We start from the raw sequence: 115343 nt of genomic DNA on the forward strand, positions 1-115343 counted from the left end.
TCTCAACACTACAGAAGTCAAAATAAATGGGTAGAAATCAATGGTGAGGGTAAAATAGATGAAATTACTCAGAGCTTGATTGGCGAAATAGAAAAACTATAGTTCCCGATATATGGAGCTGATAGAAAAATATTTCCCAGAGCTTTCCGCACAGCAGAAAAAGCAATTTAAAGACTTGGGTACGTTGTACGAGGATTGGAATCAAAAAATCAATGTGATTTCTCGTAAAGACATCAGCCAACTGTATCTCAAACATGTTTTGCATTCCTTGGGCATCGCTAAAATTGAGCAATTTGTCCCACAACAGCGAATTTTGGATGTAGGGACAGGCGGTGGATTCCCTGGGATTCCTTTAGCGATTTTATATCCTGAAACAGATTTTATCCTAATCGATTCCATTCAAAAGAAAATAAAGGTGGTAGAAGAAGTCGCTGAGGCTTTAGGCTTAAAAAATGTTTCTGCACAGCAAATCAGAGCAGAAAAAGTTACGGGGAAATTTAATTTTGTCATCAGTCGTGCGGTGACGCAAATGCCTAGATTTATCACTTGGGTAAGGCAAAAATTTTTAAATGAAAAAGCCCCCATGCAAAAATTAGAAAATGGAATTCTTTACCTGAAAGGGGGAGATTTAGATGAAGAAATGAAAGGTATAAAGTATTTGGAGTTCGAGCTTTCTAGGTATTTTGAGGAAGATTTTTTTGAAACTAAAAAGCTTATTTATTTTAAGCCTTAGAAAATTTTTCATAAAAATATTTTAGTAATATCTATAAAAATCTGTTTTTATACATAGAAACAGATTCTTTATATTTATTTCAAAATTTAACTAAAAAAAATAAAATTATCTGATAAAAATCTAATTTTAATTAAAAAAAAGAAAGGTTTTCTTTTAAACTTTAGAAATATTTATTCCTCTTCTTCTTTTATATTTTTTCCGTTAGTTCTTGCCGGTGACCCAGGGCGATTCCCACTTCTTTGATTAGCCGGATTAATAGCGACTTGTCTTTTACCAGATTCCTTTTGTGTTGAAGCTGCCTTACTCATAATTTCTAAATTTCAATCAATATTTTAGTATAAATTTCTATGCCAAAACGCTTTTAAATTACTTGAACTACTTTAAGTTTTATAGTTAAAAATTTTTTAAGCCTTCAAAAATACTGTTTTTTTATTTACAAAAGACAAAATTCCATCTTCTGATAATTCCCTGCCGTAGCCTGAAATTCCAACACCGCCAAAGGGTAAGCGTGGGTCACTTTTGACCAATTCGTTGATGAAAACTGCACCTTCATTTAGTTCTGAAATCATTCGCTCGGCTCTTTCTAAATTTTGAGTAAATAAAGAACAGCCCAACCCAAAATCAGATGCATTTACTAAGTCAATAGCTTCATTTTCATTTTTAAAGGGAACTGCAATCAACAATGGCCCAAACGTTTCTTCTTGAAAAACAGGCATCTCGGTTGTAACATTTGTCAGCAAGGTCGGTTCAAAATAGGCTGCATTACGCTTTCCACCTATCAATATTTCAGCTCCCATTTCCACCGATTTTTTCATTTGTTTTTCTAAATCTTCTGCTAAATCTTCTCTTGCCAAAGTCCCAATATAAGTTTCAGAATTGAGGGGGTCACCAGATTTTAAATTTTCAATCTTAATTTTTAAAGCCTTTAGAAATGAGTCGAAAATAGACTCTTCTATTAGCAGTCGCTTCCCAGCGATGCAACTTTGCCCCGTATTTTGGAAGCGTGCGTTTACTATCGTTTCCAAGGTGGAATCCCAGTTACAATCTTCAAAAACCACCAGTGCATTACTCCCGCCCAATTCCAAAAGAGAAGGTTTAATTTCCTCGCCTGCAATTTTAGCTATCGCGCTACCCGCAGGCTTGCTGCCAGTCAAGCTGACGCCTTTTATTCTCGGGTTTTTGATGATTTTTTCTATTTTTTCACTAGAAATAATCAAAGCCTGAAAAATTTCTCCTAAACCAGCGTATTCAAAAGCTTTTGCAATATTTTTTGAACTTTGCATCACATTGCTAGCATGCTTGAGCAAAACCGTGTTGCCCGCCATCAGCGTAGGAATTGCAAAGCGAAATACTTGCCAAAAGGGGTAATTCCATGGCATAATGCCTAAAATCACACCCAGAGCATCGTAGCGGATATAAGATTTTTGTGCATCGGTCTCAATGGATTTAGGTTCTAAAAATTTTTCTGCATTTTCAGCATAATATTCACAAACCCAAACACATTTTTCAATTTCGGAGATTGATTGGCTGATGGGTTTTCCCATTTCCAGCGTCATAATTTTTGCAAATTCATTTTTCTCTTTTTCAATGAATTGGGCGACTTTCATGATTTTTTTTGCTCGTTCTTCAAAGCTCGTTTTTCGCCAAGAATGGAATGCCTGATGTGATTTCTCAATAACCTGATGAATTTTTTCAGCCGAATCTTCATGGTGTTCAAAGAGCAGTTCGTTGGTATATGGATTAATTGATTTCATTTAAAAAATTTTTTAAGCCTTAAAAAAAAAATTATTTTTTATAAACATTCAGTCCTTGGATAAAGTTGATATCCACTGGGATACCGTTTTGATTCAAGCGATCTAAATCAGTTTGTAAACTGCTCGGGATTTTACCGTATTTCTCTACCAAGGCAGCCACGCCGTTGTAGTCGCCGTTGCCCTGTAAAGTCAAAATCTCTTTTGATAAATCATTCATTGCAGTTTTTAGGTTTTCATAATTCAGGGTGTATGTGCCATCCGCATTTTGAGTAAATGCTTTTTTCTCTTTAAAATAATTGAAGCGAATCATATTGGCGACCCCGTGTGCGCTGCTTGCACCAAATCTCACAGAGCGGAAAATACCAGCCATGAAAGTCGTCATATAATCTTTTATATCGCCTTCCAGTTCATTTTTGTTAACTAATTGATTGACCATGTATAGGCCTAAAATATCGGCCTTGCCTTCTTCTAGTGCAGAGGCGTGTTCTTTCAGGCTTTGGCGTACGCTTCCTTTGCCATTGATGGTGTTTTTGATGCCTAAACCGTGAGCTACTTCATGAAACATTGTATTGGCAAAAAATGCATCAAAGGTGACGTTCTTTCGCTGTTTTGGGTCAATTAAAAGCTCACTAATGGGTTTTAGAATTTTATCAAATTTTGCTCGCATCGCATTTTTGAGCTGTAGGCGGCGAGTTCCTTTCTCCAATTGTACGCGTTCATCATTAGGGAGGTTTATTGCAATGGTTTTACTCCCAGCATTACTATGCCCAGCATAATAAATCACATCATACGCATTTAAATCTGCATCACTGCCTGGTTTTTCTGCTTTGTACTCATTGGCGACAGGCAAATTAGCCTGCAATTCGGGCAAAAATTGAGCATATTTTTCTAATTTTTTGCTCCACTCTTGGTCTTTTACCAAGATATAAGCTTCGTGCGAGGCTTTGTAGCCAAATAATTGATCTTCATAAGTTTCGATAGGTCCTACTATAAAATCAAGGCGGTTGTCTTTCATGTTCATCCAAGCCAAATCACTCTCGTAGTAGTCATCAGTTCTTAGAGCTTGGGCACGTTTTAGCAAATAAGTTCTAAAATCTTTTGTTTCAGCAAATTGAGCCGCTTTTTCCATTAATTTTGCAGCTCGTTCGATTTCTTTAGGAAACATTTCATGGTAAGGAATCGTGTACAAATTCCCGTTCATATCTCTTCGCACGAAAGTGTAAAGACTTTTCCCGTCTTTTAAATTAGCCGCCTCAAACTCTTCTTTCGTCATATTTGTTGGGTAGAAATTGGCACCTGCTGGTTTTGCGCCAATTCCTTTGATGAACGGAGCATCATTATTTAGCCTATCCCAAGGCCCGTAATTGATGACTGCAAACTTTTCTTTATCTCCTTTTAGGTAGTTTAGCAGAGCCTCTTTTTTACCGTAAGCTTCATACCAAAAAAGTTCATCCATGATTTTTGCTACTTCAAACAGGTAAGGTAGCATTTTCTGGTCGTTCTCGCTCAATTGGCCAGCATCGGTATTTAAAGTGAAATCGGCATACTTTTCAGGTTCAACTTTAGCCATTGAGACATCGTTTTTTTGTGTAGCACAACTGGTTAAAATAATAGCAGAAGCGATACTTGTAATATATTTTTTCATAATTCGTTTAAGCTTTAAATCAAATGTAAGAAATTATCTACTCAATTTGATAAAAAAACTAGCAACTTCTTGTTTAAACCAATCGATGGGCAAGGGATGAGCCATATCTTTTCTGATGTTAATATGAATTTTTGAAGGCTTAGAAAATTTTTCTAAAATAAAGTTAAAACTTTCCTGAGCCAAAACCACTTCATCTTGCCACCCGATGCAGATTTGCATCAAAGCCGTTTGATTTTGAGTATCGGGCAGATTGGGGATATGCTGGGCAAAAGACAATGCTGGATTGAAAAGCAAGGCTGGGATTTGCCATTGATTGGCAAGGAAGAAGCCGAGCAAACCGCCTGCACTGGAGCCGATGATGACGTCGTATTTTCTGTTTTGGTCTAAAAACTTATTCAGAATTTCCAAATCGTTTTCATAATCCAATCGTGGCGCCGCTATCTGAGTTGAATATTGCTCTAGAACCTTTTGTCTATCGGCATGAAGTTTACTGTTTAACCCATGCAAATAAAGAATTTTCAACATTTTTTTTAAGCCTTAAAAAATTTAAACCAAATCGGGAGTAATAGGCAAAGATTTCGCAGAATAATATTTCTGCTTTTTATCTAGCGAAAACTCAAAATCAATTTTGCCTAAATTTAATCCGCCCCAGCCTACTTGGTTGATGAGCACCGTTTTACCTTCAGTGTTTTTCATTTCCACGGGAGCAGGCAAAAAGGTATGGGTATGCCCACCGATGATTAAATCAATATCTTTGGTTTGCTGAGCCAGTTTGGAATCATCAATTTTAGAAGAATCATATTTGAAGCCCAAATGTGAAAGGCAAATGATTAAATCACAATGCTTTTCTTTCAGTTTTTGAGTCATTTCTTGAGCGATTTCTACTGGATTTAGGTACTGCGTCTCTTGGTACAAATCCTTGGGAACCAACCCAGCGAAATCAATACCAAGCCCGAAGATCCCTACTCGGATGCCGTCTTTCACAAAAATTTGATAGGCTTTTGTTTTCCCTTCTAAAATGGTGTTTCTAAAATCGTAATTAGAGCAAATGAAACTAAAATCAGCGTGTTTCAATTGTTTTTCAAATCCTTGTAAGCCATTATCAAAATCGTGATTACCCATAGTGCAGGCATCATATTTCATCTGAGACATTAGCTTAAACTCCAATTCTCCGCCAAAAAAATTGAAATAAGGCGTCCCTTGGAAGATGTCACCAGCATCCAATAGCAAAACATTTTTTTCTTGAGCCCTAATTCGCTCAATTAGAGTAGCACGGCGCGCAAAACCGCCACGGTTGCTGTATTTCTCGTTCTCAGAAGTCTCAAAAGGTTCTATGCGGCTGTGTTGGTCATTGGTATGTAAAATGCTTAATCTTTTCGTGCCAGATTTCGCCCAAGCTGGCATGGCGGGTAAAGTCGCAAAAGCTGTGGCAGCTAAGGTTTGCTGAATAAAATGTCTTCTTTTCATTTTTTTTTCAAAAAAATTATCTGTAGCGTGGTGTTGTATTAATTTTTATTGTGTCTGATTTCTCAAAATATTGAATAAACAAACCTCTTAGTTTCAAATCAAGCGGATGAAGCTCTATCGGGTTCGCTAGGAAATCCATCCCATCGCCACCCTTTTGCAAAAAATCGGTGGTAGCAATCGTGTAAGTTTTATTCACATCAAAAGGTTGATTTTTTATCAAAATATCAGAATCTTCACCTTGCCGAGCAAAGCTAAATCCTGCAATGGGGTGTCCTTTGCCTTTTCTCAAATATTCAATCATTTCCTTGAATTTTTGCCCTGAAATTCTCACTACAACGACTTCATTCTCAAACGGCATCAGCTCATAAATTGACCGTACAGTTAGATTCCCAGGCGTGAAATTACGGCGCAAGCCACCACTATTGGTGAGCGCCGCATCAACTTCTTTACCATAATTTTTTTGGTAAACCTCATTAGCCACAGCCAGCAGCGCATCAGCACTCACGAGTGCTAAATTAGAATTTAGCCCATCTTTGTTTAGAATATAAGGATTGTACGTGATGACTTTATCCATCTGCGCATCCAATTGCTTTTTATACGGAGCAATGAGTTGCTGAGCATCTCTGTGAGGTGGAGTTAGCGAATCAATGCTGAATATTTCTTTTTGTGGTGCAGCACTTTGATGCAAAACGGGGCGGCAAGAGAAAATGAAAAACAGAATAAATAAATAATTTACAGGGAATTTCATGAATTTATAATTTAAGGCAAAGATTGTATTTTTTTCTTGTTTTTTAAAAAGCTTTAAAAAATATATTCTCAAAAATTTCTAAAGCCTTAAAAAAAATCCTCTGTCTCAAAAAAAACAAATTTGCATAATTCAAAAACGTAAAATACATTTGCGGGCAGGTTGAGAGAAGAAAAATCTCAACGAAAATTTTAACAAAAAAATAACGAAATTTTAACAAATGAAATTTGTGGGTTTCAAAATAAAGTGTAAACACACACACACACACACACACAAGTAATGAGCTAAACAACTCATTATCAGCAACTTATAATAATTTTTTGCTTCCCCTCGGGAGCGAACCGCAAAGCCGTGCAAGAAAATCTTGTGCGGTTTTTCTATTTTCACCTGTGTGAAAGTAGTAATTTCTTCAAAAAGAAGAGCCTCACGGGTTGGGGCTCTTTCTAAAAGAAGAAGTAAAAAAAGTTGAATAAAAAACAGCAAAAATTTAATGAAGAAAAAGAATAAATCGATAAAATATTAACAAAAAAAATAAAACAAATGAAGAAATTATTACTTTCTTTAGCCGTATTATCAGCGGTAGCGGTCACTGCTCAGGTGGGCATTAACACAGACGCCCCACAAGCCATGCTAGACATCAGTGCAAAAGACAACCAAAAAGGAGACCTGCGCATACAAGATGTTGAGGAGAAATCTACCCAATGGCTTTTAGTTTGGGATGAAAAAGACCAAAAGGTAAAGCGCACAAGCCTCTTAGAGATTAAAAGAAAAACATTTGATGAGATAAGGATAGATTATATCCGCATTAAGCAACCAGACAAAGCAGATGAAATCATCAATAAAATCAACCAATGTACGCCAGAAAACATACTTTTTGATAAGCGCTTTGGTGACGGCAAGCATGATTTTGTGTATTGCGCAACAACTGTAAGCGGAGAAGGCTACAGTAGAACATGGCTCAACCTCAACCTTGGAGCAGAATACGCCAACATCCATAGTCCTCATTTTGACCCTGTCGTTAGTAAAACAGGCGAAACTATCCACAAGGACGAAAATCTTTACGGTTCATATTACCAATGGCAGAGAGCGAGTGATGGGCATGAGTTTAGGAATACACAAACTACCCCTGACAAAGCCACAAGTTGGACAAACGCGGGCAGTTCAGCAGGGAAGTTTATTACTACAGAGAGCAATGACGGTAACTGGGTAACGAATGGTGAAGAAGCAACAGGTGCAGATTTAGAGTTGTGGAGAGCAGGAAGAGATAATAACCCTTGCCCGTCTGGTTACCATGTTCCGACTATCGATGAGTGGAAGGACTTTCATCGGGCTGTAACGGGGCGTAGCGGTGATCCTTATGTTTCTACTAATCAAATGTGGACACAGAAGATATTACCAAACCTTGCAGCTGCTGGCTACCGTTACTATAACAATGGTTCGCTGAGCAACAAGGGTTCTTACGGAGAATACTGGAGTAGCTCTGCTGGCGGCAGTAACAACGCTCACGGCATGTACTTCCGCACTGGCGGCAGCGGTACGTACGGCAGCGACCGCCGAGCTGACGGCTATAGCGTGCGTTGTATTAGAGATAATAATTAAAAAGTAGCGTATAAAGAGAAAACAGGCGTGGTTTGTATAAAATCACGCTTGTTTTTTTGCCTAAATTCAATTATTATAAAAAAGCTAATGGAGTAAATTTCAAGGTTTTTTTTAATAATCAAATTCAGGTTTTGCATAAAGAATGTAACGAATAACTTTGCAAAATTGGTTTTAAGTACTTATGTCTAAAAAAATACTTATTTTTACCCGCAGTTATTTTTAGTTATGCTAAACCCAAAATATCAAAATTTAATGAAGAGAACTTTCTAGTGCAGAAGGTTCTTTCGCTTTTCTTATTAAACAATTGTAAAAATTAAAAACAAATGAATTTAAAAAAGTATATCAATAAAGGAATGAGTTTTCAGCAATATTATCAGCATATAGATGAGGTGATTGCCAATGGAAACAAAGAGGAAGCTACTTACCCTTATTATGAGCTAAACAAAACTAGAATAGAGCGTTTGCAAAAGAAATTTGAAGTTTCTGAAGAAAATCTTGAAAAAATTAAAGGCTTAAAAAATTTAATTTATTTAATTGTAATTACAGAAGGTTGGTGCGGAGATGCTGCACAGATTTTGCCGATAATAGAAGGAATTTGCGCTCAAAGTGATTTCATAGAAGCGAGAATCGTGCTGAGAGATGAAAACACAGATTTGATGCAAGAATATTTGACCAACGGCAATCAATCGATCCCGATAGTAATAGGAATAGATGAAAGTGGCGAAGAAAAATTCCACTGGGGGCCACGGCCAGCTTGGGCTGATGAAATACTGAAAGCTTATAAAAATGATGAAATTTCAAAAAGTGATTTTTTAATTCAGATTCAAAAAAAGTACAATCAAGATAAAGGTAAATCTATTGAAAATGAATTAATTGAATTGATATTGAGGTGAGAAAAGTATTTCTGTTTAGTTTGTTGCTATTATTTTTCAGTTGTGGAACAAAATCTGAAAAAATACGATTGACAAAAGAAGATTTAAACTTAGTTTTGACTGATTTAGCTGGGAATCACACAAATTTAGCTGATGCCTACGGGGAAGTGATATTTCTCAATTACTGGGCGAGTTGGTGCCCGCCGTGTCGTGCAGAAATGCCATCGGTACAGCAACTTTATCATCGTTACAAAGACCAGATAAAATTTGTTTTCATCAGTTTAGAAGAACCAGTGGAAGATTCAAAAAATTATCTCGAGCAGGGAGGTTTCAGTTTCCCATCGCATCAGGTGGAATCAGTCATTCCGACAAAAATTAAGCCTGCTAGTTTGCCTACGACTTTGATTATTAGTAAAAATGGAACTGTAGAATTAAAAAAAGGAGGCGCTAGGGATTGGAACCAAAAAGATGTTTATGAATTACTCGACAGCTTAATTCAAAAAAAATGAAGTTTGAGTTAAAAATAAAATCAACTTGGAATAATTTTTGAATTTCACACCAATAGATTGTCAAAAAAAATATTGAATGGGTAGAAGTAGATTATTATACCAAATTTGGAGAAATAGAAAAGATATGGACTCAAACCTTATCAAAAGCCGATTACAAGCATTGTCTCGCATGATACCTTTAATTTATAAAGGCGAGTACAAGCCCAAAAGTAATATGAACATCATTATAGGAGTTGTAGCGGCTTTGTATGCAGTTTCTCCATTGGATTTTATTCCTGAAATTGTAGCAGGACCTTTTGGTCTACTTGATGATTTTTTCATTTTAGGCTATGGGTTGAAGCGAATTAACGCTGAAATAGAAAATTTCTTGGCGTGGGAAGATCAACAGAAAAAAATTATTCTTCAGCATTAAATTTTTAAAGGCTTAAAAAAAAATATTTTTTGATACAAAAATCACAAATTTCGATTGCTGAGAGCAAGGTGAATCAAAGACTGATAAGTAAAATAGAGATCACTTCGGTTGAATGGTTGAATACTTTATCTCTGCCGCTATCTCCACCGTTGCGAAATATTCGTTTTTTTGCTTAGAATCAAAGCTTTACAAAAGAAAGTTGAAAAATAATAAGAAAATGAAAAAATTTTATAATCAATTATTAGAAAATAATAAAAACTGGGTAAAAAGTGTGATAGATAAATCACCTGATTTCTTCAGCGATTTGTCTAAAGGGCAGCAACCGCCTGTGCTATGGATAGGCTGTGCAGATAGCAGGGTTCCTGCCAATCAAATCATTGGAGCCAAGCCAGGCGAAGTTTTTGTGCACAGAAACATTGCCAATATGATTGTTCATACCGATATGAATATGCTTTCAATATTAGATTACGCTGTGAATAGTTTGAAAATCAAGCACATAATTGTTTGTGGGCACTATGGTTGCGGTGGCGTAAAAGCTGCAATGGGCAAAGATTCTGTTGGGATTATAGATAATTGGCTCAGGCACATTAAAGATGTTTATCGTCTGCATCAAGCTGAATTAGAGCAAATCAAAGATAAGGAAGAAAAATGGGATAGATTTGTAGAGCTGAATGTGGAAGAGCAGGTGTATGATTTGGCTAAAACCAGTATTGTACAAAGTGCTTGGAAAAATGAGCAAGAGCTGGGTTTACATGGTTGGGTTTATAATATCAAAGATGGTTTAATTAAAGACTTGGGGTTAAATATCTACAACGATGAAGAGTTGGAAGATGTCTATAAATTAAATATTTAAAAATTTATAATAAAAAATTTTTAAAGGCTTGAAAAAAAACCACAAGCCTTTTTTTTATTTTCGTAAATGGAATGAGAAAAGGAACTTTAATTGTGGTGGTAGGCCCCACAGCGATAGGGAAAACGAAGTTGGCTATTGATATTGCTCAGAATTTTGATGCTGAAATAATTTCATCAGACAGTCGCCAATTCTACCAAGAAATGGAAATCGGGACAGCTGTACCATCTCAGGAAGAGTTAGCCGCAATCAAGCATCATTTCATCCAACACATCTCGATTGTAAAAGATTATTCTGTAGGTGATTTTGAGCGAGAAGCGTTGGAGTTTATGCAAGAGTATTTTGAGGAAAAAGAAATTCTAGTCATGGTCGGCGGCTCTGGATTGTATGAAAAAGCGGTGACACAAGGCTTAGATAATTTCCCAGAAATTCCTGCTGAAATTAGAACTAGGCTAAACCAAGAATTATCGAGATTTGGGCTTGAAAAATTGCAAAAAGAATTAGCTGAAAAAGATTCAATGTATTTTTCAAAAATTGATGAAAATAATCCGCAGCGTGTGATTCGTGCGCTGGAAATAATCAGAGGTAGTGGTAAGACTTATTCTTCATTTTTAAATCAAAAGAAAAAAGCACGAGATTTTGATGTTATTAAAATCGGATTGACCGCTGAACGAGAAATGATTTATGAGCGAATTAACCAGCGCGTGGACGTGATGATGAAAAATGGTTTGCTGGAAGAAGTAAAAAAATTGTATGGATTTAAAGCTTTAAATGCTTTACAAACCGTCGGTTACCGAGAATTATTTGCCTATTTTGAAGGCGAATATGACTTGAATTTTGCCATCGAAGAAATCAAAAAAAACACTCGAAGATTTGCCAAAAGACAACTCACTTGGTATCGCAAAGATAATCTGGTACAATGGTTTGATTTTAGAAATAAAGAATTGGTAATTAATTATTTAGATAAAAAAATGCAATTTTAGCCTATTTTGGAACCATTTTTCACTACACGTTCTGGCATCAATAACACGATGTTTTGATTTTCTGAGTATATGCCCATCACTAGGCATTCAGAAAAGAAATTGGCAATTTGCTTTGGCGGAAAATTCACCACCGCAATGACTTGTGTGCCAATTAAATCCTCTTTTTTGTAAACTTCTGTAATTTGTCACGTATGCCTATTTTCTCAAAATCAGATCATTTGATTGCCTATTATGATATAATTTAAAAATTATCCTGTAGCAACCATTTCCATCAAAATTGCACAAATCAAGGCTCCGTATGTGCCAAGTGCATAGCCCAATACTGCCATTAAAACTCCGACTGATGCCAAACTTGGGTTGAACGCAGATGCGACAATAGGTGCACTTGCTGCTCCTCCTACATTGGCTTGAGAGCCTACCGCTACAAAGAAAAATGGAGCCTTTATCATCTTGGCAACAAGCAAAAGAATAATGACATGCACAAGCATCCAAGTAAGTCCAATTACGAATAATCCGATATTGTCTTTATCAAATATTTGAGCCAAATCCATTTTCATTCCTATCGTTGCTACTAAAACGTAAATAAAAACGGAGCCCCAACGCGTAGCGCCTACGCCTTCTAATTTTCTTGCACTTGTAAAAGATAGTGCTAGACCAATAGTTGTAGCAATGACCACCAGCCAGAAGAATCCGCTCGCCAAAGACTGTAGATTCATATTTTTTAAACTCTCAATTCGCTCTTCCATAAATGGTGTAATTATGTCTGAGCCCCAGTGCGCAAGCGCAACTCCTCCGAAGGCGACTGCCATCAAGATAAAAACTTCTGCCGTTGTAGGAATCTTTTTAACCGATGCATTGTAATCTTCCATCCTTTTTTCCAAATCCAAAATAGCTGCATTGTCAGCTTTTAATAATCGATTGGCTTTATCGCGAATATTTGCACCGTATAATAAGAACCCCATCCATATATTTGCGACAATCACGTCCACCACAATCATAATCCCAAAAATATTATCCGCAACCTCAAAAACTTCTTTCATGGCAGTTTGGTTCGCTCCACCGCCAATCCAACTTCCAGCAATTGTGGACATCCCTCGCCAAAGTTCATTTACTGATAAATTGCTAGGAATCAAGCTAGGAAATAAATATTCTATAACCAAAAGAGCAATTGGCCCTCCTAAAATTATTCCAATCGTTCCTGCCAGAAACATAATGATTGCTTTGGGGCCTAACCGCATGATTCCTTTAAAATCAATTCCTAAACATAACAAAATTAATGCTGCGGGTAGCAAATAGCGAGATGCAACGTAATATAATTGTGAAACTTCACCATCTACCAAACCCAAAGGCCATTTGAGCAATGCTGGCACGAAATAACACAACAAAAGTGAAGGCACATAAGTGAAAAATTTAACCCAAAAAGGTTTTTTAGACGATTCTAGATAAAAAATAATAGCTAAAACGGCCATTATTAATCCTAAAACGATAGCGTCATTTGTGAAATATGCTTGCATCAAAAATTTTTTAAGGCTTTGAAAATAAATAAAAATTTTTTAACCAATATTAGCCCAGCCAATTTTTTTCAAATGATATTTTTCAAAAAAATATTTAATATTTTGATTTTCATTGTTTTGCAGTAGAGGGTCTGAATCAAAAACTTTTTCAGCAGCGAGACGTGCAGCAAGGAAGATTTCTTTATCTTGATTTAAATCAGCTATTTTCAATTCCAAAAGCCCGCTTTGTTGTGTGCCCATTACGTTCCCAGGGCCACGCAATTCCAAATCTACTTCAGAAATTCGGAAACCATCATTAGTTTCGCACATTGTAGAAATTCGCCGAAATGCCGTTTCATTCAACTGGTCTTTTGTCATCAAAATGCAATAACTTTGCTCGCTACCACGCCCCACGCGCCCTCGCAATTGGTGCAGTTGAGATAAACCAAATTTCTCTGCACTTTCAATTACCATAATGCTAGCATTAGGAACATTTACCCCTACTTCTATCACCGTTGTAGCAACCATGATGTCTGTTTCGCCATTTACAAATCGTTGCATCTCATGCTCTTTTGCATCAGGGTGCATTTGCCCGTGTACAATACTCACGGCATATTTGGGTAGAGGGAAATAACGAGAAACGCTCTCAAATCCGTCCATTAAATCTTTATAATCCATTTTATCTGACTCCTGAATCAGTGGATAGACGATATATGCCTGCCGACCTTTGGAAATTTCAGAAGCAATAAAGTTAAATACAGCTAGGCGGTCTTGGTCTTTTCGGTGAACAGTTTTGATGGGTTTACGACCTGCTGGAAGCTCATCAATAGTAGAAACATCTAAGTCCCCATACAATGTCATCGCCAAGGTCCTAGGGATTGGCGTGGCTGTCATGATTAAGATATGCGGAGGCTTTTTACCTTTTCTCCATAATTTAGCCCGTTGAGCCACGCCAAATCGGTGCTGTTCATCAACAATGGCTAAACCCAAATTCTTGAATTTCACTTTTTCTTCAATCAGAGCATGCGTGCCTACCAAAATTGAAAGTTCCCCATTTTCTAAATTTTCATGAATAATCTTTCGCTCTTTCCTCGATGTAGAACCCGTTAATAAGGCAATGTTAAGCCCAATTTTATCAGCTTGATTTTTTAGGCCATCAAAGTGTTGTTGCGCTAAAATTTCGGTCGGAGCCATTAGTAGCGACTGAAACCCGTTGTCGGCAGCCATTAGCATGCAGAGAAAAGCTACAATCGTCTTCCCGCTACCTACGTCGCCTTGTAGTAAGCGATTCATTTGCTGCTCTTTACCTAAGTCAGAGCGAATTTCCTTTATTACTCTCTTCTGGGCAGAAGTTAATTCAAAATCCAAGTGCTTATGATAAAATGTATTGAAATAATCACCAATTTCTAGAAAAGCATGTGAGCGATAATTTCTTTTACCGATGATTTTTTGCACAAGCAGAGAAAGATGTAGAAAGAAAAACTCTTCAAATTTTAGTCGTCGGCGAGCCTGCTCAAGCGAATGAATATCAGGCGGAAAATGAATCCACTCAAAAGCTGTTTCTCTTTTGATTAAATTATAATTCTTTAAAATAGGGTGAGATAAATTTTCCCGAATGTAGCCACGCGCTAGATTTAGAGCCTCGGTCATGATTTTTTGCCAAACTCGTGTGGAAATCCCTTTTTTCTGAATTTTTTCGGTGGAAGGGTAAACGGGCTCCAATATTCCCTCCAATTTTTCTTTAGGGTTAAAAGGTTTCAATTCAGGATGGGTAAAACTAATTTTCTGATTGAATAGCTGCGGCTTACCAAATAAAATAACGTGTTGGTTGAGCAATTCTTTAATTTTATTTTTTTGCCAATCGCTGGTTTTAAACCATACTAAATCCACACGTCCCGTTGCGTCGATTAGCTCAGCAGAGAGCCTTTTTTTTCCTCCTTCGCCCAATTCTTTAAGATTCTGAAGCCTACCAATTATTTGTAAATCAGTGCTAGTAGAGTTAATTTCAGCAATGCGATGAAACTGCGTCTTATCCACATACCGAAATGGGAAATGATAAAGCAAATTTCGAAGTTGAGAAATTTTCAGTTCATTTCTTAGAATCTCTGCACGTGCTGGCCCCACGCCAGAAATGTAATCGATAGGGGTGTAAAGCGGATTGTTCACTTCACAAAAATAATTAATTCACCAAGTCTACATAAAATTTTTTAAGCCTTAAAAAAATAAGATAAATATTTGGTTTAATAAAACTGTTTATTGCGGAGGAAATTATATTTTTGCAGAAAATTGAATAGAAAATATTATGTATTGGACATTAGAATTAGCATCTTATTTAAGTGACGCTCCTTGGCCAGCAACGAAAGACGAGTTAATCGATTACGCCATTCGTACAGGAGCACCCTTGGAGGTGGTTGAAAATTTACAGTCAATTGAAGATGAAGGGGAATCCTATGAGGCCATTCAAGAAATTTGGTCAGATTACCCAGCAGAAGATGACTTCCTCTGGAATGAAGACGAATATTAATTAAAAAAAGAACCCTCAAGGCGAGGGTTTTTTTAATTTTAAATTAACTTATGTTACCTTTGTAGGAATAGACCACAGATTATAATTTTTATATGGGATTTTTAGATAAGATATTAAAGGGTTTTTTGGGCAATAAAAATGAAAAAGATGTCAAAGAACTTAGAAAAGTAGTTGATGAAATTTTAGCTGCAGAAAAGGAGATTGAAAAACTTTCTATCGATGAAATAAGAGAAAAAACAGCTTTTTTTAAAGCAAAAATAAAAGAAGCTACTCAAAAGCAAACGGATGAAATCAATGCGTTGAAACGCCAAGCTGATGAATCTGAAAATGTGAGCGAGAAAGATGAAATTTTCAATAAAATTGACCAACTCAATCAAGATAAATATAAAATTGAGGAAAGTGTCTTAAATGAAATTTTGCCACAAGCCTATGCTTTAGTGAAGGAAACGGCTAAAAGATTTTATAAAGAAGACCAAATTATAGTTAAAGCAACTCCGTTTGATCGCCAACTCTCAGGCAATAAAGATTATGTAAGCCTGAAAGGAGATGACCAAGCTGTATGGCAAACCTCTTGGAATGCAGCTGGGAAGGCGGTGGAATGGGATATGGTTCACTACGATGTTCAGTTAATCGGTGGTACAGTTTTGCACCAAGGTAAAATTGCTGAAATGCAAACGGGTGAAGGTAAAACGTTGGTAGCTACGTTGCCGTTGTATCTTAATGCGTTGACGGGGCGAGGAGTTCATGTGATTACGGTGAATGATTACTTAGCACGTCGTGATGCTTCATGGATCGGTCCACTTATGGAATTCCACGGATTGAGCGTGGATTGCATAGATAATCACCAACCTAATTCTGAAGGAAGAAAAGAAGCTTATAAAAAAGATATTATCTACGGAACAAATAATGAGTTTGGTTTTGATTATTTGCGGGATAATATGGCGACTTCTACCGATAAATTGGTGCAACAAGAGCTAAATTATGCTGTGATAGATGAGGTGGATTCTGTTTTGATAGATGATGCGAGAACACCGCTGATAATTTCAGGGCCAGTTCCACAAGGCGATAGACAGGAATTTGATCAACTTAAACCAAACATTGAAACCTTGGTCAATGCACAACGAAAAGAACTTTCACAGTCGCTAAACGACGCTAAAAAAATATGGAAAAACGGTGATAAAAAAGCAGCTGGTTTTGAATTGATGAAAGTGTATCGTGGCTTGCCCAAGTACAAACCATTGATTAAATTTTTGAGTGAAGAAGGGGTAAGAACTCAGTTGCAAAAAACAGAGGCTTATTATATGCAAGACAATAATCGAGAAATGCATAAAATTGATGAGCATCTGTATTTCACGATTGATGAAAAAAACAATCAAATTAATCTTACCGATAAAGGAATTGATAAATTAACACAAGGTTCTTCTGACCCTTCATTCTTTATTTTGCCAGATATAACGACAGAAATTGCGAAGATTGAACAAAAAAATCTTTCGCAGGAAGAAGAGCATGAAGAAAAAGAAAAATTCTTCAGAGATTTCGCGATTAAATCAGAGCGAATTCATACCATGAATCAACTTTTGAAAGCTTATACCTTGTTTGAAAAAGATGTAGAATACGTGGTGATGGAAGATCAGGTGAAAATCGTGGATGAACAAACTGGTCGAATCATGGATGGACGAAGATACTCTGACGGTTTGCATCAAGCGATAGAAGCAAAAGAAAATGTGAAAATCGAAGCAGCAACCCAAACTTTTGCAACAATTACATTGCAAAACTACTTCAGAATGTACAATAAACTTTCTGGAATGACGGGGACTGCAGAAACTGAAGCTGGTGAATTCTGGGAAATTTATAAACTAGACGTGATTGCAATCCCTACAAATCGCCCCATTGCACGAGATGACCGCCAAGATTTGATTTATAAAACCAATCGGGAGAAATATAATGCGGTGATAGAAGAAATTTTACATCTGTCTCAAGAACAAAAAAGACCAGTATTGGTGGGTACAACCTCTGTAGAAGTTTCTGAATTTTTGTCGCGTTCACTGCAAATGAGAAAAATCCCACATAATGTCTTGAACGCAAAATTACATAAGCAAGAAGCAGACGTAGTGGCTCAAGCTGGCCAGCCAGGGAAAATCACGATCGCAACTAATATGGCAGGGCGAGGTACAGATATTAAATTAATAGAAGAAGTAAAAGATGCGGGCGGTTTAGCAATCATTGGTACAGAAAGACATGACTCCAGGCGAGTAGACAGACAGTTGAGAGGTCGCTCAGGAAGGCAAGGAGACCCAGGGAGTTCACAATTCTTTGTCTCTTTAGAAGACAGCTTAATGCGTTTGTTTGGCTCCGAAAAAATCTCCAAATTAATGGATCGAATGGGGCATAAAGAAGGCGATGTGTTACAACATTCGATGGTTTCTAAATCTATTGAAAGAGCGCAGAAAAAAGTTGAAGAGAATAACTTTGGTATCAGAAAAAGATTACTAGAATACGATGACGTGATGAACCGCCAGCGAGAGGTCATCTATACCCGTAGGCGTAATGCACTCAACGGGGAAAGATTGGATACAGATATCGCCAATATGATTTATGATACAAGTGCCGCAATTGTAGGAGAACACAAGGCTAGTGGTAAGTATCAAGACTTTAAGCTAGATTTAATCAATTACTTCACCATGGAATCGCCCGTGAGTGAAGAGGAATTTAAAACTACACAAACAAATAAATTAGTGGAAGCCGTTTTTCAAGCAGCAATGGAAGATTATAAAATCAAATTCAAGACTACTGCAGAAAAAGCCTATCCAGTCATTGCTAATGTTTTTGAGAACAATGGGCAGAACTTTAAGCGAATTCAAATTCCTTTTTCAGATGGAAACAAGAACTTGATGGTGATAACTGATTTAGAAGAAGCGTATCATTCTCATGGTAAAAAACTGATGAAGGATTTTGAAAAAAACATCACCTTAGCATTGATAGACGAGCATTGGAAAGAACACTTGAGAGATATGGATGATCTTCGCCGTTCGGTTCAGAATGTGACTTATGAACAAAAAGATCCACTGGTGGTTTATAAAGAGGAATCTTTTTATATGTTCCGAAATATGATTGATACGATAAATAGAGAAGTCGTTTCTTTCTTATTCAAAGGTGAATTACCAGCACCAGACCCCGAGCAAATTCAGCGTACAAGAAAAGAAAGAGAAGAGAAAATGCAGATGAGCAGAGGAGAGGACATGAATGAAGCTCAACAGCAGCAACAGCAAGTGGCAGACCGTCAGCAGCAGCCTGAACCACAGCAAATTCAGCCTCGCTACGTGATGAAAATTGGTCGAAATGAAATGGTACGCATAAGAAACGTACAAACCAATCAAGTAGAAGAAGTTAAATACAAAAAAGCAGAGCCACTGATTGATTCTGGCGAATGGGTGATGGATAATGAATAATTATATAAAAAATTTTAAGGCTTAGAAAAAAATCACAGAAAAGACTTTTTTTGATTCCCTAAAGATTAGAATACTAAAAAAAGAATAAATTTCTCTAATGAAATTATCTGAAAATTAATCGGGGGCATGAGTTGTAAAATTCTCTTTCTACGGAGATACGTTTTTAAGAGCTCATCAACCATCTGTAAAATTTTTTAAGCCTTAAAAAAAAATACCTTCAAGCATCAGTTGAAGGTATTTTTTATAGAATTTATTTTAAAGTTATTTCAATTCTTCTATAATAGAATTTAAAGTTTCAGACGGTCGCATGGAAGCATTGGTTTTATCAGTATCGGGGTGATAATAACCGCCTATGTCTTGTGCTTTACCTTGTGCACCAATGATGAGTTCTTGGTTAATTTCAGCTTCACTCTCATCCAATCTTCTAGAAATCGTTTTAAAGAGGAGAGCTAAATTCTCATCTTGAGTTTGGTTAGCTAAAGCTTTAGCCCAATATTTCACCAGATAAAAATGAGAGCCACGATTATCTATTTCACCCAATTCACGAGCAGGTGATTTATCATTTTGTAAATATTCTTCAACGGCTTGGTCTAAAGTTTCTGCTAAAATCATTGCCCGTGGGTTGTGATTACTTCGGCTCAGGTGCTCTAGAGATGCAGCTAAAGCTAAAAACTCACCCAGCGAATCCCAGCGTAGATAGCCTTCCCCTAGAAATTGCTCAATATGCTTGGGCGCAGAGCCACCAGCACCAGTTTCAAATAGCCCGCCACCATTCATCAACGGGACGATGGAAAGCATTTTAGCTGAAGTCCCGAGTTCCAAAATCGGGAATAAATCAGTAATGTAATCTCTCAATACATTTCCAGATGCAGAAATAGTATCCTCACCAGCTCGCATTCTTTTCAATGTTTCTTGCATCGCATCGTCCACATTCATGATGCGAATATCTAAACCTTTGGTATCAAAATCTTTGAGGTAAGTTTGGACTTTACTTCTGATTTTACGGTCATGTGCACGATTTTCATCCAGCCAAAAAATCACTGGAGTATCAGAGAGTTTAGCACGTGTTACCGCTAATTTCACCCAATCTTTAATGGGTTCATCTTTCGTTTGGCACATTCTAAAAATGTCTTTTTCTTGCACAAATTGTTGCATTAGAACATCGCCATTTTCTTCCAAAATTTTGATGACACCATTCCCAGGCGCTTGGAAAGTTTTATCATGAGAGCCATATTCTTCTGCTTTTTTAGCCATCAACCCAACATTGGAAACTGTGCCAGAGGTAGAAGGATTTAATGCTCCATTTTCTTTCATATCATCAATTGCAGCTTGGTAAAATACAGCGTAAGAGCGGTCTGGGATGATGGCTATAGTGTCTTCTGCTTCTCCATCTTTATTCCACATTTTCCCTCCATTTCTTATCATTGCTGCCATCGAAGCATCGATAATGACATCAGAAGGCACATGGAAATTGGTAATTCCTTTATCTGAATTGACCATTGCTACCCTTGGGCCTTCTGCCAATCGCTCCTGAATCTGTGCTTGAATTTCTTCCTCTCCAGCTCTTCCTTCCAATTTCTCGGTCAGGGTTTGTAGGCCAGCATTAGGCATAATGTCTAACTCATCAAATAATGCTTGATTTTTCTCGTAAATTTTCTTAAAATAAGTTTCTAGAATTGCACCAAAAATTATAGGATCAGACACCTTCATCATCGTTGCCTTCAGGTGTGCAGAAAGTAAAATATCGTCATTTTTTGCTTCTTCAATGGTTTTGGCCACAAAATCCTTTAAGTCTTGTAAATGCATTACAGAAGAATCAATCACTTCACCTTTTAGTAAAGGAGCAAAATCTTTCAGTACTTTTTCTTCTCCTTTTTCGTTCTCAAAAACGATGCGATATTGTGTGTCTTTTTCTAAAACGGTAGACTTCTCCGTCTCATAGAAATCGCCTTTCTCCATATGAGCTACACGAGTTTTAGAATCTTTGCTCCACTCACCCATGCGGTGAGGATGTATTTGCGCATATTTTTTTACAGCTTTGGGAGCACGGCGATCAGAATTCCCTTCACGCAGCACGGGGTTCACAGCAGAACCCAGCACCGCAGCATAGCGTTTTTTGATTTCTTTTTCTTCTTCATTTTTAGGCTCTACTGGGTAGTTAGGCACATCAAAACCTTGATTTTGCAGTTCTTTGATGGCTTCTTCCAGCTGCGGAACAGAAGCAGAAATATTGGGTAGTTTAATGATATTGGCTTCTGGTTTTTTGGCTAACTCACCAAGTTCTTTCAAAGCATCAGGCACACGCTGATCTTCACTTAATTTTTCAGGGAAATTAGCTAAAATCCTCCCCGCCAAGGAAATATCAGCTTGGGAAATGTAGACATCAGCCGTTTTCAAAAAAGCCTCTAGCATTGGCAATAGTGAATGTGTCGCCAACATAGGAGCCTCATCAGTCATCGTATAGTGAATGGTGGATTTTTGAGACATATTCATAAAAATTTATTAAATAATTTGAGTTTCGTCAAAATTAAAGAAATTTTTTAAGCCTTAGAAAATTTTGTGAAAAGCATTTAGCTGATGATGAATGAATTTATGAAAAAATGAACTGAAAAACTTTTGAAAATATTTTATAACTTTGAAGATAAATTAAATTTATTTGACTAACTTTCAGCCTAATATGCTTTTTTTAGATTTCCACGATGCTTTCCGAATGGAGAGGTTGAGGTAGAAATTTTCACAGAATTAATTGTTCCGACCAAACAACTGATAACCGAGTCGCAAAACAATCGAACTAATGAAGCAGAAGATATTTAATGGAACAGAATACCAAATTTAAACAAAGATTTTTTTAAGGCTTAAAAAATTTTCAGTTAATTTATATTTTAAGAAATTCAGAAAGAAAAAAGACTGCAATGTAATGAAGAAAGATTACGATTTTGATGAAATCATCAACCGAAAAAATACTGATGCGGTAAAGCTTGAAGAAATGAAAAAAATCTGGGGAAGAACGGATTTAATCCCAATGTGGGTTGCTGATATGGACTTCAAAACACCAGATTTTGTTTTACAAGCAGCGCAGCGAGTAATCGGTCATCAGATTATAGGCTATACCACAGCACCCAGCGAGTGGTTTCGTTCCATTATCGAATGGCAGAGAAAAGTTCACGATTGGGAAATCTCAAAAGAAATGATTTTATACCTCCCAGGCGTGGTACCTGGGTTGAGTATCGCAGTAGCGGCATTCACATCTCCTAGCGATGGAGTGATGATTCATCAACCTGTTTATCAGCCCTTTAGCATGGTTATAAGAAATCAAAACCGAAAATTAGTAAATGTGCCCTTAATTTTAAAAAATGAGCGTTACTATATTGATTTTGAGTTAATGAGGGAAAAAATAAAAGACTGTAAAATGTTTTTTCTTTGCCATCCGCATAATCCTAGCGGGCGTGTGTGGACAAAGCAAGAATTACAAAAAATTGCAGAAATTTGTGAAGAAAATCAAGTTTTAGTCATTTCAGATGAGATTCATGCAGATTTGAGCTTCAAAAAACATGAAACTTTTGCCAAAGTTTCAGAAGCCGCAAAAATAAATTCCGTAACCTTTAATTCAGCAAGCAAAGCTTTTAACATGGCAGGTTTTAATAGTACTTATGCCATTGCCCCCAACCCCAAAATTCGTAAAAAGTTAAAAGATTATCTACAATCTACAATGCTTTTTCATGGGCATGCCTTTGCCTATCAACCGACGATTTCGGCATATCAAAATGGAGAAACATGGCTGGAGGAAATCAAAAATTATATTCAAGAAAATATTAATTTTACGATTGAATTTTTCCGTCAAAATCTATCTAAAATTAAGGTCATGCGGCCAGAAGCCTCTTACCTGATTTGGCTAGATGCACGAGAGCTGGGCTGGAGTGCCAAAGAACTGAATGAATTTTTTGTAGAAAAAGCGGGACTAGCACTTAATAATGGAATGAGTTATGGAGTTGAAGGTGAGGGGTTTATGCGAATGAATGTAGCTTGCCCACGGGCAATACTAGAAAAAGCTTTAAATCAACTTAAAACCGCTTATAAAGAAATTTTTTAAGCCTTAAAAAAATGAAATTAAATTTTCCTTGTGAAATTTCAGTAGAAAAATCAAAGTTTCTCTTGGCAATTTCGGGTGGAGTGGATAGCATGGTTTTGCTAGATTTATTTAGTCAAAAAAAATTGAACTTTGCAGTAGCTCACATGAATTTTGGTTTGCGTGAGGCAGCTGATGAAGACGAAAATTTCATAAAAAAAATAGCGCAGAATAAAGCTATTTCGTTCTTTTCAAAAAAAGTAGATACGTTAAATTTTAAAAAAGAAAATTCACTGTCAACCCAAATGGCAGCGAGAGAATTGCGCTATGCTTGGTTTGATGAATTGTGCAAGAAATATGATTTTGATTACACCGTGACGGCACATCATGCTAACGATCAAGTAGAAACATTTTTTTTAAATCTATTGAGAGGTAGTGGCGCCAAAGGCTTGAGCGGAATGCAAACTCGGCAAGGGAAAATTTTACGCCCATTGTTGAGTATAAAAAAAGAAGACATTTTAGCCTATGCGAAAAACCACCAAATCGCTTGGCGAGAAGATGCAACAAACCAAACGAATGATTATTTACGCAACGCTATTAGAAATCAATTAATACCGATTTTAAATGAAATTAAATCAAATGCAGAAGAAAGGGTTTTGCAAAGTATGAATTTATTGGAAATTGAAAATCAGTGGATTAATGAAAGAGTGAGTACATTTAAAGGAAAATTTTTTAAGCCTTTAGAAAATCAAACCTTTTCAATTCCTATCGCTGAGTTAAAAAATTTAAAGCCTATAGAAAATACGTTACATTATTTATTTTACGATTTTGGATTTGGTTCAGCAAAAGAGATAGAAAAATTATTATCGGCAGAAAACAGTTCTGAAATTCAATCAGATAAGTTTCGATTAATCAAAAATAGGAAAGAAATTTTATTAAAACCTTTAGAAGAAATTACTACAGAAAATATTTACAAGGTTCAAATTAATAAGAAAATGGAAGTTCCATTACCTATTTTTTTTCAAACCTCTGATGCTGAAAAAATAAAAACTTCTGCTAGTTTTGACTATAAAAGCCTAAAATTTCCCTTATATTTGCGTAGCAAAAAAATGGGCGATCGATTTTTCCCCGCAGGGATGGGAGGGAAGTCAAAAAAAGTGAGTAAATACTTGAAAGACGAAAAGTTTTCAAAGCTTGAAAAAGAAAATACTTTGATTTTGGTAGATGCAAATGATGAAATTTTGTGGATTGTTGGTCACCGCCAAGATGAAAGATTTTTACCCCATAAAAACACAAAAGTATGGCTGCACGTAGATTTATAAGATTTTTATTTTCATTATTTTTTGTCGCCTGTACGACACTTTCTGGGCAAGTTTTACAACCAGTAAAATGGACGCAAAATGTCAAAAAAAATAGTGATGGAACGCATAACTTAATCTTCAAAGCAGAAATTGAGAAAGATTGGCATTTATATTCTACACGCCACAAGCGAGGGGGTATTGGTATACCTACGGCTTTTGATTTTCAGAAATCCACTGATTATCAGCTCGTAGGCACAATCAAAGAAGAAGGAAATTTGCACGATGAGTTTAGTGCCGCTTTTCAAGAACAACAAGTTTATTTTAGTGATAAAGCTATTTTTACACAAAATATAAAAGTCAATCAGCCGACAAAACTTGAGGTTGAAGTAATGTTTCAGGTTTGTGATGACCAGAGATGCCTGCCACCAGATTACAAAACCTTTCAATTTGATTTAAAGCCAGCAGAGAGTTCAGCTAAAAATGCAGCTGAGCTGAAATCAAATGAAATCAAAGAAAATTCAAGCTTAAAGAATGAGGTTGAATCTGATAATCAAGAAATCACTGATGCAGAGGAAGATAGCGCTGAGAATGAAGATGGCTTAACCCAAAATTTCAATGAAATTTCTTCTGAAAAAATCGTAACAGATAAGGAGGTAAAAGAAGTCGAGATAACGAATTCTAATGCCAATCGTAGTATATGGGAGATTTTCGTATTTGGATTTTTGGGAGGTTTTGCAGCTTTGCTGATGCCATGTATTTTCCCGATGATTCCGCTGACGGTGAGTATGTTTACCAAACAAAGTAAAAGTCGAAGCTCAGGGATTTCTAAAGCCTTGATTTATGGAATTTCCATTATAGTCATTTATGTTTTGCTTGGGATGTTGATAACGATGGTCTTTGGACCAAGTGCACTGAATGCCTTAGCTACCAATCCTTGGGTCAACATTGTTTTCTTTATTCTATTCATAGTTTTTGCCGTTTCATTTTTCGGTGCTTTTGAAATTACTTTGCCATCTAAATGGATTAATAAATCAGACAAAGCTGCTGACCAAGGCGGATTGATTGGTATTTTCTTTATGGCATTGACTTTGGCATTGGTTTCCTTCTCATGTACGGGACCAATTATTGGAACTTTGTTGGTTGACTCAGTCAGTTCGGGTGAAAAACTGGGGCCTGCTGTCGGAATGTTTGGGTTCTCTTTGGCTCTAGCTTTACCTTTTACACTTTTTGCACTTTTCCCAAGTTGGCTCAACAGTTTACCAAAATCAGGAGGATGGTTAAATACGGTAAAAGTTTCTTTAGGCTTCATTGAATTAGCTTTTGCTTTGAAGTTTTTGTCTAACGCAGATTTAGTTCTACAAATGCACTGGCTTGAGAGAGAAGTGTTTTTAGCTGCGTGGATTGGAATCTTCTTGATCATGGGACTTTATATTTTGAATATTTTCCAGATGAAAAACGATGGGAATTCCAATGGGATTGGCTGGGGGCGAATGCTTTTTGGGATTTTCACCTTTATATTTGTTGCCTATATGATTCCAGGTTTATTTGGTGCACCATTGAAGAAATTAAGTGGATTAATCCCACCAAAACATTATAGCGAATCACCGTTGGGCTTTGGAGGAGGAGGCACTTCGGCTGTGGTAGATTTACCAGAACATGCTGAGTTTGGCCCTCATCAAATCCCTACTTTTCATGATGTGGAAGACGCCTTTGCCTATGCAGAAAAAGTTAATAAGCCCGTGATGTTGGATTTTACAGGTGATGCTTGTGCTAATTGCCGTTTGGTAGAAGATAATGTGTGGAGTGACCCGCGTGTAAAGGAAAAATTGACTAAAGATGTAGTTTTAGCTTCACTCTACGTTGACCGATTCATTGAACTACCTGAAGAAGATAAAGTTTATTCTGAAGAAAAAGGACGGAAATTACGTACAATTGGTGATAAATGGAGCGCTTATCAAATCAAGTATTTTAAATCCAATTCTCAGCCGCTGTATATTTTGATAGATAAAGAGATGAACCGCTATACTGAACCGATGGGTGCAGAATTAGATGTAGAAGATTACCTGGAGTGGATAGAAAACGGTGTTGAAAATTATAAAAAACAAAATCCTTAATTAAGGATTTTCTGTTAATTCTGTGATAGGAAATATTGTTAAAACTTTCTACGGATGTTCAATCTGCTTTTTTGTATTTTGCAATTATGGAATGGAATTTCCTCGATGTATTTGCCTAATGTTCAGTAGCGAAGTCTTTCCTATAAAATCACACTGAGTATAAATCGTCTGATCTTGAGAAATATTTTCCACCGATGGAACTGGTATTTGGCGGGTTTCTAATATTTTTTTTTAGATGATTCAATAAATCGTAAATTCTCATAAACACGTTCATTTTCACAAATAATTTATTTTATCTTTTCCAATTACTAAAAATATTTACGTGCTGAGCCATAGACGTTTAAAGGGAAAAATTTCTTCCAGTATACTCACACTAAAATTTAGGTTTTTCCCAATTTTAATTTGAGCTGTTGCAGCATGATGTCAGTCATTTTAGGCAAATCAAATTCAGGTTTCCAGCCCCAATCTTTCTGTGCTACGCTATCATCAATCCAGTTGGGCCAAGAGTCGGCGATACTTTGCCTAAAATCAGGGAGATATTCAATTTCAAATGCTGGGATTCTTTTTTTGATTTCTTCTGCCAATTCTTTGGGCGTGAAGGATAAGCCACTAAAATTGTAAGATGAATGAACACTTAGATTTTCGCTAGGGGTTTCCATGAGCTCAATTGTTCCGCGAATAGCATCATCCATGTAGAGCATGGGTAGTGCGGTGTTCTCATTAAGGAAACAATCATATTTTTGATTTTCTAAGGCTTGATAGAATATATCTACAGCGTAGTCTGTCGTTCCGCCGCCAGGTTGCGTTTTCCAGCTAATTAAGCCTGGGTAGCGGATACTTCTTACATTAATATTAAATTTTTTGTAATAATATTCGCAGAAACGCTCGCCTGCAAGTTTAGCAATGCCATACATGCTTTCAGGGTTTTTGATGGCACTTTGGGGAGTTCCTTCTTTTTCTGCTCCACGGCCGTAAACAGCTATACTACTGGGCCAGAAAATATTTTTAATCAGTCCGTCTTTAGCAAAATTTAAAACAGTGAGTAGTGTTTTGGTATTCAAATCCCAGGCGCATACAGGGAATTTCTCAGCAACTCCAGAGAGCATTGCTGCTAAGTGATAGACCGTGTCGATTGAATGTTTTTTTAGAATTTTCTTAAAACTTTCTGCATCTAGCACATCCAGTTGCTCAAAGTGCTTATATTCATCGTTCAGTGGTTGCCTAATGTCGGTAGCAATTACATTGTTTTCTCCGTATCTCTCTACCAAAGCAAAAGTTAACTCAGAGCCAATTTGCCCCAAAGCACCTGTAATTAGAATTTTTGGCATTAGAATAAAATTTTAATTCTCAAATATAAGAAGATTTTTACGTTTTTCTAAATACTTCATCAGTTTTTCATACTAGAGCGTAAGCCCAATTCAATGACTTCTAAATTTGAAATTTTTTCTTGGTGAATCGTAAAGCGAAGCATGGTGCGAATGTGGTGAAAACCATACTTGCCGCAAGCACCAGGGTTCATGTGGATTAAGTGGTTTTTGGCATCGGGAATGACTTTGAGAATGTGAGAATGCCCACAAAAATAAAGTTTGGGCTTAATTTCTTTTATTTTTTCTTGGATTTTTGGCGGATAATGAGGCGGGTATTTGCCAATGTGGTGCATCAAAATTTTGACTTTCTCGATTTCTACAACGATTTCCTTTGGGCAGTAACTGCGGATTTCTTGTCCATCAATATTTCCATAGACGGCATAAACGGGAGCAAAATTTTCTAAGGCTTTTAAAATTTTCACTTCTCCGATGTCGCCAGCATGAAAAATTACGTCTGCTTTTTGTGCATAGTTTAAAATTCTTTGGTCAATATGGCTATGTGTGTCAGAAAGTAGTAATACCTTTGTCAACGTTTTTTTTATTTTTGTAAAAATATCAAAATTTAGGTTTCAGTGCGTTATTTTATTGAATTCTCTTACAATGGCTCCCAGTATCACGGTTATCAAATCCAGCCTAATTGCATCACAGTGCAAGAGGTGCTAGAGGAGCGATTAAGTAAACTGCTGTCGCAAGAAATAAAGACAATAGGTGCTGGCAGAACAGACGCAGGGGTGCATGCCAAGCAAATGTTTGCACATTTTGATTACGAGAGGATTTTAAATCGCATTGAATTAATCAAACGTTTGAACGGTTTCTTACCTCAAGACATTGCTGTTCATCAGATTTATGTAATGAAAGAGGGAGCTCATGCCCGTTTTGATGCAATCAAAAGAATTTATGAATATCAAATTAATTTGGCTAAAAACCCTTTTGAATACAACGCTGGGTGGAATATTTTTTTTAAGCCTTTAGAAATAAATAAAATGAATGAAGCTGCGCAATCATTGTACGGGAAGAAAGATTTTTCAAGCTTTGCAAAGCTTCACACAGATGTGAAAACACATATTTGCACGGTAGAAAGAGCGGAGTGGGAGAGTCGTGGCGACCACCTGTACTTCACGATTGCGGCAGATCGTTTCCTGAGAAATATGGTGAGAGCCGTGGTAGGAACTTTGGTGGCGGTAGGTGCAGGTGAAATTTCAGTGGAAGAATTTAAAGAAATTATAAATAAAAAAGATAGAAATGAAGCGGGAGCAAGTGCGCCAGCGCAAGGTTTGTACTTAGCAAAAGTGGAATACCCTAAAGCTATATATAATGGGAAAGGATAAAAATAGATTTAATTTTTCTGAACTTAAGCGACTATTTTATTTAGGTGTAGAAAATAAGAGATTATTTATTACTGTTATATTGATCGCTGTTTTTTTATCGGCAGTTTCTTCCATCCGTCCATTACTCACGGGGAAAGCTATAGACCAATTTATTCTCCCCAAAGAACCCGCTTTGCTTTTGCAACTTTGCGTATGGCTGGGCTTGATTCTTTTGGCAGAAATCATATTACAGTATATTTTTATTTTATTCTCCAATATTGTAGCACAAGATGTGATTGAAAAATTACGTATCAATTTATTTAATAAAATCATTAACTACCGATTGGCTTTTTTTGATAAAACGCCTAACGGAAGGTTGGTAACTCGTTCAGTATCAGACATAGAGACGATAAGTCAGGTTTTTACCGATGGGATTTTGGTCGTGTTGGGCGATTTATTACGGATTTTTTTCATCATGGGTACGATGTTCTATACCAACTGGAAACTGGCGTTGGTGGTGATTGTTATTTTACCGCTTATGGTTATAATTACCCGAATTTTTCAACGTTCTATCAAAAAAACATTCACAGCTGAAAGAAATCAAACATCGGTTTTTAACAGCTTTGTGCAAGAAAGGCTTTCAGGAATGAATATTATTCAACTTTTTAACCGAGAAGATTCAGAGTATCAAAAGTTTACTGAAATTAATCAAGATTTGAGAAAAGCCTATTTAGCCACGATTTTTTATTTCTCATTGCTATTCCCGATTGTAGAATTGGTATCTGCATTTGCTTTAGGCTTGGTAGTCATTCTAGGTGGGTTTAGTGCTTTTTATTACAGCGATGTAACTCCAGGAGAAGTAATAGCTTTTATCATTTTTATTCCAATGTTGGTACGCCCGATTCGCCAGATGGCAGAACGATTTAACAATTTACAGCGTGGTTTGGTGAGTTCAGAAAGAGTGTTTAAAATGATAGATTTAGATGATAAAATTCCTGATTTGGGGAAAATCGAAAAAAATAACATTCGTGGTTCTATTGAGTTTAAAAATGTTGTTTTTGAATACGTTGAAAATCAAGAAGTTCTGAAGAATATTAGTTTCTTAGCTAATCCAGGAGATACGATAGCCATTGTGGGTGCCACAGGAGCAGGAAAATCTACGATTATTAATTTACTGAGTCGGTTTTATGATATTAAAAGTGGGAATATTTTAATAGATGATATTGATATTCGAGATTATAGATTAGAAAATCTCCGCTCTCACATTGCCGTAGTTTTGCAAGATGTTTTTCTATTCAACGAATCCATTTTAGAAAATATTACACTGGGGAACCCTGAAATCACTCGAGAACAAGTCGTTCAAGCAGCCAAAGAGATTGAAATTCATGAATTTATAGAAAGTTTGCCTGGTGGGTACGATTTTGTAGTTTCTGAGCGAGGCAGCACATTATCGGTAGGGCAACGGCAGTTGATTTCGTTCTTGCGAGCATATGTTTATAATCCTAAAATTTTAGTGTTAGATGAAGCCACGAGCAGCATTGACACCAGTTCAGAAAATTTAATTCAAGAAGCAACCAAAAAAATTACCAAAGAACGCACAAGCATCGTCATAGCACATCGTTTAGCGACCATCAAAGAAGCGACTCAAATTTTAGTCATGCGTGCTGGGAAAATCATTGAAAGAGGAAAACACAAAGAATTGCTAGAAAAAAAAGGCTACTATGCTGAATTATACGAAGCTCAATTCCAAAATACAAATTCGTAATGTTTCATAAACTTTAACATTTATTTTTAAATCATAAAAAAATTATATATTTGCAATTAAGACTAATTTTATGAAAAAATTATTTTTATTTGCAGTTGTTGCAGGTTTAGTGAGCGTAACTTCTTGTAAAAAAGAAACTAAAGAAGTAGAAACTGTTGTAAACGATGCTGCTACAGAAACAGAGCAATTAGGTGACAATATTGCTGATAAAGCAAGCGAAGTTTACGAAGATGCAAAAGCTGCTGTGACAGATGCGCCTTCTATTGAGAATCCCCAATTGCAGGAATGGGTCAACAAATTACACGATGCTGCTGCTAAAGCAAAAGCAGCTTCTTATGCTGGAGACCAAACTGCATTGAACGAGGCTGTAGCTGAAATGACTTCTTTGAACGAAAGTCTTTCAAATTTCTCTAGCGACCCTGAGTATGCTAAAGCTGAAGCTTATTACAAAGAAATTCAAGCAGAATTGGAGCAAACTCAAATGTAATGAGACCTACATTAGAAATTTTTTAAAAAACCGTTTCAATCAATTTTGAGATGGTTTTTTTATTTAAAAAATTTTTAAGCCTTAGAAAATTTAGTTCAAAAGTTTTGAAAAATAATCTTTTTTTGCTGTGAAATCACTCATAATATTCATTCATAGCCTTAGGTTATAATAATGATTAAATCAAAAAAAATAAACAAAAGCAGTAGAGATTTCCGTAAAGAAATTAAGGCAAAATTGTGGCAGAGAGCTTAAATTCATTTCTATTTTCCATTAGGAATTAAATGAAAAAATAAAAAATTTTTTAAGCCTTAGAAAATTTAGTTCATAATTCAATTTTATTCTTTCGTTGAATTAATTACATTTGTTACCTTGAAATTTGTGAAATTTTGATGTATGAGATTTATAGTATCTAGTTCTAAGCTACAAAAACACCTGCAAATGATTAGCGGTGTTATCAACTCTAGCAATACCATGCCCATTTTAGATAACTTCTTATTTGAATTGGATGAAGGGAAATTAAAAGTAACAGGCTCTGATATGGAAACCACGGTTTCTACAGTGATTCCAGTAGATTCAGACGATACCGATTCTTTGTGTGTGCCGTCTAGAATTTTATTAGATACTTTAAAAACCTTCCCAGATCAGCCTTTAACTTTTCATAAGAAAGAAGAGAATCTGCTAGAAATCACATCAGACCAAGGTCGCTATCAACTTTCTTACTTATCGGCAGATGACTTCCCAGAAGCTCCTGAATTAGAAGATATAGAAAGCATGACGATGCCCGTGGATGTGCTAGTAGAAGCTATCAATAAAACACTTTTTGCCACAGGAAACGATGAGCATAGACCAGTGATGACAGGCGTTTTCTTTGAGTTGAGCACTGATGAGTGTCGATTTGTTGCTACGGATGCACATCGATTGGTGAAATACATGCGTTCTGAACTAAAAACTCAAAAGAATGCCCAATTCATCATGCCTAAGAAACCTTTGAATTTAATTAAAAATATATTCCCGCTAGGTGAAGATGTGATGATTGATTATAACGAAACCAACACGAGATTCACCACTGGGGATTTGACGGTCTTGTGTCGCTTGATAGATGGGAAGTACCCAGCTTACAATGCTGTGATACCAAAAGATAACCCAAATGTTTTGACCATTAACCGAGTTCAATTTTTAAATTCGCTGAAAAGGGTTTCTATTTTTGCTAATAAATCAACACATTTGGTTCGCCTCAAATTAACTGGCAGTGAATTGAGCATCAGTACAGAAGATGTTGATTTTTCTAATAAAGCTGAGGAAACTTTTGCTTGTGATTATAGTGGGAATGATATACAAATCGGGTTCAATGCTAAATTTTTAAGTGAAATGTTACAAAATCTACAGAGTAATGATGTAACGCTCTCTATGTCAGAACCTAACCGTGCAGGAATCATTGAACCAATTGACGGCTTAGAAGACGGAGAAAAAATATTGATGCTGGTGATGCCATTGATGCTTTCGGCATAAAAAAATTAAAAAGCTTATGAAAATTTCTTACGATTGGTTAAGAGAATATATTCAAACAGATCTTTCTATTGATAAAATAGTAGAAGTTTTAACAGATATTGGACTGGAGGTCGAAGGAGTTGAGAAAATCGGTGTAGATGAGAAGGATTTAGAGGGATTTGTAGTAGGAGAAATCATCGAATGCTTGCCTCATCCTAACGCCGATAAATTGAAAATCACACAAGTTGATTTAGGGCAAGAGCTTCCTGTGCAAATCGTTTGTGGAGCGCCTAATGTCGCTGCAGGGCAAAAAGTCCCAGTGGCAACGATAGGTACGCTAATAAAGAGTGCAGATGGTTCAAGTTTTGAAATCAAAAAAGCGAAACTCCGAGGTGAAAGTTCGCATGGGATGATTTGTTCTGAAAAGGAATTAAATGTTTCAGACAATAACGATGGGATTTGGGTTTTAGACAAAAATCTTCCCGCAGGGAAACTGATGAAAGAAGTTATAGATACTTCTTTAGATTACATGATAGAAATCGGCTTGACGCCCAATCGTGCAGATGCAATGTCTCACTTTGGCGTTGCCCGTGATTTGCACGCAGCTCTTTCAGCTAAAAAATTAGCAAGCCAACTGGAAATCCCATTTCTAGAGGAAATAGAAAACACCGTTGGGCCTTTTCAGATTAAAATTGAAAATGATGAGTTATGCCCCGCATATTATGGAGCCTATATTGAGAATGTAGAAGTCAAAGAATCACCTCAATGGCTCAAAAAAAGACTTCACGCGATCGGCGTTAAACCGAGCAATAATGTTGTAGATATTACAAATTACATTTTACACGGTTTAGGGCAGCCTTTGCATGCCTTTGATGCCGATACTATTGCACATCAAAAAATTATTGTAAAAACTGGTTTTGAAGAAAATCTCAAAGTTTTAGACCAAACGGAAAAGAAATTAGAAAAAACAGATTTAATTATTTCTGACGAAAATAAACCATTAGCAATAGCTGGCGTTATGGGTGGTTTAGATTCTTCGGTAAAAAACTCTACAAAAAATATTTTTTTAGAAAGTGCTTATTTTAAACCCACAAGTATTCGAAAAACAGCCAAACGATTAGGAATTAATTCAGATGCTTCTTTTCGCTACGAGAGAGGAATCGACCCCAATATTGCAGGATCAGCCTTAGAAAAAGCAATTCAGCTAATATTGGAAGTTGGGGGAGGAGTTTTGGTGCAAAAAATAAAAAATAAACCTCGGGGAATTACTGATTTTGATGTGATTTTGAAATACCGAAATCTCGATTTGATTTTGGGAGAAAGAATTCATCGCCAAAAAATTAAAGAAATTTTAGAACTACTTTCAATTGAAATTATTTCAGAAAATAATGATTTCTTGGAATTAAAGGTGCCTGCTTATCGTGTTGACGTCCAGCGAGAAATTGATGTGATAGAAGAGATTTTGCGCATTTATGGCTATAATAGCATTCCCAAAAAGGAAAAAGTGAGTTTCTCTATCGTGAAGGGCGAAGGCTTTGAAAGAAATGATTTCATCAATCGACTATCTGATTATTTGGTTTCCTGTGGTTTTTTTGAGGCCATGAATATATCGATGTACAGTGAGAAATATGATACGAAACAACCTGATACAGAGAAATCTATTTGCTTAATCAATTCCCTGAGCCAAGATTACAACGTCATGCGCAGAAGTCTGTTGCCAGAACTGATTCAAAACATTCAGTTTAATATCAATCGTAAAAATGAAAATTTACGCTTGTTTGAAATCGGACATGCTTACGAAAAAACAGCAAATGCTTATCAAGAAAACTTCCGATTAGCACTTGCCGTGAGCGGGAAAAACAATACACAGCACTGGCAAAATAAAGAAACAGAATTGGATTTGTTTTATCTGAAAGGAATTATTGAAGCTTTATTTCAACAGTTGGGAATTCAAAAAATTAATTTCACACAAGAAAATCAAACTCTAAAAATTCAATTGAATCGTAAGGAAATTGGTGTTTTAAAGGTGATTTCTAATGGAGATAAAAATTATAAGCTTTCGCAAAATGTTGTGGCAGCTGAGGTTGAATTACAACCCATTTTTGAAGCATATCAATCACAGCAAGTGAAGTTTAGCAGTATTCCTAAATTCCCGTTGGTAACAAGAGATTTGGCTTTGCTGCTAGATAAACAAATTCAATATGAAGAGATTTTAAAAACTATTCATCAGCTTCAAATTCAAGAAATTAAAAATATATCACTTTTTGACGTCTTTGAAGGAGAGCAACTAAAAGATAAAAAATCATATGCTATTCGTTTAGAAATTTTAAACCCTTCTAAAACGATGACAGATCATGAAATTGATCAGATTATGAATAAAGTTATTACGCAACTTCAAAAACAATTAAAAGCTAATTTAAGATAATTAATTATGAAAAAATCATTGCTATACATCAGTCTTTCCGTTTTTATGCTTTCTTGTAGTCCCATGCCAATGAAGAAAAAAGTAAATGTAGATGATTTATATGGAACTTGGTTTTTGCAAAATGATAATCACACTGAATTGGGATTTGAGAAGCAAAAATTACACCTTACATTTAGTCAAGAAGATAATGAAAATAAAGTCAGTGGATTTGCTGGGTGTAATAATTTTTTTGGTGTTTTCAATAGTCATCAAAATAATTTGAAGATTATACAACTGGGGCTGACTAGAATGGCTTGCCCTGAGCTTGACGTGGAACAAGATTACATTGAGCTACTGGATAAGGTCAATCGCTTTGAACGTTCTGGCGAAAATTTATATTTATACCAAGACAATTTATTGCTTTTGCATTATAAAAAATAGATGCTAAAAAAAATTCAAGCCTATTTTGAAAAAGTTCCGCCAGAGAAAAGAAAAAAACGCTTTAAAAATGCTTGCATAGTTGAAGGCATTACGTGTATTTTACTTTTTTTGGTAGCAATGCCCGTTAAATATCAATTTGGTATTTGGTGGCAGATGATTCCTGTGGGGATTCTGCATGGAGCTGCCTTTATGTGGTATTTAGTTCAACTTCCCTTTGTGAAAAAATTATACCAGTGGGATGATGAGGATTATGTGTTTGCTATTTTATCTGCTTTTTTCCCTTTTGCTACCTTTTGGGTAGAAAAAAAATTAATATGAGCTGTGTAGAAGACAATTCATAACTTCATAACTTCATAACTTTTAATTTGATATTAGAAGGTAAAGTACAAGTGGTTGAATCTAAAAATTTTTAAAGGCTTAAAAAATTTCAATAGATTTTAAAATTTATTTTTCAGGTATTTTTCGGGTAGGCAAATCTATAAATCGATATATGGGTCAAAAATAAAAGTTAATAAACAAATATCCGTGAGCAATAAAATTTTGAGAAAAATCATGAATGATGATTTCCAAAAAATGAAAAATAACGACCACAATGGCGAATGGAATTTACAAAGGATTAATGAAATTTAAAATGCTAGATTTAACAGATGTATAAAAATGATCTTGATAAATTTAGGTTTTCGCCAAAAGGTTTATCTTTATCGTTAAGAGCAAGAGTTTACAATAAAACCCAAAAAAACCTCTTCAAAATTATTGAAAAGGTTTTTTCTATAAAATTTCTAAAGGCTTAGAAAAATTTTAAATATTGTAAAGTTTTGTATAGTAATCACTTGCCATTCGGTCTGAGTCAAAGAAAGGCACTACATCACTCATTGATTTATGAACTTTTCTAAACCACGCATCATTATCGCCATAGTAAAGCGGTAAAATTTCATTCTCCAAAATTTTGTATAGATTGGCTAAATCCATTTTATCCTGGTCATAGTGCGGTAATGTGTGATCGATGATGGGTAAAGTGTAAACACTTTCTGGGCTTATTTCTTCAAATTCACGAATCCACCCATCATTGGTAGAGAAATTGATGGAGCCATTCATCGCAGCAGTCATTCCGCTAGTTCCAGAAGCCTCTCTCGTCACACGCGGATTATTCAACCAAACATCAGAGCCGTCTTTTAATTTATTAGAAAGATGTAGCTCGTAGCCTGCTAATACCGACATGTTTTTGTACTTGTGGCTCAATTCTACCAAAAAATCATACGTGCGAATGGCGTTATAATCCATCGGGTAAGGTTTCCCTGCAAAAATAATCTGAACAGGGTATTTAGAATTTTTCATCAATTCTTCAAATCGTTCAGCATCGCGAGTTATTAGGTCAGCTCTTTTGTATTCCGCAAATCGGCGTGCCCATACCATTGTGAAAACATCAGGATTGAATAATTTACCTGTCTGATTTGCTACTTCATCAAACAGATATTGCTTCATTTCTCTCTTGCGAGCCTTCAGTGCATTCAAGTCATTGTCTTGGCGAGCTTTTTCAATGCGTTCATCAGCCCAATATTTTTTGTTTTGAGCATTGGTAATGTGCGTAATCGGGCAAATCCCTTCATAGTGAGCCCACATTTCCTGAGCCACTTCGCCGTGTAATTTTGATACGCCATTAGCTTTCCTTGCCAATTTCAAAGCCACCAGCGAGTGATTAAACTCAAAGCCATCAGTATTTGTAAATTCCCTCACGCGTTCGGTGGGCAAGCCATTAAAAAAACCTAACTCACGCAAAATGTTTAAGTCATGTTTCTCATTTCCAGCCTCCTCAGGCGTATGAGTAGTGAACACTAGTTTCTCTTTTAATTTTTCTTTTCCCATTTTGGGCAACCAGTTAAACACGGCAGATAGAGCATGAGCCTCGTTGAAATGGTAAACCTCAGTGTCGTAATTCAGTTCTTCTAGCAATTTAGCACCACCTAGGCCAAGAACCATGCATTGAGCAATTTTAGCTTTTGGGTCGCTATCATAGAGTTTGAAGGTTGTAGAACGAGCCAAGTAGTCATTCTCTGGGACATCGGTACTCAATAGGAAAAGTGGAGCCGTACCAAAAGTCTTAGGATTTAAATAATAAGCTTTTACCCAAACATCATTTCCAGCGATTTTGATGGTAAATTTGATGTTCGTATCTTCTAGAAAATGATAAAGTTTCTCTTGGAATAGAACGCCCATTTTTCGGTCTTCTTTTTTGAACTGGTCATAGTAGCCATACTTCCACAAAATCCCAATCCCAATCAAATTTTGCTTTTGGTCGAAAGCACTTCTCATGTGAGAACCCGCCAAGAAACCAAGCCCACCACTGTAAATTTTTAGACTTTGGTCTATCGCATACTCCATACAAAAATACGCTACAGACGTCTCAAAATTAGGATTGAAAGCGTAAGGATGCCTGAACGCTTGAGGTAACTTATTACTCATTATTTTCTCGTTTAAATTTAATTTTCACAAAAATACAAGTTTTATAGATAGAAAGTATGATAAATACTGTTTTACTGAATTTTTTTAAGCCTAAAAAAATTAGAATAAAGACAACGGAGCAGCAGTAGATTCCAATTGCAATAACTTTTCTTTTCGCCAGATTTTACCAGCGTAGCAAGTCAAGCTACCGTCGTTTCCCACCACGCGGTGGCAAGGGTGGAGAATCAAGATTGGGTTTTTGGCAACGGCACTAGCAACGGCACGCACCTTCTCAGGAGGATGATTTTTGCTTGTTAAATTTTTGTAAGAACACCTTTCACCATAATTGATTTTATGCAAATCTTCCCAAATTTTAACCTGAAAAGCCTTGCCAAAAGTTTGCGTAGGAATATCAAATCTCTGAAGTTTTTTATCAAAATATGCTTGAAGTTGAATTTCTAAAAGCATTAATATTTCATTTTTTTGCTGAATATATTCTGCCTTTTTTTGACTCAAATAATATGGAAAAGCTTTTGTGATTTTTTCTTCATCATAAAACTGAAGATAAATAACGCTATGTGAAGTCGCCGCAGCAAAAATTTCGCCCATGGGAGAATGGATAAAGTGGGTAAAAACTTGCATAGAAATTAGAATCGTATAAATTTATTTTTTTAGAAAAAAGTTAGATTTTCTAACTCCCAACCTTTCCGTAATTCTGATAATCAGATAAGTAGAATATGATTTTTTTATTCCCTTTCTGGTACGGGTAAAATAATTCATAGTTACCATTGTAAGAGCTATATCTGATTCCAAAGTTGTTGCCATCAAACACGCTATGGAGATATTTTCGCTCATCTTCTGTCGTTTTTCTAATGTAATCTACCTTTCGCAAAACACTGTCTTTAGGCAAGTAATAATAATCTTTTTTAAACCCCAAAAAAACAGGCGAATCATCAATACTATCTTTTACGATAACGGCAATACTGGGGAAGTTCTTATCTGTAGCAGAAAGTAACTCCAAATTTTTTTTAGTTTTTTGAATATAATTCTCATCAAATTGATAATTAAGAAGTTGATCACTTATATTTTCATTCAGCTTCACCACAGAATCAGCCGATTGTATCAACATATTTTTTTTCCTTACTGAAGTAAAATAATCCCCGCTGAAAAGCAAAATAGTAATGAGCGGGAAAATAGCTAGTAAAGTCCAAATAATTTTTTTATTAACAAAATTTTGTTCAACATCGGCATTATGCTTCTGTGCAATGCGAGTCATATTAAACATGATATTGATGATTAACGCACCGAGCATCAACGCCAAAATCCCTAAAATGCTCAAATAGAACGTGCTAGTCAGATTTTCTCTAAAAACCTTTAGCCCAAAAATTTCTATTAATATAAAGGTAAAAACCCAATAAACAAGCAAAATTATAGAAATGCTACCAATGAGATTACTTAATTTGACCAAAAACTTATTATTCATCTGAGATTAAAAATTTTAAAAAATATTACAAATTTACAATTAATTTTTTTTAAGGCTTTAAAAAATCTTCATCATTTCTGACCTTCTCAAAAATAAATTTGCATAAAACAAAAGCATAAAATAACCTCGAAGAGAGTTAGCAAAGAATATACATTTTCAATCTTATTAACAAAATATATAAAAATTTAACAAATTGAGTTTGCGAGTTTCAAAATAAAATGTAAACAAACTAATTGATATAAAAAATTCGCTCCCGTAGGGAGCGAATTCTGAAACCGTACAAGGAAATCCTGCGCGGTCTTTTTGTTTTCACTAGTGTGAATGTAAATAATTTCTTCAAAAAAAGAACTTCTAAAAGTTTCAGCTCTTTCTAAACGAAGAACAAATGTAATAAAAAAAGCAAAAACTCCAAATTATGACATAATAAAAAAATAAAAATATTAACAAAAAAATTAAATAAGGATGAAGAAATTACTATTTTCTCTAGTCATATCTGAGTCAATAGATTTAAATTCAGCCAAAATAACTAAACTAATCAATTCAATATCTGATAGTTTTGGGGTAATTGGTTTAAAATGAAAATTTTCTTTCTCTGAAATCGTGCGTAATTCTTTTAAAATTAATTGATAACTTGTCTCGAGGTTGAAAAATATATGAATAAGATTGAAAAAAATAATTTCTATTTATACATCATTCTTTTCAAGTTAAAATGCAACTACTATAAGCATTATATTGATGTTCTCGCCTAGGCTTTCTTGCAACGTCACACAACTATTTTGAGCATTCAACTTATTGAATACTAGAGGTTTGATTGTTTTTAAAGGCTATTTATTTCTTCTTTCTTCTATTTTATTAATAAGCAAATGCCATTTAAAATAATTTTAAACCTTTACGGTATCCATTTTTTTTCAAAATTGGGTTTTCTCTTTTCTAAAAAAGCATCTCTTCCCTCTTTAGCTTCATCCGTCATATAGGCTAAACGTGTCGCTTCACCAGCAAAAACTTGTTGCCCTACCATACCGTCATCGGTTAGATTCATGGCGAATTTTAGCATTTTGATAGAAATAGGCGATTTTTTCAAAATTTCTTGTGCCCATTCATAGGCCGTTTCTTCCAGTTTATCATGCTCTACCACAGCGTTGACCATTCCCATTTCAAATGCCTCTTGTGCAGAATAATTTCGCCCTAAAAAGAATATTTCTCTAGCTTTTTTCTGCCCCACCATTTTAGCTAAATAAGCAGACCCATAGCCCCCATCAAAACTAGTTACATCTGCATCAGTTTGTTTAAAAATCGCATGTTCTTTACTCGCCAAAGTCATGTCGCAAACCACGTGCAAACTATGTCCTCCACCCACAGCCCAGCCATTAACAACTGCAATCACTGCCTTGGGCATAAAGCGGATTAGGCGTTGAACTTCTAGAATATTTAAACGATGATACCCATCTTCACCCACATAGCCTTCTCTCCCTCTAGCAGATTGGTCTCCACCACTACAAAAAGCCCATTTTCCATCTTTGGGTGACGGGCCTTCTGAACTTAACAGAATAACTCCGATTCTAGTATCTTCTTGTGCATCTTGAAAAGCTTGTAGTAGTTCTGAGGTAGTCTTAGGACGGAACGCATTCCGCACCGCTGGACGATTGAAAGCAATTCTAGCTACTCCGTTGCATTTTTTGTATGTAATATCTGTGAAATTGAATTTATCAACGATTTTCCAATTCATAGTAATATGATTTTTTTTAAGCCTTTAAAAATAATAAAAAAGAAATCAATTTTACCTGAGGTGCATTATAAAAAAGTTGCTCAAAATACTAAAATTTAGCGCATCAAACTGAATGTCAAAATAATATGATGATGAGCAACTTTGAGGTTAGCTATAAAATAATTTGAATAAATTGCAAAAATATCAAGTCTAGATTTCTATTGTCTCACCTTTACGATGTTAAAAGCTTAACTTCCAGCGCTGATAATTGCTTTAAAATCTTCGGCGTTAAGTGAGGCACCTCCTACCAATCCCCCATCGATATCGGGTTGACTAAATAAGTCTTCGGCGTTACTAGGTTTCACGCTTCCACCGTACAAAATTCGGATTTCATCAGCAATGGCTTGGGTATATTTCTCTGCCAATAAATCTCTGATGGCTTTATGCATTTCTTGTGCTTGCTCAGGGCTTGCAGTTTCACCTGTACCTATTGCCCAAACGGGTTCGTAAGCAATTATTATATTTTTAGCTCCATCAGTATCTACTTTTGCCAAAGCAGCAATCAGTTGTTCAGACACGACTTTTTGCTGATTTCCTGATTTTCTTTCCTCTAAAACTTCCCCGCAGCAGATGATAGGTGTAATTCCTTCATTTAAAGCGCGGTCTACCTTTTTACCAATCATTTCGTTGGTCTCGCCAAACAAAGAGCGACGCTCAGAATGCCCTATAATTACGATTTCTACATTGATGGATTTTAAAATTCCTGTTGAAATTTCTCCTGTGTAAGCGCCATCTTCATATTCAGATAGATTCTGTGCCGCAATTTTTGCTTTACTTTGGAAAATATCTGTAGCCTTATCCAAGTAAGGTGCTGGCGGTGCCACAATCACTTCGCAAGTCTCATGTGCAGTTACATAGTTATTGATATTCAATAATAAATTTTTAGCTTCTTCCCAGGTTTTGTTCATTTTCCAATTCCCAGCTACAATTTTTTTTCTCATTGTTATTTAATTATAATTTAAGCCCACTATCTTCTTCCTTTAGCATGCGGTCTTTTTCTCTATAAGTGAATTTTGGGTCAACTACTTTTTTACGTTTTTTCTGAGCATATCCCATAATTCCACCCAAAAAAAGTCCTATGCCACCAGCCAAAAGCGTTGCAATATAAAATTCTTTGTATGTATAATCTGGCTCTTGCAAGATAAAAAGGAATAGCCCAATAACGGTAAGCATCAAGCCAACGATGGTTGAATAGGTCATTTTTTTAGTTTTTGTAAATTTAATAAATAAGGCTTAAAAAATAAATATATTTTAAGAGCTCATCCAAATTTTAACGATTTTTTTTCATTTAACAAGAACTCACAGCTTTCTTTTTTTATTTTTTTTGAAACTTAATAGCAAGTATTCGATTTTTTCTTTTTAATTTATCTCGAATAAATTTTTCAAATTCAAATAGAAAAACTTTTTTAATAATCTTCTTGAAAAATTAAACAAGCTTTACGTAAAATTACGCTGACGGATACATTCGTAGAGTAAAGCTCCGCAAGCTACCGAAACATTGAGCGAATCCATATCGCTGAGAATGGGCAAATGTACTACTTCATCTGATTTTTTGATGAGTTCTGGTGTAATTCCTTCACCTTCGTTACCCATGAGAAGCGCAAGCGGTCTCCCCAAATCAGTCTGATAAATATTTTTTTCACTCTTTTCGCTTGAGGCAATCACCTGAATACCTGATAGTTGCAGAAATTCAATAGTTTTAGCTAAATTTTTCTCTCGACAAACTGGGATTTTAAATAAGGCTCCAGCTGAAGTCTTCACCGCATCTTCGTTGATAGCTGCTGCTCCCTTCTCAGGAATAATGATAGCATCTACGCCACAGCACTGCGCTGTGCGGGCAATGGCACCAAAGTTTCTGACGTCGCTTACACGGTCAAGAATTAAAAAAAGTGGATTCTTACCTTGCTCGTAAATACTAGGCAAAACATTTTCGATAGAATAAAAATCAATCGGGGAAAGAAACGCAATCACACCTTGGTGATTTCCACTCATCAATCTATTCAATTTCTGAACAGGAACATATTGTGTCGGGATGTTTAAGTCTCTAGCTTTTTTTAGCAGGACTTGTGCCGAATCACCTTTCAAGCCCTTCTGTACCATCATTTTATCTATTGTCTTCCCACTTTCTATCGCTTCAGAAACGGGATTAATTCCGTATATTTTATTTCCTTTCATCGTTTAAATTAATTTTTTTTGGGTTTTTAAAAGCTTCAAAAATTTGAATACTTTCCACAGCTTCTCTCACATCATGCACGCGCAAAATATGAGCTCCGCCGAGTAAGGTCAGCATATGTAAGGCTGTAGTGCCGTTGAGTGCATTTTCAGGATTAACTTTTAGCAATCGGCACAGCATTGATTTCCTGGATATACCGACTAAAATTGGAAATTTTTCAAAGCCTAAAAATTTTTGATTTTGTAATAATTCATAATTATGGTTCAAATTTTTGCCAAACCCATAGCCTGGGTCTAGGATGATATCATTTACCCCTATTTTTTTTAAGGCTTGAATTTTTTGAGCAAAAAACTGATTAATTTCTATCGTAATGTTCTCGTATTGAGGATTTTTTTGCATATCAGTGGGTGTGCCTTGCATATGCATCAGAATGTAAGGAACCTTTAATTCTCCCACGGTTTCAAACATTTTTTCATCAATAGAGCCAGCAGAAATATCATTGATAATCGCTGCCCCTGCCGCTATGCTTTCTCGAGCGACTTTTGACCAAAAGGTATCTACCGAAATTATAATTTGAGGAAATTCTTGCAAAATGGCTTCCAATGTCGGCATCATTCGCTGAAGTTCTTCCTCTTCTTCCAAAAAATCTGCCCCGGGACGGCTTGACTGCGCTCCGATGTCGATAATGTTGGCTCCTTCGTTTAGGTATTCTTCTGTTTTTTTTAAGGCTTTAGAAATATTATTGTTTCTCCCGCCATCAAAAAATGAATCGGGCGTGAGATTGAGAATCGCCATGACTTTTGGTTTTTCTAAATCTAATAATTGACCTTTGCAGTTAATTGTCATAAATTGTTTAGTTTAAACAGAAGGTTTATTTTTGTTGTTGACAGACTTTAAAGTTACGAAAATATGGAAAAAACAATAAATGAATACAAAAATGTGGTAAAAGAATGCCGCTCGTTGTTTGAGGATAAATTAAAAGATTATGGTGCTTCTTGGCGGATTTTACGAGCATCTTCTGTTACCGATCAGATTTACATTAAAATTAATCGACTAAGAACGCTGCAGGAGACAAACGAACGCCGTGTGGATGAGGATGATAAAAGCGAATTTACTGCGATTTTTAACTATTCAATGATTGCTTTAATTCAGCTAAACCAAGGTTTTGCAAATCAGATTGATATCAATCATCAAGAAGCGATGGATTTGTATGATGAATTTACAAAAGAAGCTTTTGAATTGATGCAGGCTAAAAATCATGATTATGGAGAAGTTTGGCGAGATATGCGAATTTCTTCCATTACTGATTTGATTATGCAAAAATTGTATCGTATCAAAAAAATTGAAGATAATGCTGGGCAAACCATTATTTCTGAAGGATTATCAGCAAATTTTATTGATATGGCAAATTATGCTGTTTTTAGTTTAATCCTTTTAGAAGAAAATTCCAATTCATGAAATTTTTAGTCAGTTTAATTCGAGTATTTGTCGGTATATTTTTCATTATTTCTGGCCTAGTCAAAGTGGTAGACCCAAGAGGTTTTTCTTATAAATTAGAAGAATATTTTGCCCCAGATGTGCTAGATTTAGCTTTTTTGATTGATTATGCCTTGCCTTTAGCTACATTTTTTGTGATTTTTGAAATTATTTTAGGATTTCTGCTTTTGATGGGGTTGTGGCGGAAGTTTACACTTTATTCGCTTTTATTCGTTATTGTATTTTTCACATTTTTAACTTTTTATTCAGCTTATTTCAATAAGGTGACGGATTGCGGTTGCTTTGGTGATGCACTCAAATTCACTCCATGGCAATCTTTTGGTAAAGACATAATTTTACTCATCGGTATTTTATTTTTATTTTGGAAGAGAAAATACATTTATTGTTGGATTTCAAAACCTTACGCTTATACATTCTTAAGTTTAAGTTTACTATTCTCTATTTTTTTAGCTTATCGTGGCATTTGGCATTTACCGATCAAAGATTTCAGAGCCTATGCGGTTGGGAAAAATATTGTGGAAGGCATGAAGTCTGCTAAAGAATTGGGGCTTCCTCAAACGAAGTTCAAAACACAATATACGCTGAGAAATACGCTAAATGATAAAATATTGAAAATCAGTGAAGAAGAATACATGGGGGATTCAAAATATTGGGGAGACCAGTCTATTTATGAATTTATAGGAACTGAGGATGAGGTGATTCAAAAAGGTTATGAACCGCCTATTCACGATTTTGTGATTTATTGTAATAATGAAGACCAAACGCAAAAAATTCTGAATGAAGAAAAAGTTATACTGGTCATAACTCCTTTTCCGTTAGAGGTAAATGAAGAAGCGCGAAATGCTGTGACTACTTGGCTGAATGTGGCTGTGAATAAAAAAATTCCACAAATTCATTTGTCAACAAATGAAAATCCGACTTTTGGTTTGCCACCGTGTTTAGTTGATGGCATTACGCTTAAAACGATGATACGAGCAAACCCTGGCGTTATGATTTTGGAGAAAGGTATTATTAAAAATAAATTTCATTGGCGTGATTTGCCTTCTCAACTTTAAAATTAATTTAAATTGTGTTTAAATATATTTTAAAAAAAATTAGTTACAGTTTCATCACTTTTCTAGGCGTAGTGACGGTTGTTTTTTTACTGTTTAATGTAATGCAAGGCGACCCAGCACGAATGATGCTTGACCAAAATGAAGACCCAAAACAATTGGCAAAAATCAGGCATCAGTTGGGGCTAGATCAAAATCTTTTGGTTCAGTATTTATATTACCTCAACGACTTGTCACCCATTAGCTTTCATGCAACTGATGATGAAAGCTACACGCATTGGGATGATAAAAAATTTAATGGATTTCAAGTTATTCAGACAAAAAAGGGAAGTCTTGCACTCAAAACACCCTATTTAAGAGAAAGTTACCAACAGAATGGCACCAAAGTCAGTGATATTATAGCTCAGACGCTACCCAATACTTTAATTTTAGCCATATCATCGATTTTGATTGCCTTTATTTTTGGTATTTTCTTGGGAATTATTTCCGCCTTGAAAAAAAATTCATGGGTAGATAAAACTCTCTTAGTCACTACTTCAGTGGGTATGAGTTTGCCGTCTTTTTTTACTGCAATTTTGGTTGCTTGGCTTTTTGCATTTATTTTGCATCGCTACACAGGATTAAATATGACGGGAAGTTTGTATGAAGTTGATGACTACGGGACGGGAAAATATTTAAGCTTTAAAAATCTGATTTTACCAGCTCTAACTTTGGGCATTCGTCCGCTAGCGGTGATTACACAATTAACTCGAAATTCACTGCTAGACGTATTGAATCAAGATTACATTCGCACAGCCTACGCTAAAGGGTTAAACCAAAAACAAATCATTTGGCGACACGCTTTGCGTAATGCTCTAAATCCTGTAATTACTGCGGCATCGGGGTGGTTTGCAGGAATGCTCGCAGGGGCTGTTTTCGTTGAATTCATTTTTGGCTGGAACGGCTTAGGGAAAGAAATCGTAAAAGCGCTCAATACCTTAGACCAGCCAGTCATTATGGGTGCTGTTTTGGTGATTGCGGTTGCCTTTATTTTCATCAATATTTTGGTAGATATTATTTATGGATTTTTAGACCCTCGCGTGAGAAGTCAATAATTTTTTTTAAGGCTTAAAAAATTTCAATAAAAAAAACCTCTTTGTTTTAATTTCAAGAGGTTTTTTCTAAAGCTTATTTTTTTTGATTTAACCAGTGTAGCGTTCAATACATTCTTCTAGAATTTCTTCAGCTTCTTTTCGGCTTCCCCAGCCTTTCACATCTACTTTTTTCTTCTCCAAATCTTTGTAAACTTGGAAAAAATGTTCAATTTCACTCTTCAAATGTGGGTTGATATCGTCTAAATCTTCCATAATATTCCAAATGGGATCTTTGATGGGAACACAAATTAATTTTTCATCAGGACCTTTTTCATCTTCCATATGGAAAACGCCAATGGTTTTCACTTCAATCAAACATCCTGGGAAAGTGGGGGCCGTCACCAATACTAGTACGTCTAGCGGGTCTTCATCTTGTGCCAGAGTATTGGGTACAAAGCCGTAGTCGGCAGGGTAGTGCATAGAGGAAAAAATTGTCCTATCCAAGCGAATTCGCCCCGATTCTTTATCCATCTCATATTTATTTCTACTTCCCTTCGGGATTTCAATGATAACATCAAATACTTTCATAAATTTTCTTTAAATCTAGGCAAAAGTAATTATTTATTAACTTTTTCACTATTTTTCTGTCACAAAATCATTAATTTCTTTAGAAATTTTCTTTGCTCTTTGTAGGAGCATCAGATGTGTTCCTTTTGGAATGAATTGAGCTTTCTTAATTTTTTTTGAAGGGAAAACAATATCTCTCGTGCCATGCAAGCGCAGTATTTCCCCCTCAAAAGTACTTTTCTTTTCCCACCGTGTAATGTTTTTAACCGACCACTTCAGGTATGAATGGCTTGTGTGTGTGAAGTAGCGACTCAGCTGGGGTAAATGCGGGTCATATAGTTTTCTGAAAAAAGTATACGAAAGAACTTTATGGTTGGTAAAAAAGGAATAGGGTAGCCAGCGATGAGCTTTTGTTTTCCTTCCCCAGCGCATAAAGTTTGGCTTTTCATTCTCATGTACAATTGTCGAAATCAGAATTAATTTATTGGGTTTTAGGAATTCACAAATTTCTTGTGCAATGATTCCTCCGAATGAATAGCCCATCAAAATAAAATCTTTTTTAGCATCTATTGGTGCGGCCATTCGCCGAGCGTAATCCTCTATGCTTTCTGATTTTAGTGGTTCTAGCCACGGTAATTCCACCAGTTTCACGTCAGGATTTAATTCTAAAAACTCAAAAGATTTGATGTCTGCCCCTAAGCCACTGATTGTATAAATTTTCATACCCTCTCTAGTATTTGAACTTCTACCACTCCATTATTATCTATATATGCTAGGTTTACATCCATTTTTTGATTGATTAATTTTTCATCAAAATTAGTTTGGACGCGCACATAATTTTCTGTATAGCCTTCTATTTTTCCATTCTTATTCTCAGATTCCCACAATACAACATGCTCAGTACCCAGTTGGCTACGATAAAATTCCATTTTCTTTTTTTCGCTGAGAATTCTAAGCATTTTATTTCGCTTTTTTCTTAATTTTATTGGCACTGGATTTTCCATGGTAGCAGCGGGCGTGTCATCTCTTTCTGAGTACGTAAATACGTGAAAATAACTCACAGGTAACTCGTTTAGAAAATGATACGTCTCCATAAAGTTTTCCTCAGTTTCACCTGGGAAACCGACAATCACATCTACACCAATGCAGGCATCAGGCATTATTTCTTTGATTTTTGCCACACGCTCTCTGTACAAAGCCGTCAAATATCGGCGTTTCATTTTCTTGAGTAATTCATCACACCCAGACTGCAACGGCACGTGAAAATGTGGAACAAATCTTTGGCTATTGAGCGTATATTCTATCAATTCATTTTTCAGCAAATTCGGTTCGATTGAGCTGATGCGCAGACGCTCTACTTTTGTCTCTTTGTCTAGTCTTTCAACCAGTTCAAGGAAGGTATTATCATGTTTTTTATTACCAAATTCACCCTTGCCATAGTCACCAATGTTTACCCCAGTCAGCACAATTTCTTTAATGCCTTGCGATGCGATTTCATCGGCTTTTTGTAAAATATTTTCTATACTATCTGATCTTGAAATCCCCCGTGCCAGCGGAATAGTACAATACGTACATTTATAGTCACATCCATCTTGAACTTTGAGAAAAGCGCGCGTTCTATCTCCTATTGAATAAGCACTTTCGTAGAAATCAGCCTCTTCTATCTCGCATGAATGAACCACGGCCTCTTCTGATTTTTTCAAAGCCTTTAAAAAATGAGCTATATTAAATTTTTCTTTAGCCCCCAAGACTAAATCAACGCCATCTAAAGCAGCGATTTCATGCGGTTTTAGCTGAGCGTAGCATCCTACCACGACAATGAACCCATCGGGATTAGTTTGGCGTGCTTTTTTCACAATCTGGCGGCATTCTTTATCGGCATTATTCGTTACCGAACAAGTATTGATGACATAAACATCAGATTTATCATCAAAATTTACTTCATGGTAGCCATTTTCCTTTAAATTACGGGCGATGGTAGAGGTTTCAGAAAAATTTAATTTACAGCCCAGCGTATAAAACGCAACTGATTTTAAATTATTTTCAACAGCATTTATTTCAAACATTTTACAAAATTACAATCAATTTTAGAGCTTATTTAAATTTTAACGAAAAATTTTTTAAGCCTTAAAAAATTTTGAGTATGAAATGAAAATTACCCTTAATTTTAAATCATTAAATTCTAAATGCTTATAAAAAATACTTATAAAATTAACATTATGATTACCGATTAAAATTCAGTACTTTTGCAGGCTCATAAATAAATATGCGTACAAAATCAGTCGGGAAAAAGAAAATTAACATCGTTACCTTAGGGTGTTCTAAAAACATTTATGACAGTGAAGTTTTGATGGGGCAACTGAAAGCCAATGGCAAAGAGGTGGCTCATGAGAAAAAGGGGGAGATTGTGGTGATTAATACCTGTGGTTTCATTGAAAATGCAAAAGAAGAATCCATCAATACCATTCTTAATTTCGTAGAGCAAAAAGAAAGAGGCTTGGTGGAAAAGGTTTTCGTAACAGGTTGTTTATCTGAACGTTATAAGCCTGAATTGGAAAAAGAAATTCCAAATGTGAATCAATATTTCGGTACACGAGACTTGCCTTTGCTACTAAAGGCACTTGGTGCAGATTATAAACATGAATTGGTGGGCGAACGATTAACTACAACTCCCCGCCACTATGCTTATCTGAAGATTGCTGAGGGTTGCGATCGCCCGTGTTCGTTTTGTGCAATTCCTTTGATGCGTGGAGCTCATCGCTCAACGCCTGTAGAAGATTTAGTGAAAGAAGCAGAAAAATTAGCAGCAAAAGGGACAAAAGAGTTAATTTTAATCGCTCAAGATTTAACTTATTATGGATTAGACATTTATGGTAAAAGAGCTTTAGCTGATTTATTGAAAGCTTTGGTGCAAGTGAATGGCATTGAGTGGATTCGCTTGCATTACGCGTTCCCAACTGGCTTCCCTGAAGATGTTTTGGACGTCATCAAAAACGAACCTAAAGTTTGTAATTATATTGACATCCCGTTGCAGCATATTTCTACTAAGATTTTAAAATCCATGCGGCGCGGAACAACCAAGGAAAAAACCAATGCTTTGCTGGAACAGTTTAGAGAAAAAGTTCCGAATATGGCGATTCGTACCACTTTGATTTGTGGCTACCCAGGTGAAACCGAAGAGGATTTTCAAGAATTAAAAGAATGGGTAAAGCTGCAACGATTTGACCGCTTGGGGTGTTTTACCTACAGTCATGAGGAAAACACGCATGCTTTTCATCTCTGCGATGATATTCCGCAGGAAGTAAAAGAAAGGAGAGTGGAAGAAATTATGGAAATTCAATCACAAATTTCTTATGAGCTGAATCAAGCAAAAATCGGCTCAAAAATGAAAGTCCTGATTGATAGAAAAGAAGGCGACTATTTTGTTGGCCGAACGGAATTTGACTCGCCCGATGTAGATAATGAAGTTCTGATTCCAGCTCAAGAGGTTTATTTATCACCTGGGGAATTTGTAGAAGTTGAAATCGAGGAAGCTTCTGAGTTTGATTTGATTGGGAAAATGATTCCATAAATTTTTTAAGCCTTAAAAAAAAATGCTGAAAAACGTTATCTTAAAAACTGCTCTAGGATTGTATTTCTTTTGTATGATTTTGTTTTTTTTGGTACAATTATTCTTTAGAGATGAACAAATTTTTCACTTTAGTGAATTTCAATATCTTTTAGCAACAAGTATTAGCAATGCATTCATTATCACCACGGTATTTGCTTTGACGGCAGCTTACAATTTGATTTATTGGGGTAAAAGGAAGACTTTGAATTTTTTTCAAACTTTCAAATTAACTTTTAGCCCAGGAGCGATTGCTGGTCTGTTGGCATTAGCCAGTATTTTCTATCTTTTTTATTCGGTAGATGCATCAGGAATTCAAGCCTTGCTACAGCAGTATTTAGACTATAGCCTGCTGCAAGCACAAAAAGAAGGAAATTTAGAAGAAGTAAAGCCCATCATCAATTCTACAGCGGTGAGAGAAACAAATTTGCTCAATATTCGTACATTTACGTTGATGAGTTTAGGTGTTTTATTTTTTAATTTTTCACTTGGCATTATGTTTTCGTTTTTATGGAAAGTCAAAACTTCAAAATAAATCAAACAGATTTGGATTTTTCTATCGTTATTCCTCTCCTCAATGAAGCGGAATCATTGATGGAATTACATCAACGGATTCAAAGAGTATTCTTGCAGGAACTCAGTGATAAAACGTTTGAAATTATTTTTGTAGATGATGGAAGCACAGATGATTCATGGTCAATCATACAAGAGTTAAACGCTCAAAACCCTGAGGTGAAAGCTATTAAATTCAAGAAAAATTTTGGGAAAGCACAAGCGTTGAACGCTGCATTCCAAAAAGCCAATGGAGAAATTGTAGTGACGATGGATGCCGATTTGCAAGATTTTCCTGAGGAAATTCCACATTTATATCAAGCTTTAAAAAATAATGATTGGGATATGGTATCTGGCTGGAAACAGAAACGCCAAGATCCTGTACTGACTAAAAATTTACCCTCAAAACTCTTCAATTTGGTAGCTCAAAAAACCAGCGGTTTACCCTTGCATGACTTTAATTGTGGGCTGAAAGCTTATAAAAAATCATTGGTAAAAATCATTAATCTAAGAAGTGATATGCACCGCTATATACCTGTGATTGCCAAAAATTTAGGCTTTTCAAAAATTGGAGAAATCAGAGTGCAACATACCGCCCGAAAACACGGTAGCAGTAAATTTGGGAATAGCCGCTTTATCAACGGATTTTTAGATTTGATTACGCTTTGGTTTGTCAACCAGTTCGGTCATCGCCCCATGCACTTTTTTGGAGCTGCGGGATTGCTGATGTTCATTTTAGGTTTTCTCACATCAGCCTTTATCGGTTTAAAGAAATTATATTTATTGTATCAGGAAATTCCTGCAAAATTAGTGACTACAGATGCTTGGTTTTACATAGCTCTTACGTGCATGATTATTGGTTCACAGTTATTTTTAGCTGGATTTTTAGGCGAAATATTCGTCAGAAACAGGGTAGATAAAAAGGATTTCCAAATCGAAATAGAGCTGGACTAAATTATTTTAAGGCTTAAAAAATTTCAAGGATTTTTATGAGTAAATCAATGCAAGGTTATTAAAAAATAATAAAGCCCACAAATTAAAATAAAAAGTGGGCTTTTATGTAAAAAATATTAAAATTACATGTAATTATTTATTAATTCCAAGGACTTTTAACCCGTTAACCGTAGCGATGTCTGATAGTTTATCAACATCATAGTAATGGCAAGATTCTAGCATTACACGAAGTTCCGTCCACAAATCTCCATCAGAGAAAGGCTTGTAAATATCATTAATATTATCTGTACCAAAGGCAACCGTAATCCCGTGAGGGACCATCTCATCTACTGGCGTCACTGAATTGTGGCTCGGAGCCAAACGCTCGGTGCGGTTATGGTCAATCCACGCTGTTGGGCAAGAAATAACGTGCAATTGAGCTTCGTTCATCAAATCATACAACTCATAACGGTATTTTTTGGGATGTGCTGCGACTGAAATCGAATGCACCGCCGTTACTTTATTTTGCATTCCATGCTCGATGGTTTTTCGTGCTAATAACTCCGTTTCTTTTTCTTCGTCAGTATTGAATTGATCTACGTGCACGTGTACTAATTTCCCCTTAGACTTAGCTGTTTCCATCAAAATATCTAAATGTTCCTCTTCTTGCCCGAAATCCTTGGCAGGCAATCCACCGATGATATCTACAAAATCCGAAGATAAATCAAACCATTCTTTAGCTTTGGGGTCTATAACACCTTTAAGAACTTGATTAGCAAAACGAATCTCGATATCATTACCAAATTTTTCTTTAATTTTCTGAGCCGCTTTAATACTTCGGTCTTGCATTACTTCATCAACATCAATGAATGAACCCACAGCTTGAGCTCCTTGCTCGATGAAATATTCAATCGCACGTGCCATACGGTCGTAGATAATGTCTACCGATGAGTTTTTCTTCATCTCATCTACCAAATGCCATTTCTCTTTTAAGTAAGAATTAGTAAAAGAAAAAGTGTCTTTTTGTAGAGAATAGGCTCGGTCTAAATGGGCGTGGCAGTTTACCCAACCACCTTTTTCAATGATTTTTTCAATCACAGCATTTTTAGGGTCAAAATGTTCTAGCTTGCTCATAAAATTTTATTTTTTTGTATCTCAAAACGCAAAGATAAAATTTATAAAATTTTTTAAGGCTTAAAAAAAAAAATATTACCCGTAGAGCATTTCAGTCAAGTTAATTTTAGCATCAATTAACACTTCTTTAGAATGTTAATTTAGAGATTGAATTATGGTTAAAATTTTATAAGGCTTTAAAAAATTCAATAGCTTGACCTAGATACACAACGGGTTGACGAAATATGACAATGCTAAAAAGTATAGAAAAAAATTATATATTTGTAATCCAAATTATTATTTATAAAATTAGTAATGAGACTAACACCAAGAGAAGTTGAAAAATTATTATTGCACCAGGCTGGTGAGCTTGCAGCAAAAAGACTTAAAAGAGGAGTGAAGCTAAACTACCCAGAATGCATAGCCTATATATCAAGCGAATTGATGGAAGCCGCACGCGATGGGAAAATGACTGTGGCCGAAATGATGGAATGGGGAACAAAATTACTTACTAAGAATCAAGTAATGGAGGGGGTTCCGGAGATGATTCATGATGTGCAAATTGAATGCCTGTTCCCAGATGGGAATAAATTGGTATCGGTGCATAACCCTATTAGATAAATTAAAGAGAAAATATCCCGATAAATAAAAAAATAATAACTATATGATTCCAGGTCAGGTGATTCTGAAAAAAGAAGACGTTCGTTGCAATCAAAATAGAAGAACGGAATCCATCGAAGTGAGAAATATTGGCGATAGACCTATTCAAGTAGGTTCGCATTTCCATTTTTTTGAAGTAAATAAAAAACTTAAGTTTGATAGGGAAAAAGCACTAGGTATGCATCTGAATATCCCAGCGAGTACAGCTATTCGATTCGAACCAGGTGAAAGCAAACAAGTGGTACTGGTGGAAATCGGTGGTGCTAAGAGAGTATATGGGCATAATTCATTGGTGAATGGTGATTTGAAAGACGAGAGTGTAAGAAAAAAAGCTGCAGCAAAGGCTAAAAAGCTTGGTTTTATTTCTAAATAATTTAAATACAAAAAAATGTCTAAAGAAGATATAAATAAAGCATCAGAAGAGAACGATAAAAAGGAAAGTTGGTCTAGAAGAGATTTCGTGAAGGTGGTGGGGGTAGCCACAGCAGGTTTATCTTTGATGGGGGTTAGCCCACTTTTAGCCCAAAATTCTAATGATTTCAAGATAGAAGACGGTGTGTTATACATCAAAAGAGAAACATACGCTAGCTTATTTGGCCCCACAACGGGAGATAAAATTCGCTTAGCAGATACAGAGTTATTTGTTGAAATTGAAAAAGATTATCAAGTTTACGGTGAAGAAAATAAATTTGGTGGCGGAAAAACTGTGCGTGATGGCATGGGGCAATCTGTAACTACTCTAGATAAAGATTGTCTAGATATGTGTATTTTGGGCGTAGTAATCATAGACCATTGGGGAATCGTAAAAGCCGATATTGGCATCAAAGACGGGAAAATCGCTGGAATAGGAAAAGCTGGAAACCCAGACTCACAAGAAGGCGTTACAAAAGGAATGATTATAGGCCCTGCAACAGAAGTTCACAATGGATGGGGGAAAATACTAACAGCTGGCGGTATAGATACCCACGTTCATTATATCACGCCAGATATTGTGGAAACAGCACTGTATAGTGGCGTTACAACTTTGATAGGTGGCGGCACTGGACCAAACGATGGAACAAATGCGACTACCGTAACGGGTGGGAAACACTTTATCAAAAGAATGCTACAAGCCTCAGAAGGTATGCCTATCAATACCGGTTTTTTTGGTAAAGGAAACACTACGAATTTTGAGGCACAAGAAGAGATGATAAAAGCTGGAGCTTGTGGTACCAAAATTCATGAAGATTGGGGAGCCACGCCAGCAACTATTGATAAAGCACTATCTGTAGCAGATAAATATGATGTGCAAGTAGCCATTCACTCAGATACACTGAATGAGGCAGGATATTTAGAAGATACATTGAAAGCCATTGGAGACAGAGTAATACACACATTCCACACAGAGGGTGCAGGCGGTGGACACGCACCAGATATTATGAAAATAGCCATGTACCCGAATGTTTTGCCATCTTCCACGAATCCTACAAAACCGTATACCGTGAATACAGTGGCAGAGCACCTAGACATGCTGGTAGTTGCACATCATTTGGATAAGGAAAGTAAAACAGATTTAGCCTTCGCCGATTCTAGAATTCGTCCTTCCACCATTGCGGCAGAAGATATATTACAAGATTTAGGGGCCATCAGCATGATGAGCACAGATTCACTGGCAATGGGGCGTATGGGAGAACTTGTAACAAGAACATGGCAAACTGCACATAAAATGAAAATTCAAATGGGGGCTCTGAAAGAGGATAGCTCTGAAAATGATAATAAGAGAGTAAAAAGATATGTGTCTAAATATACTATCAACCCAGCTCTAGCACACGGAATAGCCGACTATGTAGGCTCTGTAGAGGTAGGGAAAATAGCAGATTTGGTGCTTTGGAAACCAGAAATGTTCGGAGTGAAACCAGAAATGATATATAAGGCAGGAATGGTTGTAGCAGCAAGAATGGGAGACCCTAATGCATCTATACCTACACCACAGCCTGTCATTTACAGAAAAATGTTTGCCGCATTGGGAGGAGCTTTAGAGCAAACATCTTTTAACTTTGTATCAAAAGCATCAATCGATGGAGGAGCAATTAAATCATATGGACTAAAGAAAAGCTGCCTACCAGTAAAAAACTGCAGAACAGTTCGTAAAAAAGATTTGATTCATAATAATGCAACACCAAATATTGAAATCAATCCAGAAACTTATGAAGTGAAAGTGGACGGGGAGGTAGCTACTTGTGAACCATTAAAAGAATTGCCAATGGCACAGAGATATCTGCTATTTTAATACAATTTTTTTTGAATATCAGAATTCATATAAATGGTGATACATAGCTATCACCATTTGTTTCATATACAGATTTCATATGATTATAATTAATGAAGTTTTACAGAAACCTTTGGTAGAAGGACTTCAAAAGGAAGTCTTAGAAATAGAATGGTATGAGGTTTCTAAAACAATTTTGAGAAGAAAAACCAAAAATGGAATAGAAATAGGAATTAAAAAACACAATAGAATCCAGCTACAAGATGGGGATGTACTTTATGCTAATGATGATTTTTATGTGCAAATCAGCATAAAACCTTGTGATTGTATTGTAGTAAAACCAAGAGATATGATTGAAATGGGAATTGTGTGTTTTGAAATCGGAAATATGCATTTGCCTATTTATATTGACGTTCAAAAACAAGTGAATATAGCATATGAAGTGCCTTTGTATGATTTCCTGAAAAGAAAAAACTATGATTGCACGATTGAAAATAAGAAATTACTACAAACACAGATGCTTAATATTCATCAAATAAAAAGATAGAATGCAGAAATTACTAACGCTTTTACAAATCAATGATTCCATGTTTCCAATCGGGAGTTTTACACATTCCTACGGATTAGAATCTTACATTGATGCACAATTGGTAAAAGATACAGAAACAGCTCGCAAATACGCTGAGAATATGCTGAAATATAATCTTTTTTACAATGATGCAGCATTTCTAAATAAAATCTATGATTTTGCAAATGGCAGAAAAGTATGGAAAAAGTTAGTGGAACTAGACGACTTCATCACAGCATTGAAGGCTCCTTACGAAATTCGCCAAGCTAGCCACAAATTAGCCATTAGATTTTTAAAAACGGCACAGAGCTTGAAACCTTACCCTTTCTGTCAGAAATATTTAGACGCAATACAATCAGGAGAAGTTGTGGGGCATTATCCTATAGCCTTTGGTTTGTATGCGCAACTATCTGGCATAGAAAAAAAAGATGCTTTGAGTGCATTTTACTATAATTCACTGAACGGAATCGTAACTAATTGTGCTAAAATAATACCTATCAGCCAAATGCATAGCCAAAAAATATTATTTGATTTGCAGGATTTGATAGAAGAATTAGTAGAAAAACAAGAAGATTTAGATGAAAATTTAGTGGGTTTATGCTGTATAGGACAAGAAATTAAATGTATGCAGCATGAAAAACTTTATACAAGAATCTATATATCATAACACAGACAGAACAGAATATGGAGAATAATTATGTGAAAATAGGCGTAGCAGGCCCAGTAGGCTCAGGTAAAACAGCATTGATAGAAGCATTAACAAGACAAATGAGTGAGGAATATAGCATAGGGGTAGTCACCAATGATATTTACACTAGAGAAGATGCCGAATTTATGATAAAAAACTCTAAACTTCCAGCAGATAGAATCCGAGGTGTAGAAACGGGTGGCTGTCCGCATACTGCCATCCGTGAAGATGCGTCTATGAATTTAGAGGCAGTAGAAGATTTAGCAAAAGCACACCAAGATATTGAACTGATTTTCATTGAAAGTGGTGGCGATAACTTGGCAGCAACTTTTAGCCCAGATTTAGCCGATGTTACCATCTTTGTAATTGATGTGGCAGAAGGTGAAAAAATCCCAAGAAAAGGAGGGCCAGGAATTACCCGTTCAGATTTATTATTAATTAACAAAATAGATTTAGCACCCTATGTTGGGGCTAGTTTAGAAGTAATGGAAGCAGATGCTAAAAAGATGAGAGGTGAAAAACCATTTATAAAATCTAATCTTAAAACCAAAGAAGGACTGAATGATGTTATCGCTTGGATAAAAAAATACGCTCTATTAGAAAATTAATCATATGAATATTAATAAAGATAATTCCCTCAATAGTAAAATCAATCTATCTTGTAAAAGAGAAAATGAAAAAACCGTATTGGGTGAAAGTTATTTTGATATTCCATATAAATTGACACACTACGGTAGTTTGCAAGCCACAGATCATTTAGAAATGATAATGATGTGTTCTTCTCCAGGAATTATGGATGGTGATATTCTTACGCTCAATATACACTGCGAAGCAAATACTGAAATGAAGTTTCACACGCAGTCTTATAACAAAATACACCCAATGCCCAAGAAAAAAGGAGCAAAGCAAAACTGCAGTTTTGATATAGAAAAAGGAGCGAGTTTTATGTACATTCCACATCCCACGATTCCTTACAAAGATTCCATTTTCACGGCAACCAATACCATTAACATTACAGAAAGCTCTCATTTAATATGGGGAGACATCATAAGTGGAGGCAGAATTCATTCGGGGGAGAGATTCGAATTTGATACCTATCACACGAAAACGAAAATTTACCTAAATGGAAGGTTGATTTTGTTTGATAATCAGTTAATTGACCCGAAAAATCAGCCTGTAGAAGATTTATTATTTTTTGAAGCTTATACTCATCAAGCCACGCTAGTTATCGCCAGTCCGTTTGCCGCAGAATTCAAAAAAGAATTAGATGAAATACTATTGGAACAATTTATAGATAGTAGTTACGGATTTACAATGGCGGCAGATAATGTTTTGATGCTCAGGGTAATGGGTTCAAGCGGTGATGCTCTCCATGATTGGCTTTTCAATATCGGGAATATGGCTTGGGAGTTTATCAAATTTAAAAAAAAGGAAGCTGCCCAAAATGTACTGGAAAATCAACAAAAACAAAAAGTACTTATCTCAGAAAAACCGCCTGTGGACAGCAAAAAAATAAAAAGTAAATCGGTAAAAAAATTACCTAAAAAAATAGAAAAAACAATTAATAAAAAGAAATCTAAAGAATAAATATTATGCACGAAATATCAATCGTTCGGAATATAATTTCTAATTTAGAAGAACAATACCAAGATAGACTTCAAGAGATTTCTAAAGTTAAAATTGAAGCAGGATTGCTTTGCAATGTTCAGCCTATTTTAATACAAAATGCATTTGAAGCATTAATTTTAGAAGACAGACGTTTAGAAAACATAGATTTAGAGGTAGTCTTATTACCCATTATTGCTAACTGCAAGAAATGCGAGAAAGATTTTGAAGTGAAATTACATAAATTTGTTTGTTCCTGTGGAGAACCTTCCCGTGATATTATTCAAGGGGAGGAACTAAGGATAAGTCAAGTAGATTTTTTTTAAATCAAATTTAAATCAAATTAAATACTAGAAAATGAATACAACAAAACCCAAAAGTAACCAGATGCCCGTAGGCTCTGTGCAATCAGACCATATTACACTGAATTTATTAAAGGCTAACGATTTTGTAGCAAAAGCAATTCGTGAAAGATTACCTAAAAATATGTTGATTGTCAACATCTGCTCTTCCCCAGGGAGCGGAAAGACTACTTTACTACAAGAGACGGGAAAAAGACTTGGAAAAGAATTGAACCTAGCCGTTTTGGTAGGCGACCCAGAAACTGAGCGCGATGCAGTTAGATTAAAAGATGCTGGGTTGAATGCTCTACAAATTGTAACGGGCGGAATGTGCCATATAGAAGCACAAATGATTTATCAGGCATTAGACCACATCAATTTAGAAAATACCGATATTCTTTTCATAGAAAATGTAGGGAATTTACTCTGCCCATCGGCATTTGATTTGGGTGAAGATGCTAGAGTTACGCTATTGGCATCTACTGAAGGTGATGATAAACCAAAGAAATATCCAAGAATGTTTCTCACCAGCGAATTAATGTTGGTATCCAAAGCAGATTTATTGCCACACGTTCCTTTTTCTGTAGAAGCAGCAGCAAAAGATGCCAGAGAGGTAAATCCAGATTTAGAAGTTATCAGCATCAGCACATTGAATGGGGAAGGCATAGAAGACTGGTGCAATTGGTTGAAAGAAGAATTAGAAAAAAAGAGAAATAAAACGACTTAAGAAACTAATTACGATGAAGAAATTTGTCATTACATTGGCTATTTTAGCATCTTTAGGCAGTGCTAAAGCACAAAAAACTTCTGAGGTTTTAGAAAAAATTCAGAATAATGTTGATATTAATTTACTGCTAAGAAGTTCATTAGAGTTTACAGATGTAGAGAGGAAGCAAAACGGATTTAGGCAAAATGAAGCTAGATTTCAAGTGACAGGAGAGATAAATGATAGATTGGACTATAATGTGAGAATTCGTTTGCACAAATCACAAATCCCTAAAACTTTAGACAATGCTCCAGCGTCATTAGACTATGCTTCTTTGAGCTACACCTTGGGTGAAAATAGAGATTGGAGGGTAACGGTAGGCAAGCAAGCCAATAACTTCGGGAATTGGGAATTTGAGAAAAATCCAACTTTTGAATATCTATATTCAGATTTGATTAAAACTCAAACCAATTTATTCACAGTTGGGGCTAAATTGGCTCATCAAATTAATGATAATCATACCGTGGAAGTGTTGGTATATAACGCCAAAAATGATACGTTTGATTCCTTGCATCCTGAATCTGATTTTAATGAAAATAACTTGACAGCCAGTGAATTACCTTTGGCTACTAATTTAGCATGGAGAGGTAACTTTGCAAATAAAAAATTCAGAACATTTTATTCTGTAGGAGCATCACAAATTGCAGAAGGCAAGACAGATTTTCAGTTGGCTATGGGCAACAAATTGGTTTTAGATCGTTTTGAAGCTTATTTGGATTTACAACACACTCATATAGCAGTAGATTATGCTGATATGATCTCATCTACCATTAATGAATATCGCCGCACGATGAATCCCAATCACATCAATATATACGCCCAGAAGCTAGAATCACAAACGGCTGTCCTTAGGTTAGATTATGCCATTACCCCCAAATGGTACATTACAGCAAAATCAGTATACGAAAGATTAAACGACAGAGGAGTAAACAGCTTGGGCAATAGTTTATCTCAGCATCATTTGAATTTAATTGGGATAGAATATAAGCCATTTGCATCTCAAAACTTCAGATTCTTTGGCTATTACGCCAATGATTATAAACATTATAATAATGCCTTGCATAAAGTTGTGAATAAGATGAATATTAATATTTTTGCTATCGGAGCTTTGTATAATCTAAATGCATTTTAATAATTTTTGATAATAAAATAATTTTTTTAGCACATGAGAACAAAATTACTCACTACTATTTTATTAGTAGGCTCATCTACAATAGCATTCGCACAGCAAGATAGCCTGTCGATAGATGCTTATGAATTAAACGAAATTACTGCAACAGGAAGACGGAATAATTCATATTTGAACCACACCAAGGAATTAGGCGGAAAGTTTTCTGGCCCGATAAAAGATTTACCAGAATCTATATCATTTGTTACAAGAGAATTTATAGAGGATAAACAGGCTTTTCAAATCACAGATTTAATTCATGATTTAGCAGGAGTTAATACCACTTCGCCGTATGATGATGTGACGATTAGAGGATTCAGAAGTGGCTACGAAAGTGGCATCAGGCTGGTGAATGGAATGCGATCTGGCTATGGCTATGGGACTAGTTTCTGGAGAGCTCCATTAACTGTGAATTTGGAGAGAGTAGAGGTGATAAAAGGCTCTGGCGCATCATTATTTGGAGATATTGCACCAAGTGGAACCATCAATCTAGTTACTAAAAAACCGATGGCAAGACAAAAGAATTATGTGCAATTGTCTTATGGAAGCTTCAATACTTTTAGAACAACATTGGATGTAGGTGGAGCGTTGGACCATCAAGATAAAGTTCTTTTTAGGCTAAATGCTGGGTACGAAACCACCAAAACATTTAGAGATAATAATGATAGAAAAACACTAATGGTAGCCCCATCATTCACTTACAAGCCATTCAAAGGAACACGGTTGGATTTTGATTTTATTTATGATAATTCAGATGGGTATCTAGACAGAGGTCTGGCTATAAGAAATAATAATTTCTATGCACAACCAAGAAACTTTAACATCAATTTGCCTACAGATTTCTATAAAGCTAATTTTATGACTTCTAATGTGAAGTTATCACAAAATATTTTGCCAAATTTAGATTTTTTTGCCAACTATATGTGGACGAAATATGAAGAGAAATTAGATGAATTAAGAACAAGAAATAGCTATGCCGATGCCCCTAAAAATGAATTGCTGAGAGTTAGATTTCAGTCAAAAGAAGCAAAAGATTATACCCATAATGTTGTTTCTTATTTTAGATTAAAATTTAATCAAAATAAATCTGTAGATCATAAAATCATTGTGGGGACAGATTGGTCTTCTTACGAAGGAGATAAAAATAATGTTTTGAGAGAAGCAAGACATAGAATAAATAAAGATGGAAATAAAGTAGAACTTATAGTCAATCTTGCAGCAGCAGAGAGAGAGATTTTATCTAAATCATCTTACGTGTGGAGAGATAAAGCTACATTTCCATTCCTTAACCCATATAGCACAATTGGGATTTATGTACAAGATCACATCAGCGTGGGAGATAGGCTGAATTTAATTCTAGGCTTGAGGAATGAAACCTATCATTCTTATAGTTCTGACCTTAAAAAAACGTATAGAACAAGAGAAAATAAATGGTTGCCAAGATTAGGTCTATCTTATAAAATTAATAATGAAATTAATTACTTTGCTAATTATTCAAAAGGATTTGTACCCGCAGGTGCAGATTTGATATATAAATATCAGGAATTTGGAGCAAAAGAAGCTTATAAGACAGAGAATAGCTACCAAATAGAAACGGGGGTTAAAATTGGTTTATTCAAAAATCAACTTCAATCAGAAATAGCTCTATTTCATATAAATAGAGAGAATATGAGAATATCTACGGGCAAATATACAAATGCTGGTAGAGAAGAATTAAAACAAAGTAATAAAGTAATTTCACAAGGAGTGGAAATTGATATGAGAGGACAAATCACAAGAGAATTTCAAATCTCTGGTAATTATACTTTCAATCATACAGAGATTAAATCTTCGCCTGATGAATTGCAACAAAATGAGTCGTTGGGTAACGCTCCTAAGCACATGGCTGGATTGTGGACTAAATATGTATTTTCTCAACCGATGTTGAAGGGGCTGGGATTCGGTGCAGGCGTGTATTATGTGAGCGAAAGAAGGATGGATAATTCTATGAGAAATGATAAGACTGGTAAACCAGTTTTTGATAATTGGCCATCTTATGCTTTAGCCAACGCGAGTGTATATTATCATCTAAAAGGGGTGAGATTATCAGCCAATATCAACAATATTTTTGATAAATATTACTATCTGGGAGGATTTGATTACACACGTGGATTTGTGGGCGCTCCAAGGAATTATATGATAAGCTTAGGCTACAGTTTTTAGTGCATTTCGTAACCAAAATGGAGAGTTTCTACATTATTTTCTATTGTAACCTCTATAAAAGTGAAATTTTGCTTCGACCAAAAATCAGTAGCGCCAGGCAAAAAATGATGCGTATGAAGGTATAGGTAATCTATACCTTTTTTTATAGCATATAGCTTCAGCCTATTTATCAAATTAGTAGCAATTCCCATTTTTCTAAATTCAGGTTCCACAAATAATCTTGTCACCTCTACAGCATTATCAGGAATATCCAAAAGGGGAAATCGGTAGTTAAACTCCATCATGCCAACGGTTCCAATTAGTTGATTGCCTAATTTTGCTTGAAGAAAAATGCCTTTTGGATTTTTAATATACGTTGATTCAAAATCTTGTAAATCAGCAGGGATATGCTCATGATTTAGCATCGGGAAGAGTGTTTTGCGTACAGATTTCACATATTCTACAGTATGAGCAATAGCATTAATATCAGTTACGACAGAAATTTCTAATTGTTTCATATTTCGGGGATAAGAAAAGTTTTACTATAGTGCTCTACATAAGATAGCGAAACCTCATATGCTTGAGATAGCATATTGGCAGTATATTCAGCATCTGTGTGTGCTAAATAATTCAATCGTTTATTTTGCATCACATATATGTGGTCAGCAAATTGCAAAGCCAAATTAGGATCGTGCATAATGCATACAATGGTACAATTTTTTTGCTTCACCCAATCCCTCATCAGTTGCAAAACTTTAATTTGGTAGTGCAAATCAAGATGATTGGTAGGCTCATCAAGTAACAGTATATCAGGGTTTTGAATCAATACTCTGCATAATAATACTAATTGCCTTTCACCACCAGAGAGAGAAGTGTAAGGCGTATTACTCAAATGATTTAATTGGAAGGATTCTAATATTTTTGTTACAGCATCTTTGTCTTCTTTTTTTGGTGAAATTTTAAAAAAAGAACTTCTACCAGTTAGTACGACATCAAACACCGTAAAAGGAAATACCATTTGATGAAACTGAGTCAAAAAACCAATTTTAAGAGGTTTTTTTGAGTTGAAATCAATATTGCCTTCAAACTTTTTTTCTATGCCAGATAAGATTCTGAATAATGAAGATTTCCCGCTTCCATTTCGCCCTAATATCACAGTGAATTTATTTTTTTGAAAAGAAGCATTCACAAGATGCAAGATCAATTTTTTCCCAATGGAATAGCTCACATTTTTAATATCAATCAAGCTCATTAATTCCAGTTAATTGCATTTTTTCTCATTAAATAAATGAACAAAGGAGCGCCTAAAATCATGGTAAATACACCGATAGGAATTTCAAAAGGCATCACAATTCTTGAAAAATTATCAATCATCAATAGCAAAGAACCTCCTAAACTAATATTGGCAAAAACTCCAATAGTATTATTGGGTCCAAATATCATGCGAGTGATATGTGGAACAATCAAGCCAAAAAGGCTTATCATTCCAACAGCTGCTACAGAAGCTGCTGTGATGAGTGTAGATAGCCCAATCAAAATGATTTTGGTATTGTTTGGTTTTACACCAACCGCCAAAGCTTCTTCATCTCCCAAAGCCAATAAATTCATCTTCCAACGGAAGATATAAATACCCAGCAATCCTGCCAAAATAGGTGTAATAGAAGTCTGTACTTTTTCCCAAGATGCTGTATGCAAGTTACCCATAGTCCATTGTATAATGGCTTGCAGTTTATACGGGTCGCTAATGTATTGTAAAAGCGTGAGCATGGCAGAAAATACGCCAGAAATAATCATACCTGTTAAAACAATAGTAACAACAGAGGTTTTAGCTCCAAAAGCGGAAACAGCATAGGTGATAGCAACCGCAATTACACCAAATATGAAAGCAAAAAAGTTGACAGAAAATAAGCCTAAAATCATGGAAAGAGCTGCTCCAAAAGCTGCTCCAGATGAAATTCCCAACGAAAAAGGGTCAACAATAGGATTTCGGAAAATAGCTTGTAATACACCTCCAGAAACTGCCAATGATGCTCCGACCATAAAGGTGAGCAAAAGTCTAGGTAATCTCACTTGCCACAGAATGGTTTGCATAGAGTTTTGTGGTAAATTGTTTCCTGTAATGACGTGAGAGAGATGTTGCCAAAATTCTGTGAAATTTAAAAAGCCTGTGTTTCCTAACTGCAATGAAAATACAATCAGAATAAAAGGAGATAGTAGTAATAATATTTTCTTTAAACCTAATGACATCATTATAAGCCGTATAGCGTTTTTAAATCTTTTTTTACATCATTTTCGGCGGTTGTATTTTGGGGTTCACACCATTCTCTGAGTTGTTTGGCAAAAAGCATAAATTTGATAGTGTGTGGGTCATAATAAAAAACAGGAGAAAAGTCATATACCTGTTTTTGCTTCACGGCAGGCAAGGCTTGAAGCTCTTTTAGTGAATAAACATCTTCGGGCTTGGAGTTCCATAAAATGATTAAATCTGGATTCCACTCATAAATAGTTTCAGCACTGATGTTGGTAGCTTCCATTTCTAGCGGACAGGCATTTTGGGCTCCAGCAGCTTCAATGGCAGCATCAATTAAAGATCCTTTTCCGGAAGTTGAAAAAATTCTACCTTTAGACCAAGCGTAATATACTTTTTTATCTGATTTAGGAGCTTTGTTAATTTTATTTAATTCATTTTCAGTGTATTGTATTAGTTCTTCTGCACGTTTACTTTTACCTATAAGTGTAGCTAAACCTTTCAGTTCAAGGTAAATAGCTTCTTTGTTTTTGCTGGAAACAGTATATACATTCAATCCCAAACCTTCTAGCTGATTAATGGTCTCAGAATCAGCTTCATATAAAATCACTAAATCAGGATTCAGCTGCAATACAGATTCAGCGCTGATGGCTCTTCCACTGAAAGATGGTGTAGCGATTTCTTTGTTTTTAATTTTATCATCTAAGCCTGAAAGAAACTCATACCCAGAGGTATTTAAGTAAACTTGCTCGGGAATACCTACCAAAACATTACCTGCTTGGAGCATATAGATATGATCTACCGCAGGTTCAAAAAGAGCTACCACACGCTGAGCTTCTTGCTCTAGATGAATGACCTTATTTCTACTGTCTGTGGCAGAAATTCCTCCAAAATTCTCTTGCCGTTGTGTTTTTGAATTACAAGAAATGAATAAAAAAAATAAGCCTAAATGAAGAATGAATTGCTTTGAAAAATGCACTTTTTAATTATTAATATTTAGCAAAAATAGAGTATTTATGTGATACTACCCATTAATTTCACAGCAAAACTATTGGTGGCGTAAGTTTAAAGCAATTGATCGTCACCAAGAAATAAAATTTAATAGATCATTAAAAGAAAATAAGCACCACAAGCCAAGCTTATAGCGCTTATTTTCAGTTAAACTAAATTTTATCTTACATCAATTTCTCTAACTTTTCAGTCAATTGCTCTTTCGGTACCACGCCTACCACTTTGTCTACAACTTCACCATTTTTGAAGAAAAGAATGGTTGGGATATTTCGGATGCCATATTTAGCAGCCGTATCTGGGTTATTATCTACATCCACTTTTCCTACTACGGCTTTTCCGTCATATTCTTGGCTGATTTCGTCTACGATAGGTCCTACCATACGGCAAGGTCCGCACCAAGCTGCCCAAAAGTCAAGCATTACAGGCTGATCTGATTGTAATGTTTCTTCAATGTTTGAATCTTTAATTTCTAATGCCATAAGTTTAAATTTTTTTCAAAAAATTAATATTCTATATTATTTTAATTATTTATTATTATAAAAGCTAAATTAAAAAATTTATTAAGCCTTATAAAATTTACTATAAGGAGTCTCAAGTTTTGAGCCAAAATTATTTTTTAAGCCTTTAAAAAAATAATGAGACTATCAATTTAATTTATAATTATCAATTTCATATCTCTTTAGCTCATCGATTAAATCTTTGGTAATGCTAATGCTAAATTTTCTGCTTTGTGAGGCAAAAACGTTTTGCGTTTTTTCGTCTCTTAGGTTTAGGAATAAATTTTTATCTCCTCCGTTATTCTGAATGATTTTTAGTAAATTTTTGATTAACTCTTCATTAATTTCATTAATTTCAAAGTGAAATTCAATGGACTTGGCTCTTTTTTCTATCAAATCATCTAGCAAATTAATGTTTTTGATGTTGGTGTAAATACGTTTGCTAAATTTATTTTCGTTCACGTGAAGTTGTAATAGAACAAACCGATTGGGTTCTAAGAAGTGCCTCAAGCGCAGATATTCTTCACCAAACAGCATAAACTCAAAGCTATCGGTGTAATCTTCCAGTATAAATTTCCCGAATTCCTTTCCATTTTTAGCGGAAACCAAGTGTTGCACTTCTGTTATCAGCCCACCTACGGTGAATGTTTTATCAATCATTTCTTTTTGTCTTTCTTTTAGCGTAATCAGATCAATATTTTTGTAATGATTTAGCTCTACTTGAAAGCGGTCTAATGGGTGAGAAGAGATGTAAATTCCCACCACTTCTTTTTCTTTATTGAGCTGGTACATAATGGGCCAAGCTGGGCAATCTAAAATCATTGGTTTCTGCATTTCGACTTCCATATCTGCAACGTCAAATAATGAAATTTGATTCTCGTTGCCCTCATCGCTGGCAGCATTACCGTATTTGATGATTTTTTCTAGATTGGTTACACCTTCATGATCTTCAAAGAAATACTGTGCACGGTGGTATTGGTCTAACTCATCAAATGCACCAGCGTAAATTAAATTTTCTAAAGTTTTTTTATTGCACACCCGCTGGTCTATCCGCTCAATGAAATCAAAAACATCAGCAAATTTCCCATTCTCGTTTCTCTCTTGTATGATGCTCTCTACTGCGGCGCTGCCAACGCCTTTTATGGCTCCTAGACCAAACCGAACGGCTCCATTTTTATTTACGGTAAAATCATAGGAACTCTCATTCACATCAGGGCTCAGTACGGGGACGTCCATTCGCTTGCATTCTTGCATGAAGTTGGTTATTTCCTTGATGTCTTTCATATTATTACTTAGCACAGCGGCCATAAACTCGGCTGGATGATGTGCTTTTAAATAAGCGGTTTGAAAAGCGACGTAGGCATAACAGGTGGAGTGAGATTTGTTGAATGCATATTGAGCGAAAGCTTTCCAGTCTTCCCATATTTTTTTTAAAACATTTTCTGGGTGCCCGTTGCCTATGGCGTTTTGAATGAATTTACCTTCCATTTTAGCCAAAGTATCCATTTGTTTTTTTCCCATTGCTTTTCTCAGCACATCGGCTTCTCCTCTGGTGAAATTTGCTAACTTCTGAGAAAGTAACATCACTTGCTCTTGATAAACGGTAATGCCATAAGTTTCAGCTAAATACTCTTCCATCTCGGGCAAATCATAGCTGATTTCTTCTATCCCGTGTTTTCGGTCGATGAAATTGGGAATGTAGGCGAGGGGGCCGGGGCGATAAAGTGCATTCATCGCAATCAAATCATCAAATTTATCTGGCTTTAAATCTTTAAGATGTTTTTGCATTCCAGGGGATTCGTATTGGAATATACCAACGGTTTTCCCTTTCTGAAATATTTCTTGATAAGTCAAGGGGTCTTCCAAGGGGAAATCATCTGGGATGAGTTCTATTTCTTTTGTTTTTTTCACTAAATGCACAGCATCTTTGATTATACTCAAAGTCTTAAGCCCTAAAAAATCCATTTTTAGTAATCCAGCGTTTTCTACCACAGAATTATCAAACTGCGTTACCGCCATATCGCTATCTTTAGCTATAGCTACAGGTATCAGTTCCTTAATATCCTTGGGGGTGATAATAACCCCGCAGGCGTGCACACCTGTATTTCTTATGCTACCTTCTATTACTTTTGCTTGCTGTATGGTTGTTGCTTCTAGGTCGCCTCTTTTAGAAATTTCTAAAATATCTTGTAAATCCTTCAGTTCATCTCCATTGAATTTTTCACTGAGAGATTTATCATCCATTTTAAACAGCTTATTCAATTTTGTATGTACTTTTTTCGCAATTTTATTGCTATCCGCCAGCGGTAAGTCTAAAACTCTTGCGGTGTCTCGTATGGCGGATTTCCCTGCCATAGTGCCGTAAGTAATGATTTGTGCAACTTGGTCTTTACCATATTTATTAATCACCCAGCGGATGATCTCATCTCGCCCGCGGTCATCAAAATCAATATCAATATCGGGCAAAGAAACACGCTCGGGGTTTAAGAATCGCTCAAAAAGCAAATCATATTTGATGGGGTCTATATTAGTAATCCCGATGCAATACGCCACCGCAGAACCAGCCGCAGAACCACGCCCTGGGCCTACAGAAACCCCCATTTTCCTAGCTTGTGAAGTGAAATCCTGAACAATTAAAAAATAGCCAGGATAGCCCGTGTTTGCAATCGTTTCTAATTCAAAGTCCAATCGATTTTGGATTTCTTCAGTAATGATTCCATAGCGTTTTTTTGCCCCTTCATAAGTCAAGTGCTTTAGGTAAGCATTCTCGCCCCTCACGCCATCATCTTGCAAATCTTCTTCTACTTCAAACTCCTTTGGGATTTTAAATTTAGGAAGTAAAACGTCTTGTTTTAAATCATAAAATTCAAATTTTTTCACAAAATCCTTTAAATTCTGAATGGCTTCAGGAATATCTTCAAAGAGATGTTCCATCTGCGAAGCTGTTTTGAAGTAAAACTCATCATTAGGGAAACCAAAACGGTAGCCGCGCCCACGCCCGATGGGCGTATCAACTTTCTCCCCATCACGCACGCACAGTAAAATATCATGCGCTTTAGCATCTGATTGGTTGATGTAGTAAGTATTATTTTGCGCCAAAATCTTGACGTTGTATTTTCTAGCAAACTTGATGAGAATTTCATTCACATGATTCTCCTCTGGCAAACCATGGCGAATTAATTCCACATAAAAATCTTCGCCAAAATGCTCTTTCCACCAAAGGAAAGCTTCCTCAGCATTTTTTTCACCCACGTTCAGAATAATGTCAGGAATTTCCGACGAAATAGAACCTGTCGTAGCAATTAAATTTTCTTTATACTTTAAGATAACTTCCTTGCTTACTCGGGGAAACCCTGCATAGTAACCTTCAATGTAGCCGATAGATGAAATTTTACTCAAATTATGATAACCCGCCTTGTTCTTTGCCAATAAAACCTGCGTATGCCTGCGGTCGGGGTTATCTTTGGTGAATTTATGCTGTCGATAGCGTTCACTTACGTAAACTTCACAGCCAATAATTGGCGTTATTACATCCTTTTTATCCCTTATTGCCTGCACAAAATGGAAAGCTCCCATAAGATTTCCCATATCGGTAATTCCCACAGCAGGCATTTCTAATTCTACAGCTTTTTTGATGAGGTTCTCAACAGTCGTAGTTGCCGAAAGAATAGAGAATGAACTATGATTATGAAAGTGAAAATATGGTGAATTTTTCACAATTTCAACTTCATTTTTATCTTTTATTTTTTGGCTTTCAGCCCAGGCTAGGGCTGCTTCCTTTTCTGCAATTTGTTGCCCGACATCGATAGGATAGGGGGCTATAACGGAAGGAAATAAATTTTTAAAGGCTTTAAAATTTTCTGCCGAAAAACGTGCTTGTGCAGGAGAAATGACGCCGAGCCTTACTAATTCAAAAAAACTACGAGCTGTGGCATTGACATCCGCAGCGGCATTATGTGCCTCATCAAAGAAATCGCCAAATAACCGCTGGTGAAGTTCTCCCAATTTGGGGTATTTAAACTTCCCGCCCCGCCCGCCAGGCAGGGCACAATACTCAGTAGAGGCTCTCGCCGTGTCTAGCGTGGGAGCAGCCGTCAACTTCTCAAAATCCATGCCTTCACGGTGCATTTCTGCTCCTACGATAGAAATATCAAATTGAATGTTGTGCCCAATGATAAGCGTATTTTCTAAATCAAAGCTGCCGAAAAATTTCTGTAGAACGACACTAAGAGCCAGCCCCTTCTCGTGAGCAATTTCATTAGTAATCCCGTGAATTTGAATCGCATTGAAGGGAATGTCAAAACCATCAGGTTTTACAATCAAATTATGATTTTCAATCAATTCACCTTTCTCGTTGTGGAGCTGCCAAGCCAGCTGAACTAAACGCGGCCAATTATCACTATCAGAGAGTGGTGCGTCAAAATTTGCAGGAATTCCTGTGGTTTCTGTATCGTAAATGAGGTAGTACATGAAGTGAAATTAAACAAAAATCTATAAAAGAAAAATTTGCTTAGTTCAAAATTTTTTAAGCCTTAGAAAAAATCAATCATAAATCATGATTTTTTTTCAAACCTATGCATAGGTTTGATTGTAAAAAAAGTGAAACTAATATGTTTTCTCGGGATTTTAATCCTTAGAAGTAGCCATTATTGATAGATGTTTAGTTTTTTTCGAAAAGAAAACTTTGAGTGGTTTGAAGAAAATGATTATAGAATTTACCCACAACACAAAAACACCCCCTATAATAAACAAACATTATTATGTTAAAAATTTAATGTTTTCCCATTTTATTATGTATTTTTTTATACTTTATATAAAATACTTCAATTTATCCTCAAGTTCATTAAAATATTAATAATTTAAAAAAAAATTAATGTAACGATGTGTTTAGATTAACATAACAATAACTACTTTTGTCAAAATTTAAATTAATGCAAAATACAATTAAAATTCAGAAAACCCTTATCATAGGTGTTTTGTTAGGAATTGTAGGATGTCAACAAGATGACTTATCCACTTCTGTAGTAGAAAAAGAACAAAACCTAAAAGTTCTTTTAAACAAAGAGCGTAATGCTTTATCTTTCAAAAACAGGGAGGTATTACAAGACTATGTTAAAGAAGACATGGTATCTAAAGATGAAATTTTTAAATTTTATGAAGAAGGTTTCGTTCCTAATAGGATTATAGGCGGTTTAGAAGAAGAAGAATTAGATAAAGCTGTTTCTATAATAGGAAAAGAGAATCTATTAGAAAATTTGAGACAAACAAAAAATAATCTATCAAAAAATACTTCTCGCATAGGAAATGATATTAATGAAGAGTTTGAAGGGGAGGAAGATGATTTAATTCGTAATGAAAATTTTGCAAGTTTATTAAATGCAGAGAAAGAAATTATTGTTAATGATACGATATTTAAATATACTGAGAAAGGAGTTGTTTTTACTCACTTAAAAAATGTCGAAAAACTGAAAAAACTGGATATTGAATCATTGAATAATGAAGGTGAAGGCTTAAAGAACTATGGCGATGTGAATGTGTATGTTCCACGTAAAGATGTAATTGATCAATATAATCTAGTGTCTAATAATATGTTGGAAGAAGTCCAAAGTGATATTATAAAAAATACAGATTTAAAATTTAATAATGCAAATATCCCAGAAAATATTAAGTATAATGAGTGTAATCCTTCTAGAAGTTTTATAGATAATATTTTTGGCAAAGAATATTCATGTGAGTATAAATTTACAAAAAAACGGAAATTAAGAACTATATTTGCAGTTGAAGATTATTATCTATTTTTTGATGTCTATGCTCAGGCTAAATTTAAACATAAAACTTGGTTTGGCTGGTATTCTAGCAAGGAAGCTTCAATGGTATTTTTGAAAGTAGATAAAGCTAAACTAAAATTTAAGCGGAGAAAAATAAACATAGATATTGGTGCTAAACAAAAAGATTTAGTTAAACTCTATGGTGATTTTTTAAAATTTACAGATAAATTATTTCATGTAACAAATGAGTTTGATAAAAATGGAAAAGAGATAGCTTACAGTCTTGCTTTAGATGAAGTTAAATATAATAATAACGAAGTAATTGTACCAGAAAATATACAATTGAATAATAATTCTAATTTTGTAAATAGTAGCTTATTTAACGAAAATGTGAATAAAGTAGTTGTTATTAATGTTCTAGGTAAAGACATTACCATAACTGATGATGATATTTATAGAAGAATATATGGCTTTTTGAAATCAAAATATGGACCTAAAATAGAAGAAATAGCTGTAGTGGTAAAAAAAGATAATATAAACAAATATAATGAGATAACTTCAACACTCGAATATATTGATTATGGCAAAGATTTGGTGAAAGTTAATAATTCAGCTGTTGCTAGAAAGAAATTTAAATTCCCTAAAGAGTTTAAAATAAATGAATTTCATATTAATTTTAGTGGAGATGGAGTTAATTCAAATGATAATAAATTTAAAATTCACGTTAATTTTGGATGGAATGCGGTAAAGGGTTGGGATGTTAGTGTAAAATCTGGAGCCTTATACAAAGGAAATTGGGGCGGCTCATCATTTAATGTCATCAAAAATTAAATAGTATAAATAATAAAAATTAAATAACATAAAAACAAAAACATATGAATTTAAAAAAATTAGTTAGTGCAAGTGTTGTTCTTTTTTCAGTAGCTTTCAGCTTCGGGCAAGAGCAGTCTTTACAATCTTTGGGTAAGGTTTCAGTGAATTTAACCTCTTTATCTATTGATTATCAGTTCCCTATTTCAGAATCTTGGGTTATGGAGCCAAAAGTTGGGATTGCCCCAGCACATCAGATTTCAGATGGGAAAATGGAACTTAGCTACAAGTACAATTCAATCTTCATTGCTAATGAATTTCGCTATTTGTACAGTTTTGCTAAACGTGCAAAATTAGGGCGAGACACAAAGTTGAACAGTGCGTCTTATCTTGGGCTGAAAACGAGATACAATTTCGGTGCTTTTAATAATGAGCGTAATACGTCTTATGGCAACACATTGAACTTAGCTGGAGTGTGGGGATTGCAGCGAAATTTAGACAGTAATTTCCTGCTCAACTTCCATGCAGGTTTGGGTTGGGTAAGAGACTTTGACTTCAAAAAATCAGCCGTATACCCAGAATTCGGTATTGGATTCTCTTATGTTTTATTTAAATAAAAATTTGTTGAGATTCTAAGATCATCAAAATGTGGCGAAATCATAAGTTTCGTCACATTTTTTATAAGCCTTAGTTTTTTTTGAAAAGAAAACTTTGAGTGGTTTGAAGAAAATGATTATAGAATTTACCCACAACACAAAAATACCCCCCTAGGATAAACAAACATTATTATGTTAAAAATTTAATGTTTTCTCATTTTATTATGTATTTTTTTATACTTTATATAAAATACTTCAGCTTGTCCTCAAGTTCATTAAAATATTAATAATTTAAAAAAAATTAATGTAACGATGTGTTTAGATTAATATAACAATAACTACTTTTGCTGGAGATTTAATTAATATAATGTGAAATTAAAATTCAGAAATGAAAATGGAGTTAATTTAAATTGAACAAATAACATAAAAACAAAAACATATGAATTTAAAAAAATTAGTTAGTGCAAGTGTCATTCTTTTTTCGGTAGCTTTCAGCTTCGGGCAAGAGCAGTCTTTACAATCTTTGGGTAAGGTTTCAGTAAATTTTAACTCTTTATCTATTGATTATCAGTTCCCTATTTCAGAATCTTGGGTTATGGAGCCAAGAGTTGGGATTGCCCCAGCACATCAGATTACTTCAGATGGGAATATCATACCTGGCTTCCTGTCAATCTTCATTGCTAATGAATTTCGCTATTTGTACAGTTTTGCTAAACGTGCAAAATTAGGGCGAGACACAAAGTTGAACAGTGCGTCTTATCTTGGGCTGAAAACGAGATACAATTTCGATACTTTTAATACGTCTTATGGCAACACATTGAGCTTAGCTGGAGTGTGGGGATTGCAGCGAAATTTAGACAGTAATTTCCTGTTCAACTTCCATGCAGGTTTGGGTTTGGTAAGAGACTTTGACATCAAAAAATCAGTCGTATACCCAGAATTCAGTATTGGATTCTCTTATGTTTTATTTAAATAAAAATTTGTCGAAATTCTAAGATCATCAAAATGTGGCGAAATCATAAGTTTCGTCACATTTTTTATAAGCCTTAGTTTTTTTTGAAAAGATTTTTTAAAGCCTTCAAAAAAAATTTAATGAATAAATCGAACGGCTTTCACAAATCGTTTTTTCCAGTATTCGGTTTCTAAACTTGAAACGATGACGCCGCGAGAGGAGGAGGCGTGCACAAAGAAGATTTCGCCGTTTTTGATGCGGTCTACAATCCCAGCATGGCTGATGTCCCCGCCACTGGTATTAAAAAATAAGGCATCTCCAGGCTGAACATTTTGTAGGCGAATCTTTATTCCATATTTTGCTTGTTCTCGAGAAACTCTCGGTAATTCGATATTAATTTCTTTGTATGAATTCCATAGCAGCCCAGAGCAATCCATACCGCTGCTGGTTGTGCCGCCGTAGCGATAGGGTGTCCCCAAGAAGCTGTTGGCTTTTTCCAAGACCGCTTTTGAGCGACTATTGACGGAATTATTTACATTTGTTTTGATGTGGGTAGTGGTTTTCTTCCCTCTTCGGCCAGTTTTCACCACGCCGCAAGATTCTACTAAATGGAAGCTAAAAACGAAGACTAAGAAGATACCTGCTTTTTTTAAATTCATAAAATCACCATCCAAAAATCGCTCACGAAGATAATCAATTTTTGTTGGGGAGGGGTATAATTGGGTATAATTTTTTGATGAGTTACATTTTCTATCAACTTCAAAATTATATTCATATTACCTTCATCATTAAATATAATTTTAAGAAATATTTTAAGGCTGGGCAAGATAAAAAATTATAAAAAAAAGATGCTTTGAGATTTATAAAAAATATCAAAGCATCGATTTCGATTTAGGAAATTATTAAGCTTTTAAAAAAAAATTAAACTTTCATAATTTCAGCTTCTTTTTTAGTAAAGAGCTCTTCAGCAATTTTGATGTATTTATCGGTCAATTCCTGAACGTCAGCTTCTAAACTTTTTTGTAAATCTTCAGAATCATCAGATTTCTTGATGCTGTTATTAGCTTCTTTTCTCCAATTTCTGATGCTGACTTTCGCATTTTCTAGTTCAGTTTTAGTTTGTTTCACCAAATCTTTTCTTCGTTCCTCGGTCAGTGGTGGCACGCTGATAATGACTGCGTTGCCATTATTAGAAGGATTGAAACCTAAATTAGCCTCCATGATGGCCTTTTCAATCGGCTGAATCATCGTTGCTTCCCATGGCTGAACGTTTAATGTCATCGCATCAGGAGCACTCACATTGGCAACTTGAGAAAGGGGCGTTGGTGAACCATAATAATCAACCATCACATTCCCTAGCATATTTGGGTTGGCGCGCCCTGCGCGAATTTGTGTAAAAGCTTTTTCTAAATGCTTTATGGAATCTTGCATTCCCGTTTCCGTGTTTTTTATAATATTTGTTGTGTCCATAATAATTTAATTATTAGCTAACTAAAGTTCCTATATCTTTTCCTTCTATAATTTCTCTTAAATTTCCTGGCGTATTCATATCAAAGACAATAATGGGCAATTGATTCTCTTCACTCAATGTAAAAGCAGTCATATCCATGACTTTCAATCCTTTAGAGTAAACATCTTTGAAGCTGATATTCGTAAATTTTTCAGCATTTTTATCTTTCTCAGGATCAGCTGAATAAATTCCATCTACACGAGTTCCCTTCAAGATCACATCCGCTTCGATTTCAATAGCACGCAAAACCGCTGCAGAATCTGTAGTGAAATAGGGATTCCCTAAACCTCCACTGAAGATAACAACTCTTTTCTTCTCCAGATGTCGGATCGCACGACGGCGAATATAAGTTTCAGCAATTTGCTTGATTTCAATTGCCGTTTGCAAACGAACGTCTAAACCTTCATCTTCCAAGCCTTGCTGCAGAGCCATACCATTTATAACAGTAGCTAGCATCCCCATGTAGTCACCCTGCACACGGTCAATGCCATTGGCAGCACCACTAATGCCACGGAAGATGTTTCCACCGCCAATCACAATAGCAACCTCACAGCCTTTATCCACAATTTCCTTAATTTGTTGAGAATAAGATATGATTTGTTTGGGGTCAATGCCATATTGTTTTTCGCCCATCAATGCCTCACCACTTAATTTAAGTAAAACGCGCTGATATTTCATTTTTTTATTTTGTAACAAAGATAGTGTAAATTAAAAGTTTTAAAAAATGATTCTTAAAACGTATTTAAATTTTATTTTTTTAAAATTTCTAAAGGCTTAAAAAATATTTCGAAAAATTTTAAAAAGCCTCTTGAGATGAAAAAACAGATTAACAATTTTTTAACATTTAGAAAAAGTTTTTTATCTTTAAAGACTAAATTTCAAGATATGGAATGTATATTTCATTTATTTACCATTAGTTTTATCGCTAGTGGGATTAGTGATGAAGAATTTCAGCAAAATCCTACTGAAATGATGGGGAAAGAAATAGGGAAAATGAAGACTGATGAAAAAAATGAAATTCAATCATCTATTATTTTGTCAAATTCAAAACAAGATTTATATTTGAATTCTGAATGGGAAAAAATTTAAATACAAATTGGTGGTGGTTCAGTTCTGATTTATCGGCGCTGTAATGACCTTATGAATTAAATAACACAAAAGCTCCGATAATTTTAGAATTATTGGAGCTTTTTTTTATGATTTAAAAATTAAAAATGGGAGAAAAATTTAGTACAAAAAAGTACAAAATTCCTGCAGATTTATTTACACCAGTGAGTATATACCTGCGTTTAAGAGATTTGTACCGAGAAACCATATTGCTGGAAAGTACCGATAAAACCGATGCGGAAAATAGCAAATCAATCATTGCCATAAATCCTATCGCGGGAATGGAAATTTCAGCAAACAAGGAGGTGGAAATCAAACTTCCCCTTCAGCCAATCAAAAATATTGAAAATTCAAATCCAGTAGAATTGTTTGAACTTTTTCAGCAAGAAATTCAGTTTAAAAATGAATGTTCAGCATTGAGCTTAGCTCAGGGGATGTACGGCTATACGGGCTACGATGCAGCACAAATTTTCGAAGGCTTAGAATTTTCTCATCAACCAAATACCCCGATTTTACGCTACAGATTTTATCAGTACGTTTTGGTGATAGACCATTTTCACGATGAATTGATTTTGCTTGAAAATCAGCATCCTAACTTGAGTTCAGAAAAAATGAATATAATTTCTGCTATTCAGAATAAAGACGTTCCAGTTTATCCGTTCCGATTAGAAGGGGAGGAAAATACAGATATTTCAAATGAAAAATTCCTTCAAAATGTAAAAAAAGGCATTCAGCATTGTTTACGTGGAGATGTTTTTCAAGTTGTTTTGAGCCGGGCATTTTCACAAAGATTTCAAGGAGATGAATTTCAAGTTTATAGAGCTTTGAGAACTGTAAACCCCTCACCGTATTTATTTTATTTTGATTACACTGATTATAAAATTTTTGGTTCTAGCCCCGAGAGTCAAATTATTTTGAAAGATAATCAAGCCAAGCTTCACCCCATTGCTGGAACCTTTAGACGGACGGGCGATGATTCTAAAGATTTTGAGCGTGCAAAAGAACTTTTAACCGACCAAAAGGAAAATGCAGAACATACGATGTTAGTGGATTTGGCAAGAAATGATTTAAGTAAAGTGTGCAAAAATGTGAAGGTTTCTAAGTTGAAAGAAATCCAAATGTTTAGCCACGTGATTCATATGGTTAGTGAGGTGAGAGGCGAATTTGTAGAAGAAAATCCATTTAAATTGATCGCCGCAACATTTCCGCAAGGCACATTGAGTGGAGCACCTAAACATCGTGCTTTGCAAATTATTGATGAAAATGAAAATTCAGCACGAGGTTACTACGGCGGATGCATTGGATTTATTGGTTTTCGGGGTGAAATCAATCACGCAATCATCATTCGTTCATTTTTAAGCCAAAACAATCAGTTAAATTACCGTGCTGGGGCAGGCGTTGTGGCTAAGTCTTTGCCTGAGAGTGAATTAAAAGAAGTGGAGCATAAACTGGGCGCATTGAAAACAGCTCTTCGCAAAGCAGAAAAATTTTAGATCATGAAGAAGATTTTATTATTAGATAATTACGATTCGTTTACGTATAATTTAGTTCAAATTTTAGAAGAATTAGTGGAGGAGGATCAGAAGATTGTAGTGAAGAAAAATGATGAAATTTCAGTAGAAGAAGTTTCAGTTTATGATAAAATTGTACTTTCACCTGGCCCAGGAATCCCGTCAGAATCAGGGATTTTGATAGAAACTATAAAAAAATATGCAGGGGAAAAACCAATTTTTGGTGTTTGCTTGGGATTGCAAGCCATTGTGGAGGCCTTTGGTGGTGAGTTGTTTAATTTAGAGAAAGTTCATCATGGAGTTCAGTCTAAATTAGAAATCAAAAAAGATTCAAAAATTTTCCAAGGCTTAGAAAATCCAATATTGATTGGGCGCTACCACAGCTGGGTAGCCAGTAAAAAGCATTTCCCTTCAGAATTAGACATCACGGGCGAGGATGAGAATGGTATCATTATGTCTATCGAAAATTCAGCGAAAAAAATCTATGCTGTGCAGTTTCACCCAGAAAGCATCATGACACCGCAAGGGAAGCAAATGATAAGAAATTGGTTGTCAATCAATTAAAAATGTTTAAGGCTTAAAAAATTATGAAAGACATTTTAGAATATTTATTTAAATACAATACGCTCAGTTATCAGGAGGCTAAATCTATCATGTTGCAAATCCCCAAAGGTATTTTTAACGATTATGAAATAACGAGTTTTGTCACCATTTTGATGATGAGAAGCATTACCATTGATGAGCTGAAAGGTTTAGCTGATGCTTTGCTAGAAATGACGGTGGAAGTCGATTTAGAGACGCAAGATTTGGTGGATATTGTTGGTACGGGTGGCGATGGCAAAAACACATTCAATATCAGCACCTTATCTTGTTTTGTCGTGGCGGGAGCTGGGCAAAAAGTGGCTAAGCACGGAAATTACGGTTCTTCGTCTATTAGCGGTTCATCTAACGTGATGGAGTTTCTAGGCTATAAATTTACAGATAATCAAGAGCACCTAAAAAACCAACTGAGTGAAGCCAATATTTGCTTTCTACATGCACCCAAATTCCATCCATCATTGAAGCTTGTCGCCCCGCTGAGAAAGCAATTGGGCTTTAGAACTTTTTTTAATATGCTTGGCCCATTGGTGAACCCAGCGCGTCCTAAATTCTCACTGATTGGCGTTTACAATACTGAAATGGGGCGGATTTATAACTACTTAATGCAGCAGAAAGAAAATAAATTCATGATTGTACATTCGCTAGATGGTTACGATGAGATTTCATTGACGAGTGAAAGCATGATAATAACCGAAAAAGGTATTGATTTATATAATCCAAATCAATTGCAAGCGTCTATCATTCAGCCTGAAGAAATCTATGGTGGCGATAGCAAAGAGGCTGCCGCAGAATTATTTTTGAAGATAATTTCAGGGCAAGGTTCGCCCGCTCAGAACGCTGTTGTCATCACCAATGCAGCTTTAGCATTGCAAAATACAGGGAAATTTGAAGATTTTTCCTCAGCCAAAAAAGCAGCAGAAGAAAGCCTCTTGAATGGTAAGGCGCACGATTGTTTAAAGAAATTAATTGCCGCAAATCATGATTGATATTTTAACTCAAATTGTAGAACATAAAAAATTGGAGGTCTCTGCTAAGAAATCCCAAAAAAGTGTAGAAGAACTGATGGATAGTAAATATTTTCATCGTCAGAAATTAAGCCTAAAATATGCAGTAAAAAAATCCCCCAATGGGATTATTGCTGAATTTAAACGTAAATCACCATCCAAACAAAACATCAATATCAAAGCTGAAATAGATGAGATTTTACCGATTTATAAAAACTTTAATGTTGCGGGCATTTCAATCTTGACAGATGAGACATTTTTTGGTGGGACTCTACAAGATTTACGACAAGCCAAGAAATATAGCATCCCCTTGCTTCGCAAAGATTTCATCATAGACCCATACCAAATTTATGAAGCCAAATCCTATGGAGCTGATGCTATTTTGCTCATTGCAGCGATATTAGACAATTACGAAATCAAAGAATTTACAGCAATAGCTCACGATGTTGGATTAGAAGTTTTGCTGGAATTTCATGCAGGGGAAGATTTTTTAAAACGACCTAAAGAAATAGATTTGGTCGGCATCAACAATCGGAATTTAAAAAGCTTTGAAGTTGATTTTGAGCATGCTATCAAAATGAGAAGCGAACTGCCTGCTGATGCAATTTGCGTGGCTGAGAGTGGAATTTCTTCTGCAGAAAATTTTTTAAGGCTTAAAAAAAATAATTTTCAAGGTTTTTTGATGGGTGAATTCTTCATGAAAAGTGAAAATCTAGCAAATACATTTCAGGAATTTATAAATCAAATAGATGAGGATTAAAGTTTGCGGACTTGGTCTAGAAACACAAATTAGAGCTTTGCAGAAAATGAATTTTGATTTCGCAGGATTTATTTTTTATAAAAAATCGCCTCGGTATGTATTGAATTTTTTAGAATTGAAAGATTTGAAAAAATTTAATGAAATCAAAAAAGTAGGGGTTTTCGTGAATGAAAATCCAGAAGAAATCACCAAAATCTGTGAGGCAGCTCAGCTAGATTTGGTTCAACTGCACGGGAATGAAAGTTTAGAAGAAGTTGAGCAGTTAAATTCAATTTTACCCATCATCAAGGTAATTCATATGAGAGGAGAAAAAGAAGAAATTCAAGCAAAAATTGATGAGTATGAGAAGGCAGCAAGTTTTTTGCTATTTGAGACGCCTTCGCAAGATTATGGCGGTAGCGGAAAAACCTTTGACTGGGCCATGATTGATGCCTTAAATTTTTCTAAACCTTATTTTTTGAGCGGAGGCTTGAGTCTAGAAAACATAGAAAATTTTAAAGGCTTAAAAAAAATACCTTATGCACTTGACGTGAATAGTCAATTTGAAATATCACCTGGATGTAAAAATTTAAACTTATTGAAAAAATTAAAAAATAAATGATGAAAAATCCTGATGAATTAGGCTACTACGGGGAATTTGGAGGAGCTTTTATTCCTGAGATGCTTTATCCCAATATTCAAGAATTACAAAGAAATTACCAATCTATTTTAGCTGACGAGAAGTTTATTTGCCAGTATGAAGATTTGTTAATAAATTACGTTGGGCGCCCGTCACCACTGTATTTTGCTCAAAATTTAAGCGAAAAAAAAGGTGCTAAAATTTACCTGAAAAGGGAGGATTTAAATCACACAGGCGCTCATAAAATCAATAATGCGATTGGTCAGGTTTTAATGGCAAAACATCTTGGCAAAACAAGAATCATTGCAGAGACTGGAGCTGGTCAGCACGGAGTTGCTACGGCAACGGCTTGCGCTTTGCTTCAATTGCCGTGCACCGTGTATATGGGCGAAGTGGATATTGAGCGTCAAAACCCAAATGTGCAGCGGATGAAAATGCTTGGTGCCACGGTGAGACCAGCTCAATCTGGCAGTAAAACGCTGAAAGATGCTGTGAACGAGGCCTTGCAAGATTGGGTGCAAAATGCCGAAGATACTTTTTATGTTTTGGGAAGTGCTGTTGGCCCTCATCCTTACCCAGATTTAGTAACGAGATTGCAACAAATTATAAGCAAAGAGGCTAAAAATCAGTATCGTAGCATAAGTGGGCGAGACTTGCCAACGCACGTTATCGCTTGTTTGGGTGGGGGGAGCAATGCTGCGGGGATGTTTTATCACTTCATTGATGAAAAATCGGTGGAATTAATTGGAGTAGAAGCAGCTGGCTTGGGAATTAATTCAGGGAAAAGTGCTGCAACAATTCAGCTGGGGAAAATTGGCGTGCTGCATGGTAGTAAAAGTTTACTGATTCAGACCGAAGATGGGCAAGTAATAGAACCGCATAGTATTTCCGCAGGTTTGGACTACCCGGGCATCGGGCCTTTACATTCTTATTTAGCCACAAAAGGCCGCCTGAAAGTCTTGGGGTGCACTGATGATGAAGCCTTGGCTGCCGCTTATGAATTGACTAAAGTAGAGGGAATTTTACCTGCCTTGGAATCTGCACATGCCTTAGCTGCATTGAATCAATTGGCATTGAAAAAAGAAGATGAAATCATTGTTTGCTTGAGTGGGCGAGGAGATAAAGATTTAGCTACTTACATTAAAAATTTTGAAAAATGAGTAAATTAAACGTTTTTTTCACAGCAGGGTGCATTCCTGGGCTGGATATTTTAGAACTTCTGAAAACGTTGCAAACAGCAGGAGTTGATCGCGTGGAAATCGGCATGCCATATAGTGACCCTATTGTAGATGGTCCCATTATTCAAGAAGCAAATAAAGTGGCTTTGGCAAACGGAATGAGTATTGAAAAATTATTAAAGGCTTTAAAAAATTTAAAAAATGAAGTGTCTATTCCAGTGAGTTTGATGGGGTACCTCAATCCTGTGATGCAATATGGCGTAGAAAAATTTGTGAAAGAAGCTAAATCTTGTGGCGTAGAAGGGCTCATTATCCCAGATTTACCAGCAGAATATTTTGAGAAAGAATATGCTGATTTGTTCAGAGAAAATGATTTGAAATTTACATTTATCATTACACCACAAACAACGCCAGAGAGAATCGATTATTTTCAATCGCTGAGCGATGGATTTTTATACGCAGTTTCAGATAATTCCATTACAGGTAAAAAATTAAATCAAAATAAAAGAGAAGAATATTTTAAGGCTTTAAAAAAATTGAAGTTAAAGAATGAGCTTTATATTGGCTTCGGTATCAGAGATAAAAGTGATTTTGATTACGTGACACAATTTGCAAACGGGGCTATCATCGGCACGGCATTTTTAGAAGCTTTACAAAAAGATGATAAAAATTATCTTACAACAGCTGAAAAATTTATAAAAGAAATAAAAGGGTTTAAAAAAAAATAGTAAATTCATGGCTTAAATTATATTAATTAAGTTATGGAAAAAATAAAAGGATTAATTGTCGCTCCTTTTACCGCTTTTGGTAAAGATTTAGAGATTAATTTATCACCCATTTCAGATTATGCTAAAATGCTGAAAAAGAATGGCTTGAAAGGTGTTTTCATTAACGGATCTTCAGGTGAAGGCTATATGCTAAACGTAGACGAACGTAAAAAATTGGCAGAAGAATGGATGAAGTTTGCTGATGAAGATTTTAAAGTCATCGTACACGTCGGTAGCACAACGCTAAAGGATGCTGTAGAGTTGGCAAAGCATGCGCAGGAAATCAAAGCATTTGGTACAGGAGCCATGGCACCGCCGTTTCCTAAAATTGGTAGAATTCAAGAGCTTTTTGACTACTGCAAAGCCATTGCCGATGCTGCGCCAGAGATTCCTTTCTATTACTATCATATTCCAGTTTTCAATGGAGCATATTTGCCAATGTTGGATTTTCTGAAAAAAGTAAACGGAGAAATTCCCAATTTTGCTGGAATCAAGTATACTTATGAGAATTTATATGAATTTAATCAATGTTCGCTCTACGAAAACGGGAAATTCCAAATGCTGCACGGGCAAGATGAAACTTTGCTGGCAGGCTTAGCGTTGAGTGATGTGAAGGGTGGAATCAGCGGTACTGCAAATTATACAGGCAAAGGTTTGATAGAAGTTTTAAATTACTGGGAAAACAAGGATCTGAATCAAGCAAGAGCTGCCCAAAATTACAACCAAGCAGTCATTAATGTGATTGTAAAATATGGTGGAAACATCGTAGGAGGAAAAAGAATTATGAAGCTGATGGGCTTAGATTTGGGTAAAAATAGGATTCCTTTCAAAAATTTAACAGATGCGGAAGAGTCTCAACTTAAAAAAGATTTAGAAGAAATTGATTTCTTTAATCATTGCAATGAATTGTAAAGAATGAACAAGACAGAATATCTAAAAAATTGGAGAGAAAAATACCGTAAAGATTTAACAGAGAACATTTTACCATTTTGGCTAAATCACGGTATAGATAGGGAAAACGGCGGTGTGTATACTTGCCTCGACCGCGAAGGAGTAATTTATGATACGACTAAATCAGTTTGGTTTCAAGGGCGATTCGCTTACATTTTAGCCTTAGCTTATAATCAAATTGAAGCCAAAGAAGAGTATTTAACAGCATCAAAATCTTGCATTGATTTTATTGAAAATTTTTGTTTTGATGCAGATGGGCGAATGTTTTTTGAAATCACAGCAGATGGGAAGCCGCTGCGCAAAAGGCGTTATATTTTTTCTGAGAGTTTTGCTGCAATTGCCATGAGTGAATATGCTTTGGCAAGTGGTGAGAACACTTATGCTCAAAAAGCCTTTGATTTATTCAAAAAAATGCAATATTGGCTAGAAACTCCAGGAGAATTAGAATCAAAATTTACAGAAAATTTGAAAGCTAAAGGACATTCCATCACGATGATAATGCTCAACTTGGCGGCACAAATTCGTAAAGCTTATTCACACAAAGATTTAGATGAACAAATCCAAAAATCATATCAAGAAATTACAACAGATTTTATGAAGCCAGAGTTCAAAGCTGTTTTAGAAACAGTAGGAGAGGACGGCTCTTTTATCGACACAATGATGGGGCGTTTGATAAACCCTGGGCATGCAATAGAGACAGGCTGGTTTATACTAGAAGAAGCTAAATTTAGAAATGGCGATAAAGATTACATAGAAAATGCTGAAAAAATCATTAACTGGTCGTTTGATTGGGGTTGGGATAAAGACTTTGGCGGAATTCTAAACTTTGTAGATTGCAAAAACTACCCAGCGCAAGATTATGCTCACGATATGAAATTTTGGTGGCCGCAAACAGAAGCAATTATCGCTTATCTGTACTTATATTTAGCCACGGGTAAAGACGAGTATTTAGAAAAACACCAGCAAATCAGTGATTGGACTTATCAACATTTTCCTGATAGAAATCACCCAGAGTGGTTTGGCTATTTGCACCGAGACGGTAGTGTATCTCAGCCTGCAAAAGGGAATTTGTTTAAAGGCCCTTTCCATATTCCGAGGATGATGATCAAAGGCGTTGAACTTTGTGACTTAATTTTAAAATCATGAATTTTTTTTTAAGCCTTAAAAAAAAATATAGTTTATTCTTAGCCGTTTTAATTTTTCAAATTATGAGTGCACAAAACATAAAGGAAATTCAATCAAATTTTCCTGATTCTAATTATCAAAAAGGTGTCTCGGGGCATTTTTCTGGGATTTTTAATGATACTTATTTAATGATGGCAGGTGGCTGTAATTTCCCAGATTTACCGCCCTCAGAAGGTGGGAAAAAAGAGTTTTACAAATCTATTTTTATAGCAAAAGATTTTGCTGAATCAAAAAAACTAAATTGGGAAAAAATTGGAGAGCTACCAGAAGAATTAGCTTATGGCTATGGCTTACAATTTGGGCGTTCTGTAATTATTTTAGGCGGAGAAAATGAACGAATACAAAGTAAAAAAGTTTTTGTTTTAAGTTTAGAAAATCAAAAAATTAAAATAGAAAATTGGCCAGATTTGCCCGAAACTTTGAATAATTTTACAGCTGTAATCGCCCAAGAGTTCTTATACGTACTGGGAGGAAATAAGAACGGGAAAGCTTCTCATTCTTTCCTTCGGTTAAATTTAAATAAAATTCAGGCTGGTTGGGAAATTTTGCCAGATTTTCTTGGCAACCCGAGAACGCAAGCTGTAGCTTTTTCTGATGAAAAAAATATTTATTTAGCAGGCGGATTTGCTTTAGGATCCGAAGAATTACCACCAAGTTTAAATACAGATTATTTAACATTCAATCTTGAAAATCAATCATGGGAGAATCCACAGCCGATTATGGTAGATAGCGAAAAACTATCAGTCGGTGGAGGCTTTGCAGTAAATACTGATGCTGAGACAGCTTACGTTTCGGGAGGCGTCAATGCAGAAATATTTTTTAAGGCTTTAAAAAGAATTCATGAAACCAATTTATTATTAAAAAAAGAACCGAAATCACCAAAAATTGAAGAAAATCAAAAGCAAGGTAAAATTTATTTATCTCAAGAAGCATCTTGGTATCAATTCAATCCATATCTAATTAAATTTAAGAAAGGGGAAATAGCTGATTTTTACTTAAAAGATGACCGATTGAGACGTGCGGGAGCAAGTATGGTTTCTTTTGGAAATTCAATTTTTGTAATAATGGGTGAAATCAAACCAGGCGTTAGAACGCCATCTATTCTTCATATAAAATTAAATCAATGAAAATCTTGAGAGAAAAAAAATACTATCCGTGGTTGGTCGTTGCGCTTTTGTGGGGCGTTGCTTTGCTAAATTATATGGACCGCCAAATGCTGAGCACGATGAAGGAGGCAATGCAAGTAGACATAGTTGAGCTACAATCTGCCACCAATTTTGGTCGGCTCATGGCAATTTTTCTATGGATTTATGCTTTTATGAGTCCTGTGGCAGGCATGGTAGCAGATAGATTTAATCGTAAGTGGTTGATTGTATGCAGTTTATTTGTTTGGTCAGGAGTCACTTATCTCATGGGAATAGTCAGTGATTTTAATTTACTTTATTTGCTAAGAGCCGTGATGGGGGTGAGTGAGGCACTTTATATTCCAGCCGCATTGGCTTTGATTGCTGATTACCATTCAGATAGGACACGTTCATTAGCCATTGGGATTCACATGACAGGACTTTATACAGGGCAAGCCATCGGTGGGTTTGGTGCAACAGTGGCCGAAGCAACGAGTTGGCAGACGACTTTTCATTATTTTGGTTTGGTAGGTATAGCCTATGCAATTCTCTTAATTTTCTTTTTGTATGAAATTAAAAATCGAAATGTAGAGACAACAGAGGTAGTAAAAGGTACAGAATTTCGTTTTGGCAATTTATTGAAACCGTTTGCTAATTTTAGTTTTTTCATTTTATTGCTATATTTTGCCATTCCTAGTTTGCCTGGTTGGGCCACAAAAAACTGGTTGCCAACTCTTTATGCTGATAATTTAAACCTATCTATGGCAGAAGCTGGCCCCATTGCTACCATTACAATTGCAGTTTCGTCTTTTGTTGGCGTCATCATTGGTGGTATTTTATCAGACTGGTGGATTCACAGAAACATCAGAGGTCGCATCTATGTAGGTGTGATAGGTTTAGGCTTATTGATTCCAGCATTAATTTTATTAGGATTAGGAACAAATTTAGTCGCAATTGTTGGTGCAGGAGTCTTATTTGGTATTGGCTATGGAATGTTTGATGCCAATAATATGCCTATTGTTGTGCAAATCGTTTCAAAAAAATACCGCTCTACGGCCTACGGGATTTTAAATTTAGCTGGAATCATTGCTGGTGCTATGATAACGCAGATTCTAGGGCATTGGAAAGAGAATGATAGTTTAGGGTTAGGTTTTGCTTATTTAGCTGTAGCTGTAGGCGTAGTTTTGCTCATACAATTATTCTTTATGAAACCAAAGTACAGAGATATGCCATAATTTTTTAAAAGTTAAAAATTATCAAAAGTTGAAAAACTTGCCTGAAATAAAAAAGACCTTAAATATAAGTTATTTTTAAGGTTAAAAAAAATTTTTAATACAGTTTAAAATATTTTATATATTTGCAGAGAATCTTAAACTTAGAAAAATGAAAAAATTATTATTACCAATTCTTGCAGTTATTGCGTTTTCTGCTACATCTTGTGAGAAAAAAGAAAAAGCAGTAGTTGAAACTAACGTAGAAGTAGTTGATGGTGAAAACGTAGCAGAAGCTCAAGAAGATTTAAATGAAGAAGTTAAAGCTGCTCAAAGAGAATTATTAGAAGCTCAAAAGCAATTGGATGAAGCTCAAGCAAAGGGTGAGCAAGTTTTAATTGATGAAGCTCAAGCTAAAATCAATGAGCTACAAACTAAAATCAAAGAAATCGAAGCGAGAGCGGGAGAAGCTATTCAATCAGTGAACGGAGCTGCTAGTACAGCTGATGATGCTTTAGAAACTACTCTAGACCAAGCTGAAGCTCAGTTAGATCATGTAAAAGATCAAGCAGAATCTGTAAAAGATGCAGTAAAATAATAAATTGAATTTATATTTTAAAACCTCCAAAAAAAATTTTGGAGGTTTTTTTTATCTTTAAATTTTATATTCCATTTTATGAAAGATTGGTGTTTTAAATTGTATGATTTTCCTTTTGCACAAGGAAATGAAAATATTTTATTTTAAAGAATATCTCGGAACTATTCATAAAAAAAAATTAAGCCTTAAAAAAAATAGCCACCTCAAATTTTTATTTTTGAGACGACTACTTTTATAAAATTCTTCAAGGTTTTAAAAAAATCAAGATAAATTTTTTAAGCCTTAAAAAAAATTAAGCTAAACCAGTAATATTTCCATCATTATCAATATCCATATTTTCGGCAGCAGGCGTAGATGGTAAACCTGGCATGCGCATGGCATCACCTAGCATTGGGATGATAAAACCAGCCCCAGCGGCGACCTCAAACTCTCTTACCGTAATACTGAAATTTGTGGGGCAACCTAATTTTTTATCATCATCGCTTAGAGATTTTGGTGTCTTAACCATACAAATCGCCATATCATCAAAGCCTAATTTTTTAAGCTCACGCATTTGTTTTTTTGCTTTGAGCGTGAAATTGACCTCAGAAGCACCGTAGATTTTTGAGGCAATAGAATCAATTTTCTCTTCGATTGAATCATCATTATTATAGAGAAATTTAAAATTTTCTTTCTTTTGATTTTCAATGGATTGAATAACACTTTCAGCTAAATTAGTCATGCCGTTACCTCCTTTAGAAAAGCCTTCTGCCAAAACGGCGTCTACGCCTAATTTTTTGCATTGGGATTGAATGAATTCAAGTTCAGCATCATCATCACCTGGGAAATGATTAATCGCCACCACAGGATTTAAGCCAAAAGATTGAATGATTTGGATATGTTTTTCTAAATTAGGGTATCCTTTTTTTACTTTTTCTAAATCAGGAGTTTGTAAATCATCTTTAGAGGCTCCGCCATGGTGGCGTAAAGCACGGACTGTGGCTACAATTACAGTTGCATCAGGCTGTAGGGCAGAAGCTTTACACTTGATGTTGATAAATTTTTCTGCACCCAAGTCTGCACCAAATCCAGCTTCTGTTACCACATATTCGCTCAGGCTCATACCCATTTTGGTAGCCAAGACTGTATTGGTTCCTTGTGCGATACTCGCAAACGGGCCACCATGAATAATCGCAGGATTTCCTTCTAAAGTTTGTACCAAATTGGGTTTAATGGCATCTTTCAGCAAAATTGCCATCGCACCAACCACATTTAAATCTCGGGCAAAGACAGGTTTCCCGTCAAAGGTATCAGCAATATAAATTTTAGCCAATCGATTTTTTAAATCTTCAAAGTTTTCGGCCAAGCAAAGAATAGCCATGATTTCCGAGGCAGGCGTAATGTTGAATCCATCTTGGCGCACAACTCCATTACCATCACCTATGCTCAGAATAATTTGGCGCAAAGAGCGATCATTCATATCAATCACACGCTTCCATGTAATTGTTTTGGGGTCGATATTCAAATTTCTTTTTTTAGACTGTAAATTATTGTCAATCGCTGCAGAAAGTAAATTATTAGCTTTTTCTATAGCGTTAAAATCACCTGTGAAATGCAAATTAATATCTTCCATAGGAATCACTTGTGCATACCCACCACCGGCAGCTCCACCTTTGATTCCAAAAACAGGACCTAGTGAGGGTTCACGTATCACGACGGTAGCTTTTTTTCCAATTTTGTTTAATCCGTCTACCAAACCAATGCTAGTCGTGGTTTTGCCTTCACCTGCTGGCGTTGGTGTAATGGCGGTGACCAAAATTAATTTATTCCTCTCCCATTGTTTTTTTTGAATTAACTTCAAAGGGAGTTTAGCTTTGTATTTGCCGTAAAATTCTAATTCTTCTAGAGGAATATTTAGTTTTTCTGCAATTTTTGAGATGTGTTGTATTTTTGCGCTTTGAGCAATTTCAATATCAGAAGGGAAACTCATAAATAAAATTTTGATTCAATATACAAAAAAAATGATAGAGAGAATAACTTCACTTTAATTATCATACGATAATATTTTTTTTATCCTATGATAAATTTCATTTAGAAAATTAAGTTTTTAAAATTTTTTAAGGCTTAAAAAATTATGTTAAATAAATATACTCTTCAATCTCGAGCCCATAGCCACCGATGGCTTTTTTTTGCCTAGGATTTTGGGTAATTAAAGCAATTTTTTTGATTCCTAAATCTTTGATGATTTGTGCACCAATTCCGTAGTCTTTTTGGTCAGTTTTCATCAAGGCTTGGCTATTAGTACCTTCTAAATAATCTTGATAATGCTTGAATTTTCCTAAAATTAAATCGGAATCTGCTACGTTATTGATAAAAATAATTGCTCCTTTTCCGTTTTGATTAATAATATCTGTAATTTTTTTCAGCAAAGGTTTTTCGCCAAGATGAAGCGCCGAGAATAAATCGAAGTAAGTGTTGGTGCTTTTCACACGGACGGGAACGACTTCATCAATGCTCCAATTAGCTTTAGTCATTGCAAAGTGAATTTGTTCGTTGGTAGTTTGCTGATAAGCAATAAGTTTATACTCGCCATAAATACTCTGAAAATTAACTTCATTGATTCGCTTGATGAGAGAGTCGTTTTGCAGGCGATATGAAATAAGGTCTTCAATGCTGATGATTTTTAAATCAAATTTCTTAGCAATTTCAATTAGCTGAGGAACTCTTGCCATGGTTCCGTCTTCGTTCATAATTTCTACGATTACACCACCAGGTTTTAGCCCACTTAGTATGGATAAATCGATAGCTGCTTCGGTGTGCCCAGGGCGTCGCAAAACTCCGCCGTTTTTTGCTCTGAGCGGGAAAATATGTCCTGGGCGACTTAGGTGGTGTGGTAGTGTGTCTTTATTCATCAGAGCTTGAACTGTCTTTGCTCGGTCTGAGGCTGAAATTCCCGTTGTAACGCCATGCCCCAATAAATCGACAGAAACGGTAAAAGCTGTTTCTTTAGGGTCGGTATTATTCCCCACCATAGGGTGTAGATTTAGCTGCTCGCAGCGTTCTTCTGTGAGAGGAGCGCAATGCAGACCACGCCCGTATTTTGCCATAAAATTGATTTTCTCTGCGGTGATGAGCTCTGCTGAAGTTACAAAATCACCTTCGTTTTCTCGGTTTTCATCATCAACTACAATGATGATTTTTCCTTGCTTGAAGTCGTTTAGAGCTTCTTCTATGGTGTTAAATTGAATTTTATTTTCAATATTATTGGTATCTTGTGTGTTCTTTTTTTCCAGCATTAATTTTTAGTTTTTTTGCTATTTTTTCAAAAGGTTGAAAATATGAGTTTAAATCAAATAAGTCTGAATCGGTCATAGCTTTATAAGTGAAAAATAAACCCAACGGCATGAAAATCATTAAAGGTAACCATGCGGCTACATAAGGGTCTAACTGAGCGTTTTTAGCTAAATTTTCGCTGTACATATAGATTAAATAAAAAGCGATGAAAATGATGATTGCTACAACAACAGGCATTCCTACGCCTCCTTTTCTAATGATAGCTCCTAGCGGTGCTCCGATTAAAAAAAATGCAACACACATCAACGAATTAGAAAAATTACGAACTAAAACGAGTACGTGACGAGAGAAGAATTTGGCACGGCTTTGGACTTCCTCATGTGTGGTTTGATAAAGGATTTTGTCTCGTTCTAAATCAGACTTGATGCCGTAGGCGAGGCGGTCTTTTTCTTCTTGGTTTAACTTTTCAACAGGGTATAGTTTGTAGTTTTGATTCAATGTCGTGGTATCCATCATATAAGATTGCTGCACGATGGTAGATAGATTTTCATTTAAACTCCTATCATAGAAATCTTGATTTTCAATTTCTAAAGTATCAATGCGATCCATAAGCTGAACTGTGTTCAGGAAATTATAATGGTCTGTTACATTTTCTTTTTCTATGGCTGATTCTACCAATTCAGAAATGTCAAAATGCTGAATTAAGGTATCAAATTGAATGCTCTGTAAGGGTTGTCTTTTTAGCTCAATATTGTTTAAACCTTGAATGTTGTCTTCATAAAAATAGCCATCAAACAAAGCTAGTTTTAGAAAGCGATTGTCTTCAGCAGGTTCAAAAATACCTTTTTTGGCAATGATGGTTTGTTGATTTTCATAAGGCGAACTCTCCTTGTGAATAAAAACACCTTCTATGAATTTTTCATTCTCACCATATCGGTCTGTGATTTTCATCGTAAATCCAGGGACACCTGTAATGAAAACTCCTGGCGCAAAGTTGACAGCGGGTTTAGTCTGAAGAATATTAAATAGCATATTCTTTGCCTTCCTTTCAGCAAAAGGGACTAAGCGGTCTGAGAAGAAATATAAACCAATCGAAAGCGAGAAAATGAAAGCAAAAAGTGGCAACATGATTCGCCCAAGAGAAATCCCAGTCGACTTCATGGCTGCTAATTCATAATTCTCTCCAAATCCACCAAAAGTCATGATGGCAGCGAGCAAAACGGTTAACGGCATCACTAGCTGAACTTTTGAAAGACCTAAATAAAATAAAAGCTTTAGAATATTCAACATTCCAAAACCCTTTCCTAGAAATCGATCCATTTCTTGCCATGCATATTGTACCATGAAAATGAAAAACAATACGCTGAAAATAAATAGAAACGGACCGAAATAAGTTTTTATCGTATACCAATCGAGCTTCTTAAGCATGCATCAAATTTCGGAAATGTAATAGTTTTTATAAAATTTTTTATCAAAATTTAATAATGTATAGGGAACTATGATGTTAGATAGTTGTTTTTCAACGCTTATGGTTATTTTGGTGTCATTTAAATCTACTTCTTGCAAATACACTAAATTATTATTTTTCTCATTTACCCCAATAATAATATACTTCACATTTCCTGATTTTGTAGGAGTTAATTTAATTTTTGTTACATCTTTATTTTGGAAATATTCTTTTCCTTCAACTGAGAGGGTGTAACCTTTTTTATAAATATCTAAAACGCGAGTGGGCGTAAACAATTCATCACTATTTTTTTCTGGATGAGTTACGGTCACTTCTTGTATTTCTTGGTTCACAGTGTAAAGTTTTTTCCCAGTATAAATTTGCTGAATATTCATTGCAGGAACACTCAAGTTGTATTTTTCTTTTTTTACGTAAACTTCACCACTATATTGATCTTTCGTATTGGTTTTAGAATTTTCTAGCTCGCTTTTAAATTTAATATAGTAGGAATTTTTAGCTTTATAATTAGCGCTTACTTTGTTCAAAATCGCTTCGGCATTTTGAGCAAAAGTAAAAGAGCTCAGTAAAGCCCATATGATTAAACTATATATTTTCATTTTAAAAAATTTTTATTGATTTTTCAATAACTGTTCCAAAGTATTTTCATCAGTTATCAATACTTCTCTAGCTTTACTCCCTTCAAAAGGCCCCACAATATTATTTGCCTCCAATTGGTCGATGATTCTCCCAGCACGATTATAGCCAATTTTTAATTTCCTTTGTAGCATTGAAGCAGAACCTTGTTGTGTTGCAACTACAATACGCGCTGCATCATCAAAAAGAGAATCTCTCTCATTGGGGTCGATGTCTAAAATAGAACCACCTTCTTCACCTTCGTACTCAGGCAGTAAAAAAGCATCGGGGTAGCCTTTTTGTGAGCCAATATAGTCAGCTAAACTTTCTACCTCTGGAGTATCTACAAAGGCACATTGTAGGCGAATCAAGTCGTTACCTTTGGTGTAGAGCATATCTCCTTTCCCGATGAGTTGATCGGCACCACCACTGTCAAGAATTGTTCTTGAATCCACTTTACTAGTTACGCGGTAGGCTACTCTTGCAGGGAAATTGGCTTTGATAATACCTGTGATTACGTTCACAGACGGGCGTTGGGTAGCGATAATCAAATGGATTCCCACCGCCCTAGCTAACTGAGCCAAACGAGCAATCGGGCCTTCTACCTCTTTACCTGCCGTCATGATTAAATCTGCAAATTCATCTACCACCAAAACGATATAAGGCATGAAACGATGTCCATTCTCGGGATTTAATTTCCGAGCCTTAAATTTTTCGTTGTACTCTTTGATGTTTCTTACAGAGGCATCTTTCAACAAATCATAGCGGTCATCCATCTCAATACACAAAGAATTTAAAGTGCTAATAACTTTTTGATTATCAGTAATTATAGCATCTTCTACCCCAGGTAATTTAGCTAAGAAATGTCTTTCAATTTTATTATAAAGAGCTAATTCAACTTTTTTGGGGTCAACCATTACAAACTTTAATTCAGCTGGATGTTTTTTGTACAACAATGAAGTGATAATGGCATTAATCCCCACAGATTTCCCCTGCCCAGTGGCGCCCGCCATCAGTAGATGCGGCATTTTTGCCAAATCAGCCACAAAGGTTTCATTTGAAATATTTTTGCCAAAAGCAATGGGCAATTCCATCTCTGAACTTTGAAATTTCTTAGAAGCAATCACCGAACGCATACTCACCATCGTAGGGTTATTGTTTGGCACCTCTATCCCGATGGTTCCACGCCCCGGTATTGGGGCAATGATTCGTATGCCCAAAGCACTCAGACTTAAAGCGATATCATCTTCTAGATTTTTAATTTTAGAAATTCTTACACCAGCCTCGGGTACAATTTCATAGAGTGTAACGGTAGGGCCAACGGTTGCTTTGATGCTATCGATATTGATTTTATAATTTTTGAGTGTTTCGACAATTTTATTTTTATTGACCTCTAATTCACTTTGGTCGATATTTAAATTCCTACCTTTATTATAATCGTAAAGCAAATCAATTTTTGGGAACTGATATTTAGAAAGCTCTAGCCGAGGATCAAACTCACCAAATTGCTGCACCAATTTTTGACTTAGATTTTCTATCTCCACCTCATCTTCCTCTATCGTTTCTACCGTCATCGCAACATCATCTTCATCATCAGGTTCTATAATGATTTCATTGATTTGCGGAGTCCCAACGCCGAGCTCATCCAAATTTGCCGAAGCGTCAGGTTCCACAGGATGCGCAGTAGACATCTTAAGCTTCAAATCATTGTTATCCTCCTCATTTTCTTTTAGGTAAGGGGAAATAGAAGCATCGTCCTCCTCAGTATTAATATTTTTTCTTTTGTTTAAGCTTAGAATTTTTTGCACAGAGCTCTCTTTTGCAGCGTCAGAATTTTCTTCTAAATTTTCTAAGCCTTGAGAAAATTCTTGATTTGAATTATTTTCTAAGCCTTCAGAAATTTTCTCATGATTGTTTTCCTCAATTTCATTCTCAAAAATAGGTTTTTTCACTTTTTTAAGCGTTTCGGGGGTGATTTTCCATTCAAATACGACAAATAATACAAGCGTGAAAAGCAACACCAAAACAATGCCGAGAAGGTCAATCAAATTCATCAAATAAGATTTGATTTCAAAACCCATGCGCCCTCCCCAGATGGGAGAATCGGGCAAAATGAAACTTAAGAAAACTGGTACCCAAATGGAGAAAAACAAAAAATTGAGCGTGATTTTTAAAAATTTAACCTTCTTTAGATTAAAAATGAAAATTGTGCCTAGAAGTAATAGCCAAAAAGCCCAAAATACCGCAGTGATACCGAGACTTTGATGAATGAAAGTTTCGCCCAACCAGGCACCCAGTTTTCCGAAAATGTTTTGAACTTCTATATTAGGGTCATCCCATGCACCGAGTTGACTTTGGTCTTCTTCCCAATTAAAAAGGTAGGAACTAAAGGAAAGCAAAAAAACAAAGCCTAAAAATAAACTCAAGACACCAGCCACCATTTGCACTACGCCATATTTTTGGTGCAAAGACTTCTTTTTTTCTGTATTTTTCTTCATGGATACTTTTGCGTGTTATGCAAAAATAGAAATTTGAAAATCTAGATGAAAATTATCTAGCTATATTGGTTAAAATCTTTCACATCCGCCAGGAATTTTGATTGATTTTCTCGGCTAATTTAGTCATGTCGCCGACCTCAGCTCCTTGAAAAATGAGAAAAGCTAAATCATGATTAAAGTATAAAAGTTTCCAAACTTTCAGCTTCTAAATAATGATGAAATTGAAAATGAATTTCTTAAAAACAACTTATAAATTACTTATTTACTCTTAAAAACTAGTTAAACCAAAGGTTTGGCACAAAATTAGAGTTCAATTCATTGCATAGGAATAAAATGCATAGGAATAAAAGTTGTGAGAATTTTTGTGGTTATTTTTAGTGTTTTCTTATTATTTAGTTGTCAACCAACTGGTTACAGCGAAAGTAATACGATGAGTTCATTTGCTAATGAATTTGAAGAAGATGATACTATAAATATGGTTCAATTTAAGGCGAGGGTTGATAAAAATAAAACAGAAATTTTTGATTTTAATGTTCAGCAATCAGGAGAATTTTTCATAGATTTTAATCAGCCGATAGAGGGGATTGTGCTCGTGATCGTGAATGATAAAACCAAAAAAGTCATCGAAAAAATAAAAAGTAATCAAATTATCAACCTAAAGAAAGGGAGGTATAATCTGATTACTATTTCTAAAAAACCTGAACCTAAAAACAGGGAAATTGTCTTTGCTATTAGCAGATATTGATCAATAAGAAATTGAAATTTAAAGCCTTTTTAAATTCTAAAGGAGCTTATTTTTAATTGCTTCGCATTTACTCTCTACCCGTTATATATCAAGCTTTATAATAACTCAAGTGATGTTTGTCTTTAATCTTCAATAGACTTTCATACATCAGTAGAATACAGTTTTTCACATCTTGGTGATGCACCATTTCTACCGTCGTATGCATGTAGCGAAGCGGCAGGCTGATGAGTGCTGAAGGTACGCCCCCATTACTAAAGGCAAAAGCATCGGTATCCGTACCCGTAAAGCGGCTTAGAGCGGAACGTTGAAAATCTATTTTTTTATCAATAGCGGTTTGTTCTACCAAATCACGAATGGTGTGATGCACTGCTGGAGCATAGGCTATCACGGGGCCATTGCCACATTTTAAATCGCCATCTTTTTTCTTATTCATGCAAGGCGTTGTGGTATCATGAGTTACATCCGTTACTATAGCGATGTTTGGTTTTATAGTTTCGGCAATCATCTTAGCGCCATTGAGCCCGACCTCTTCTTGTACAGAATTGGTAATATAGAGACCAAAATCTAATTTATTTTTATTTTCTTTAAGTAGACGCGCCACTTCAGCGATCATAAAGCCGCCCATGCGGTTGTCTAGCGCTCGCCCACAGAAGTATTTACCGTTCATGATTTTAAATTCATCAGGATAGGTAATGATGCACCCCACGTGAATCCCCATTTCTTCCACTTCTTTTGGATTTTCAGCACCTACATCTACCCAAAGATCTTCGACTTTGGGAGCCGCATCTTTTTCTTTATCTCGTGTATGAATTGCTGGCCAGCCAAAAACCCCCTCTACCAGTCCCTTTTTGGTTGAAATTTGCACCCGTTTAGATGGGGCAATCATTTGGTCTGAGCCACCATTTCTTACGACGTGCAACAATCCATTTTCGGTAATGTAGTTAACATACCAAGAAATTTCATCAGAATGCGCTTCGATGATCACCCGAAAATCCGCCTCAGGATTGATGATACCGTAAGCTGTACCGTAATTATCGGTTCTGATTTCATCTACAAAGCTTCTGATGTAATTCATCCAAACCAGTTGACCCTCAATTTCATAACCAGTAGGAGAGGAGGTGTTAATGTATTTTTCTAAAAAATTTAGATTAGATTTGGTAAAGAATTTGTCTTTAATCATGTAATATTACTTTTGTGTAAAGTTATAAAATTTAAAACCTATTAATGAAACTAAAAATTTTAAAATATTTTTTAAGCCTTAAATTTTTTTTAGCAGCAAAAGTATTTCTTTTTGCGCAAGAAGATGATTTTGATTTCCAAAAGCAAGTTCGTGATTCAGAAATTGAGACACGCGACTGGAATTTAAATCAAACCATTCAGCTTGATGAGCTCAACGCCTACACCGTCACCTTTGAGAAAGAAATTGAAAAAAAATACTACATTTGGCTAGAGCAACGGGTAGATGATGTTTACCCGTTTTTAGAAAAAGCGGTGAGGGAATATTATTTTGTACGAGATTCGGCAGAATTGATTCAAAATAGAAGAGCGAAGAAAAAATTCATCAAAGAACGCTATAATCAATTGGCTGAACGCTACGAAGAACAGTTGAAAAAACTTTCGACCTCTCGTGGGCAGATTTTAGCTCGGTTAATGCATCGTGAAACGGGAAAAACAACCTATGATATCATCAAAGAGCTGCGTGGTGGGATTAGCGCTTTTCTTTGGAATACGGCTGGGGGTGCTTTTGATATTGACTTGAAAAGGAAATTTGAACCAGAGAAAAATCGTGAGGATTTATACATTGCAGTAATTATACAAAAAGGTTTGGCTAGTGGTAAATATCGCCCCATCGAGAAGGAATTTAGGCTTGATAAAAGAGTAAACCCCATTATGAAAGCACTGGGCAGAGAGGAGTAGTTTTGAGAATTTTTCTGAGAGTCGAAAGTAGCGATTAGGTATAAAATTAGGTGTAAAATAAAGAGATAATAAATTTTAGGCTTAAGAAATTTTTATTATTAAAAATAATTTATGGATTTCAATAAAACTTTCAGTAAATTTAATTCGTTATTTACCAATTAGATTCATTAAATTCACAAAATCTTAATTGAGCAACTTTTTCGTACAAAAAATTTCTCAAGCCTTAAAAAAAAATCATAAAGAATTCAACCAAGTTAAGGTATCAATGCCATCAGCATAATCATCTAACCTTGGTTTTTGAGCTTGGCCAAACGGAATTTGATTTGTTGCATTCCCCACCACACATTGCAGTTGCTCATTGTGTTGGGCAATAAAGTTCCTAACTTCATCCATATCTTTATAGCGTTTGTAGAATAAAACTGCCAGTGGACTTTTTAGCTCATCGCTTTCTTTTAGCAGCAAAAAACCATTTTCTATGATTTCATATTGATTCATCAAATACACCGCCTTGTTATAATCATAATTATTGGCATATTTGTGATGATTGATGATTTCTTTCCACGAGAAAAAAGCTTTAAAAATTCGATTTAAATCAAAGCTTTCAGGAATAAAAATCTGAGTCACATTTCTGCAACCTAACCCAAAATAGCGAAAAACATCATCAGCAAAGTTTACCAAATCTACATCAGTTTCTTTGCCCGAAAAAACGGCGACAGACGTGCGATTTCTACGGATAATGTGTGGAATATTTTTAAAGTAAGATTCAAAATACCGTGCCGTATTGTTGCTTCCCGTAGCGATGACGGCATCAACTTCTTGAATTTTAGGTGAAAATTCATAGAAATTCTTTAAGCCTTTAAAAATTTTAGACAATTCGTCCAAAAAATAAGGAATCAAGACATTATCTTTAGAAGAAAGTTTGATTGATGCAAAATTCCCCGACAAGATAACGCTCAAGATGTCATGAAATCCTACCATTGGGATATTCCCAGCGCAAATAATTCCGATTTTTTTAGGCTGAGTGTTTTTCGGGAGCTTTTTTAACCATTTTTTTAAATTTTCTTCCGTTAAAGTTTTACTCCAATAATCAAAGCTATACATTTGATTATCAATTGTAAACCAAGGATTTATTTGCTCAGCTAAGCACATATTATTTTTTAGATCTTTCAAAAAAAAGTCCTCTTGATTTTGTTTTAAATCAGTCCTGAATGATTCTAAATTTTGACCTAAAAAAGAAAAAATTTTGATTCGCTCTTCTAATTGCATGAAAATTGTATTTATTTTGCACAAATTTAAAATAAATAGCTATGGCAATCAAAATAACAGACGAATGCATCAATTGCGGTGCTTGCGAACCCGAATGCCCCAACAATGCAATTTACGAAGGCGCTATGGATTGGCGTTTTTCTGATGGTACAGATGCGCAAGGATTTTTTGTGGGATTAAACGGCCACTCTGCTGATGCAGATGCGCCACAAGCGCCCATCAGTGATGATTATTATTTCATCGTGCCAGATAAATGTACTGAATGCAAAGGTTTCCACGACGAGCCACAATGTGCCGCAGTGTGCCCCGTAGATTGCTGTGTACCAGATGAAGACCATGAGGAAAGTGAGGATAGATTGCTCGAGAAAAAAGCAATGCTTCATCATTAATTCAAAGATAATGAATATAAAAAGCTGTTTTAATCTATTTAAAACAGCTTTCCTTTTTTTTTAGATTAATGAAGAAACATAATTTTTGCTCAGGCCCTTGCATTTTACCTTCATCGGTTTATGATGAAGCTTCACGGGGCATTTTAAATTTTAATGATTCGGGCTTATCTATTTTAGAAATTTCACACCGCAGTGTAGCTTTTCAAGAAATTTTGCAAGGCGCTAGAAATTTATTGAAAGAACTTCTGCAAATACCCGATTCGCATTCGGTTTTATTTTTGCAAGGTGGAGCCAGTTTGCAGTTTAGCATGGCGGCGATGAATTTTTCTCGAGCTGAGTCAAAGACGGCTTATTTAGACACAGGACGTTGGGCAAAAAAAGCTTTTGAGGAAGCAGAAAAACTAAATTTAGCAGAAGTTATTGCCACTTCTGTAGATAAGAATTATACTTATTTGCCTGAATTTTTTAAGCCTTTAGGAAAATTTGATTATTTACATTTTACTTCAAATAATACAATTTATGGTACTCAGTATCAAGAGTTTCCGTCATGTGAAATTCCATTAATAGCCGATATGTCTTCAGATATTCTCACGCGAGAGATTGATTTTTCTAGATTCAACCTTATTTATGCTGGAGCGCAAAAAAACATTGGAGCAGCGGGTTCTGCCATTGCCATTGTGAATAAAGAGGCTCTAAATAAACATGGGCGGAATATACCTTCTTATTTAGATTACAATATGCATGTGGAGGAAGAAAATACCTTTAACACGCCTCCAGTTTTTGCTATTTATACCGCTTATCTAAATTTAAAATGGCTCAAAAATCAAGGTGGGGTTTTAGCAATGAAGCAAAAATCAAAAGAAAAAAGTCAATTGCTTTATAATGAAATTGATAGGAATTCTTGCTTTAGAGGTACTGCGGCTAAGGAAAATCGCTCTAAAGTGAATGTTACTTTTGTTTTAGAAAATGAAATCCATCAAGCTGAATTTGATGAAATTTGTCAAGCCAATGGTATAGAAAACATTAAAGGGCATCGCACCGTAGGCGGCTATAGAGCTAGTTTATACAACGCATTGCCTATAGAAAGCGTTCAGGCTTTGGTGAATGCGATGCAAGAATTAGAAAAAAAAATAAATCAATAAAATGAACATACTAGTCAATGACGGAATTTCAGAAGCGGGAGGTAGACTGCTTTTAGATTCTGGTTTTAAATTATTTACACAAAAAATTCCACAAAATCAATTGGCGGAATTTATGAATAAAAATCATATCGAAATTTTGCTGGTGCGTAGTGCCACGCAAGTTCCGATGGAGCTCATAGATGCTGTTCCATCGCTCAAATTGATTGGCCGAGGTGGGGTTGGTTTAGATAATATAGATGTAGATTTTGCCGAGCAAATGGGGATTCATGTGATTCATACGCCTAATTCTTCAGCAATTTCTGTAGCAGAACTGGTCATAGCACATATGCTTACACTTTCTCGGAATTTGCACGATTCCAATCGAAATATGCCACTGGAAGGCGACGCTGAATTCTCTCAACTCAAGCGATTATACGCCAATGGCTTTGAATTGAGAAATAAAACCATCGGTATTATAGGTATGGGAGTGATTGGTAAAGAAGTGTCAAAATTAGCTTACGGTATGGGGATGAAAATCATAGGAGTTGATAGCGATGAGGAAAAAGCAGACGAAACATTAGAAATTCAATTCGCTGATCAACAAAAAATTAAAATTAAGATTCCGATCTTTAGTCTAGACGAAGTTTTACAAAAAGCCGATGTGCTCAGTATTCACACGCCCAAAGCAGATAAATACATCATTGATGAATTCGCCCTCACAAAAATGAAGCAAAACGCCATTCTCATCAACACATCACGTGGTGGAACAGTGGATGAAAAAGCAGTAATAGAAGCCATCGAAGAAGGGAAATTACGTGGAGCAGCGTTTGACGTTTTTGAGAACGAACCTCAGCCAGAAATTAGTTTGTTGATGCACCCCAAGCTCTCGCTCTCGCCTCATATTGGCGGCTCTACCATTGATGCTCAGCAGCGCATCGGGGCAGATTTAGCACAGCAAATCATTGATATTTTTGGCTAGTAAAATTAGAAAAATGAAAAATTTAAAATGCTGGTTTGAATCTTACACATTGATTTTTAGAAAGCCAGCAGGGACGTCACGAGGTGTTTTATTCACAAAAAAAACCTATTTTATATATTTACAGCAAGAAGAGCAAACTTTTGTAGGAGAAGCCAATCTGTTTGAGAATTTAAGTTTTGACGATGTCTTTGGCTACGAAAATTATTTGAGACAAGCTTGTCAACAGATAGAAAATCAATCTTTTGAATGGGAAGAATGGAGAAGATTCCCATCAATTCAATTTGCAGCAGAGCAAATTCTGATACAACAAAAAAATCAAAAAAACATTTTATTTAATTCTGAATTTGTAAAAGGAGAAAAAGGGATCCCAATCAATGGCCTGATTTGGATGAGTTCGCCAGAGGAAATGCAACGCCAAATTGAGGAGAAATTAAAACAGAGATTCCACTGCATCAAACTGAAAATCGGAGTCCATTGGGAGAAAGAAAAACAAATTCTCCAGTCGCTGCGCAATAAATTCTCAGCAGAAAAATTAGAATTGCGCGTAGATGCCAACGGAGCATTCAATTTAGAAGAAGCAAAGGAAGTTTTAAAATATTTAAAGGCTTTAGAAATTCATTCTATCGAGCAACCCATTAGGCAAGGATTCAAAACCGAAATGAAAAAGCTTTGTGCAATGGGTGAATGTGCTGTTGCTCTTGATGAAGAATTAATTGGAATAACGGGAAAAACCGAAAAGCAAAGTTTATTACAAGAAATTAAACCACAATTCATTATCCTAAAGCCAGCCTTAGTTGGTGGATTCCAAGGAAGCTTGGAATGGATTGATTTAGCTAAAAAAAATAATATTGGCTGGTGGATTACATCAGCATTAGAGAGTAACATCGGGCTGAATGCCATTGCCCAATTTACAGCAAGCCTCGATACGGCAATACCACAGGGCTTGGGTACGGGCGGCTTGTTTACCAATAATATTGAAAGTGATTTGGAAATTCGCGGCGAAAAATTGTATAAAAAATGTTAATCATAGATTTTTCTAAGCCTTTTAAAATTTATGAAAATCAGGCAACAAATGAGTTTGAACAATCAGTGTTAGATTTCATTGAATATTATCTTTGTCATGATAAAATTTTGGTGCAAACTTCGGGATCCACGGGGGAACCTAAAGATTTAGTTTTGAGTAAAAAAAATATGCAACTTTCAGCAAAAATAACAGGAAATTTTTTAAGCCTTAAAAAAAATAATTCTGCTTTGCTTTGTTTGCCGATGAGCTATATTGCAGGCAAAATGATGGTGGTTCGTGCTATTGAACTGAAATTAAAACTGTATTGTATTCCACCTAAAATTAAACTTCAAATACCTGATAATTATGATTTTGCAGCGATGACACCTGCACAATGCGAGGCTTCTTATTCTGAACTCGGGAAAATAAAAAAACTCATCATCGGCGGAGCGGCAGTAAAATTTGATTTGAGAAAAAAATTAGAAAAAATCTCGACAGATTGCTACGAAACATACGGAATGACGGAAACAATCACGCACATTGCTATGCGAAAAATAGGGCAGGATAGGAGCTTTAAAGTTTTACCTCAAATGGAAATTAAAACAGGTGAAAAAGGAAATTTGCATATCAAGACGCCTTATAGCGATAATTGGTTGGAAACAAATGATTTAGTTGAAATTACGAATGATGGGTTTGATTTTTTTGGGCGATTAGATGATGTGATCAATTCAGGAGGTGTGAAAATTAATCCTGAAAAAGTAGAAAATATTTTAAAACCTTACATCAGAGGAGAATTTGTGATTTCTTCTATATCAGATGAAGATTGGGGTGAGAAAATTGTTTTGGTTGTGGAGCAAAATCAAGAGGTTAATTTAATTAAATTCAGTGAATTAAATTTATCTAAATTCGAAGTTCCAAAAGAAGTTATTTTTTTAGAAAAGTTCCCACGAACACATTCTGGGAAAATTCAACGGAAAAAAATTAAAGAATTTTTAAAGCCTTAAAAAAAATCATTTTTCAAAAATCAGTAAATCTGCTAAATTTGTGAATTCAAATGAAATTATGGCATTATCTGAACAAGAACAAATCCGTAGAGATAAATTAAACGAAATTAAAGCCTTGGGTATCAACCCTTACCCAGCAGAGGCTTATGAGGTGAAAGATACGACTCAAAGTATTGAAGAAAACTTTGAAGAAGGAAAGAAAGTTAGCTTAGCTGGGCGATTGATGGCAAGGCGTATTCAAGGCAAAGCTTCTTTTGCTGAATTGCAAGATGCTGCAGGGCGAATTCAAATTTATTTTAACCGTGATGAAATTTGCCCAGGAGAGGATAAAAATAAATACAATGAACTTTATAAAAGACTACTGGATATTGGCGATTTCATAGGTATAGAAGGGCAACTCTTTACAACCCAAGTTGGCGAAAAAACGGTGATGGTAAAAGATTTTACACTACTGAGTAAGTCGCTGAAACCTCTGCCTTTGCCTAAGACTGATAGCGATGGGAATATACATGATGGCTTTACGGATGCTGAGATGCGTTACCGCCAGCGTTATGCGGATTTGGCTGTCAACCCGCACGTAAAAGAAATTTTCTATAAAAGGAGTAAGCTGTTTACAGCGATGCGTAATTTCTTTAATGACAGAGGTTATTTTGAGGTTGAAACACCGATTTTGCAACCGATTCCTGGCGGGGCTGCGGCGCGACCTTTTATCACGCAACATAATGCACTGAATATTCCTCTGTATATGAGAATTGCTAATGAGTTGTACCTCAAGCGTTTGATTGTAGGTGGGTTTGATGGTGTGTATGAATTTTCTAAAAACTTTAGAAATGAGGGAATGGACCGTACGCACAACCCAGAGTTTACAGCGATGGAAATTTATGTGGCGTACAAAGATTATCATTGGATGATGGAGTTTACAGAGCAATTGCTAGAGCACTGCGCACGAGAGGTTAACGGAACGACGAAAGCAATATTTAACGGGCAAGAAATTGATTTCAAAGCGCCTTATCCGCGCATCACTATGCGTGATGCAATTTTAGAACACACGGGATTTGATATTAAAGATAAAACAGAGGAGGAATTGCGAAAGGCTGCTAAAAATATGGATTTGGCAGTAGATGAAACAATGGGGAAAGGAAAGTTGATTGATGAAATTTTCGGTGAAAAATGTGAAAATCAATATGTTCAGCCTACTTTTATTATTGATTATCCTAAAGAAATGAGCCCGCTGACCAAGATGCACCGTAGTGAAGAAGGCGTCACAGAACGATTTGAATTAATGGTTTGTGGGAAAGAAATCGCTAATGCTTATTCTGAGTTGAATGACCCGATAGATCAACGCGAGCGATTTGAAGAGCAATTGAAATTGAGCGAAAAGGGTGATGACGAAGCTATGTTCATCGACCAAGATTTTTTACGAGCCTTGGAGTATGGCATGCCGCCGACGGCTGGTCTGGGCATCGGGATGGACCGTCTGATTATGTTTTTAACCGACCAACAATCCATACAAGAAGTTTTATTTTTCCCTCAAATGAAGCCTGAGAAGAAAAAAGTAGAATTGACGGAAGATGAAAAAGAACTATTGGCTTTATTGACGACTTCAGAAGCTTACGATTTAGAAGAAATTAAAGAAAAGAGTGGTTTATCTAACAAAAAATGGGATAAAATCACAAAATCATTGCGCAAAAAGGAACTCATCAACATCGAGAAAACAGATGAAGGATTAATCATTCAAAAAGCGTAAAATTTTTTAAGGCTTAATAAATTTTTGCTTTAAATACTAAAGAAGTTTTGACTTTTAAAATTTAAAGATAAATCACTCACACGGGCAAATCGTGTGGGTTTTTTATTTGAAGAGATTTAAATTGCTAAAAAAAATCAGAAGCGGGGAAAATTTTTTAAGGCTTTATAAAAATAAATCTTTCTACTGCTAAAATTCAACCTTGTGTATAGAAATATGATGTTGATGCTATGATGATAATATTTTATAGTTAAAGCACAAATTTACAAGTATTTGGTTAAAATCTTAATTGCATGCCAAAATATAAAGTTCTTTGTTGAAAGTAATTAAATGATTCTTGCGTATAATTTTTATTATAATAAACTGATGATTGATTTTTATTATCAAAAATATTATTAATTGATGCGAAAGCTATAATATAGGATTTTTTAAATGCTCTGTATAGACTTTGCTCTTCGCAACTAATTGTTCCGTCCGATTTCTTTTCAATGAAGTTTTTAATTTCATCAACATACTTTTTGCTTTCTTGAAGAGCCATAAAAATCCAAAGTGTCAATTGACCTTTTTTATATGTGTTTTCCCAAGAAAGCAATAATTCATTTAGTTTTTTATCATTTTTCATTATTATTTTATTTGTATTAAACAAGTTGAATAATACAAATGTAATAATATTTTTGATTTCGACAAATGAATTTTTAAATTTCAGAAAATTAAGGTTGTGGGTTTGGTCAAAATTGTAGCTAACGTGTTTGTATAAGAAAAGTTGCGTAGTTTCAGTACTAAAAATAGCAAATAAAAACCAAATAGAAAGTCCGCGAGGACTTTCGTAAATTGGCTTTTACTAGCAATTTTTTTATACGGTGTTGTACACTGGCTTTAGTTCAATATATATATTAATGAAAAAATTGAAATAAAAATCCACAAAGTTAGTGCGAACACAATGGGTTTCATTCCTGTAAATTTCAAATCTTTTATAGAAATGGTAGAACCTACAAGAAACAATGTTATTATTAATAATCGTTTAGCCATTAATACAATAAAATTAGTAGCTGGTTCAGGTAAAATATGGTAACTATTAATAATAATCGCAATAATAAATAAAACAATAAAGTAAGGAATTTTTATTTTTTCTCCTTTTGTTTTGAATAGAAACATTGAAAAAATTGATAAAGGGATAATCCACAAAGTTCTAGATAGTTTTACTGTTGTTGCTATTCTCAAGGCTTCGTCTCCATAACCTAGCGCAGCTCCGACTACCGAACTTGTATCGTGTATAGCAATAGCACACCATAAGCCAAATTGTTCTTGTGTTAAATTTAGAAAATGGCCGACTGCAGGAAAAACAAATAACGCAATAGAGTTTAATAGAAATACGATACCTAAAGCAATACTTATAGTTTTACTTTTAGCTTTAATTACTGGGGAAATTGCAGCAATTGCGCTTCCACCACAAATTGCTGTTCCAGATGCAATTAGATGACCTAGTTTTAAATCTAACTTCAAAAGTCTTGTTAACAACAAACCTAACGATATGGTTAAAAATATTGAATATATAGTTAAACTTAATCCCTCTTTACTTGTTTCCAAAGTTTCTTTGATAAACATCCCAAAGCCCAGCCCTACAACCGAAATTTTTAGAAAATAATGAATTGCTTTATGACTGTATGCTTTAAACGGATTATTAAAAATAAGTGTATATACAAAACCAAGTAACAATGCGGTTGGACTGTTTATAATACCTAAAAGGGCAACAATAATTATAAGGAAGTAAACTATTTTTGAAAAAATCTCTTTCATATCATTTAGTGTTATTTGATACAAAAGTAGATTAAATTAATAACCTTTAAGCAAATTAATTAGTTATTTGAGATAACTAAAAGTTATAGTTAAGCCGAATATATTTTTCGAAATATTCTACGGTATTTGAAAGATAACCTGTTCTTTTTACAAAATAAAACCACCTTTCAATACTTAAATCTTTAATATCTATAATTTTGAGTTTATTATTTAACAAATCTTCAGTGATAGCACTAATTGAAAGAAGTGCATAATCATCAGAATTGTATAAATAATTTTTAATAGCTTCAGTACTGTTTAAAGTTACTGCTACATTAAGCTTTTTGATATTATTTTCCAATAAAAATTTATTAATAATTACTTTAGTTCCAGAACCTTTTTCACGTTCAATCATTGGAATTCTTTGCAACTTTTCGATATCGATACTTCCTTTTTTAAAAGAATTATTATTAGCATTGGTTACGAGGACAATTTCATCTTTAATAAATTTTTCAAATTGTAATTTTGGATTCGAAATACTTCCTTCAGTAATTCCGAAATCAATTTCCTGATTCAAAATTAAATTTTCAATATTTTCAGAATTATTACTGATTATGTTAAATTTTGTTTCAGGAAATTGTACTCTAAACTTCGCAATTATTTTAGGTATAATGTAGTTAGACAAGGTTGTGCTTACTCCGAAGTTTATTAGTTTTGGGAAGGTTTCTTTCTTATGTAGAAACTGTTCGTCCATTTCAGAATAGATAGCTAAAATTTTATTAACGTATATAAGAAATGACTTTCCTTCCTTGGTCATTTCTATCGAGTTTCTTTTTCGAATAAATAACGTTGTTTTATATTCTTGCTCTAAATTTTTAATTGCCTTGGATATAGCAGGTTGTGAAATATACAATTGCTCGGCAGCTTTTGTGAAGCTTAAATGTTTAGCAACAATTTTGAATATGTGTAACTTCGTTTTCATTAGCTTGTGTACAACGTTTCGCGGCTATGCGCCGGGCGGGGCTTTTACCCGGAATTGTTCTTTTGGAAACGAACATTTCTCGTATCCGTAATCTGTCAACCGAAGACAAAAATCCCGCCTGGCACATAGCCGCTGTTGTGTGCTGCCCTTTTTTCTAAATGTGTTTCGTAATTATAAATCCTATCCATACGGCAATTATTCCCACGATAATACTTGTTCCGATGTAAAATAGTGTTGTCCAATAATTATGGTTTTGCAACAGAGTAAAATTTTCGGATGCAAAAGCTGAAAATGTCGTGTATCCGCCACAAAATCCTGTTATGAGTAAAAGTTTTAAGTTTTGATTTTCTTGGATGTTTTGGCCGAGCAATCCGATTAAAAGTCCGATTAAAAGACAGCCTAAAATATTGACCGTGAAAGTCGCAAGTGGAAATAAACTTGTGTTATATTTTTCGGTCAGTATGGAAGTTAAATAGCGCAAAATGCTTCCAAGTCCGCCACCAAGTCCTACGAGTAAAATTTGTTTTAGCATTTTTAATTTTCACTTTGTTAAGCCTTGATTTTTCTAATGAAAATCGTCTTTTATTTTGTTTTTTAGTCAGTCGAACCTTTCAGATATGCAATAATTTTGGGATTAAAAAACCCCGTTCGCAAAACTGCGGTAAAATCCTCCGTTATTATTTTGATTGAATTTTCAATTTAGTACAAATTGTTCTTAAAATCCGTTTTTAATTATTGTCGTTGTGTTTTTTTATCTTCTTATTGTTATTTATCTCGTGTCGTTCTTTAGAGTTGCACACAACACCCAAATATACACAACTTTCCCTAAAATACAAATTAATTTCAATTCAGTGGTTATCTTTCTATAATTCAAAAGTTTAAACTATTATTTTGTTGTAGATAATCTGTATATATTTTACTTTTGTAATCGCTGTATATACAAAAAGAAGATGTTCAAGAATCAAATATCTTCTTTTTATTATCATCGAAATTAATATTTTAAAATTAAGGAAGTGGATAACTACATCTATTCATATTGTCCGCTGTTGTCCGTAGGTAACTCATACCCGAAACGCCCCGCTATTAGCTGAACTACGTCGAGAGGAATTATACGTTTTTTATCCTTTTCGGTGAACTATACAAACGGACAGAAAAAATGTATAATTTATTAGGATAAATACGATAAAGATTATTAGAGAAAAGAGAGAGTTTAAACTCCCTCTTTTTGTTTTAATTTTCTTATATTTAAGATAGAGAATACTAATATTAAAATATTAGATAATGCTATCATCATAAATTGAGTTTTATCTATTTTATTTACTAATAGGGAATGAATTAAAACCACTTCAAATAGTAAGCAAATTACAGAAATTATATAGAAAAAACTTAACCATTTATTTTTTTTCATAAATATTTCATTTAATAATTAACATTAACAAGAAACACCCATAACAAATACCAGTAATAATTTAAAATTTCTCATAATAAAAAAAGTTTTGATTGTAAAACCAAAGATATAACATAAAATATAATAAAAACAATAGGAATTTTACTAATTTTACTTAAAATTAAAAGAAATTCACATTATTAATGCATTTATTTTATTATTTTAATTTATTAATAATACTTTAGCTGTAAAATTTAAATAATGTCAAAAATATTTTTTAAAGCTTTAAAAAATTTTCTAAAATTTAGACCGAAGCTTATCTTTGTAAAATGATTGATTTACTTGAACTTATCAAATATTTAGTGCCAGTTTTATTAATTGCAGTTATTTTATGTTATTATTTTAAAAAAATTTTAAGAGCCTTAGAAAAAACATTAAGTGAATTTAAGTTTTTAACCTTATTTTTCTCTTAAATTTTAGTTAACATTCACGTTTGTTGATTAAACTAAATTAGCTCGATTTTTTTAATTAAATTATATGAAAAAGAAATTTATACTATTAAATCTTTTATGCATTGGTTTTATTGGCTAGGCTCAGGCGTTGATTGAAGACAGTCAAGCAACAGGTAATTAAACATCTCCAGATGTGATTTTAGATGAGCCAACCAATGAATTAGATTTATCGACGCTTACAGTTTTAGAGCGATTTCTAAACGATTACTCAGGCTGCGTTTTGGTGGTTTCTCACGATCGCTATTTTATTGGATAAAATGCCATACTAGTAAATAAGATTATAAAATAAATCAAATTAGACAACCCTTTATCAGCACCGCCTTTAATTCCTGAAAAAGAAAGGATTAGTCCAATAAATGAAAAAATTGTTAAACCTATAATAGCTCCAATTATATAATGGAAAAAATCATTAGTGGATGGTAGAAATCCAAATACAAAATACGAAACAATACATAGAATGCCAATAGTAAAAATTAGAGATACAATCCTGCTAATAATTAAACCTGCAAAGTGTAGTAAAATATTAAAGGGCAATTTGCGAAAATATTTGATTAAGCCATTAGTATAATATTCACGAATTACAGGCCCAACGGCAAACAGACCATCACTTGCTATGGTCATACCTATTATGCCTGAAAGTAAAAAAGGTATATATCCCTCATTTACCCCCCCCCCATATATTACCAAAGATTACAAACAAAAAAACAGGAAATGCAATAGAAAAGAAAACAGCCTGTTTAATTCTCAAATAAATAAGAAGTTGGTATTTTATAGATTTATAAAGTATGTTTATATTCTTCATCATTTTTAATTTTAAATAAGTAAGCATCTTTTATATCGCACTCTTTAAAACTAAAATTATTAGTATACGCAGAGATTATTTCGATGATATTAGATTTATCGGTCTCGTGTATGAGCAGTAGCGGAGTAGGAAATCCGAACTTTTCGGTTTGGACTGACGTAAGCTACTTGCAAATTTCATTAGCTAAATTTACGAAAAGATAATGAATTTGCAAGTAGCTACAAAGAATGCAATAACCTTGAATTAAGCACTTAACCCGCTATTGCTCATACGCATTGTTAGCTACAGTTTTTTATTCAAAAATATCTTCTTTGTCGAGATTGTTTATTGAATTTTTTCTTGCCCAAAGGAAGAAAACAAAGTGAATAAGAAGAAATATTCCCCAATAAACCGCGACCAAAATAGATACATTCAAATTTTCATATTTTGAGCCGAATCCAAGTCCAATCCATAAAAGAGATATTCCGTTGTGAATTAAATAAGTTGTTAGATGGAATCTGAATCCGACATCATATATTGGTAAATATTCTCCGTCTTTACGTCCAAAATACCAACCCGATGCAAACATTAGTAGTCCGTAAGTTACTGCTGAAATTGTAATTAAGATTCCAGATTGATTTTCAATTCCATAACTCAAAAAATATCTAAAAATTATGGTCAGCACGGTTGCAGTCAATGCAAATCTTAATAAATATTGTGTAATTGTTTTCATTGTTCGTTTAATTTTAAAATGTTTTTAATTTCGGTTGAGTAGAATAGTTTAATATTTCTATCGACAAATTGATTGAAAAGTTCTTGGCCGAGATTTGTCAAATAATAGTACTTTCTGTCAGGACCTTTATTTCCTTCTTTCAAGTCGTAAGTCAAAACATCGATATGCTCGTATTTTCTCAATGCTCTGTATAGACTTTGCTCTTCGCAACTAATTGTTCCGTCCGATTTCTTTTCAATGAAGTTTTTAATTTCATCAACATACTTTTTGCTTTCTTGAAGAGCCATAAAAATCCAAAGTGTCAATTGACCTTTTTTATATGTGTTTTCCCAAGAAAGCAATAATTCATTTAGTTTTTTATCATTTTTCATTATTATTTTATTTGTATTAAACAAGTTGAATAATACAAATGTAATAATATTTTTGATTTCGACAAATGAATTTTTAAATTTCAGGAAATTAAGGTTGTGGGTTTGGTCAAAATTGTAGCTAACGGTCTCGTATAACCGTCAGTTACGGGTTAATATGCGTTAATTTTCGGTTTAACACAAACGTTAGCAATTCCGAGTGGATTCAGACGTAGTTGAATCCGCCGTAATTGCGGTTATACATTGTTGTGGTGTCGTTATTTTTCATTCGCAAATTTATCCTTAATTGCTTTTTCAACTCGAATCAATAAAAATACGACCATTAATATCATTAATCCTAGTCCTAAAAACATTCCGATTTTAGCATCAGGTTTAAATATTAATCCAAAAATCGAACTCAAAGTCAAAAGTGCTCCAAGTTTAATCATTTCAAAAGAAGAGTATTTTTGAGAAAAATCCCATCTCTTTTGATTTTTCATTGAGCTTGAAGTTCTATATCCATAAAGTCCATTTATTTTTTTCGG

The 115343-nt window shown here is 35.1% G+C and carries 110 protein-coding genes and 1 pseudogene (2 of these 111 running past the window's edge); 62 read left to right on the forward strand and 49 right to left on the reverse strand.

The window, feature by feature from the left end; genetic code table 11:
• Both D5J18_RS07825 and rsmG read left to right on the forward strand, forming a co-directional pair.
• Positions 1 to 102: the 3' portion of an adenylate kinase gene (locus D5J18_RS07825; protein ID WP_119058443.1), read on the forward strand. 474 nt of this gene lie to the left of the window's left edge; the window shows 102 of its 576 coding nt (coding positions 475-576); the start codon falls outside the window, past its left edge; it ends in the stop codon at positions 100 to 102.
• A gap of 10 nt (positions 103 to 112) precedes the next feature.
• Entirely contained in the window at positions 113 to 733 is a 621-nt protein-coding gene (gene rsmG / locus D5J18_RS07830) for a 16S rRNA (guanine(527)-N(7))-methyltransferase RsmG (RefSeq protein ID WP_119058444.1), read from the forward strand.
• Between the two features lie 170 nt (positions 734 to 903).
• Here rsmG and D5J18_RS08830 read toward each other — a convergent pair whose 3' ends face one another.
• The 6 genes from D5J18_RS08830 to D5J18_RS07855 all read right to left on the reverse strand — a co-directional run bounded on the left by D5J18_RS08830 (position 904) and on the right by D5J18_RS07855 (position 6347).
• Complete coding sequence (locus D5J18_RS08830) at positions 904 to 1041, reverse strand: hypothetical protein (protein ID WP_165844991.1); 138 nt, start codon at positions 1039 to 1041, stop codon at positions 904 to 906.
• A gap of 96 nt (positions 1042 to 1137) precedes the next feature.
• The gene (locus D5J18_RS07835; RefSeq protein ID WP_119058445.1) at positions 1138 to 2487 is read right to left on the reverse strand and encodes an NAD-dependent succinate-semialdehyde dehydrogenase; all 1350 of its coding nucleotides are present in this window, start codon (positions 2485 to 2487) and stop codon (positions 1138 to 1140) included.
• Positions 2488 to 2518: 31 nt separating this feature from the next.
• The gene (locus D5J18_RS07840; RefSeq protein ID WP_119058446.1) at positions 2519 to 4132 is read right to left on the reverse strand and encodes a DUF8614 domain-containing protein; all 1614 of its coding nucleotides are present in this window, start codon (positions 4130 to 4132) and stop codon (positions 2519 to 2521) included.
• 33 nt (positions 4133 to 4165) lie between these two features.
• Positions 4166 to 4657: a YqiA/YcfP family alpha/beta fold hydrolase gene (locus D5J18_RS07845; protein ID WP_119058447.1), complete on the reverse strand. Its 492-nt coding sequence runs from the start codon at positions 4655 to 4657 to the stop codon at positions 4166 to 4168.
• Between the two features lie 21 nt (positions 4658 to 4678).
• Positions 4679 to 5599 (reverse strand): bifunctional metallophosphatase/5'-nucleotidase, encoded by a 921-nt coding sequence (locus tag D5J18_RS07850; protein WP_119058448.1) that lies wholly within the window; start codon positions 5597 to 5599, stop codon positions 4679 to 4681.
• A gap of 16 nt (positions 5600 to 5615) precedes the next feature.
• The gene (locus tag D5J18_RS07855; protein WP_133298129.1) at positions 5616 to 6347 is read right to left on the reverse strand and encodes a 5'-nucleotidase C-terminal domain-containing protein; all 732 of its coding nucleotides are present in this window, start codon (positions 6345 to 6347) and stop codon (positions 5616 to 5618) included.
• Between the two features lie 537 nt (positions 6348 to 6884).
• Between D5J18_RS07855 and D5J18_RS07865 the strand changes: the two genes are divergently transcribed.
• The 6 genes from D5J18_RS07865 to miaA all read left to right on the forward strand — a co-directional run bounded on the left by D5J18_RS07865 (position 6885) and on the right by miaA (position 11569).
• The gene (locus tag D5J18_RS07865; RefSeq protein WP_119058451.1) at positions 6885 to 7943 is read left to right on the forward strand and encodes an FISUMP domain-containing protein; all 1059 of its coding nucleotides are present in this window, start codon (positions 6885 to 6887) and stop codon (positions 7941 to 7943) included.
• 323 nt (positions 7944 to 8266) lie between these two features.
• The gene (locus tag D5J18_RS07870) at positions 8267 to 8836 is read left to right on the forward strand and encodes a thioredoxin family protein (protein ID WP_119058452.1); all 570 of its coding nucleotides are present in this window, start codon (positions 8267 to 8269) and stop codon (positions 8834 to 8836) included.
• The gene (locus D5J18_RS07875) at positions 8833 to 9324 is read left to right on the forward strand and encodes a TlpA family protein disulfide reductase (protein ID WP_165844992.1); all 492 of its coding nucleotides are present in this window, start codon (positions 8833 to 8835) and stop codon (positions 9322 to 9324) included. The genes D5J18_RS07870 and D5J18_RS07875 overlap by 4 nt, the downstream gene beginning before the upstream one ends.
• Positions 9325 to 9400: 76 nt before the next feature.
• Positions 9401 to 9736 carry a YkvA family protein gene (locus D5J18_RS07880; protein WP_119058454.1) on the forward strand — a complete coding sequence of 112 codons (336 nt, stop codon included), beginning with the start codon at positions 9401 to 9403 and terminating at the stop codon, positions 9734 to 9736.
• 217 nt (positions 9737 to 9953) lie between these two features.
• The gene (can, locus tag D5J18_RS07885; protein WP_119058593.1) at positions 9954 to 10589 is read left to right on the forward strand and encodes a carbonate dehydratase; all 636 of its coding nucleotides are present in this window, start codon (positions 9954 to 9956) and stop codon (positions 10587 to 10589) included.
• 71 nt (positions 10590 to 10660) lie between these two features.
• A complete protein-coding gene (gene miaA, locus D5J18_RS07890; RefSeq protein WP_119058455.1) occupies positions 10661 to 11569 on the forward strand; it encodes a tRNA (adenosine(37)-N6)-dimethylallyltransferase MiaA in 909 nt (302 codons plus the stop codon).
• On the opposite strand, the gene D5J18_RS07895 is transcribed toward miaA, so the two are convergent.
• From D5J18_RS07895 to recG, 3 genes are all read right to left on the reverse strand, one after another.
• Positions 11566 to 11751 carry a hypothetical protein gene (locus tag D5J18_RS07895; RefSeq protein ID WP_119058456.1) on the reverse strand — a complete coding sequence of 62 codons (186 nt, stop codon included), beginning with the start codon at positions 11749 to 11751 and terminating at the stop codon, positions 11566 to 11568. The genes miaA and D5J18_RS07895 overlap by 4 nt on opposite strands.
• Before the next feature lie 66 nt (positions 11752 to 11817).
• Entirely contained in the window at positions 11818 to 13083 is a 1266-nt protein-coding gene (locus tag D5J18_RS07900; protein ID WP_119058457.1) for a DUF819 family protein, read from the reverse strand.
• Between the two features lie 39 nt (positions 13084 to 13122).
• Positions 13123 to 15228 (reverse strand): ATP-dependent DNA helicase RecG, encoded by a 2106-nt coding sequence (gene recG, locus D5J18_RS07905; RefSeq protein ID WP_119058458.1) that lies wholly within the window; start codon positions 15226 to 15228, stop codon positions 13123 to 13125.
• A gap of 136 nt (positions 15229 to 15364) precedes the next feature.
• Between recG and D5J18_RS07910 the strand changes: the two genes are divergently transcribed.
• Positions 15365 to 15586, forward strand: a complete 222-nt coding sequence (locus D5J18_RS07910; RefSeq protein WP_119058459.1) for a DUF2795 domain-containing protein — start codon at positions 15365 to 15367, stop codon at positions 15584 to 15586.
• Positions 15587 to 15678: 92 nt separating this feature from the next.
• Positions 15679 to 19035 (forward strand): preprotein translocase subunit SecA, encoded by a 3357-nt coding sequence (gene secA, locus D5J18_RS07915; protein ID WP_119058460.1) that lies wholly within the window; start codon positions 15679 to 15681, stop codon positions 19033 to 19035.
• 261 nt (positions 19036 to 19296) lie between these two features.
• On the opposite strand, the gene D5J18_RS07920 is transcribed toward secA, so the two are convergent.
• Positions 19297 to 21522: an NADP-dependent isocitrate dehydrogenase gene (locus tag D5J18_RS07920; protein ID WP_119058461.1), complete on the reverse strand. Its 2226-nt coding sequence runs from the start codon at positions 21520 to 21522 to the stop codon at positions 19297 to 19299.
• 430 nt (positions 21523 to 21952) lie between these two features.
• Between D5J18_RS07920 and D5J18_RS07925 the strand changes: the two genes are divergently transcribed.
• Genes D5J18_RS07925 through D5J18_RS07940 form a run of 3 tightly spaced genes read left to right on the forward strand, consistent with a single transcriptional unit; the run spans position 21953 to position 26516 of the window.
• A complete protein-coding gene (locus tag D5J18_RS07925; RefSeq protein ID WP_119058462.1) occupies positions 21953 to 23125 on the forward strand; it encodes a MalY/PatB family protein in 1173 nt (390 codons plus the stop codon).
• 11 nt (positions 23126 to 23136) lie between these two features.
• Positions 23137 to 24423, forward strand: a complete 1287-nt coding sequence (tilS, locus tag D5J18_RS08755) for a tRNA lysidine(34) synthetase TilS (protein WP_133298130.1) — start codon at positions 23137 to 23139, stop codon at positions 24421 to 24423.
• Positions 24402 to 26516 (forward strand): protein-disulfide reductase DsbD family protein, encoded by a 2115-nt coding sequence (locus D5J18_RS07940; RefSeq protein ID WP_119058463.1) that lies wholly within the window; start codon positions 24402 to 24404, stop codon positions 26514 to 26516. The genes tilS and D5J18_RS07940 overlap by 22 nt, the downstream gene beginning before the upstream one ends.
• A gap of 380 nt (positions 26517 to 26896) precedes the next feature.
• Here D5J18_RS07940 and D5J18_RS07945 read toward each other — a convergent pair whose 3' ends face one another.
• Both D5J18_RS07945 and D5J18_RS07950 read right to left on the reverse strand, forming a co-directional pair.
• Entirely contained in the window at positions 26897 to 27844 is a 948-nt protein-coding gene (locus D5J18_RS07945) for an NAD-dependent epimerase/dehydratase family protein (protein ID WP_119058464.1), read from the reverse strand.
• Positions 27845 to 27903: 59 nt separating this feature from the next.
• The gene (locus tag D5J18_RS07950) at positions 27904 to 28413 is read right to left on the reverse strand and encodes a metallophosphoesterase family protein (RefSeq protein ID WP_119058465.1); all 510 of its coding nucleotides are present in this window, start codon (positions 28411 to 28413) and stop codon (positions 27904 to 27906) included.
• 42 nt (positions 28414 to 28455) lie between these two features.
• Between D5J18_RS07950 and truA the strand changes: the two genes are divergently transcribed.
• The 7 genes from truA to D5J18_RS07985 all read left to right on the forward strand — a co-directional run bounded on the left by truA (position 28456) and on the right by D5J18_RS07985 (position 36093).
• Positions 28456 to 29211, forward strand: a complete 756-nt coding sequence (truA, locus tag D5J18_RS07955) for a tRNA pseudouridine(38-40) synthase TruA (protein ID WP_119058466.1) — start codon at positions 28456 to 28458, stop codon at positions 29209 to 29211.
• The gene (locus tag D5J18_RS07960; protein ID WP_119058467.1) at positions 29198 to 30955 is read left to right on the forward strand and encodes an ABC transporter ATP-binding protein; all 1758 of its coding nucleotides are present in this window, start codon (positions 29198 to 29200) and stop codon (positions 30953 to 30955) included. The genes truA and D5J18_RS07960 overlap by 14 nt, the downstream gene beginning before the upstream one ends.
• A 70-nt stretch (positions 30956 to 31025) precedes the next feature.
• Positions 31026 to 31442, forward strand: a complete 417-nt coding sequence (locus D5J18_RS07965) for a hypothetical protein (RefSeq protein ID WP_119058468.1) — start codon at positions 31026 to 31028, stop codon at positions 31440 to 31442.
• Between the two features lie 393 nt (positions 31443 to 31835).
• Positions 31836 to 32951, forward strand: a complete 1116-nt coding sequence (gene dnaN / locus D5J18_RS07970) for a DNA polymerase III subunit beta (RefSeq protein ID WP_119058469.1) — start codon at positions 31836 to 31838, stop codon at positions 32949 to 32951.
• Between the two features lie 16 nt (positions 32952 to 32967).
• Complete coding sequence (pheT, locus tag D5J18_RS07975; protein ID WP_119058470.1) at positions 32968 to 35355, forward strand: phenylalanine--tRNA ligase subunit beta; 2388 nt, start codon at positions 32968 to 32970, stop codon at positions 35353 to 35355.
• Between the two features lie 6 nt (positions 35356 to 35361).
• Complete coding sequence (locus tag D5J18_RS07980; RefSeq protein ID WP_119058471.1) at positions 35362 to 35775, forward strand: META domain-containing protein; 414 nt, start codon at positions 35362 to 35364, stop codon at positions 35773 to 35775.
• Positions 35776 to 36093, forward strand: coding sequence for a DUF3817 domain-containing protein (locus tag D5J18_RS07985; protein WP_119058472.1), 318 nt, complete (start codon positions 35776 to 35778; stop codon positions 36091 to 36093).
• A 480-nt stretch (positions 36094 to 36573) separates the two neighbouring features.
• Here the strand turns inward: D5J18_RS07985 and glgP are convergent, their stop codons facing one another.
• From glgP to folP, 9 genes and pseudogenes are all read right to left on the reverse strand, one after another.
• The gene (gene glgP, locus D5J18_RS07990; RefSeq protein ID WP_119058473.1) at positions 36574 to 38235 is read right to left on the reverse strand and encodes an alpha-glucan family phosphorylase; all 1662 of its coding nucleotides are present in this window, start codon (positions 38233 to 38235) and stop codon (positions 36574 to 36576) included.
• Positions 38236 to 38334: 99 nt separating this feature from the next.
• A complete protein-coding gene (locus D5J18_RS07995; RefSeq protein ID WP_119058474.1) occupies positions 38335 to 38856 on the reverse strand; it encodes a methylated-DNA--[protein]-cysteine S-methyltransferase in 522 nt (173 codons plus the stop codon).
• 49 nt (positions 38857 to 38905) lie between these two features.
• Entirely contained in the window at positions 38906 to 39697 is a 792-nt protein-coding gene (locus D5J18_RS08000) for a peptidase (RefSeq protein ID WP_119058475.1), read from the reverse strand.
• 491 nt (positions 39698 to 40188) lie between these two features.
• Positions 40189 to 40350 (reverse strand): annotated as a pseudogene (locus D5J18_RS08980) (IS982 family transposase); the annotation flags it as partial.
• A 236-nt stretch (positions 40351 to 40586) separates the two neighbouring features.
• On the reverse strand, positions 40587 to 41423 hold the full coding sequence (locus D5J18_RS08010) for a 1,4-dihydroxy-2-naphthoyl-CoA synthase (RefSeq protein WP_119058476.1): 837 nt from the start codon (positions 41421 to 41423) through the stop codon (positions 40587 to 40589).
• Positions 41424 to 41650: 227 nt separating this feature from the next.
• Positions 41651 to 42403 (reverse strand): triose-phosphate isomerase, encoded by a 753-nt coding sequence (gene tpiA, locus D5J18_RS08015; RefSeq protein WP_119058477.1) that lies wholly within the window; start codon positions 42401 to 42403, stop codon positions 41651 to 41653.
• A gap of 10 nt (positions 42404 to 42413) precedes the next feature.
• Positions 42414 to 42662, reverse strand: coding sequence for a hypothetical protein (locus D5J18_RS08020; protein WP_119058478.1), 249 nt, complete (start codon positions 42660 to 42662; stop codon positions 42414 to 42416).
• Positions 42663 to 42899: 237 nt separating this feature from the next.
• Positions 42900 to 43637, reverse strand: coding sequence for a 23S rRNA (guanosine(2251)-2'-O)-methyltransferase RlmB (gene rlmB, locus D5J18_RS08025; protein ID WP_119058479.1), 738 nt, complete (start codon positions 43635 to 43637; stop codon positions 42900 to 42902).
• Complete coding sequence (folP, locus tag D5J18_RS08030; RefSeq protein WP_119058480.1) at positions 43624 to 44481, reverse strand: dihydropteroate synthase; 858 nt, start codon at positions 44479 to 44481, stop codon at positions 43624 to 43626. The genes rlmB and folP overlap by 14 nt, the downstream gene beginning before the upstream one ends.
• A 63-nt stretch (positions 44482 to 44544) precedes the next feature.
• On the opposite strand from folP, the gene D5J18_RS08035 reads away from it, so the two are divergent.
• Genes D5J18_RS08035 through D5J18_RS08045 form a run of 3 tightly spaced genes read left to right on the forward strand, consistent with a single transcriptional unit; the run spans position 44545 to position 47278 of the window.
• Positions 44545 to 45093 carry a DUF1599 domain-containing protein gene (locus D5J18_RS08035; protein ID WP_119058481.1) on the forward strand — a complete coding sequence of 183 codons (549 nt, stop codon included), beginning with the start codon at positions 44545 to 44547 and terminating at the stop codon, positions 45091 to 45093.
• Complete coding sequence (locus D5J18_RS08040; RefSeq protein ID WP_119058482.1) at positions 45090 to 46187, forward strand: BT_3928 family protein; 1098 nt, start codon at positions 45090 to 45092, stop codon at positions 46185 to 46187. Before D5J18_RS08035 ends, D5J18_RS08040 begins: the two co-directional genes overlap by 4 nt.
• A 14-nt stretch (positions 46188 to 46201) precedes the next feature.
• Positions 46202 to 47278 carry an ABC transporter permease gene (locus D5J18_RS08045; RefSeq protein WP_119058483.1) on the forward strand — a complete coding sequence of 359 codons (1077 nt, stop codon included), beginning with the start codon at positions 46202 to 46204 and terminating at the stop codon, positions 47276 to 47278.
• A gap of 87 nt (positions 47279 to 47365) precedes the next feature.
• Here D5J18_RS08045 and D5J18_RS08050 read toward each other — a convergent pair whose 3' ends face one another.
• Genes D5J18_RS08050 through mtaB form a run of 3 tightly spaced genes read right to left on the reverse strand, consistent with a single transcriptional unit; the run spans position 47366 to position 49890 of the window.
• The gene (locus D5J18_RS08050) at positions 47366 to 47845 is read right to left on the reverse strand and encodes an inorganic diphosphatase (RefSeq protein WP_119058484.1); all 480 of its coding nucleotides are present in this window, start codon (positions 47843 to 47845) and stop codon (positions 47366 to 47368) included.
• Between the two features lie 48 nt (positions 47846 to 47893).
• Positions 47894 to 48547: an alpha/beta fold hydrolase gene (locus D5J18_RS08055; RefSeq protein WP_119058485.1), complete on the reverse strand. Its 654-nt coding sequence runs from the start codon at positions 48545 to 48547 to the stop codon at positions 47894 to 47896.
• Positions 48544 to 49890 carry a tRNA (N(6)-L-threonylcarbamoyladenosine(37)-C(2))-methylthiotransferase MtaB gene (gene mtaB / locus D5J18_RS08060; RefSeq protein WP_119058486.1) on the reverse strand — a complete coding sequence of 449 codons (1347 nt, stop codon included), beginning with the start codon at positions 49888 to 49890 and terminating at the stop codon, positions 48544 to 48546. Before mtaB ends, D5J18_RS08055 begins: the two co-directional genes overlap by 4 nt.
• A 200-nt stretch (positions 49891 to 50090) precedes the next feature.
• On the opposite strand from mtaB, the gene rimO reads away from it, so the two are divergent.
• From rimO to D5J18_RS08075, 3 genes are read left to right on the forward strand one after another with little or no spacing between them, the layout of a single operon-like run.
• On the forward strand, positions 50091 to 51395 hold the full coding sequence (rimO, locus tag D5J18_RS08065; RefSeq protein WP_119058487.1) for a 30S ribosomal protein S12 methylthiotransferase RimO: 1305 nt from the start codon (positions 50091 to 50093) through the stop codon (positions 51393 to 51395).
• A 22-nt stretch (positions 51396 to 51417) separates the two neighbouring features.
• Positions 51418 to 51966 (forward strand): DUF4199 family protein, encoded by a 549-nt coding sequence (locus D5J18_RS08070; RefSeq protein WP_119058488.1) that lies wholly within the window; start codon positions 51418 to 51420, stop codon positions 51964 to 51966.
• A gap of 11 nt (positions 51967 to 51977) precedes the next feature.
• Complete coding sequence (locus D5J18_RS08075; protein WP_119058595.1) at positions 51978 to 52937, forward strand: glycosyltransferase family 2 protein; 960 nt, start codon at positions 51978 to 51980, stop codon at positions 52935 to 52937.
• 132 nt (positions 52938 to 53069) lie between these two features.
• Here the strand turns inward: D5J18_RS08075 and D5J18_RS08080 are convergent, their stop codons facing one another.
• The gene (locus D5J18_RS08080) at positions 53070 to 54050 is read right to left on the reverse strand and encodes an amidohydrolase family protein (RefSeq protein ID WP_119058489.1); all 981 of its coding nucleotides are present in this window, start codon (positions 54048 to 54050) and stop codon (positions 53070 to 53072) included.
• A gap of 294 nt (positions 54051 to 54344) precedes the next feature.
• On the opposite strand from D5J18_RS08080, the gene ureA reads away from it, so the two are divergent.
• The 11 genes from ureA (at position 54345) to D5J18_RS08135 (ending at position 64275) form a co-directional block, all read left to right on the forward strand.
• On the forward strand, positions 54345 to 54650 hold the full coding sequence (gene ureA / locus D5J18_RS08085) for an urease subunit gamma (protein ID WP_119058490.1): 306 nt from the start codon (positions 54345 to 54347) through the stop codon (positions 54648 to 54650).
• A gap of 43 nt (positions 54651 to 54693) precedes the next feature.
• Positions 54694 to 55062 (forward strand): urease subunit beta, encoded by a 369-nt coding sequence (locus tag D5J18_RS08090; RefSeq protein ID WP_119058491.1) that lies wholly within the window; start codon positions 54694 to 54696, stop codon positions 55060 to 55062.
• Between the two features lie 15 nt (positions 55063 to 55077).
• Positions 55078 to 56958 carry an urease subunit alpha gene (gene ureC, locus D5J18_RS08095; RefSeq protein ID WP_119058492.1) on the forward strand — a complete coding sequence of 627 codons (1881 nt, stop codon included), beginning with the start codon at positions 55078 to 55080 and terminating at the stop codon, positions 56956 to 56958.
• Between the two features lie 79 nt (positions 56959 to 57037).
• Entirely contained in the window at positions 57038 to 57484 is a 447-nt protein-coding gene (locus D5J18_RS08100; RefSeq protein WP_119058493.1) for an urease accessory protein UreE, read from the forward strand.
• Between the two features lies 1 nt (position 57485).
• Positions 57486 to 58172, forward strand: a complete 687-nt coding sequence (locus tag D5J18_RS08105) for an urease accessory protein UreF (RefSeq protein WP_119058494.1) — start codon at positions 57486 to 57488, stop codon at positions 58170 to 58172.
• Between the two features lie 17 nt (positions 58173 to 58189).
• Entirely contained in the window at positions 58190 to 58801 is a 612-nt protein-coding gene (gene ureG, locus D5J18_RS08110; protein WP_119058495.1) for an urease accessory protein UreG, read from the forward strand.
• Positions 58802 to 58805: 4 nt separating this feature from the next.
• On the forward strand, positions 58806 to 59780 hold the full coding sequence (locus D5J18_RS08115; protein WP_119058496.1) for an urease accessory protein UreD: 975 nt from the start codon (positions 58806 to 58808) through the stop codon (positions 59778 to 59780).
• Positions 59781 to 59785: 5 nt separating this feature from the next.
• Positions 59786 to 60124: a hydrogenase maturation nickel metallochaperone HypA/HybF gene (locus D5J18_RS08120; RefSeq protein ID WP_119058497.1), complete on the forward strand. Its 339-nt coding sequence runs from the start codon at positions 59786 to 59788 to the stop codon at positions 60122 to 60124.
• Positions 60125 to 60155: 31 nt separating this feature from the next.
• Positions 60156 to 60866 (forward strand): hydrogenase nickel incorporation protein HypB, encoded by a 711-nt coding sequence (gene hypB / locus D5J18_RS08125; protein WP_119058498.1) that lies wholly within the window; start codon positions 60156 to 60158, stop codon positions 60864 to 60866.
• 13 nt (positions 60867 to 60879) lie between these two features.
• The gene (locus tag D5J18_RS08130) at positions 60880 to 62037 is read left to right on the forward strand and encodes a porin (protein WP_119058499.1); all 1158 of its coding nucleotides are present in this window, start codon (positions 60880 to 60882) and stop codon (positions 62035 to 62037) included.
• A gap of 33 nt (positions 62038 to 62070) precedes the next feature.
• Positions 62071 to 64275 (forward strand): TonB-dependent siderophore receptor, encoded by a 2205-nt coding sequence (locus D5J18_RS08135; protein ID WP_119058500.1) that lies wholly within the window; start codon positions 62071 to 62073, stop codon positions 64273 to 64275.
• Here the strand turns inward: D5J18_RS08135 and D5J18_RS08140 are convergent.
• From D5J18_RS08140 to dnaE, 6 genes are all read right to left on the reverse strand, one after another.
• Positions 64272 to 64772 (reverse strand): GNAT family N-acetyltransferase, encoded by a 501-nt coding sequence (locus D5J18_RS08140; RefSeq protein WP_119058501.1) that lies wholly within the window; start codon positions 64770 to 64772, stop codon positions 64272 to 64274. The genes D5J18_RS08135 and D5J18_RS08140 overlap by 4 nt on opposite strands.
• Positions 64769 to 65506, reverse strand: a complete 738-nt coding sequence (locus D5J18_RS08145; RefSeq protein WP_119058502.1) for an ABC transporter ATP-binding protein — start codon at positions 65504 to 65506, stop codon at positions 64769 to 64771. The genes D5J18_RS08140 and D5J18_RS08145 overlap by 4 nt, the downstream gene beginning before the upstream one ends.
• Positions 65506 to 66504, reverse strand: a complete 999-nt coding sequence (locus tag D5J18_RS08150; protein ID WP_245952961.1) for a FecCD family ABC transporter permease — start codon at positions 66502 to 66504, stop codon at positions 65506 to 65508. Before D5J18_RS08150 ends, D5J18_RS08145 begins: the two co-directional genes overlap by 1 nt.
• Positions 66504 to 67481 carry an ABC transporter substrate-binding protein gene (locus tag D5J18_RS08155; RefSeq protein WP_119058504.1) on the reverse strand — a complete coding sequence of 326 codons (978 nt, stop codon included), beginning with the start codon at positions 67479 to 67481 and terminating at the stop codon, positions 66504 to 66506. Before D5J18_RS08155 ends, D5J18_RS08150 begins: the two co-directional genes overlap by 1 nt.
• Before the next feature lie 196 nt (positions 67482 to 67677).
• Entirely contained in the window at positions 67678 to 67992 is a 315-nt protein-coding gene (gene trxA / locus D5J18_RS08160) for a thioredoxin (protein WP_119058505.1), read from the reverse strand.
• Positions 67993 to 68157: 165 nt separating this feature from the next.
• On the reverse strand, positions 68158 to 72480 hold the full coding sequence (gene dnaE, locus D5J18_RS08165) for a DNA polymerase III subunit alpha (RefSeq protein WP_119058506.1): 4323 nt from the start codon (positions 72478 to 72480) through the stop codon (positions 68158 to 68160).
• A gap of 461 nt (positions 72481 to 72941) precedes the next feature.
• Here dnaE and D5J18_RS08170 point away from each other — a divergent pair, with 461 nt between their 5' ends.
• The 3 genes from D5J18_RS08170 to D5J18_RS08180 all read left to right on the forward strand — a co-directional run bounded on the left by D5J18_RS08170 (position 72942) and on the right by D5J18_RS08180 (position 76160).
• On the forward strand, positions 72942 to 74609 hold the full coding sequence (locus D5J18_RS08170; RefSeq protein WP_119058507.1) for a hypothetical protein: 1668 nt from the start codon (positions 72942 to 72944) through the stop codon (positions 74607 to 74609).
• Between the two features lie 44 nt (positions 74610 to 74653).
• Positions 74654 to 75205: a DUF3575 domain-containing protein gene (locus D5J18_RS08175; protein ID WP_119058508.1), complete on the forward strand. Its 552-nt coding sequence runs from the start codon at positions 74654 to 74656 to the stop codon at positions 75203 to 75205.
• Between the two features lie 418 nt (positions 75206 to 75623).
• A complete protein-coding gene (locus D5J18_RS08180) occupies positions 75624 to 76160 on the forward strand; it encodes a hypothetical protein (RefSeq protein ID WP_119058509.1) in 537 nt (178 codons plus the stop codon).
• A 113-nt stretch (positions 76161 to 76273) separates the two neighbouring features.
• Here D5J18_RS08180 and D5J18_RS08185 read toward each other — a convergent pair whose 3' ends face one another.
• The 3 genes from D5J18_RS08185 to pyrH all read right to left on the reverse strand — a co-directional run bounded on the left by D5J18_RS08185 (position 76274) and on the right by pyrH (position 78324).
• Complete coding sequence (locus D5J18_RS08185; protein WP_119058510.1) at positions 76274 to 76795, reverse strand: C40 family peptidase; 522 nt, start codon at positions 76793 to 76795, stop codon at positions 76274 to 76276.
• Positions 76796 to 77057: 262 nt separating this feature from the next.
• Complete coding sequence (frr, locus tag D5J18_RS08190; protein ID WP_185124693.1) at positions 77058 to 77606, reverse strand: ribosome recycling factor; 549 nt, start codon at positions 77604 to 77606, stop codon at positions 77058 to 77060.
• Between the two features lie 13 nt (positions 77607 to 77619).
• The gene (gene pyrH / locus D5J18_RS08195) at positions 77620 to 78324 is read right to left on the reverse strand and encodes a UMP kinase (protein WP_119058512.1); all 705 of its coding nucleotides are present in this window, start codon (positions 78322 to 78324) and stop codon (positions 77620 to 77622) included.
• A gap of 207 nt (positions 78325 to 78531) precedes the next feature.
• Between pyrH and D5J18_RS08200 the strand changes: the two genes are divergently transcribed.
• The 13 genes from D5J18_RS08200 (at position 78532) to D5J18_RS08260 (ending at position 90261) form a co-directional block, all read left to right on the forward strand.
• Complete coding sequence (locus tag D5J18_RS08200) at positions 78532 to 78735, forward strand: hypothetical protein (protein WP_133298131.1); 204 nt, start codon at positions 78532 to 78534, stop codon at positions 78733 to 78735.
• Between the two features lie 125 nt (positions 78736 to 78860).
• Entirely contained in the window at positions 78861 to 80246 is a 1386-nt protein-coding gene (locus D5J18_RS08205) for an anthranilate synthase component I family protein (protein WP_119058514.1), read from the forward strand.
• 3 nt (positions 80247 to 80249) lie between these two features.
• Positions 80250 to 80828 (forward strand): anthranilate synthase component II, encoded by a 579-nt coding sequence (locus D5J18_RS08210; protein WP_119058515.1) that lies wholly within the window; start codon positions 80250 to 80252, stop codon positions 80826 to 80828.
• A 23-nt stretch (positions 80829 to 80851) separates the two neighbouring features.
• Positions 80852 to 81850 carry an anthranilate phosphoribosyltransferase gene (gene trpD, locus D5J18_RS08215; RefSeq protein ID WP_119058516.1) on the forward strand — a complete coding sequence of 333 codons (999 nt, stop codon included), beginning with the start codon at positions 80852 to 80854 and terminating at the stop codon, positions 81848 to 81850.
• A complete protein-coding gene (gene trpC, locus D5J18_RS08220) occupies positions 81843 to 82628 on the forward strand; it encodes an indole-3-glycerol phosphate synthase TrpC (RefSeq protein WP_375730853.1) in 786 nt (261 codons plus the stop codon). The genes trpD and trpC overlap by 8 nt, the downstream gene beginning before the upstream one ends.
• Positions 82618 to 83229: a phosphoribosylanthranilate isomerase gene (locus D5J18_RS08225; protein WP_119058517.1), complete on the forward strand. Its 612-nt coding sequence runs from the start codon at positions 82618 to 82620 to the stop codon at positions 83227 to 83229. The genes trpC and D5J18_RS08225 overlap by 11 nt, the downstream gene beginning before the upstream one ends.
• Entirely contained in the window at positions 83226 to 84407 is a 1182-nt protein-coding gene (gene trpB, locus D5J18_RS08230) for a tryptophan synthase subunit beta (RefSeq protein WP_119058518.1), read from the forward strand. The genes D5J18_RS08225 and trpB overlap by 4 nt, the downstream gene beginning before the upstream one ends.
• A complete protein-coding gene (trpA, locus tag D5J18_RS08235) occupies positions 84404 to 85153 on the forward strand; it encodes a tryptophan synthase subunit alpha (RefSeq protein ID WP_119058519.1) in 750 nt (249 codons plus the stop codon). Before trpB ends, trpA begins: the two co-directional genes overlap by 4 nt.
• A 33-nt stretch (positions 85154 to 85186) precedes the next feature.
• Complete coding sequence (locus D5J18_RS08240) at positions 85187 to 86104, forward strand: dihydrodipicolinate synthase family protein (RefSeq protein ID WP_119058520.1); 918 nt, start codon at positions 85187 to 85189, stop codon at positions 86102 to 86104.
• A gap of 3 nt (positions 86105 to 86107) precedes the next feature.
• Positions 86108 to 87289, forward strand: coding sequence for an AGE family epimerase/isomerase (locus D5J18_RS08245; RefSeq protein ID WP_119058521.1), 1182 nt, complete (start codon positions 86108 to 86110; stop codon positions 87287 to 87289).
• Positions 87290 to 87351: 62 nt separating this feature from the next.
• Positions 87352 to 88455, forward strand: coding sequence for a cyclically-permuted mutarotase family protein (locus tag D5J18_RS08250; RefSeq protein WP_165844993.1), 1104 nt, complete (start codon positions 87352 to 87354; stop codon positions 88453 to 88455).
• 5 nt (positions 88456 to 88460) lie between these two features.
• On the forward strand, positions 88461 to 89687 hold the full coding sequence (locus D5J18_RS08255; protein WP_119058597.1) for an MFS transporter: 1227 nt from the start codon (positions 88461 to 88463) through the stop codon (positions 89685 to 89687).
• A 148-nt stretch (positions 89688 to 89835) separates the two neighbouring features.
• A complete protein-coding gene (locus D5J18_RS08260) occupies positions 89836 to 90261 on the forward strand; it encodes a hypothetical protein (protein WP_119058523.1) in 426 nt (141 codons plus the stop codon).
• A gap of 292 nt (positions 90262 to 90553) precedes the next feature.
• On the opposite strand, the gene D5J18_RS08265 is transcribed toward D5J18_RS08260, so the two are convergent.
• The 5 genes from D5J18_RS08265 to D5J18_RS08285 form a co-directional block, all read right to left on the reverse strand.
• A complete protein-coding gene (locus D5J18_RS08265) occupies positions 90554 to 92230 on the reverse strand; it encodes a formate--tetrahydrofolate ligase (protein WP_119058524.1) in 1677 nt (558 codons plus the stop codon).
• A gap of 142 nt (positions 92231 to 92372) precedes the next feature.
• Positions 92373 to 93536 (reverse strand): 3,4-dihydroxy-2-butanone-4-phosphate synthase, encoded by a 1164-nt coding sequence (gene ribB / locus D5J18_RS08270; RefSeq protein ID WP_119058525.1) that lies wholly within the window; start codon positions 93534 to 93536, stop codon positions 92373 to 92375.
• A complete protein-coding gene (locus D5J18_RS08275) occupies positions 93502 to 94962 on the reverse strand; it encodes an LptF/LptG family permease (protein ID WP_119058526.1) in 1461 nt (486 codons plus the stop codon). Before D5J18_RS08275 ends, ribB begins: the two co-directional genes overlap by 35 nt.
• 3 nt (positions 94963 to 94965) lie before the next feature.
• The gene (gene lolA1 / locus D5J18_RS08280; RefSeq protein WP_119058527.1) at positions 94966 to 95598 is read right to left on the reverse strand and encodes an outer membrane lipoprotein periplasmic chaperone LolA1; all 633 of its coding nucleotides are present in this window, start codon (positions 95596 to 95598) and stop codon (positions 94966 to 94968) included.
• A 12-nt stretch (positions 95599 to 95610) separates the two neighbouring features.
• A complete protein-coding gene (locus D5J18_RS08285) occupies positions 95611 to 98112 on the reverse strand; it encodes an FtsK/SpoIIIE family DNA translocase (RefSeq protein WP_165844994.1) in 2502 nt (833 codons plus the stop codon).
• 352 nt (positions 98113 to 98464) lie between these two features.
• Between D5J18_RS08285 and D5J18_RS08290 the strand changes: the two genes are divergently transcribed.
• On the forward strand, positions 98465 to 98857 hold the full coding sequence (locus tag D5J18_RS08290; RefSeq protein ID WP_133298029.1) for a hypothetical protein: 393 nt from the start codon (positions 98465 to 98467) through the stop codon (positions 98855 to 98857).
• A gap of 88 nt (positions 98858 to 98945) precedes the next feature.
• On the opposite strand, the gene D5J18_RS08295 is transcribed toward D5J18_RS08290, so the two are convergent.
• Positions 98946 to 100037: a M28 family peptidase gene (locus D5J18_RS08295; RefSeq protein WP_119058529.1), complete on the reverse strand. Its 1092-nt coding sequence runs from the start codon at positions 100035 to 100037 to the stop codon at positions 98946 to 98948.
• Between the two features lie 44 nt (positions 100038 to 100081).
• On the opposite strand from D5J18_RS08295, the gene D5J18_RS08300 reads away from it, so the two are divergent.
• Entirely contained in the window at positions 100082 to 100774 is a 693-nt protein-coding gene (locus D5J18_RS08300) for a DUF4294 domain-containing protein (RefSeq protein WP_119058530.1), read from the forward strand.
• Between the two features lie 234 nt (positions 100775 to 101008).
• Here D5J18_RS08300 and D5J18_RS08305 read toward each other — a convergent pair whose 3' ends face one another.
• Positions 101009 to 102040 carry an acyl-CoA reductase gene (locus D5J18_RS08305; protein ID WP_119058531.1) on the reverse strand — a complete coding sequence of 344 codons (1032 nt, stop codon included), beginning with the start codon at positions 102038 to 102040 and terminating at the stop codon, positions 101009 to 101011.
• Between the two features lie 41 nt (positions 102041 to 102081).
• Between D5J18_RS08305 and D5J18_RS08310 the strand changes: the two genes are divergently transcribed.
• The 6 genes from D5J18_RS08310 to lysS all read left to right on the forward strand — a co-directional run bounded on the left by D5J18_RS08310 (position 102082) and on the right by lysS (position 108283).
• Positions 102082 to 102429, forward strand: coding sequence for a 4Fe-4S dicluster domain-containing protein (locus tag D5J18_RS08310; protein WP_119058532.1), 348 nt, complete (start codon positions 102082 to 102084; stop codon positions 102427 to 102429).
• Between the two features lie 68 nt (positions 102430 to 102497).
• Positions 102498 to 103571, forward strand: a complete 1074-nt coding sequence (serC, locus tag D5J18_RS08315; RefSeq protein WP_119058533.1) for a 3-phosphoserine/phosphohydroxythreonine transaminase — start codon at positions 102498 to 102500, stop codon at positions 103569 to 103571.
• Position 103572: 1 nt separating this feature from the next.
• Entirely contained in the window at positions 103573 to 104529 is a 957-nt protein-coding gene (locus D5J18_RS08320; protein ID WP_119058534.1) for an NAD(P)-dependent oxidoreductase, read from the forward strand.
• Between the two features lie 13 nt (positions 104530 to 104542).
• Positions 104543 to 105553, forward strand: coding sequence for an o-succinylbenzoate synthase (locus D5J18_RS08325; RefSeq protein ID WP_119058535.1), 1011 nt, complete (start codon positions 104543 to 104545; stop codon positions 105551 to 105553).
• Positions 105547 to 106536, forward strand: coding sequence for an AMP-binding protein (locus tag D5J18_RS08330; protein ID WP_119058536.1), 990 nt, complete (start codon positions 105547 to 105549; stop codon positions 106534 to 106536). Before D5J18_RS08325 ends, D5J18_RS08330 begins: the two co-directional genes overlap by 7 nt.
• 58 nt (positions 106537 to 106594) lie before the next feature.
• Positions 106595 to 108283, forward strand: coding sequence for a lysine--tRNA ligase (gene lysS, locus D5J18_RS08335; protein ID WP_119058537.1), 1689 nt, complete (start codon positions 106595 to 106597; stop codon positions 108281 to 108283).
• A gap of 274 nt (positions 108284 to 108557) precedes the next feature.
• Here lysS and D5J18_RS08850 read toward each other — a convergent pair whose 3' ends face one another.
• The 4 genes from D5J18_RS08850 to crcB all read right to left on the reverse strand — a co-directional run bounded on the left by D5J18_RS08850 (position 108558) and on the right by crcB (position 111570).
• Positions 108558 to 108902: a PadR family transcriptional regulator gene (locus D5J18_RS08850; RefSeq protein ID WP_185124705.1), complete on the reverse strand. Its 345-nt coding sequence runs from the start codon at positions 108900 to 108902 to the stop codon at positions 108558 to 108560.
• Between the two features lie 254 nt (positions 108903 to 109156).
• Entirely contained in the window at positions 109157 to 110077 is a 921-nt protein-coding gene (locus D5J18_RS08345; protein ID WP_119058538.1) for a YeiH family protein, read from the reverse strand.
• Between the two features lie 76 nt (positions 110078 to 110153).
• Positions 110154 to 111038 carry a LysR substrate-binding domain-containing protein gene (locus D5J18_RS08350; protein ID WP_119058539.1) on the reverse strand — a complete coding sequence of 295 codons (885 nt, stop codon included), beginning with the start codon at positions 111036 to 111038 and terminating at the stop codon, positions 110154 to 110156.
• Positions 111039 to 111192: 154 nt separating this feature from the next.
• Positions 111193 to 111570 (reverse strand): fluoride efflux transporter CrcB, encoded by a 378-nt coding sequence (gene crcB, locus D5J18_RS08355; RefSeq protein WP_119058540.1) that lies wholly within the window; start codon positions 111568 to 111570, stop codon positions 111193 to 111195.
• A gap of 1500 nt (positions 111571 to 113070) precedes the next feature.
• Here crcB and D5J18_RS08945 point away from each other — a divergent pair.
• A complete protein-coding gene (locus D5J18_RS08945; RefSeq protein WP_260377580.1) occupies positions 113071 to 113193 on the forward strand; it encodes a hypothetical protein in 123 nt (40 codons plus the stop codon).
• Here D5J18_RS08945 and D5J18_RS08360 read toward each other — a convergent pair.
• The 4 genes from D5J18_RS08360 to D5J18_RS08375 form a co-directional block, all read right to left on the reverse strand.
• A complete protein-coding gene (locus D5J18_RS08360; protein WP_119058541.1) occupies positions 113178 to 113558 on the reverse strand; it encodes a hypothetical protein in 381 nt (126 codons plus the stop codon). The two genes, D5J18_RS08945 and D5J18_RS08360, sit on opposite strands and share 16 nt — an antisense overlap.
• A gap of 473 nt (positions 113559 to 114031) precedes the next feature.
• Positions 114032 to 114451: a hypothetical protein gene (locus tag D5J18_RS08365; protein WP_119058542.1), complete on the reverse strand. Its 420-nt coding sequence runs from the start codon at positions 114449 to 114451 to the stop codon at positions 114032 to 114034.
• Positions 114448 to 114822, reverse strand: coding sequence for a PadR family transcriptional regulator (locus tag D5J18_RS08370; RefSeq protein ID WP_119058543.1), 375 nt, complete (start codon positions 114820 to 114822; stop codon positions 114448 to 114450). Before D5J18_RS08370 ends, D5J18_RS08365 begins: the two co-directional genes overlap by 4 nt.
• A gap of 254 nt (positions 114823 to 115076) precedes the next feature.
• Positions 115077 to 115343 carry the 3' portion of an SdpI family protein gene (locus D5J18_RS08375; protein ID WP_119058544.1) on the reverse strand. Its footprint extends 93 nt past the window's final position, so 267 of the gene's 360 nt are visible here — the last part of the coding sequence; its start codon lies beyond the right edge, outside the window; it ends in the stop codon at positions 115077 to 115079.

The sequence above is a fragment of the Candidatus Ornithobacterium hominis genome (assembly GCF_900538215.1).
GTDB lineage: Bacteria > Bacteroidota > Bacteroidia > Flavobacteriales > Weeksellaceae > Ornithobacterium > Ornithobacterium hominis.

Bases quoted from the DNA above. Each gene is read 5' to 3' on its own strand.
- mtaB (WP_119058486.1), bottom strand. From the start codon at position 49,890: ATGTTTGAAATAAATGCTGTTGAAAATAATTTAAAATCAGTTGCGTTT.
- D5J18_RS08040 (WP_119058482.1), top strand. From the start codon at position 45,090: ATGAAATTTTTAGTCAGTTTAATTCGAGTATTTGTCGGTATATTTTTC.
- D5J18_RS07980 (WP_119058471.1), top strand. From the start codon at position 35,362: ATGAAAAAATCATTGCTATACATCAGTCTTTCCGTTTTTATGCTTTCT.
- D5J18_RS07900 (WP_119058457.1), bottom strand. From the start codon at position 13,083: ATGCAAGCATATTTCACAAATGACGCTATCGTTTTAGGATTAATAATG.
- D5J18_RS08185 (WP_119058510.1), bottom strand. From the start codon at position 76,795: ATGAATTTAAAAAAAGCAGGTATCTTCTTAGTCTTCGTTTTTAGCTTC.
- D5J18_RS07845 (WP_119058447.1), bottom strand. From the start codon at position 4,657: ATGTTGAAAATTCTTTATTTGCATGGGTTAAACAGTAAACTTCATGCC.
- lysS (WP_119058537.1), top strand. From the start codon at position 106,595: ATGGCATTATCTGAACAAGAACAAATCCGTAGAGATAAATTAAACGAA.
- D5J18_RS08080 (WP_119058489.1), bottom strand. From the start codon at position 54,050: ATGAGCAAGCTAGAACATTTTGACCCTAAAAATGCTGTGATTGAAAAA.
- D5J18_RS08100 (WP_119058493.1), top strand. From the start codon at position 57,038: ATGATTATAATTAATGAAGTTTTACAGAAACCTTTGGTAGAAGGACTT.
- D5J18_RS08370 (WP_119058543.1), bottom strand. From the start codon at position 114,822: ATGAAAAATGATAAAAAACTAAATGAATTATTGCTTTCTTGGGAAAAC.
- D5J18_RS08830 (WP_165844991.1), bottom strand. From the start codon at position 1,041: ATGAGTAAGGCAGCTTCAACACAAAAGGAATCTGGTAAAAGACAAGTC.
- D5J18_RS08350 (WP_119058539.1), bottom strand. From the start codon at position 111,038: ATGAAAACGAAGTTACACATATTCAAAATTGTTGCTAAACATTTAAGC.
- D5J18_RS08205 (WP_119058514.1), top strand. From the start codon at position 78,861: ATGGGAGAAAAATTTAGTACAAAAAAGTACAAAATTCCTGCAGATTTA.
- D5J18_RS07960 (WP_119058467.1), top strand. From the start codon at position 29,198: ATGGGAAAGGATAAAAATAGATTTAATTTTTCTGAACTTAAGCGACTA.
- D5J18_RS07840 (WP_119058446.1), bottom strand. From the start codon at position 4,132: ATGAAAAAATATATTACAAGTATCGCTTCTGCTATTATTTTAACCAGT.
- tilS (WP_133298130.1), top strand. From the start codon at position 23,137: ATGAAATTAAATTTTCCTTGTGAAATTTCAGTAGAAAAATCAAAGTTT.
- D5J18_RS08365 (WP_119058542.1), bottom strand. From the start codon at position 114,451: ATGAAAACAATTACACAATATTTATTAAGATTTGCATTGACTGCAACC.
- D5J18_RS08000 (WP_119058475.1), bottom strand. From the start codon at position 39,697: ATGAATAATAAGTTTTTGGTCAAATTAAGTAATCTCATTGGTAGCATT.
- D5J18_RS08245 (WP_119058521.1), top strand. From the start codon at position 86,108: ATGAACAAGACAGAATATCTAAAAAATTGGAGAGAAAAATACCGTAAA.
- D5J18_RS08345 (WP_119058538.1), bottom strand. From the start codon at position 110,077: ATGAAAGAGATTTTTTCAAAAATAGTTTACTTCCTTATAATTATTGTT.
- D5J18_RS08170 (WP_119058507.1), top strand. From the start codon at position 72,942: ATGCAAAATACAATTAAAATTCAGAAAACCCTTATCATAGGTGTTTTG.
- D5J18_RS08250 (WP_165844993.1), top strand. From the start codon at position 87,352: ATGAGTGCACAAAACATAAAGGAAATTCAATCAAATTTTCCTGATTCT.
- D5J18_RS08850 (WP_185124705.1), bottom strand. From the start codon at position 108,902: ATGAAAAATGATAAAAAACTAAATGAATTATTGCTTTCTTGGGAAAAC.
- ribB (WP_119058525.1), bottom strand. From the start codon at position 93,536: ATGCTGGAAAAAAAGAACACACAAGATACCAATAATATTGAAAATAAA.
- trpB (WP_119058518.1), top strand. From the start codon at position 83,226: ATGATGAAAAATCCTGATGAATTAGGCTACTACGGGGAATTTGGAGGA.
- pyrH (WP_119058512.1), bottom strand. From the start codon at position 78,324: ATGAAATATCAGCGCGTTTTACTTAAATTAAGTGGTGAGGCATTGATG.
- D5J18_RS08035 (WP_119058481.1), top strand. From the start codon at position 44,545: ATGGAAAAAACAATAAATGAATACAAAAATGTGGTAAAAGAATGCCGC.
- secA (WP_119058460.1), top strand. From the start codon at position 15,679: ATGGGATTTTTAGATAAGATATTAAAGGGTTTTTTGGGCAATAAAAAT.
- tpiA (WP_119058477.1), bottom strand. From the start codon at position 42,403: ATGAGAAAAAAAATTGTAGCTGGGAATTGGAAAATGAACAAAACCTGG.
- D5J18_RS07965 (WP_119058468.1), top strand. From the start codon at position 31,026: ATGAAAAAATTATTTTTATTTGCAGTTGTTGCAGGTTTAGTGAGCGTA.
- D5J18_RS08120 (WP_119058497.1), top strand. From the start codon at position 59,786: ATGCACGAAATATCAATCGTTCGGAATATAATTTCTAATTTAGAAGAA.
- D5J18_RS07920 (WP_119058461.1), bottom strand. From the start codon at position 21,522: ATGTCTCAAAAATCCACCATTCACTATACGATGACTGATGAGGCTCCT.
- miaA (WP_119058455.1), top strand. From the start codon at position 10,661: ATGAGAAAAGGAACTTTAATTGTGGTGGTAGGCCCCACAGCGATAGGG.
- D5J18_RS08310 (WP_119058532.1), top strand. From the start codon at position 102,082: ATGGCAATCAAAATAACAGACGAATGCATCAATTGCGGTGCTTGCGAA.
- D5J18_RS08300 (WP_119058530.1), top strand. From the start codon at position 100,082: ATGAAACTAAAAATTTTAAAATATTTTTTAAGCCTTAAATTTTTTTTA.
- D5J18_RS08180 (WP_119058509.1), top strand. From the start codon at position 75,624: ATGAATTTAAAAAAATTAGTTAGTGCAAGTGTCATTCTTTTTTCGGTA.
- ureG (WP_119058495.1), top strand. From the start codon at position 58,190: ATGGAGAATAATTATGTGAAAATAGGCGTAGCAGGCCCAGTAGGCTCA.
- glgP (WP_119058473.1), bottom strand. From the start codon at position 38,235: ATGAGTAATAAGTTACCTCAAGCGTTCAGGCATCCTTACGCTTTCAAT.
- trpC (WP_375730853.1), top strand. From the start codon at position 81,843: ATGATTGATATTTTAACTCAAATTGTAGAACATAAAAAATTGGAGGTC.
- D5J18_RS07985 (WP_119058472.1), top strand. From the start codon at position 35,776: ATGCTAAAAAAAATTCAAGCCTATTTTGAAAAAGTTCCGCCAGAGAAA.
- can (WP_119058593.1), top strand. From the start codon at position 9,954: ATGAAAAAATTTTATAATCAATTATTAGAAAATAATAAAAACTGGGTA.
- D5J18_RS08135 (WP_119058500.1), top strand. From the start codon at position 62,071: ATGAGAACAAAATTACTCACTACTATTTTATTAGTAGGCTCATCTACA.
- D5J18_RS08010 (WP_119058476.1), bottom strand. From the start codon at position 41,423: ATGAATTGGAAAATCGTTGATAAATTCAATTTCACAGATATTACATAC.
- rlmB (WP_119058479.1), bottom strand. From the start codon at position 43,637: ATGAAAGGAAATAAAATATACGGAATTAATCCCGTTTCTGAAGCGATA.
- D5J18_RS08260 (WP_119058523.1), top strand. From the start codon at position 89,836: ATGAAAAAATTATTATTACCAATTCTTGCAGTTATTGCGTTTTCTGCT.
- D5J18_RS08325 (WP_119058535.1), top strand. From the start codon at position 104,543: ATGAAAAATTTAAAATGCTGGTTTGAATCTTACACATTGATTTTTAGA.
- dnaE (WP_119058506.1), bottom strand. From the start codon at position 72,480: ATGTACTACCTCATTTACGATACAGAAACCACAGGAATTCCTGCAAAT.
- D5J18_RS07910 (WP_119058459.1), top strand. From the start codon at position 15,365: ATGTATTGGACATTAGAATTAGCATCTTATTTAAGTGACGCTCCTTGG.
- rsmG (WP_119058444.1), top strand. From the start codon at position 113: ATGGAGCTGATAGAAAAATATTTCCCAGAGCTTTCCGCACAGCAGAAA.
- D5J18_RS07865 (WP_119058451.1), top strand. From the start codon at position 6,885: ATGAAGAAATTATTACTTTCTTTAGCCGTATTATCAGCGGTAGCGGTC.
- D5J18_RS08210 (WP_119058515.1), top strand. From the start codon at position 80,250: ATGAAGAAGATTTTATTATTAGATAATTACGATTCGTTTACGTATAAT.
- D5J18_RS07940 (WP_119058463.1), top strand. From the start codon at position 24,402: ATGGCTGCACGTAGATTTATAAGATTTTTATTTTCATTATTTTTTGTC.
- ureA (WP_119058490.1), top strand. From the start codon at position 54,345: ATGAGACTAACACCAAGAGAAGTTGAAAAATTATTATTGCACCAGGCT.
- D5J18_RS07880 (WP_119058454.1), top strand. From the start codon at position 9,401: ATGGGTAGAAGTAGATTATTATACCAAATTTGGAGAAATAGAAAAGAT.
- D5J18_RS08070 (WP_119058488.1), top strand. From the start codon at position 51,418: ATGCTGAAAAACGTTATCTTAAAAACTGCTCTAGGATTGTATTTCTTT.
- D5J18_RS08150 (WP_245952961.1), bottom strand. From the start codon at position 66,504: ATGATGTCATTAGGTTTAAAGAAAATATTATTACTACTATCTCCTTTT.
- D5J18_RS07870 (WP_119058452.1), top strand. From the start codon at position 8,267: ATGAATTTAAAAAAGTATATCAATAAAGGAATGAGTTTTCAGCAATAT.
- D5J18_RS08265 (WP_119058524.1), bottom strand. From the start codon at position 92,230: ATGAGTTTCCCTTCTGATATTGAAATTGCTCAAAGCGCAAAAATACAA.
- D5J18_RS08140 (WP_119058501.1), bottom strand. From the start codon at position 64,772: ATGAAACAATTAGAAATTTCTGTCGTAACTGATATTAATGCTATTGCT.
- rimO (WP_119058487.1), top strand. From the start codon at position 50,091: ATGCGTACAAAATCAGTCGGGAAAAAGAAAATTAACATCGTTACCTTA.
- D5J18_RS07995 (WP_119058474.1), bottom strand. From the start codon at position 38,856: ATGCAAGTTTTTACCCACTTTATCCATTCTCCCATGGGCGAAATTTTT.
- trpD (WP_119058516.1), top strand. From the start codon at position 80,852: ATGAAAGACATTTTAGAATATTTATTTAAATACAATACGCTCAGTTAT.
- serC (WP_119058533.1), top strand. From the start codon at position 102,498: ATGAAGAAACATAATTTTTGCTCAGGCCCTTGCATTTTACCTTCATCG.
- D5J18_RS08175 (WP_119058508.1), top strand. From the start codon at position 74,654: ATGAATTTAAAAAAATTAGTTAGTGCAAGTGTTGTTCTTTTTTCAGTA.
- ureC (WP_119058492.1), top strand. From the start codon at position 55,078: ATGTCTAAAGAAGATATAAATAAAGCATCAGAAGAGAACGATAAAAAG.
- D5J18_RS08020 (WP_119058478.1), bottom strand. From the start codon at position 42,662: ATGACCTATTCAACCATCGTTGGCTTGATGCTTACCGTTATTGGGCTA.
- trxA (WP_119058505.1), bottom strand. From the start codon at position 67,992: ATGGCATTAGAAATTAAAGATTCAAACATTGAAGAAACATTACAATCA.
- D5J18_RS08115 (WP_119058496.1), top strand. From the start codon at position 58,806: ATGAATATTAATAAAGATAATTCCCTCAATAGTAAAATCAATCTATCT.
- trpA (WP_119058519.1), top strand. From the start codon at position 84,404: ATGAGTAAATTAAACGTTTTTTTCACAGCAGGGTGCATTCCTGGGCTG.
- D5J18_RS07925 (WP_119058462.1), top strand. From the start codon at position 21,953: ATGAAGAAAGATTACGATTTTGATGAAATCATCAACCGAAAAAATACT.
- crcB (WP_119058540.1), bottom strand. From the start codon at position 111,570: ATGCTAAAACAAATTTTACTCGTAGGACTTGGTGGCGGACTTGGAAGC.
- D5J18_RS07850 (WP_119058448.1), bottom strand. From the start codon at position 5,599: ATGAAAAGAAGACATTTTATTCAGCAAACCTTAGCTGCCACAGCTTTT.
- frr (WP_185124693.1), bottom strand. From the start codon at position 77,606: ATGGACACAACAAATATTATAAAAAACACGGAAACGGGAATGCAAGAT.
- D5J18_RS08130 (WP_119058499.1), top strand. From the start codon at position 60,880: ATGAAGAAATTTGTCATTACATTGGCTATTTTAGCATCTTTAGGCAGT.
- D5J18_RS08285 (WP_165844994.1), bottom strand. From the start codon at position 98,112: ATGAAGAAAAATACAGAAAAAAAGAAGTCTTTGCACCAAAAATATGGC.
- D5J18_RS08090 (WP_119058491.1), top strand. From the start codon at position 54,694: ATGATTCCAGGTCAGGTGATTCTGAAAAAAGAAGACGTTCGTTGCAAT.
- D5J18_RS07835 (WP_119058445.1), bottom strand. From the start codon at position 2,487: ATGAAATCAATTAATCCATATACCAACGAACTGCTCTTTGAACACCAT.
- D5J18_RS08225 (WP_119058517.1), top strand. From the start codon at position 82,618: ATGAGGATTAAAGTTTGCGGACTTGGTCTAGAAACACAAATTAGAGCT.
- D5J18_RS08360 (WP_119058541.1), bottom strand. From the start codon at position 113,558: ATGACCATAGCAAGTGATGGTCTGTTTGCCGTTGGGCCTGTAATTCGT.
- D5J18_RS08295 (WP_119058529.1), bottom strand. From the start codon at position 100,037: ATGATTAAAGACAAATTCTTTACCAAATCTAATCTAAATTTTTTAGAA.
- D5J18_RS07855 (WP_133298129.1), bottom strand. From the start codon at position 6,347: ATGAAATTCCCTGTAAATTATTTATTTATTCTGTTTTTCATTTTCTCT.
- D5J18_RS08145 (WP_119058502.1), bottom strand. From the start codon at position 65,506: ATGAGCTTGATTGATATTAAAAATGTGAGCTATTCCATTGGGAAAAAA.
- folP (WP_119058480.1), bottom strand. From the start codon at position 44,481: ATGACAATTAACTGCAAAGGTCAATTATTAGATTTAGAAAAACCAAAA.
- lolA1 (WP_119058527.1), bottom strand. From the start codon at position 95,598: ATGAAAATATATAGTTTAATCATATGGGCTTTACTGAGCTCTTTTACT.
- D5J18_RS08320 (WP_119058534.1), top strand. From the start codon at position 103,573: ATGAACATACTAGTCAATGACGGAATTTCAGAAGCGGGAGGTAGACTG.
- D5J18_RS07945 (WP_119058464.1), bottom strand. From the start codon at position 27,844: ATGCCAAAAATTCTAATTACAGGTGCTTTGGGGCAAATTGGCTCTGAG.
- D5J18_RS08240 (WP_119058520.1), top strand. From the start codon at position 85,187: ATGGAAAAAATAAAAGGATTAATTGTCGCTCCTTTTACCGCTTTTGGT.
- hypB (WP_119058498.1), top strand. From the start codon at position 60,156: ATGAATACAACAAAACCCAAAAGTAACCAGATGCCCGTAGGCTCTGTG.
- D5J18_RS08305 (WP_119058531.1), bottom strand. From the start codon at position 102,040: ATGCAATTAGAAGAGCGAATCAAAATTTTTTCTTTTTTAGGTCAAAAT.
- D5J18_RS08105 (WP_119058494.1), top strand. From the start codon at position 57,486: ATGCAGAAATTACTAACGCTTTTACAAATCAATGATTCCATGTTTCCA.
- D5J18_RS08055 (WP_119058485.1), bottom strand. From the start codon at position 48,547: ATGAAAATTTATACAATCAGTGGCTTAGGGGCAGACATCAAATCTTTT.
- D5J18_RS08200 (WP_133298131.1), top strand. From the start codon at position 78,532: ATGGAATGTATATTTCATTTATTTACCATTAGTTTTATCGCTAGTGGG.
- D5J18_RS08275 (WP_119058526.1), bottom strand. From the start codon at position 94,962: ATGCTTAAGAAGCTCGATTGGTATACGATAAAAACTTATTTCGGTCCG.
- pheT (WP_119058470.1), top strand. From the start codon at position 32,968: ATGAAAATTTCTTACGATTGGTTAAGAGAATATATTCAAACAGATCTT.
- dnaN (WP_119058469.1), top strand. From the start codon at position 31,836: ATGAGATTTATAGTATCTAGTTCTAAGCTACAAAAACACCTGCAAATG.
- D5J18_RS08330 (WP_119058536.1), top strand. From the start codon at position 105,547: ATGTTAATCATAGATTTTTCTAAGCCTTTTAAAATTTATGAAAATCAG.
- D5J18_RS08050 (WP_119058484.1), bottom strand. From the start codon at position 47,845: ATGAAAGTATTTGATGTTATCATTGAAATCCCGAAGGGAAGTAGAAAT.